This is a genomic window from Nocardia rhizosphaerae (assembly GCF_042650365.1).
Taxonomy (GTDB): domain Bacteria; phylum Actinomycetota; class Actinomycetes; order Mycobacteriales; family Mycobacteriaceae; genus Nocardia; species Nocardia rhizosphaerae.
In genome coordinates, this window is record NZ_JBHSBA010000015.1 from 609,110 (window position 1) to 720,464 (window position 111,355).

Genomic DNA, 111,355 nt, shown 5'->3' on the forward strand with positions numbered 1-111,355 from the left:
CACTTCCGCAGCGGTGTCAGTAGCGGATGCAGCCCGAGGCGATGCGCCAGAACGTGTCGGGAGTCAGTGTCTGCAGATCCCAATCGTCGGCCAATTCGTGCGCGGTGCTCACGATCCGGTCGATATCGAAATCATTCCGCGTCGCCGCGCCGGTGGATTCCACGGCGTCGATGACAAAGGCGACCGCTGTTTCCCTGGAATACCGTTCGGTGACCGGATGAGTGGTGGTCGCTGCGCGATCAGCGAGGCCGAACCGGCCATTGGTGTTGTTCATGTGAACGCCCCTGTGTGTAGACAGTGGCAAACCGAAGGCAAATGCCGCCTCAGGTGTGCCGCTCGCGGCCTCCCCTGACTTTCCCTGAATGGTGTTGCGGCCCTGAGTTTAGGACGGAGTCACTTTCAGATGCAAGCACATCTGCACGATCGATTCCGTCTCGATGCCGGGTCTTTCGTGGCTTCTGAGCGGCGAATCCGCCCCTGCGCCAGGGGGATCGCGGGGGAGTGCGGTGGGATAACGCCGTGACCGGCGGTTCGCCGGAAACGGGCGGCGGCGTCCGGGTGCGGCCGTGTCGCCGGAAAGGAGCTACGGAGCGAATTGCCTTGCCATAGTTAATTTTCGGCTATCGAATCGCCGTGACTGCGGCTGAAATCGGGTCGGCACCCGAGACCAGCTCCAGAGTGCGCCGAAATGTGTTGTCCGCGACCAAGATCGAGGCGATGGTCGCGGCGACGTCGGCGCGGGGGACCGGGCCGCGAGGAATCGGCGGCGGCCCGAGCGTGACCAGACCGTTGCCCGGCGCGTCGGTGAGAATGCCGGGGCGCAGGATGGTCCAGTCGAGCGGGCGGGCCCGCAGATCCGCTTCGGCGCGGGTCTTGGCGTCGAGATAGGCGGCCCACACGTCGTCGGTGCCCGTCGCGGGTGGGCTGCCCGCGCCCATCGTGGAGATCTGGACGAAGCGTCGGACGCCGGTCCGCTCGGCGGCGTCGGCCAGCTGGACCGAGCCGTTGAGATCGACGGCGTACTTGCGGGCGGCCCCGCTGCCCGGCCCCGCGCCTGCGGCGAACACCACCGCATCGGCACCGGCGACCTCGGCGGCCAGATCGGCCGGCGTGTCGCGTTCCATGTCGTAGATGACCGGAACGCCACCGGTGGCGGTGATGTCGGCGGCCTGGACGCGATCGCGGATGAGGGCGTGCACCCGGTCCCCGCGACGGGTCAGCGACTGAGCCAGCAACAGGGCGATCTTGCCGTGTCCACCGGCGACGACGATACGCATGCGGAGTGCTCCTTTCGGGCGGTGGCCCTCAGCGTTCCGGGCCGCCGGGATTGCAGTTCGCCGACACCGTCGCCTGGTAGCCGACGGCGGGCCGCCACGGCTCCAGGTTCCAGCTCGGTTTGTCCGGTGCCACCATCCTGGCCCACACCCAGTGGCAGACGAACTGGTCCCGCATCCCTGGCGCGTCGGCGCCGGGATCGAGGGCCAGGATTTCCTGCCAGGCGAGTTCGTCGGTGCCGGTGGCGGCGGTGCGCCTGCCCGCGACGGTGGGGATCACGAGCAGCCGTGGCCCGTCGACGGTCGTCGTCCAGCGCACGTGGTCGATCAGCGGCAGGCCCGCGTACGGATCGACGGTGGTGGTCGGCGGCGGGATGGTGACCGGTGGCTTGCTGGTCGGCCGTGCGGACGTGGTGGCGGGTGGGGTGGTGGCGGCTGTCTCGTCGCCGGGTGAGCCACAGGCGGTGACGACGGCCAGTGTGACCGTGGCGAGTGCCGCCGGGTAGGGCCACCGTGTCACGGAGATCCTCTCGACTCGGGCCGCGGCCGGGGACACGACCGCCCGGCCAGCCTAGTGCGGCGGGCCGGGCGGTGTCGGCGCGATCAGTGCCAGAGCGAGCGGCAGGGCAGTCTGCGCATGTCGGGGCCGACCTGTCCGTCGACGGTGACCATCAGGCCCGCGTGGACGGCGGCGGAGGTGAACTCCCAGGCCTCGGCGGGGGTCGCGGCGTATTCCAGGCACAGCGCATCCTGCGGGGTCGGGCCCTCGAAGTACACCGAGATCCGGCGGGTCGGTATCTCGGCCGGATCGGTGTGGGTGGTGGCGATGGTTTCGTCGAGGGGGATCATGGCGTGCTCCTTTCGCCCGGCACTGATAGCGCCTGCCTCCGACGGTAGGTCCACCGCCATCGAGGAGAACACGTTCTCGCCAGGCCTTGCCTTCGCTCACAAGCGCGTAGTGCCGAGGTTGTGAGCTGCGCCGATCTGCTTCGAAGGCGTTGTCAGCGCGCGAAGCTACCGGTCAGTATCGATATCGACGGCCGCGATACGGGAGGACGAGCCGGATGAATACGGTTGCCGCGACAGCACTGCAGACGGCGCGCCGAACGATGCTCACGATGCTCGCGGCACTGGTGCTTGTCGCCGTGTCCGCGGCCACCGGGCACACCACGCCGCGGTATCCGACGCCCGATCCCGATCCGTTCTACGCCCAGCCCGCCGACGTGGCCGAGTACGCGCCGGGAGATGTGCTCGCGGTGCGCCAGATGCCGCCGCTGCCGATGTTCCCCGGCACGAACGTCACCCTGGTGAAGTTCCGGTCCACGAACTCCACGGGCGAGCCGATCGCGGCGACGACGACCGTGCTGCAACCCGCCGACCATCGCCCCGACGCGCCTGTGCTGTCCTACCAGCACATCATCAACGGCCTCGGCGTGCAGTGCTCGGTCTCGAAGGTCCTCTACACCCAGGATCCGAACCTGATGGTGCGCGAGGCGATCGCCTGGAATGTGGCGTTGCGCCGGGGCTGGACCATGGTGCTGCCGGACCATCTCGGGCCGACCTTCGCCTATGGCGCGGCCAGATTGGGTGGCCTGATCACCCTGGACGGGATCCGGGCGGTCCGCCAGGTGGAGCGGTTGCGGATCGGGGGCAGCCGGGTGGCGATGGCCGGCTACTCCGGCGGCGGTATGGCGACGGCCTGGGCGGCGGCGCTGCAGCCCGGCTACGCGCCCGAGCTCGATCTCGCGGGCGCTGCCATGGGCGGCGTCCCGATGAATCTGGTCTCCATGCTGGAGGGCCTCGGTTTCGGCAGTCATCCGGTGTTCGGGTTGGCGCTGGCGGCGGGGATCGGTCTGGAACGCGAGTATCCGAAGCGTTTCCCGATCAGCGAGCAGATGAACGCGAAGGGCCTGGCCGCGCGTGACGCGATCGCCGATGCCTGCACCAACGACATCCTCGGCGCAGGCGCCGGGCGCGGCATCCTGGATTTCGCGGCGACGACCTCGCTGGTCGAGGACCCGCAGGCGCGCGGGGTGGTGGAGGAGAACAGCCTCGAGCTCTACCCGGATGCACCGGATATGCCGGTCTTCGAATGGCATTCGCCCACCGACGCCCTCATCCCGGTCGACGCCATCACCGCGACGACGCGGCGCTGGTGTGCGGCAGGTACGCCCGTGGTCACCGAATCGACCCCGACACCGGACCATCTGACCGCGGCCGTGCTCGGGCTCCCCTCGGCACTGCGCTGGCTCGACGCTCGCCTGCATGGGGAGGAACCGGCGCCGAGCAGCTGCTGAGCCCGATGCCGTCGGCCGGATCCGCTGTCCCGCCGCGGATCCGGACCGAACGGCGAATGATGTTGCGATCGTGCCGCATTGCGTTACGAGTCGGGCACGACGCCGGTGCCGCGCCCGGCTCGCGGCGTACCGTCAGGATCTGACGAGAGGCGCACTGGGGGAGGTTCGGCGGGATTCGAAGCACCGCATCGCCGCACGTCACCACGAATCCGACGTTGAAATGCTGCTCACCCGAAGGCGTGTGTGCTATGCGATCTGTGCGTGTGCTTGTCTGTTCGATACTGCTGCTCTGCTCGTTCGGCGTCGGTACGGCTGCGGCCGATCCGCCACCGGGAATTCCACTGCCGCCCCCAGGTTCACCGGGCTTCCTGCCCGAGCTGCAGCAGTGGATCGACCAGGTACTGCCCTCGCCGATCCAGCCTTCCGGCGACACCGTCGATCCTGAGGCCGAACTGGCGGCCCTGCGCGCCGCGGTGCTACCCGCCGACGTCGGCGACCCGATGTTCGACCACTGGCCCGCCGATCTGGCGGGTCGGTCGCAGGGGGAGATCCTCGCCGCGCGCGACGTACTGGCCACCGCGGCACCGCTGACCCTGGTGCCGCTGCGCTCGGCGACCCTGCTCAAGTTCCGCACCGACGACTCCCAGGGCAGACCGTCGTTCGCCACCGCGACGCTGCTCGTGCCCGCCGCCGACTGGACCGGACCCGGCGACCGCCCGGTCCTGGTGAACAACCTGCCGATCGATGCGCTCGGCCGCGAATGCACCCCCGGCTACACCCTCGCGCACGGGCTCGGCCTGAAATCCAGTTCCACCGAGTTCATTCCGCCCACCACCCAGCTGGCGGCGCTGCGCGGCTACGCGGTCCTGGTCCCCGATCACGAGGGCCCGCTGATGGCCTACGCCGAGCCCTATGTCGCGGGCCACGCGGTGCTCGACGCGATCCGGGCCACCAGGGCACACGACCCAGCGGCCTTCGGCGCCAGCCGATTCGCGATGACCGGCTACTCCGGCGGTGCCATCGCCACGCACGGCGCGGCCAAGCTGCTCGGCTCCTACGCGCCGGAGCTGGCCGAGGTGGTCGTCGGCGCGGCGCTGGGCGGGGTCCCCGCCGACTTCGAGATCCTCTCCCGCAGCATGAACGCCAATCTCGCCTCGGGGATCTTCATGGCGGCGACCTTCGCGATCGGCCGCGAACGCCCGGAGATCCTCGCGGCGATGAACAATCTCGCGCGCTGGGTTGCGACCTCGGTGATGAAGGACCAGTGCGTGAGTGTTTTCGCGATTCCCGGCGTGCTGCACCTGCCGATCGATATCGGGGCGAACATCCCCGACCCGTTGCGTTCGGATCTGGCCGCGCGCATCTACGAGATCACCAGGATGGCGGGACTGCGCTCGGCGACGCCGCTCTACATCTACAACGGTGAACAGGAGTTCTGGATCCCGGCCGCCGGTGCCCGCAAGCTGTACGACGAGCAGTGCTCGCTCGGGGCGAACGCGGTGTACCGCAGTGTGTTCGGCGAGCACATCGTCGGCGCGGTGACCGGCTATCCGGAGGCCATGCTGTGGCTCGACGACCGCCTGCAGGGCATCGCGGCGCACAGCGAGTGCTGACGCCCGCGCCCTCAGCCCGCGCGATACGTGCGGGCGACCAGCGCCGAGCGCAGGTACCACAGCCCGGACGGCTGGGTCGGGTCGAAGCCGGTGAGCTGCCCGATTCGTTTGAGCCGGTAGTCGACTGTGTTGGTGTGCACGTGCAGCACCCGCGCGGTGCGCTGCCGATTGAGATTGTTGGCGATGTGGCGCTGCAGCGTCTCGAGCAGTTCCGGGTACTGGTCGAGCGGGTCGAGCAGCGAGCCGAGGAACTCCCGGCCGGGGCCGGGCCGGGTCAGCTGGTATTCCAGGGCCAGCTCGTCGAAGCGGTACAGCCCGGAGGTGACATCGAGGCGCTGCACCATGTCGAGCAGTTCGTGGGCCTGGTCGGCGGCATCGGGGATGCCGATGGTCGAGCTCTCGACCAGTGCCGCGGTGATCCCGACCTGCGCCGCCTGGGACAGCTGGGCGACAAGCGCGGCCAGCCCGTCGCGGTCGAAGGTGTCGGCGGGGATGAGCACGGTGCCCCCGTCGACACTGAGCAGCGACAACGCCGATTCGCCGCAGCGTTTGGCCAGTTCGGCTTGGACCCGGCGCAGCTTGCGGCGGGCGACGACCTTCGCGTCCAGCGCAGGGTTCGCCTCCTCGCGGTGCGGCGGGATCGCCAGCGCCAGCACGGCGTAGCAGTCGGCGATCGCGATGCCGCACTCGCGGGCCATCGTGGAGGTACTGTGCCCGCCGAGCAGGGCCGAGGTGAGGGTGTGCACCGCCGTGTGGTGCTCGCTGACGACGCCGCGCAGCTCACGCACATAGGCCAGCGACACCTGGGCGGTGATGGTGTCGAGCATTTCCATCACCATCTTCACGCCGTCGACGAGGTTGTCGTAGTCCTTCACCGAGGCGTTGGACACCACCAGGTCCAGCCCCATCTTGAAACCCTCGGCGATGGAGTGGTGGATGGTGTCGATCGGGACACCTTCCCTGGCCCAGCCGCTGGCCGCGTCCTGCAGGCGTTGCAGTTTGTTCGGGATGTCGCGGCCGTCGAGCATGCTCACCGCGAACTCGAGGCAGATCCGGGTGATGGTGGTGACGTCACCGGAGATGGCGTCGCCGGGCAGGGTGCCGCAGGGCGCGACATTGGCGACGAAATGCCCGACCATCTGCCGCGACAGCGTCCGGACATCCTTCAACGGCGACGACATCGGCTGACCTGAGATCGTCAGCGACGGCCTTGGCCGGTTATCGACCGACATCTGTGTCTTCCCTTCGCCTGATTTCGGCTCTCTCCCCCCGCTGTACAGCTGTTTCACCCTAGCCGGGCGGTGCTGATACCGGAATGGAATGTCGGGTTATGGGCCGCTGACGTACGCCCCTACCGCCGGGTTGGTGACCGGTCACAAGTCTGGTCCCACGCTATGAGTGGTTGTAGAGTTCTCCGCGCCGGAACGAACCGATAGGGGCACCACGAATGCGACCTGCCGTCCGTTGTCTGGTCTGGGAACTGGACGAAACCCTGTGGGACGGAGTGGTCCACGACTCGACCAGCACCGTATTGCGCCCGCAGGCGGCGCGAACGCTGACCAAGCTCAGCGAACGCGGTGTGCTGCACGCCGTGGCCGCGCGCGGCGACCGGTCGCGCACCCTGCGCACGCTCTACCGGCACGGGCTCTACGAGATGTTCTCCGCCGTCGAGGTGGGGTGGGGCCGCAAGTCAGCCGCGATCGTGCGGATCGCCGACACCCTCGGACTCGGCTTGGACGCGCTGGCGTTCCTCGACGCCGAACCGGTCGAACGCGCCGAGGTGTCGCGGGCCCTGCCGATGGTGCGCTGCTACGCGGCCCGCAACGTCGATGTCCTGCCGCTGCTCCCGGACTTCCGCCACGACCTGCGGTCGGACCGGTTGCCGACGCCGCCGCTCGGTTTCGCGCGCGTCCCCGCGCACTGACGACACCGGATGCGTGTACGCAGTCGATGCCCCTTTGCATCGACTGCATGATTGCCTGCTGTGCCGGTGCGGTGGCGCGCCCAGCCGACGCGCCACCGCACCCACTCACGACCCGGCGAGGATGAAGTCCGCGGCCTGCTCGCCGATCAGGACGGCAGGCGCGTTCGTGTGGCCGCGGATGATCAGCGGCATCACCGACGCGTCCGCGACCCGCAGACCGTCGACGCCGCGGACCTTCAGGTCCGGGGTGACCACGCTGGCGGCGTCGGTGCCCATCCGGCAGGTGCCGACCGGGTGATACAGGGTGTGCGAGAAGCGCTCGATGCTCAGCGCCATCGCCGCTTCGAGGTCGGCGGGGGCCTGCGGCGGATAGATCAGCGGACCGAGCGCGCGCTGGAGCGCCGGCTGTTCGCGCAGGGCCGCGCACACCCGCAGCCCCGCCGTGAGGGCGGCGCGGTCGGCGCCGTCGGCATCGGAGAGATAGCGCGGATCGATCACCGGCTTGGCCGCCGGATCGGCCGAGGCCAGGCCGATCCGGCCCCGGCTGCGCGGGCGAAGCAGGATCGCGCCGAGTACCACACCGTGCTCGGTCGGCTCGACCAGTCCCTCGTGGTAGAACGGGGCGGGCGCGTAGATGAGCTCGATATCGGGATGCTCGAGCGAGGGCTCGCTGCGCACGAAGCCGTAGGCCTCACCGACATTGGAGGTGAGCATGCCGCGATGCCGGATCAGGTAGTTCAGCAGTTCGAGCGGCTTCTCGGCCGCGAACAGCGAGTCCGAGTCGACGCCGTAGCCCAGCGCGGCGATCAGGTGATCCTGCAGGTTGGCGCCCACCTCGGGGGAGTGGGCGACGACGTCGATGCCGTGCTCGGCCAGCTCCTGCTGGTCACCGATACCCGACAGCTGTAGCAGCTGCGGGCTGTTCACCGCGCCACCGCACAGCACGACCTCGCGCTTCGCCGTGACGGTGTGGGTCTGGCCGTCGTGCCGGTATTCGATCCCGGTGGCCCTGGTGCCGTCGAACAGCACCCGGGTGGCCAGCGCCTCGGCGTGCACGGTCAGGTTGGCGCGTTTCATGGCCGGGCGCAGATAGGCGTCGGCGGTACTCCAGCGGCGGCCGTCGCGCTGGGTCACCATGGTCTGCGAGAAGCCGCCGGGCGCCGGCCGGTTCGGTGACTCCAAGTCGTAGCCCGCCTGCCGCGCGGCCTCGAGGAACGCGTGGGTCGAGGCGCGCGGGCTGCGCTGGCGCTGCACATGCAGCGGCCCGTGCGTGCCCTCGTCGGGGAACTGGGCGTCCTGCACCTTCTCGATCTTGCGGAACTGCTCGACCGCCGCCGCGAAGTTCCACCGCTCGCCCGCGAGCAGCCCCCACTCCTCGTAGTCGGCCCGGAATCCGCGCACCCACATCATCGCGTTCATCGACGACGAGCCACCGAAGGTCTTGCCGCGCGGCCAGTAGATCTGCCGGTCGCCGAGCTGCGGCTGCGGCTCGGTGAGGTAGTCCCAGTCCCGCTCGGTGCGGAACAGCTTGGAGAACGCCGCCGGGATATGGGCGTACTGGTCGTCGTCGGCCGGGCCTGCCTCCACCAGGACCACCGACGTGCCGGGGTCGGCGCTGAGCCGGTTCGCGAGCACCGCCCCCGCCGACCCGGAGCCGACGATCACGTAATCCGCGGACGTCCCACCTGCTTGCACTGTCCCACTCCGATCCCTGCACTGCGTCTGTCACGGTCAACCGCACGCACCGTCGCACGGTGTGAAACACCAGTGCGCACAGCCGGACTCGTCATCCGGTGGCGTGCTGCATGCAGCGTAGGCGACAGCGGCACTGCGGTGGGTGGCCTGTGGCTAGTCCGTGGCCGCGGCCTTGCCCGCGCGCCTGCCGTAGAAGCTGCCGTCACCGAGCGAGGCGCCGCTGACATAGCCGTACGCGCACAGTCCCGAGGTGCAGCGCCCGGCCGCGTACAGGCCCGCGATCGGCTCACCGCTCACGTGCAGGACCCGGGAATCGAGGTCGGTGCGTAGTCCGCCGAGGGTGAATCCGGCGGTACAGCCGCGCAGGTCGTAGCCGGCCAGCGGCGGGGTCAGCGGGCGCAGCCACTCCGCCTTCTTGCCGAGCAACGGGTCAGCGCCCTGCTCGGCGTTCCGGTTGTAGACGTCGACGGTGGTCTGCAAGGTCTGCTCCGGCAGTCCCATCTCGGCCTCGAGCTCGGCCACGCTCTCGGCGACCCATTTGGGCGGGAACCGGAAGAACGGCGTCGCGGTCTCGGTGGCCAGCGCCTCCTCCAGCGCGGCCTCATCGATGACCAGGAAGGCCTGATTGTCGTTCTGCAGCAGGGTGGCCTGGCCGATCCGGCCGGGATAGGTGTCCTCGGTGACATAGCGCTGCCCGCGCCCGTTGACCAGGATGCCGCGCGCCATCATCTGGGGATCACCGAAGACGGCGACCTCACTGGCGTCCATGTGCGCCAGCTCGGCGCCGAGCGCCTGCGCCAGCCGGATGCCGATGCCGTCGTGCTCCTCGATCGCCGCACCCGGCCGACCGCTCAGGCGCGGGGTGTAGCGGTCGATCATCTCGGGGTCGTAGGCGAAACTGCCGGTCGCGAGGACCACCCCGCGTGCCGCCCTGATGTGGACCGGCTTGCCGTATCTGGTGGCGAGGATGCCTACCACGCGGTCGGTGTCGTCGACGATCAGCCGCCGGATCCTGGTGTCGTATTCGACGTCGACGCCCAGTTCGGAGACGGTGTCGGCCAGCGGCTTCATCAGCATGTAGCCGCCGCCGCGCTCGCCGGTCTTCTTGTCCGCCAGCGCGGGCACGTGCCCGCGCGGTGCCGGCGTCGCGATATCGAGGAACGGCGCCGCGTTCTCCCCGCCGGAGTACATCAGGCCCTCGTCGTGTGGCGGTTCCCAGCCCGGCTCGCCCCAGAACGTCTCCTTGAACGGCACGCCGCAGTCGACGAGCCAGTCGTAGTGCTCGACGCTGCCCGCGCAGTAGTCCTCGATCTTGGCCGTGTCGACCCCGGGGCCGAGGGCGGCGGTGAGGAATGCGGCCATGTTCTCCGGGGTGTCGTCGAAGCCGAGCGCCCGCTGTAGCGGAGTGCCGCCACCCAGGTAGACGAACCCGCCCGCCAGGGACGCGGCGCCACCCCAGCCGCCGGTCCGCTCGACGATGAGCACCCGTGCGCCCGCGCGCGCGGCCTCGATCGCGGCGCACACCCCCGCGATCCCGTACCCGGCCACCACCACGTCGGCCTCGAGATCCCAGTGGGCCACCTGGCTCGCGCGCAGCGGTCGGACGGTATCGATCCGGTGGGGTTGTTCGGTCACGGTGCCTCCGGTGCCTCGGGTGTGTGTACCGAAATGGTGCCGTCTGTCCGGCGACAAAACAAGAACGTGTTACAGAATCTCCCGTCCAGCGGGACGCGTGCGTGCCGGTCTCGTTCCGGTACGGTGGCGGTCGAACCGACCCGGAACGAGAGCTGGTGGTGTTGTGGTGAGTACGAACATTCGGGACACGGCGGTGCGGACCCTGCACGGGGCCGAGACGACGCTGGGCGAGCTGGCGGGCGAGAAAGCGGTGCTGCTGGTCAACGTGGCCTCCAAATGCGGGCTGACCCCGCAGTACACCGGACTGGTCGAGCTGCAGAAGACCTACGGCGAGCGCGGGTTCACCGTCATCGGGTTCCCGTGCAACCAGTTCATGGGCCAGGAACCCGGCACCGCCGCCGAGATCGAAGAGTTCTGCGCGGTCACCTACGGCGTCGACTTCCCGCTGCTGGCCAAGGCCGACGTCAACGGCGAGGACCGGCACCCGCTCTACACCGAGCTGGTGCCGACCCCGGCCGCCGACGGCACCGCGGGCGACGTGCAGTGGAACTTCGAGAAGTTCCTCATCGGCCGCGACGGCACCGTCGCCGGCCGGTTCCGCCCGACGGTCACCCCGGACGCGGCCGAACTCGTCGCCGCCATCGAAGCCCAGCTCTGAGTCGGCTCGTACGCGCTGCCGCGCCTGCTCGCGGAACCCGGTAGCGGGCAGTTCGCGCGTCCGCCCGTGGTGTCCACGGACCGGCCGGCGCCACGCTGGTCGGAGCGGGATAGCCTCTGTGCCAACGGAACCGATGCTCTAGGCTGGCTTGCATACAGTCGGTCCGAAGCCCGGAGGCGCCCGAATGTCGCAATCCTCAGCCGCCTACCCCAGCTCAGCTCCGGTCGGGGTGGACACCACACGCGCGAGCATCGCGCGTGTCTACGATGCCGCGCTCAACGGCAAAGACAACTACGAGGTCGATCGCGAGGTCCTGGCGCAGGTCCGCACCGTCGCCCCGCAGGTCAACGACCTGGCCTGGGCGAACCGTGATTTCCTCATCCGCGCGTGCCGGTTCCTGGCCAAGTCGGGGATCGACCAGTTCCTCGACCTCGGTTCGGGCCTGCCCACCGCGGAGAACACCCACCAGGTGGTCCAGCGGGTGAACCCGCAGTCGCGCGTGGTCTACGTCGACAACGACCCGTCGGTGCTCGTGCACGGTCAAGCCCTGCTGGCCAGCAACAGCCGGACCAAGATCGCCGAGGCCGACATCTTCCGGCCGCTCGACGTACTCGGCAACGCGACGATACGCAACGACATCGATTTCAGCCGCCCGCTGGCGATGTTCCAGATCGGCACCCTGCACCACTACCTCGGCGACGATGCCGCCGCCCTGATGCAGACCTACATCGACGCACTACCGTCCGGGTCGTTCGTGGCCATCGCGCACTTCTTCGATCCGCAGATCCCGGAGTACAGCGAACTCGCCGCCAAGATGGAGGAGAAGTTCATCCACAGCCCGATGGGCAGTGGCCGCTTCCGCGCCAGGGACGAGATCCAGGCGATGTTCGGCGATCTGGAGATGGTCGAGCCGGGTCTGGTCCGCTGCGACGACTGGTGGCCCGACGGCCCGCATCTGACGCCGCTCAACGCCGTCCGCAACTGCATCGTCGGAGGTATCGGCCGCAAGCGCTGAACCACGTTGCCCACAGCCCCGGCGGCCGCGCGCAGCGGCGGTCGGGGCTGTTCGCGTTCCCGCCCTTGTCGCGGCTCGGCGGAGGACGGCCGTGCGAAGCGGGCGATGTCGCGACCGCGGGCGAGATCGGGAAAGCCCGCGGTCATCGACCCGTGCTATGACTCGGTAGACCGGGTGTGACCTGCGGTGACGGGCCGCCGTTCGGCCCGGCGGTGACCCCGAAAATTCCTGTGCGCACTCATAACTCGCGGACTCCGATCCTGATGTACTATCGCCGTCGGGGGAGCACGAGATGTCCGATCGTCTGCTTGGTTTGTCGCAGGCACCGGCAGCTACGGCTGCCTCACCACTGCCATACCCGACATCTCCAGGGGAATGAACTTGATCGAAACGACACCGCACCCCACCCCACGGAGCCGCTTCGCGCGTCGCTCCGGCATCACCGCGATCGTGGCCGCCGCGGCGCTGGCCGCGGCGCTGGTGACCGGCTGCTCCTCGGAGGAGACCACCACGGCGCCGCCGACCGGCGAACTGCCCGACGGCGCGCAGATCGTGAAGGAGTCGGCCAAGACCACGCAGACTCTGCGCACCGTCCACCTGAACATCGACGTCGAGAACCTGCCCGACCTGCCGGTCGACACGGTCTCGGCCGACGTCACCAACGAGACCCAGGGTTCGGGTGCCGCGATGGGTGAGGCCAAGGTCCGGCTCAAGCCGGAGGCCGACTTCACCGAGGCGAAGTTCCTCGTGGTCGACAAGGTGCTCTACACCCAGACCGGTGGCCGCTACGTGCCCGCCGGCGACGCCGAGAAGGTCTACGATCCGGGCGTCATCCTGGACAAGGACAAGGGCATCGCGAATGTGCTGGCCAATGTCCAGAACCCGAAGACCGAGGCCCGCGAGGTCATCGACGGCATCAACACCGTCAAGATCACCGGCACCATCGACGGCGCCGTGATCGACCCGATCGTGCCGCGCGTCGGCGAGAACGCGGGCTCCATGCCGATCACCCTGTGGATCCAGGACACCGCACCGCCGGAGACCGATTCGACCAAGCCCTCGGACGCACCGTCCACCGGCGAGGGGCCGAATCTCGTTCGCGCCGTGGTGAAGAAGGACCAGGGCGAGGTCACGGTCGGCCTGTCCAACTGGGCCGAGCCGGTCACCATCGTCAAGCCCGCCGGCTGATCCGAGCCGACGGGTCCGGATCGTTACGCACCGGTCCGGGGACAGCGGATCCTGGCACGCAGTGCCGTCCGCGGCCCCGGGCCGGTGTGTCGTGTGGGTGTCGCCCGTGGGGACCGAAATCTCCGTAGCGGGCGGTATGCCGCCGATAAGAGAATGTTCAGCGAGATGCAAGGCGCCACAAGGACTATACGTGTCGGGACGCTGGTCGGCAGGGCAGCACGCATCGAACGCCGATCGACACAGAGGAAGAACGCATGACGATCGATGATCGACCTGATGAAGCGGAGCGTGAGCTCCCGCCACCGCCGGGCCCTGGGGGTCGGCCTCCCGTCAACAACGTGTGGGTCTTCAACGGCAAAGCCTACGACCTGAGCGACTGGATCTCCAAGCATCCCGGCGGTGAATTCTTCATCGGCCGGACGAAGAACCGCGATATCACCTCGATTATCGGTTCCTACCACCGGAATCCGGAAAAAATCGCGCGCATGATCGAGCGTTACAGCCTCGATCGCGCCGCCACTCCCGAGGATATCCACCCGAAGAACAACGCGCCCGACTTCCTGTTCAGGGAAGGCTTCAACAGCTGGGACGACACCCCGAAGTATCAGTTCGACGACAAGAACGACCTGCTGCACCGGATCAAGGCCAGGATCTCCGAACCCGAGCTGGCCGCCCGGCTGAAACGGATGGACCGGATCTTCGACATCGTCGTCGCGTTCCTGATCTTCGCCTACTTCGCCGTGCAGGGCCTGCGCCTGTGGGACACCAGCTGGATGCCGTTGCCGGTCTTCGTGATCGCGATGGTGCTGCTGCGCAGCTCGCTGGTCGGCTTCGGCCACTACGCGATCCACCGAGCGCAAAAGGGGCTCAACAAATACGCGGTGAACGCGTTCGACATGAACTATGTCGCACTGTCTTTCGTCACCGCCGACGGCCACGCCCTGCTGCACCACCCGCACACCCAGAGTGAAGTCGACATCAAGAAGAACGTCTTCACGATGATGATGCAGGTCCCGCGCCTGTACCGGGTGCCGGTGCACACGGTCCACAAGTTCGGCCACCTGCTCACCGGCATGATCATCCGGTTGCTCGACGTCTGCCGGCTCACCCGCAAGGTGGGCATCAAGGACATGTACGGCACCTGGCGCGGCGCGCTGCCGCATTTCATCGGCTCGTTCGGGATCAGGTTTCTGCTCGTCGCCGAATTCGTCGTCTTCACCGTCGCGGGCGATTTCCTCGCCTGGGCACTGCAATTCGTGATCACGCTGTGGATCAGCACCTTCATGGTGGTGGCCAGCCACGACTTCGAGGTGCCGACCGAGGAACTCGAGACCGACACCGACGACTGGGCGGTCAACCAGCTCGAACAGGCCTACGACCTGACCGTGGTCGGCAACAAGTACGTCGACTGCTTCCTGTCCGCGGGCCTGAGCTCGCACCGGGTACACCACGTGCTGCCGTTCCAGCGCAGCGGTTTCGCCAATATCGCCACCGAGGACGTGGTGCGCGAGGAATCGGCGAAGTTCGGCGTCGAATGGCTGCCCGCGAAGAGCTTCTTCGGTGATCGTTTCCCCAAGCTGTGCCGGACCTACCTGCTCGCGCCCTCGCGCGAGGCCGAGGAGAACCGGTGGGGTCTCGTGCGCGAACACTGCGCGCCAACAGCGTTGAAGACCTGCCTGACCTACACCGTGCAGGGCTTCACCGGCATCGGGACCGTCTGATCTCGCCGACTCCGCTGCCGCTCTCTTTGCGAAGTATCGAAAGGAATTGTGCCCGTGTCTATTTCCCTTGACCTGCTCCGAACGGCTGATGTCGAGCGCGGGCACGCTCCACTACCGCCCGCGCCGCCGACCACCGTCGCGGTGATCGAAGCGGTCGCGACCGGATCGCCCGAACTGGTCGTCGAGCAAGCCGTGAACGCGGGACGGGTCGCCGAGTTGTTCACCGATCCCCTGCAGCGGCAGCGCATTCCGCGGATCTACGCCAAGACCCGGATCGACACCAGGCACCTGGCGGTCGACCCGCTCGCGCCGGAGTTCCTCGAGTTCAGCCGCCGCCCCGGCACGATCAGGGAGCGGATGAACCTGTTCTTCGAGCACGCCGCGCCGCTGGCGGTCGATGTCGCCCGGCGCGCGGTGGCGGGCCTGGCCGACCCGGCCGCGGAGATCGGGCAGCTGATCTTCGTGACCAGCACCGGCTTCATCGCACCCGGCGTCGATGTCGCGGTCGTCAAGCAACTGGGACTGTCACCGACGGTCGGCCGGATGGTCGTCAACTTCATGGGCTGTGCCGCGGCGATGAACGGCGTGCGCGCCGCCACCGACTACGTGCGGGCCAATCCGGACAAGAAGGCGATGGTGCTGTGCATCGAATTGAGTTCGGTGAACGCCGTTTTCGACGACGATGTGAACGACGTGATCACCCACAGCCTCTTCGGTGACGGTTGCGGCGCCGTGGTGATCGGTGCCAACCAGGTGCAGCAGCCGCTGGCGCCGGGCAGCGTGGTGATCCGCGACAGCTTCAGCCACCTGTTCGACGACGCCGAGGACGGCATCGTGCTCGGCGTACAGGACGCGGGCATCACCTGCGAGCTGGCCGCGAGCCTGCCCGACTACATCTATCGCGGTGTCGACCCGGTGGTGACCGAGGTGCTGGCGCGCAACGGCCTCGGCAAGAGCGATATCGAGCTGTGGGCGATCCACCCCGGTGGTCCCCGCATCATCGAGGAGTCGGCCCGTTCGCTCGGCATCGACGCCGAGCTCGCCGCGCCGAGCTGGGACGTGCTCGCCGAGCACGGCAACATGCTGAGTGTGTCGCTGATCTTCGTGCTGGAGCGGATGATCCGCGACGCGCGGTCGGCGGCGCCGATCTCCACCGGGGTGGCGTTCTCCTTCGCGCCCGGTGTCACCCTCGAGGGCATCGTGTTCGATGTCATCCGCAGCTGAGAGCGCAGACCATGCAACTGCTTCGTTTTCTCGCCGCGCTGTCGCCGGGCCGGATCGCCGCCGTGGTGGCGGCGGGCCTGATCTGCGGCGTGGCCAACACCTATCTGGTGACCCTGATCAACGCGGCGGTGTCGCCGAAACCGCCACCCGACCAGCTGCTCGGCCGGTTCGCGCTGACCGTGCTGGTGATCGTGGTCAGTGGTGTCGCCTCGCAGGTGCTGCTCATCCGGTTGTCGCAGGACGCGATCTACCGGCTGCGCAGTGACCTGAGCTCCGGCATCGTCTCGGCGCCGCTGGAACACCTCGAACGGCTCGGTATGCATCGCCTGATGGCGACGCTCACCGAGGACGTGCGCGCGCTGTCGCAGGCGGTGACCGCCATCCCGTCGATCTGTGTCGACCTGGCGACCATCATCGGCTGTTTCGTGTTCCTATTCCTGGTGTCGGGCCCGATCTTCGCGGTGACGGTGGCGGGCACGCTCCTCGGCATCGCCTGTGTGGAGATGGTGCTCAAACGGGTGCGCGGCATCTACCGTGAGGCCAGGGAGAACGAGGACGCGCTGCTGCGGTCGTTCCAGGCCGTCACCCTCGGCATCAAGGAACTCAAGCTGCATCGCGGCCGTCGCCGGGATTTCATGGATCGGCATCTGCTCGGCTCGGCGAGCGTGCTGCGCGACCAGAACACCGACGCGGGCTCGAAGTTCTCCTACGCGCAAGGATTCGGGCAGGCCTTGCAACTGGCGACCATGGCGCTGATCCTGTTCGTGATCGCGGCGGCGCTGAACGTCCCCCGCGACACCATGGTCGGGTACGTGCTGGTCACCACCTTCCTGGCGATGCCGATGCAGAACTTCATGCACCGCATCCCCGATCTGCTGCGCGGCGACGTGGCGCTGGCCAAGATCCGGGCGATGAACCTGTCGATGGCCACCCTGCACGACGAGGAGCAGCTGCCCTACACCGAGCGGCCTGCCGTGGGGCCGGGCAAACTCGAGCTGAGCGACGTCAGCTACGTGTACCGGTCGGAGGCGCCGTCGCCGGTGCCGCCACCGCCCGGCACGCACCCGGGTGGACCGCCGCCCGAGCACGGTGCCGCGCCGCCGCGTCCGGGCAGGCCACCGCACGAGGGCAACGGCACCCATCCGCATCCCGCGCATCCCGGCGCTCACCCCGGCGGGTCGCAGCCGGATGTGAACGGGAAGAACTGGATCGACCACGGCGGCACCGATGTGCGTCCGCTGGCTCCACCGCCCGGTGCAGGCGAGCACGGCGATTCCGGCTTCCGGCTCGGCCCGATCGATCTGGTGTTCGAACCGGGGCAGATCACTTTCATCGTCGGTGGCAACGGCAGCGGGAAGTCGACGCTGGCCAAGCTGATCACCGGGTTGTATGTGCCGCGTTCGGGGTCGTTGTCGCTCAACGGGGAGAGGATCGACCACGACAACATCGAATGGTTCCGGCAGAATTCGTCGGCGGTGTTCACCGATTTCCATCTGTTCGAGGACTATCTCGGGTTCGACCGGCCCGGGATCGACGGTGAGGTGCAGCGCTATCTCGAGGAGTTGCAGATCGCGCACAAGGTGACCGTGTGCGACGGCCGCCTCTCGACCGTGGATCTGTCGCAGGGACAGCGGAAACGGCTGGCGCTGCTCACCGCCCTGCTCGAGGACCGGCAGATCTACGTGTTCGACGAGTGGGCCGCCGATCAGGAGCCGCGCTTCCGCGAGGTGTTCTACCGGGAGATCCTCACCGAGCTGAAGCGGCGCGGTAAGACGGTCATCGTGATCACCCACGACGACCGGTATTTCGACTGTGCCGATCAGCTGGTGAAGCTCGACTTCGGGCTCGTCGCGGCCTGATCCGAGGCGCCGGTTCGGTCTCGGCGACCGGGCCGGCGCGCGGCGGGTCAGGCGCTGGCGCGCTGGGTTGTGAGGAACTCCGACATGGGTGGCCGGTCGGCGAGGCTCACCTCGGAGGGCGTTCGCCGCCAGCCGTTGTCACTGGGCCGGTACTGCACGAGCCCGATCCCGGAGTCGCGGATGCCGAGCCGGTCGAGCAGGGTCGCCACCACCTGCCTGCTCAGTACCGCGAGCTCATGGGTCGACCGGTTGCGGTGCACCCTGGTGCCCAGGTCGACCTGGGCGATCGCCGAGAGGCCGTGCCGCTGCCAGCAGTCGATGAGGATCCCGATCTCCGCACCGTGCCCACCCGCGATCGAGATTCCGGTGAGAAACGCTCGGGTGGCGGCGTATTCACCGCCGAGCGGCTGCACGATCTCGCTCAGCGCGGGCGCCAGCGCGGTGAGTAGCGGCCGCGCCACCAGTTGCGTCACCCGGCCGCCACCGTCGGCGTCGACCCCGGCACCACTGGCGAGCGGCCGCCGGTAGAACCCCTTCACCAGCGTCGGCGCCTGTTCGTCCAGCAGCGGCGCGAGCAGCGTCGGCACGAACAGCGGATCCGGCGTAACCAGATCACCGTCGAGGAACACGATCAGGTCCCCGGTGCACACCGCCAGCGACCGCCACACCGCCTCACCCTTGCCCGGCCGGGTCGACAACCCTGGCACCGCCTCCTCGAAGGTATAGACCGCCGCCCCCGCCGCCCTGGCCCGCGCGAGCGTCCGATCATCCGACCCCGCGTCCAGCACCACCACTTCGTCGACCAACCCACCCAGCCACACCCGCGCCGCGGCGACCACCCCGGCGACGGTGTCCTCGTCGTCGAGCGCGGGCACCACCACCGAGACCCGGCGACCCAGCTTGCGGTCGATCAGCTCACCGATGTCCATGCCGAACAGTGAACGACACCACCCGCCCACCCGCCACGAACTTCAGTGATTCTGTGATCGAGGCCAACCGGTGCGGTGCCCGGCTGGCGGGATCTACAGCGGTTCGGGGGTGCTCGGGGACCGCCCGCTGGCTGATACAATCGGCGGTACGATCGGGTGTTCCCGCTTCCAGACCCACCGGCATGGCCGGTCGAAGTTGGTTGCGGATCTACACCTCAAACCGATCGAGACAACCGGAAGGTTGGCGAACATCTACCATCAGGGACTCAGGCCGCCGCTGGAGTATCCGGCCGCCGCGAATCCGATCGCAGTCCTGGCAGGCACGGTTGGTGTCGTCGCCACCATCCTCGCCGTCGTCACGATCGCGCTGGAGGACGGTTTTCCGGTTCCCCTCGTCTATGGTGCGCTCGCTAGCGGTGTCGTGGTGTCGGTGGTCAGCGCTCGGCGGGTGCGTGGGCGTCACCCGGAGCTTGTCATCGACAGCGAAGGCATCATCGTGCGGCGCTACGATCGAATCCGTTGGCGGGAGATCGACATTGTGCGGATTCGCAGGGTGGAGGTTCGGGACCGGTTGGTGCAGAAGCTGCGGGCATGGCGGGGGCTGGAGATCGTCCTCGTCTCGCCGGAAGCTGTGTCGGCCCGTGCGCCGCGACGACTTCGGCTGCACGAGTTCCTGACAACCACTTACGGCTGGAGCTTCGTGAGCATCTCGGAGACACAGGTTCTGCCGCACACCGTCGAGGATGTCGCGCTCGCGATGAAGGACTACTTTCCCGCATTGCGCATCGAGTTCTAGGTGCGTATTCGTGGCCGGTGGCGCACGATGGTGGGTGCGCTTCGTCCACGGGTGGTTCGTCTCGACAGGGCGGGGGAGCCGGCGAGCTGTGGAGGAGCGGAGAGATGGGGAACGCGATGGTGGTCGAGGTGGCCAAGGGGGCGAAGACCGATCTGGTCGACGGCCGGTACACCGTGCGGCTCGACCTGGCCGGTCCCGCTGGGGCGGTGGATGTTTCGGCGGTGCTGGTGACCGGTGACGGACGGGTCCGGTCGGATGCCGATTTCGTGTTCTTCAACAATCCCGCGGCGCCCGGCGTTCAACTGGTGTCGGACGCGGCGGTGTCGGTGGATCTCACGGCGGTGCCCGCCGACATCCAGCGGGTGGTGATCGCGGGGAGTACCGAGGCGCAGGGTCTGCGATTCGGCGAGGTCAGCGGGCTGCGGGTCGCGGTGGACGGTGACACGCAGGCACTGAGTTTCACTCCGCCTGGGCTGGATTCGGAGACGGTGCTGCAGGCGGTCGCGCTGTACCGGCGGGGGAGCGGTTGGCGGCTCGACGCGATCGGTCAGGGATACAGCGCGGGTCTGGCGGCCTTCGCGACCGACCACGGCATCGAGGTCGACGCCGAACCCGAGGGACCTGCCACCGATATCGCGCCGCCGAACCCTTCCCCCGCTCCCGTCGGGACCGCCGCGCCCGCGATGGCGGTAGCGCCGGTGCCACCCGCCATCGATCTGCGCAAGGTCGACGTGGTGCTCACCAAGGATTCACCCGACAAACGCGCCACGATCGATCTGCGCAAGGGCGATCCCGGCTATGTGCTCACCGTCGGCCTCGAATGGGACGGCCGCGGCGCCCACTACGACCAGACCGGTCGTGTCACCCGTTTCGGCACCGGCGACCTCGACGTGTACTTCTTCTGCCGCAACGAGATCACCGGCGACTACGTGGTGATCAGCGGCGAGAAGGGACACCAGGGCAACCTCGCGATGTGGCCCTTCATTCACCATCAGGGCGACACCCGCGGCCCCGGCGCGAACAACCTGCCCGCCACCGAACAGGTCATCGTGCGGCCCACAGAGAACGGTGACCTGCTGCTGAACGTCTACCAATCGGTCGACAACGGCGCAGGCGCCATCGACACCTTCGGCCGCCCACGCGTCCGTGTCCGCTACGGCCGCCCTGGCCCCGACGGACTGCCCGGCCCCGACGCCGACCAGATCACCGTCCTGATCGGCAACGGCAAGAACTCCTTCTGGGCCACCGTCGCCCACATCGACGTCCGCGACGGCCTGCTCACCGTCGACGGCACCACCCGCTACAGCCGCGCCTTCAGCGAACGTATGCCCGTCCTCGACACCACCGGCACCTGGCAACGCTCGGCGAAGAACGGCCCGGTCGGTCGCAGCAAAGGCCGCAACGGCCTCGGACTCACCCGCTACGAGGGCCGCTGCCCGGATCCACGCTGATCCGACCCACCTCGCTCCAACGAGTGCCCTGGTCCGGACCGGCCTGGCGACAGTCCGGTCACATCGCTGCGCCGCGACAAGGACGCGACTCGCTCCCAGAAGTCGGCGCAATGCCTCGGCATGGATCTCGACCACGATCCCGATGGGTGGAGGTGGGCCGGGGCAATCGCCTAGTAGGTGATGCCACCGAAACTCTTTCTCACGCAACGTCATCCCGTCGATGACTCGCCGCACCAGTCAACCGGTCAGGAACGATTGAGGCGCGCCATCGCTCGGACCATCACATGGATCAGGGAATGATCACCGCGGCGACCACCGCGAGCGTGCTCGTGATGCCCGATATGGCTGCCGCAATCAGCAGCGTGCGCCCGATAGGGAGGTATGTCGGATCGCAGTTGATGATGAACCGGAGACAGCCCGCGGCCATGGCGGCGATGAACGCCAGGCCGAGTAATGCCATGGCGAGTCCCGCTGCCGCGGTCCCCGGCCCGGAGGTAGTCAGCGATCCGTTGCCGTATCGTGCCGGGATAATCGAGTTTCCGGGGTGCGGACCGCCCCGCATCCTGGTCTGAATCGACTGTGTACCTGGGGCGATGAAGGCGCCAGTGCAACCGGCACCGTTTCTCCCGCGCTCGGGATAGCAGTCTTCTACGAGAAAGCTTCCAGCGACCCCGGCAATGCCGGCCGCGCGCGTGAACTCGTCGAAGCCCTCAGCGGTCAAAAGACTCGATGGACCGGCAGATGGCCCTGACAGTCGAATGGCTCAAGCTATTGGGAGACATGACCTAGTCGTGACCGGAGCGTGTGGCCGGGGAGCCGCCGTCCATGATGTCGAGCCACCAGGATTGCAGGGGGCTCGGATCGGGCCAGTCCACGAACGGTGTCTCGGGGGCGGGTTCGGGGCGCGTGGGGTCCGCGTCGAGTTCATCGGTCATGACGGAGGTCTCTCGATAATGCCGCGGCGGCGGCTGAGGGCGCACGCGCGGTCAGCCGATGTCGGGCGAATGGTGGCTGACGCGGCCGACCGCGTGCAGGATCTGGGCGTTCGCCACATCGGCCGGGGTGTCGGCCGCGATCACCAGCAGGGTCAGGTGGACACCGTTCACGCCGACGAGGTGCATGGTGTCGGGCAACTGACCGATGTCGGGGACCCGAAGATCGATGCCGTCGTCGTGGTCGATGCGGCGCTGGTTGCGGCTGGTCACGTTCCAGTCGAAGCTGATTCGCGCCGTCCGGCCGAGGCGGGGTGTGAGGGCGCTGACCAGATCGTGGAGTTCGGCGGTGAGGTTCACCGTGCGGGGCCACCAGGCGCCGTCGAACAGCTCGGTGTGACTTTCGCTGCCGCGCAATAGCAGTCGCGGGGTCCGGGTCGGCACCCGGAAGGGCTGCCGGTCGCCGCCCATCGCCTGGTGATTGGTGATGTGCCGCAGACTGTCCGCGGTCTCGGTCTCGAACTCGGGCTCGGGCTCGGCGGCGGGGTCGGCTTCGGCCGCGGGGTCGGCTTCGGCCGCGGCCATCAGGGACTGGTGGGCGACCCGCTCGTCGGTGTCGGACGGGATGACCTGCAGCACCAGCATGCCCGCGTCGCGCCCGAACACATACATCGTGTTCCACAGCTCGAAGTGATAGGAATCCAGCCGGACGGTCTCTCCCGCGACGGTGATCCGCGCCGGCGTCGACGCCCAGCACGACGGGTCGTAGACGACGCGCCAGACAGGACCGAGCCGGACGCCGAGGACCGCGAGCAAGTCGGGAAGTTCGGCGGCCAGGTCGGCCGAGCGCGGCCACCAGGCACCGTCGATGTAGCGGTCGCCCGCCGAGCGTGACCGCATCCGCAGCCGTGGCGTGTAGAGCGGGGGAACCTGGTGGCGGGCGGGTGCCGCGGCGGGATGATGGGTTTCGCGAACGCGCATGACGATGGGTCCTTTCGGCCGGGATCCGAGGAATCGGTATCAGCTCCGGGGACCTGTACACCTCCAGTAGACGCGCGAATACCGCGCTTGTCAACGTTGTAGGTCTACACTGGCAACGGCAATCGAAGCAGACGGAGGTGCCCTCATGACCGAGGATTCGACAGATGGCGCCCGCCGTCCCCCCAGTACGGTGACCAGGGAATCGGTGCTCACCGCCGCGCTGATGATCGTCGATCGCGACGGCGTGGACGCGCTGTCGATGCGTCGGCTGGCCGAGGTGGTCGGCCGGGATCCGATGGTGATCTATCGGCATCTGCCCAACAAGGCCGCGGTACTCGACGGTGTCGCCGAGATGGTGTTCGAGCAGTTGATGGTCGACGCCGACGATCCGGACTGGGCCGCCCAGCTGCGCGTGGTCGCGCGCTCGTTCCGCGCGCTGGCCCTCGCCCACCCGAATGTGGTGCCCCTGCTGGTGACCCGGCCGTTGTCGACCCCGCTCGGCATGCGCCCGATCGCGATGGTGCGCCCGCTCGAGAACATCCTGCGACTGCTCACCGGGGCCGGTTTCTCCGGCGCCGACGCGCTGCACATCTACCGAGCGCTGTTCGGATTCCTCTACGGTCACGTGCTCAACGAGCTCCAAGAGGTGATCGAGCGACCCGAGGAATCCGACGAGGTCCTGCGCCTGGGTCTGCACCGCCTGCCGATCACCGAGTTCCCGCTGGTGCGCGAACTCGCCCCGGCGCTGGCCGCCTACGACGGCGCAGCCGAACTCGAGCGAGGCCTCGACATCCTGCTCACCGGCCTCACCGCGACCCTGACCTACCCCGCGGGTTGAGACCCCCGGGCTCGGCCCCGCCCTCGGACTCCCACCGCTGCTCGGCGGACTCGCCGTCGAGGTCGGCCGGGACGACCCGCAGGCGGAGCCGGTAGCCGTCGACGCCGAGTACATCGACGGTGTGCGGGCGCATGTAGTGGTAGCCGTCCAAGCGCACCCGATGACCTCGGTTGTCGAAAGTACGGGCGGTGGCCGACCATTCGCCGATGTTGTAGCTCAGCCGATGAATCGGCCCGCGCCGGGGCTCGAGCCGCGCCAGCAGGCCGGGCAGCTCGGCGACCAGGTCGGCGCCGTGCGGCCACCAGATCAACGAGGCGTCCGCATGCGGTCCGGGTACCTGCCCGGACGGTTTCTGCGTCATGATCCGGCGCTCCTGTCCCGGCTCGCGCCGACTCCGTCACACGGCGGTCACCGTGGATGTCTATACCGTTAGTCTACGCTGTAGACGTCAGCTGTAGAGGGACGTAGAATCAGTACTACGACCAGGCGAGGACCCCCATGGCCATTACCGAAGTCGCGGTTTACGCGCACCTGAGCAAAGCCGACATCGAGGCGCTCGGCGAAGAACTCGACGCCATCCGTCGCGATATCGAGGATCGGCGCGGCACCCATGACGCCGACTACATCCGGCGCACGATCGCCTTCCAACGCATCCTCGACGCGGGTGCGCGACTGCTTCTGGCGAGCAGCGGTTCACGACTGGGCTGGCTCGTCGGCACCTCGGCGCTGGCCACGGCCAAGAGTATCGAGAACATGGAGATCGGCCACAATGTGTCACACGGCCAATGGGATTGGATGAACGACCCCGAGATCCATTCCCGAACCTGGGAGTGGGACATGGCCGGAGTGTCGTCGCAGTGGCGCTACTCGCACAACTACCGCCATCACATGTTCACCAACGTGGTCGGCATGGATGACGACGTCGGCTTCGGCGTCATCCGGGTGACCAGGGACCAGCAGTGGCGCCCACGCTTGTTGCTCCAACCGCTGCAGAACCTGCTCCTGGCAGCCACTTTCGAGTGGGGCATCGCCCTGCACGGCCTGTACTCCGAACGCGACCGCGCCGCGACCGAGGCCGAGAAGGCCGCGCACACCACAGCACTGATCCGCAAGATCGGCAGGCAGACGGCCAAGGACTACCTGTTCTTCCCGCTCCTGAGCAGACGGCGCTGGCGCCGCACCCTGACCGCCGACATCGCCGCCAACGCACTGCGCAACATGTGGGCCTACGTCGTGATCTTCTGCGGCCACTTCCCCGACGGCGCCCAGAAATTCACGCCGGAAGCGATCGAGCACGAGACCCACGGCGAGTGGTATCTGCGCCAGATGCTCGGCACCGCCAACTTCGAGGCGGGACCGCTCCTGGCGTTCCTCAGCGGACACCTGTCACATCAGATCGAGCACCACCTCTTCCCCGACCTGCCCAGCAACCGCTACGCCGAGATCGCGGTCCGGGTGCGCGCGCTCTGCGACAAGTACGACCTGCCCTACACGACGGGGCCCCTGCCCAAGCAGTACCTGCTCACCCTGCGCACGATCAACAAGCTCGCCCTCCCCGACTCGTTCCTGCTGGCGACCAGCGACGACGCCCCCGAAACCGCGTCCGAGCGCAAGTTCCCCACCGTGACGCTCACCGAACCCGGCGCGATCCGGCGCGGCCTGCGCACCGCCTTGCGCTCGCGCTGACGCGATAGGTGCAGTGCCAGTCCTGCGTCATGGCGTCCTGGCGGGGATCGGCGATCTCCACACCGAACTCACGCTCGCCGTAGGCAAGAACAGGGAAACGCGATTGGGAGACATGACCTAGTGTGTGCTGATCGTCCGATGGTTCGCGGTCGCGTTCGGATGGGTCGTTCGGTTCGTGTATGCGGCCAGCGCCGCGCCGGCTCGCTGTCGGATTTCGGCGAGCAGGTCGTCGGGGGCCTCCACCACCACGTCTGGTGCCCACCAGATAGCCAGTCCCACCGCGGTGCGGCGGCAGCGCAGGCGTATCCGCCAGCGGTGCCGTCCATCGCGGTCGGGCAGCCGGACGGCGGCGTCGGCGGAGCTGTCCAGGCCGCCGATCGCGCCGAGAAACTCCTTCTCTACTTGGGGAGCGAGGACGACATCGATGGCCACCGGCTCCGGGGCGGAGGCCTCGAAGGCTTGGCGCAGCCGCTGCCATACCTGGTCGACCGGTTCGGTGCGTGGCGTCTCGAGTGGACTGTCGAGAACCTCGAGTTCGGCGATGCGATCCACCCGGTAGGTGCGGGGGCGGGTGTCGTGGGCGGCGACGAGATACCAGCGGCCGGACTGGTCGACGAGACCCCACGGGTCGACGGTGCGCCAAAGTGGCTCCGCGGCACCACGACTGGAGTAGTGGATCCGCACCCGCCTGCCGTGGACCGCCGCCTCGCGCAGCAGCGGGAGGGCGATGGTCGAGGTGTCCTCGGCGAACCAGCGACGGCGGTCGGTGGTCAACACCTGGCGCAGTCGGTCGGCGCCGGAGAGGGCGGCGGTGCCTGCGGATGCGGCGATCTTCGCCAGCGCGCCGGTGAGATCGGCGCCGAGGCCGAGTTCACCCGCGCTGTGCTGCCCGGCCCACGCGAACAGCGCCTGTGCCTCGCCTGCGGTGAGCCCGGTCGCGTCGGTCTTGAATCCGTCGAGCAGGAAGCAGCCGCCGTTGCGGCCGCGTTCGGTGTACACGGGAACCCCGGCCGCGGACAGCGCTTCCATATCGCGCAGCACCGTCCGTTCGCTGACCTCCAGGAGTTCGGACAGCCGTGGCGCGGACAGACGTCCGTGCCGCTGCAGCAACACGATCAGACGAAGGAGACGGTCGGCGCGCATGCCGTCGATGATTTCACGAATACCTGACAGAAGATGTCCGGATTCGGGCGGTGTACTCATGCCATGACAACCGAAACGACCGCTGCCACCCTCCCCGACCTGCGCCCCGCCCTCGCCCGCGCCCTCGACCAGATCGGCACCCTCATCGCCGGCACCGACCCCGCCGCCGCCGGGAACCCGACCCCGTGCAGCGAGTTCGACGTGGCCACCCTTATCGGCCATCTCCAGGCCGTGGTGCGCCGGATCGGAGTGGTCGTCGCAGGCGAGCCCTTCGACAGCGTGCCGTCCATGCGCACCTCCACCGACTGGGTCACCGAGTGGGCCGATGGCCGCACCGCCACCGACGCTGTCCTCGCCGTCGACGCCAACCTGGATCGTGTCGTGCGGGTTCCGTGGGGCGAGGTCCCCGCACGCGCCGCGGTCGGCGCCTACATCGGCGAACTCACCACCCATGCCTGGGACCTCGCCATGGCCACCGGCCGCCGCGACCAGCTCGACGACTCGCTCGCCGAACTCGTCCTCCCGGCGACGCTGTCCACCATCCCCGAACAGCGTGGTGAAGGCATCCCCTTCGCGCCGATCGTGCCCGTTCCGGAGGATGCCCCGGCCTACGACCGCGTGGTGGCATGGTCGGGCCGAAATCCCGCCTGGCAGCCTTGAACCCCTGTGGTGCGGCCAGTCGACACCTGCGGCCAGCACGGGCACGACAGCCCATCGTCTGCCGGTCGGCGTGATCGTGTTTCTCACGGCCGCAACGGACTCGGGCTCGCGGCCGCGGCTGCTCCGGCTCCGTGACGATCGCCGAGAAGTTCGGCACCTCGTTCGGCGACGGTCGCGCGCAATTCGTCGACGACGGCGGCGACCTCGGGGCGGCGGAGGGTTTCGGGGCGGGAGACGAGCCAGTAGGTGAGCTGGACGCGGACCTGGTCGGCGAGGACGCGGACCAGGTCGGGGTGGCGGTCGGCCATGAAGCAGGGGAGCAGGCCGATCCCGGCGGCGGCGCGGGTGGCTTCGACGTGGACGAAGACGTTGGTGGAGGAGACGGATTGGCGCATGGCGGGGGCGAAGCTGGTGGCCAGGTCGAGATCGTCGACTTGCAGGATCGACTCGATGAAGTAGACCAGCGGATGGTCGCGCAGGCCCGCGACGTCCGGCGGGGTGCCGTGCTCGGCGAGGTAGTCGCGGGCGGCGTAGAGCCCGAGGCGATAGTCGCCGAGCCGGATCGCCTCCGCGCGGTGCACCTGTGGTCGGCCGACCACGATCTCGAGGTCGAGCCCGCTGCGCTGAGTGGACGCGCGGCGGGTCGTCGCGATGATCTCGACGGACACGCCTGGATGCCTGCGCCGCACCCGGGCGGCGGCGGGCGCGGCGAGATAGGCGCTGAACCCGTCGGTGGCCGAAAGGCGCACCACCCCTTCGAGTTTCCGTTCACCGCCCGCGGCGCCGAGTGAGCGCACCGCGGCCTCGATGGTTTCCGCGGCGGCCAGCGCCGAACGGCCGAGGTCGGTCAGTTCCCAGCCGCCGGTGCCCTTGGTGAGTACCCTGCCGCCGACCGCGCGTTCCAGCGCCGCGATTCGCCGGGAGATGGTGGTGTGGTTGATGCCCAGTTCCTCGGCGGCGGTGATGTAGCGCCCCGATCGGCCGACGGCGAGCAGAACCAGCAGGTCATCGGCGCTGGGACGCCGTCCGGGATCGGGCGAGGTCGCGCTCATTTCTGCATCTTTGCAGATAGGTGGTGCGAACTTGGCCATTGCGACCGAATTCGATCTGCACGAATACTCTCCCCATTGCACGTGGGCCACATCACACCCGAGTCGAGATGTGGCACCGATCACCGAGGAGCCTGCGATGAGTGTCCGCACCGCGACCCAGCGACCCGACGACGATCCGGGGGGAGCACCGAGTGGCCTGCGCCGCGTGGTCGCCGCCTCGATGGCGGGCACCGTCGTCGAATGGTACGAGTTCTTCCTCTACGGCACCGCCGCCACCCTGGTGTTCAGCAAGGTGTTCTTCGCCGAGGGCACCAGCGATCTGGATGCCATCCTGGCCGCGTTCGTCACCTATGCGGTCGGCTTCTTCGCCCGCCCGCTCGGCGGCATCGTGTTCGGCTACTTCGGGGACCGGTACGGCCGCAAGCAACTACTGCAGGTGAGTCTGGTGCTGGTCGGCGGCGCGACCTTCCTGATGGGCTGTCTGCCGACCTTCGCCCAGATCGGCTACTGGGCCCCGGCGCTGCTGGTGACCTTGCGTTTCATCCAGGGTTTCGCGGTCGGCGGGGAATGGGGCGGCGCGGTCCTGCTGGTCGCCGAGCACAGCCCCAGCCGCAGTCGCGCGTTCTGGGCCAGCTGGCCGCAAGCCGGCGTGCCCGCGGGCAACCTGCTCGCCACCGTGGTCCTGATCGTGCTCACCTCGACCCTGTCGGACGCGGCATTCCTCAGCTGGGGCTGGCGGGTCGCGTTCTGGCTGTCGGCGGTGGTGGTGCTGGTGGGCTACTACGTGCGCACCAAGGTCACCGACGCGCCGATCTTCGTCGCCGCGCAGCAGGAGATGGAGCAGACCAAGGCCGCCTCGTTCGGTGTGTTCGAGGTGCTGCGTCGCTACCCGCGCGGGGTCTTCACCGCGATGGGGCTGCGGTTCGGCGAGAACATCATGTACTACCTGGTCGTCACGTTCTCGATCACCTATCTGAAGGTGCACGTGGAGGCCGAGACCACCACCATTCTGTGGTGGCTGCTCGCCGCGCACGCGGTGCACATGCTGGTCATCCCGGTGGCGGGGTGGCTCGGTGACCGGTTCGGTCGCCGCCCGGTGTATCTGGCCGGGGCGCTGGCGGCGGCGAGCTGGGGCTTCTTCGCCTTCCCGCTGATGGACACCGCCAACAGCGTGCTGATCATGGCGGCCATCATCGTCGGCCTGGTGTTCCACGGCCTGATGTATGCCGGGCAGCCCGCGATCATGGCGGAGATGTTCCCGACCAGGATGCGCTATTCCGGGGTGTCGCTCGGGTACCAGGTCACCTCGATCGTGGCGGGGTCGCTGGCGCCGATCATCGCGGTCAAGCTGCTCGACACCTACGGGTCCTCGGTCCCGATCGCGGGATACCTGGCGGCCGCGGCCGCGGTCACCGTGGTGGCGGTGCTGTGCACCAGGGAAACCAAGGGCATCGACCTGGAATCGGTCGACGCCGCCGATGCCGCGGGGCCCGCTGCCGAGGCGGTGCGCGCATGACGGACCTGACCGGACGCAGCGCGCTGGTCACCGGCGCGGCGGGTGGCATCGGCGCGGCCTGCGCGCGCGAACTGGCCGCGCGCGGGGCACAGGTGATCGTCGCCGATATCGACGAGATCGGCGCGAAGACCGTCGCCACCGAGATCGGCGGCACCGCATGGACGGTGGATCTGCTCGACGTGGACGCGCTCGCCGAGCTGACCCTGTCGGTGGACATCCTGGTGAACAACGCCGGGGTGCAGACGGTCAGCCCGATCCAGGAATTCGACCCGGAACAGTTCCGGCGCATGCAGACCCTCATGGTGGAGGCGCCGTTCCTGCTGATCAGGGCCGCCCTGCCGCACATGTACGCGGAGGGATTCGGGCGCATCGTGAATATCTCCTCGGTGCACGGGCTGCGCGCCTCCCCGTACAAGGTGGCCTATGTGACCGCCAAGCACGCCATGGAGGGGCTGTCGAAGGTGACCGCGCTCGAGGGCGGACCGCACGGCGTCACCAGCAACTGCGTCAATCCCGGCTATGTGCGCACCCCGCTCGTCGACCGCCAGATCGCCGATCAGGCCGCCGCGCACGGCATTCCGGAACAGGAAGTGCTCGAGCGAGTGCTGCTCACCGACAGCGTGATCAAACGGCTCATCGAGCCGTCGGAGGTGGCCGCGCTGGTCGGCTGGCTGGTCGCCGACCAGGCGAGCATGGTCACCGGCACCTCGTATGTGATGGACGGAGGGTGGAGCGCCCGATGACCGGGACGACCACGGCACCGCAGTGGGTGCCGACCGACGCCGATATCGCACGGGCGCGGATCACCGATTTCGCCCGGTTCGTCACCGCGCGGCACCACATCGCGCTGCCGGACTACCGCGCGCTGTGGGCTTGGTCGGTCGGCGACGTCGCCGCCTTCTGGACGGCGGTCTGGGACTACTTCGAGCTGGGGGAGCGGCCGCCGGTCGCGCTCGCCTCCGCGGAAATGCCAGGAGCGCAATGGTTCCCGGGGGCCCGGCTGAACTACGTGGACAGGGTGCTCGAGCAGGCGAGGACGGATCGGCCCGCGATCGTGTCGGTGGACGAGGGCGGCACCGTCACCGAGCTGTCCTGGGCCGAAATGCTGGGCCGGGCCGCCGGATTCGCGCACACCCTGCGTGAACTCGGGGTTCGGCCGGGTGATCGGGTGGTCGGCTACCTGCCGAACATCCCCGAGGCCGTGATCGCTTTCCTGGCGACCGCGAGCCTCGGGGCTGTCTGGAGCGCGTGCGGGCCGGACTACACCGCCGCGGCCGCGCTGGATCGGCTCGGTCAGCTCGACCCGGTCGTGCTGGTCGCCGCCGACGGCTACCGCTACGGCGGCAAGAACCATCACCGTGGCGCGGAGATCGCCGAGTTGCGCGCCGCGCTGCCGAGCCTGCGCGCCACGGTGCTGGTCTCGCGGCTCGACGACGACGTCGACGGCACGCTCGACTGGGCTGCCGCCAGCGCACCTGTCGACGCGCCCTTCGTCCCGGAGCAGGTCGCCTTCGACCACCCGCTCTGGGTGCTGTACTCCTCCGGCACCACCGGTCGTCCCAAGGGAATCGTGCACGGTCACGGCGGCGTCGTGCTCGAACACCTGAAAGCGCTTGCCCTGCAGTCCGATATCGGCGCCGACGACACGTTCTTCTGGTACACGAGCCCGAGCTGGATGATGTGGAACTTCCAGCTGGCCGGACTGCTGGTCGGCGCCACCATCGTCTGCTATCCGGGCAGCCCGTCCGCGCCTGCGCCGGACGCGCTGTGGGAGCTGGCGGCTCGCCTCGGCGTGACGGTCCTCGGCACCAGCCCCGGCTATGTTCAGGCCTGCGCGAAGGCCGGTCTCGTGCCCGCCCGCGATCACGACCTGTCCGCCCTGCGCCTGATCGGCGTCACCGGGTCGGCGTTCCCGGCGTCGTCGTCGCTGTGGTTGCGCGACCAGGTCGGCGCGCACATTCCGGTCGCCTCGATCAGCGGCGGCACCGATGTGGTGTCGGCTTTCGCCGGTGGCGCGCCCACCGTCGCGGTCCGGCCGGGCGAGCTGTCCGCACCGTATCTCGGGGTGGCGCTGGCGGCCTGGGACGAACACGGCACGACGGTGCACGGTGCGGTGGGCGAGCTGGTGGTCACCGCGCCGATGCCGTCGATGCCGGTCGGGTTCTGGGACGACCGGGACGGATCGCGGTACCGCGCGGCGTATTTCGCGGACTACCCCGGTGTCTGGCGGCACGGCGACTGGATCACCGTCACCGAGCACGGCGGCATCGTCGTGCACGGCCGCTCCGACTCCACCCTGAACCGGCACGGCATCCGGATGGGCAGCGCCGACATCTACCAGGCCGTCGACGACCTCCCCGAGCTGGCGGACACCCTGGTGATCGGCGCCGAACAACCCGACGGCGGCTATTGGATGCCATTGTTCGTCGTCCTCGCGCCCGACACCGTTCTCACCGACGAGCTACGCGCGCGCATCGGCACCGTGATCCGCACCCGCACCTCCCCGCGGCACGTGCCGGACGAGATCATCGCGGCACCGGGTGTCCCGCGCACCCGCACCGGCAAGAAGCTCGAGGTCCCGGTCAAGAAGGTGCTCCAGGGTGCCGACCCAGAGGACGTCGTTGATCCCGGTGCCGTCGACGATCCGGCCCTGCTGCAGTGGTATGCCCGCTTCGCCCGGAAAGCGAGGGTGGGGGAGACCGACCGACCGGGATGGTGAGCTTGGTACAGTCCCCGAGCCGTGGTGTTCGGGAAACCGGTGGAAAACCGGTGCGGCCCTCGCCACTGTGATCGGGAGCGGCGGATCGATCCGGTCGACGACTGTCGACCGGAGCCACTGGGGCAACCAGCCCTGGGAAGGTGGATCCGCCGCGCACACTCCCGTCAGCCAGGAGACCGGCCACGGCCATGCAGTAACCGTTCCACGAGGACCTGGAAGGCCGATACCGTGACCCCGTCTGTTTTCGCGCGCCTACGTACCGGCGCGCTGATCGCCTGCGCGATCGTTGTCGCCGGTTGCGGTGTGCAACCCGGCCCCGAAGCGGGCGGCGCGAACGCCGTCTCCCGCGTGAACTGCGGGATCGACATCGCCGTTCCCGAACCGCCACAACGCATCTACGCCGCGTATCAACCCTCGATCGAGATCGCGCACGCTCTCGGCGTCAGTGGCCGGCTGGTCGGGACGGCCTTCCTCGACGCCGCCGTACTGCCCGAATACCAGGACGCGCAGGCGAAAGCGGACTACGTCGAGAAGCTGCCGAGCCGCGACGAACTGCTCGCCGCGAACCCGGACTTCGTGCTGTCTGGCTACAACGGGGTGTTCGCCGAGGCCGCGCAGCAGAGTGTCGGCACCCGCGCCGACCTGCACGACCTCGGCGTGCGGACCTGGATCCTGAGTCCGCTGTGCCCGAGCGCCGACGGCCTCGCCGACGAGGCCATCGACCCGAAGACCGTGCGATTCGAGAACGTCTACGCCGACCTGCGAGATCTCGGTGCGCTCTGGGGTGCCTCGGCACGGGCCGACGCGGTGATCGCCGAGCTGCGCTCGCGGATCGACGCGGTGCGGGCGAAGGTCGGCGACGCGCCGCGGCCCAGGGTGGCGGTCATCACCCCGAAGGACGACGGCACCTACACCGCGGCGGGCGGCATCGACTTCATCACCCAGATCATCGAGGCCGCCGGCGGAGAGAACGCTTTCGCCGATCTCACCGCGCGCCGCAATGTGCAGATCGGTGCCGAGGAGCTCATCGCTCGCGATCCCGACATCATCCTCACCAGCCAGTGCTGCAAGGCCACCTACACCAGGGCCGACGCACAACCGCAGGTCGACCGGATCGTCGGCAACCCGGCCTTCGCCGACCTGACCGCCGTCAAGGCGGGCGCGGTGCACCCGTACCTGTTCGCGGACCGCGCGGCGGGCGTGCGGATCGCGCACGCGACCGAACTGGTCGCCGAGCTGATCCACCCCGAGCTGTTCGGGCGGTGACCGGCGCCGTCCGCGGAACCGGTCTGCTCGTCGCCGGTGCCGCGCTGGCGCTGGCCTGCGCGGCCTCGATCCTGGTCGGCGCGCACGCCATGTCCGCCGACCAGGCGATCGCGGCGTTCACCGACTTCACCGGCTCCGACACCGACCGCATCGTGCGCTACATCCGGCTGCCGCGCACGGTCGCCGGTGTGCTCGCCGGCCTCGCTTTCGCGCTGGCCGGTGCGGTCATGCAGGGGCTCACCCGCAACCCGCTGGCCGGTCCCGGCCTGCTCGGGATCAACGCGGGCGCCTCGCTGGCCATCGTGCTCGCCATGGGCGGGCTGAGCGTGGCGACCCCGACCGGATACGTGTGGTTCGCCTTCCTCGGCGCCGCCGTGGCCGCGGTCTTCGTCTACACGCTCGGCTCGCTGGGGTTCGGTGGCGCGACACCGGTGAAACTGGCGCTGGCCGGGGCCGCGTTCGCGGCACTGTGCGGGGCGATCACCACCGCCATCACCCTGCTGGACCGGACCAAGTTCGAGAACTTCCGGTTCTGGGTGGTCGGTTCACTGACCCGCGCCGATATCGAATCCGTCTGGGGCATCACGCCGTTCATCGCGGTCGGCGCGGTAGTGGCGGTGATGGTGGCACGGCCGCTGAACGCCATCGCCATGGGCGACGATCTCGCCCGCACCCTCGGCACCCGCCTGGTCGCGGTGCGTGCCCTCGGCGCGACCAGTGTCGTGCTGCTGGCAGGCGCTGCGGTCGCCATCGCGGGCCCGGTCGCCTTCGTCGGCCTGGTGGTCCCACACATCGCGCGGTTCTTCGCCGGTCAGGACTACCGATTGGTGCTGGCGTGGTCGGCGCTGCTCGGCCCGACGCTGCTGCTGTTCGCCGACATCCTCGGCCGGATCGTCGCGCGGCCGGTGGAGATCCAGGTCGGCATCGTCACCGCGTTCGCCGGGGCACCGTTCTTCCTGTATCTGGTGCGCAACCGGAAGGTGGCCACACTGTGAGCGGTACCGAACCCGACGTCCTGCCCGCGGGCACGCTGCTGCTGCGCGGGCCACGCGGGGTGGTCTTCTTGGCGCAGCGGCGTTCGCTGCTGCTGACGGTGCTGATCACCGCGGCGGCGCTGGCGGTGGCCGCCTTCTCCCTCACCGTCGGCCACTACCCGCTGACCGTCGCCGACGTGCTGCGGGTCCTCGCGGGCGGGGGCACCTTGATCGAATATGCCGTGGTCGTCGACGACCGGCTGCCGCGTGCGCTCACCGGGCTCGGGGTCGGCGCGGCGTTCGCGCTGTCGGGGGCGATCCTGCAGCGGATTGCGACGAACCCACTGGTGAGCCCGGAGATCATCGGCATCAACGCGGGTGCGTCGCTCGGTGCGCTGGTGGTGAGCGTGGTCCTCGGCGGGGCCGGGGTTGCGCTGGTCGGCGGCGCGCTGACCGGCGCGTTCATGGCGATGACGCTGATCGTGCTGACGGCCACCAAGAACGGGCTCGACGGCTACCGGCTCGTGCTCGTCGGGATCGGCGTCACCGCCATTCTCACCTCGGCCATCTCGTATGTGCTCACGACCGCCAACGTCTACCAGGCGCATACGGCCGCCATGTGGCTCACCGGCAGCCTCGCCAACCGCAATTGGTCCCATGTCGGCTTCGCCGCCGTCGCGCTGGCCGTCGTGGTACCGCCGCTGCTGGTGCTCGCCCGATCGCTGCCGCTGCTGGAACTGGGGGACGAACTCGCGACCTCGCTGTCCGGGCGGCGCGGTCCGCACCGCACCACGCTGATCGTGCTGGCCGCCGCGGCCGCCACGCTGGCCACCGCAGCGGCCGGACCGGTGGCGTTCGTCGCGCTGGTCGCACCGCAGATCGTGCGGCGCCTCCTCGCCGAACGCGGGGCCGGGCTCGCCCCGGCGGCCGCTACCGGCGCCCTGCTGGTGGTGTGCGCCGATCTGGCCGCGCGCAGGCTGTTCCCGGCGGAACTGCCGGTCGGTGTGGTGACCGCGCTGCTCGGCGCCCCCGTCCTCGTCTATCTCCTCGCTCGCGCAACCAGAATCGGACACGCTGGATGACCGCACACCTCACCACCGACGCCCTCACCCTCGGCTACGGCGACACCGCGATCGTCACCGCCGCCACCGTCGACTTCCCGCCGAACGCGATCACGGTGATCGTCGGTCGCAACGGCTGCGGCAAGTCGACTCTGCTGCGCGGGCTGGCCAGGCTGATCCCGCCCAGCGCGGGCGCGGTGCTGCTCGACGGCGCCGATCTCGCGCCACAGCCCGCCCGGACGGTGGCGCGTAGGCTCGGCATGCTGCCCCAGCAGCCCGTCGCGCCCGACGGCATCACCGTCGGCGAACTCGTCGGCCGTGGCAGGCACCCGCATCAACGCTGGTTCCGGCAGTGGTCGGCCGCCGACGAGACCGCGGTCCGCGCCGCGCTGACCGCCACCGACACCCTCGAGCTGATCGATCACACCCTCGATCAGCTCTCCGGTGGCCAGAAGCAGCGGGTATGGCTGGCGCTGGCTATCGCCCAGGAACCGGAGGTGATGCTGCTCGACGAGCCGACCACCTTCCTCGACCTCGCCCACCAGCTCGACATCCTCGACGTGCTGCGGAACCTGCTGCCGCGCACCATCATCGCGGTGCTGCACGATCTGAACCTGGCCGCCCGCTACGCCGACCACCTGGTCGCCATGAAGGACGGCAGGGTGGTCGCCCAGGGGCCGCCCAGCGAGATCGTGCGCCCCGATCTGGTCGCCGAGGTGTTCGGCGTGACCTGCACGGTGATCGATGACCCGATGACGGGCACCCCGCTCGTCGTCCCCGCCGGACGTGCGGTGCGCACCGCATGACCCGCCGCCACATCCTCGTCGCCCGCCCCACCCCGTCGGGTGTCGACGTGTCGGCCGTCGAGGTACTCGCCCGCGCCTGCGGTGTCGGCTACGCCCTGCTCGACCAGGGCGAACCGACCATCCACGACGTCCTCGACACCGCCGCGGACGACGCCGTGCCGGTCACCCTGATCCCATTGGCCGTCCCCCGCGACCGCTACCTGGAAACCTGGATCGCCCGGGCCGTCGCCAACTGGCGCGAGACCCGCGGCGCCGACCTCGATGTCCGCGTCACCGAAGGACTCGACACCGCACCCGGATTCACCGCGTCGATCCGCGCCCGAATGCGCGAGGACGGCACCCCCGTCACCGCGAGCCCGCGCGCCTTCCGCAGCCCCGCCTGGTCGGTCATCCCCGACCACACCGCACACATCCTGGTCTGCCGCGGCCCCCGCTGCACCGTCTACGGCGCCGCCGACCTCCACCGCACCCTCCGCAAAGACCACCCCGATGCTCTGATCACCGCCACCGGCTGCCTGAACCCCTGCAATCTCGGCCCGCTGTACATCACCTATCCCGATGGTGAGTGGCATACCAACGCGCTGCCCTCGGGCTGTACGGCATCGGCCCGAGCGACCTGATCCGATGGATTCCCGTCACGACCTGATCACCTCGATCTCGCCCTGATCGCTGACGATCTCCACCTGTCTGCCGACGCCCCGCGCGGTGTCGAGCCGGGTGGAGTTCTCCATAGCACCAGATCGGGCTGGGGAGCGTCAGAGAGGATGCAGGCGAGTTCTCTGATAGCACAGTCACTTCGGGCCTCGGGGTCCATTTCTGAAACGGGAGGGCGGAGCGGCGATGACGGAATCCAACGAGACCCAGGCAACTCTGACCGGTGCGGCACCCGCCCTGATCCGTGCCCTGCGGCAGGCGGCGGAATCGGCTGAGCGCAACGGCCGGGCATGGTTCGGTGTCGAGGACGTGCTTGCGGTGTTGCTCGATGAGCGCAAGTCGGCGCTGGCTCACTACGCCACCGAGCGTGGGGTAGTGAACGAGCTCGATGCGGTCAGGGAGCTGGCGCGCTCGATGGTGCCGGGCACTGCCGGTGGCACCAGCACCCCGAGCGCACCGGTCGGGGTGCAGTTCAGCGTCACCGGCCCGGACGCGGCCGAGTTGGAGGCGAGCATCCGCGCCTGAACAGCGGCAGCGTGGTACCTGCGGGCCTCGCGCATGCTGCGCCTGGAGCGCGTTTCGGCGTTCACGATGCAGGGACGAACCCAGTCGTGCCAGGCGCGACCGACCTGACATCGTGTCCAGGTGGCCGTACTGCTGGGTGACTACAGGGCCGAATCTGCGGAGCCTGCCGACCACGCTGAGCGTTCACTTCCGCGGACAACGGTCACTTTCGAGACCATCCGACGATTATGTGAACACTCAGCGTGGGTGCACGCCCGAGTTGGCCGGGCTCAGCCGGCGAAGCGTTCGGCGACCTGTTCGGCGGTGAGGCCGTAGTCGGCGAGGGAGTAGTGGTGGGTGGGTTTGCGGGCGCCGGTGCGGCTTTCGGTGTCGAGGACGGTGATGGCGGCGCGGGCCGCGTCGGTGAACTCGAGGTCGAGGTGGGCGTAGATCCGTTCGACGACGGCGAGGGGGTTCGCGCGCAGGTCGTCGAAGTCGACGTCGAGGAAGGTGGCTTCGGGGTGGCGGGCGCGGGCGGCGGTGAATTCGGACAGGCCGCGGGCCCACAGGTCGAGCTGGGTGCGGCCGATGGTCTCGCCGGTGAAGACCGTGGACCAGCCGCGGGTGGCGTGCTCGTTGAGGCTGCACACCGACGGGATGATGGTGGCCGGGTCGCGGTGGGTCTGGATGACGACCGCGTCGGGGTATACCGCGAGTAGGGCGTCCAGGCAGAACAGGTGGCTGGGGTTCTTCAGGACCCAGCGCCGGCTGTCGTTCATGCCGATCAGCTGAAGATTGCGCCGGTGCCGCGCGTAGGCGGGCGTCCAGTCCTGCGCAGCGAGCCAGCGCGCGTAGCTCGGCACATAGGCCAGGCATTCGTAGGAGTGCGATGTGCCCGACTGCCGTAGCAGCTGCCAGCATTCCTCCACATCGGCGGCGCTCATGTAGTGCAGTCCCATGAACTCCGGGTTCTGCACCTGGTGCTGCCGCAGGCCGGCGTCGATCTGCTGGAACGCCGGATTGTCCGCCCACTGCTCGCGTGGTGGTCGCGGCTGGGGGAAGTCGGTCAACCACATCTCCAACCCCTGATTGCCGGGGTCGGCGGCGAGCAGCCGGTGTAGCGCGGTGGTGCCGGTGCGCGGCAGGCCGGTGACGAAAATCGGCCGGGTAAGCGGGGTTTCGGTGTATCCGGGATGCGCCTTCCACGCCGCCTCGCTGAGTGCGCGGGCCACCAGGGTGCCGCGCAGGAAGAACCGCGACATCTTCGAGCCGAGCTCGGTGAGCCCGGCCTCCTCCCGATAGGAGTCGAGCAGGACCCGCAGGCCCTCGGTGTAGTCGTCGGCGCCGAAATCGGTGAGGCCGGTGAGTTTGGTGGCGGAGGCGTGCAGGTCGGCGACGGTGCCGACATCGGTGCGCACGGTCATCAGGGAAGCTCCTAGTTGTGGTATTCGCCGCAGTTGACGTCGAGGGTCTGGCCGGTGATCGCGCTCGCCCAGTCGGAGGCGAGAAACACCACGGCGCGGGCGATCTCGTCCGGTTCGGGAAGCCGCTTCAGATCCGACTTCGATGCGGTCTGCTCGTAGACCTGCTCGACGGTGATCCCGTATTTGCCCGCGATCTCGCCGAAGTACCACTTCAGCTGATCGGTCCAGATGTAGCCGGGCAGCACACTGTTGACCCGCACACCCTTGCCGCCGAGTTCGGTCGCGAGGGTCTGGGACATGGCCAGCAGTGCCGCCTTGGTGAGCTTGTAGCTGCCGTAGCGCGGCTCGGAATGGCGCACCACCATCGAATTGATCATCACCACAGCGCCTTCGGACTCGGCCAGCGCGGGCGTGAAGGCCTGCGTCATCCGTAATCCGCCCAGCACCGTCATGTCCAGGCTCGACCGGATGTGCTCGAAATCGGTGCGGTCGAGCGGCTTCATCGACGGCACCGCGAACGCGTTGTTCACCAGCGCGTCGACCCGCCCGAACGCCTCCAGCGTCTGCGCCACCAGGTTCTCGACGGCGGCCGTGTCGGTGATGTCGGTGGGCACGCACAGCGTCGACCCGCCGGTGCCCTCGATCTCGGCGGCGACCTCGAGCAGCCGCGATTCGGTGCGCGCCGCCAGTACCACGGTCGCACCGGCGGCCGCGGCCTCCAGACAGATCGACCGGCCAAGCCCTGGCCCGACCCCGGAGACGACGACGACCTTCCCGTCCAGCAGTGCCCCGCTCATGCCGTCACCTCGCCGGCGCTCGGCCGCGGCAGGCGCGGTGCGCGACTGCACATGATTCGCTCGCTCATCCGAGCATCCTCTCTGCGAAGGCCCGCTGCCGGGCCGCGATCCGCTCGCGCCACCCGGCGGCGTCGATGCGGTTGTGGTCGAAGTAGGGAAGGTGTTGTGCGACCTCGGCGATGGGCACCTCGGTGACGGTCGGCCCGTCGGCCTCGGTCATCTGCCGGTCGGTGCGCTGCCACCGGAACTGCAGGATGCCCCTGGTACGGCCGGTGGTCTCGATCCAGTTGGCGATGCCGGGATCGGCCTTGCTCACCACCATGCGGATCATCCCGTCCGGATCCACCTGGGCCTGGGCGTGATTGAGGCTGGTCTGATGGTTGACGTAGTCGAGCGAGATGTACCAGAGACTGCCCAGCTGGAAACCCTGATACGGTGCATCGGATTTCGGCACCGTGATCACCAGCGCCTGATCGTCGGCCAGGTCGAAATGCCCGACCGAGGAGTACTGGGTGCTCAGCCCGCCCGGCGTGAGCCGGGGCGCGGTGAGCGTGTTCACCGGTAGATCCAGATAGAACCACTTCGGGAAGTTGAACCAGGTGTGCAGGCGGGTGAGCAGCATCTTCGCCGCGGCGCCGTAACGTTTGCGCAGCCGCGCCAGGTCGGGCTCGACGGGCGCGGTGCCGACGGTGTCGACCCGCTCGATCCGCAGGGAGCCCTTGCGCTCTGTCCAGTCGCCGTACACCTCGCGCACCGCCAGCATGGACGCGCCGTCACCGAGGGTGAAATAGCCGGGGCCCGCATCCGGTCTGGCCGGACCGAAGCGGATCGAGAAACTGCCGTCCGCCGCGATCGGGATGCGCCGGTCGTCGAAGGCGTCCTCCCCGCCCGGCACGTCGGTCGCGGTGTAATCGCCTTTGAGTACTTGGAAACTCAGGTCGACGGTGCTCCCGCGCACACCGCTCACCAGGTACTCGGCGCCGGGCTCGATATTCGCGTGGTAGTAGAGGGTGTCGGGATTGTCCAGGCCCATCTTGGCGTACGGCCCGGTCGAGGACACGAAGTACGGGTGGGAGGTGCCGTGTGCGCCGGACAGGCGCAGACAGGCGGCGATGCTGCCCGCGAGATAGTCGTAGCCTTCGGCGAGATCGGTCTCGCTGCGGACGAATTCGGCGCGGGCGACGAGGTGTTCGGCCTGGGCGACGGCCGCGGTGAACGGCGCGGTGAGCGGTTCCGGTGGCGCGGTGCTCCCCGCATCGGTGGCGGTGCTGGAGTGGATCAACGGTCTGCGATTCCTAGCTCTCGGAGGATATGGGTGGCGATCTCGGCGGGGGAGCCGAGTTCGGGGGTGATGACCAGATCGGGCCGGTCGGGCCGCTCGTACGGCGCGTCGATCCCGGTGAAGCCGGGCAGTTCGCCCGCGCGGGCCTTGGCGTAGAGGCCCTTGGGGTCGCGCCGCTCGCATTCGGCCAGCGGCGTGTCGACGAAGACCTCGTGGAACGGCAGCGCGCGATCGGCGTGGGTGGTGCGGGCCCTGGCCCGCTGCGCGGCGAACGGGCTGATCACCGACACGATCGCGACCGACCCGGCATCGGCGAACAGTGCGGCCACTTCGGCGACCCTGCGCACGTTCTCGTCCCGGTCGGCGGGGGAGAAGCCGAGCCCGGCATTGAGTCCGTGCCGCAGATTGTCGCCGTCGAGCAGGTAGGCGGCGCGGCCTGCCGCGATCAGCTGCCGTTCGAGTTCCACCGCGATCGTCGACTTGCCCGACCCCGACAACCCGGTCAGCCAGACGGTCGCCCCGGCGTGGGCGCGATCGTCCCTGGTCACCGCCGAGCGATGCCACACCACTGCGGCCGATTCGGCGGGGGTGCCGGTATCGCGGCCGGTGACCATGCCCGCGGCGACCGTCTGATCGGTCACCGGGTCGATGAGGATGAAGCTGCCGGTGCGCCGGTTCTCCCGGTACGGGTCGAACAGCAGCGGCTGCCTGCTACGCAACCGAACCCGCGCGATCCCGTTGAGCCCGACGGTCTCGACGTCCTCGACGCGGTGCAGGGTGTTCACGTCGAGCCGGTAGTCGATACCGGTGACCTCAGCAGCCGAGAGCTGCGTGGCCGTGCGGACGAGATACCCGGCGCCCGAACGCAGGTGCGTGGTCTCGGAGAACCAGCACACCATGGCGTCGAGGTCGGTGCCCAGGTGTGGGCGGTTGCCCGGTCGGGCCAGCAGGTCACCGCGGCCCACATCGATCTCGTCGTCGAGGGTGAGCGAGACCGCCATCCCGGTGAACGCCTCGTCGACCTTCGTGCCGCCGGGGCCCCAGATCTCGCGCACCCTGGTGGTGTGCCCGGCGGGCAGCACCACGATCTCGTCGCCGGGTTTGAAGATGCCGCCCGCGACGGTGCCGGCGTAACTGCGGTGGTCGAGACCCTGCTGCGCCCGGATGACGTACTGGATCGGCAGGCGCGCGTCGATGAGGTTGCGATCCGAGGCGATGTGCAGGTCCTCGAGCTGCCGCAGCAGCGGCGGCCCCGGATACCACGGCATGTGCGCGGATCCGTCGACGACATTGTCGCCGAGCAGGGCCGAGACCGGCACGAAACTCAGATCGCCGACGGTCAGTTTCGCGGCGAACGCGGCGAACTCGGACCGGATCTCGTCGAACCGGTCCTGCGACCAGTCGACCAGATCCATCTTGTTCACACACACCATCAGATGCGGCACTCCGAGCAGGGTCGCCAGGAAGGCGTGTCTGCGGGTCTGCTCGGACACCCCGGTGCGCGCGTCGACCAGGATCAACGCGAGATCGGCCGTCGAGGCCCCGGTCACCATGTTGCGGGTGTACTGCACATGCCCCGGGGTGTCGGCGATGACGAACTTGCGCCGCGGCGTGGTGACGTAGCGGTAGGCGACGTCGATGGTGATGCCTTGTTCGCGTTCGGCTCGCAGCCCGTCGGTGACCAGGGCGAGATCGGCGCCGTCGGCGCCGCGTTCGGTGCTGGCCCGCTCGATCGCGGCCAGCTGGTCGTCGAACAGCGACTTCGAGTCGTAGAGCAGCCTGCCGATGAGCGTGGACTTGCCGTCGTCGACGCTGCCCGCGGTCGCCAGGCGCAACAGGTTGCGGCTCATCAGAAGTAGCCCTCTCGCTTGCGGTCTTCCATGCCGGTCTCGGAGATCCGGTCGTCGGCGCGGGTGGCGCCGCGTTCGGTGAGCCGGGTGGCCGCGGTCTCGGCGATCACCTTCGCCGCGGTGTCGGCGTCGCTCTCGACGCAGCCGGTGCAGGTGGCGTCGCCGACGGTGCGGAATCGTACGGTCGCCTCGAAGGCGCGTTCGCCGGGCGCCGGGGTGACGAATCGTCCTGTCGAGAGCAGCATTCCGTCGCGTTCGACCACGCGGCGCCGGTGCGCGTAGTACAGCGGCGGCAGCTCGACGGCCTCGCGGTCGATGTATTCCCAGATGTCGAGTTCGGTCCAGTTCGACAGCGGGAACACTCGGATGTGCTCGCCGCGCTGATGCCGCCCGTTGTACAGATTCCAGACCTCGGGGCGCTGCGCGCGCGGATCCCATTCGCCGAAACTGTTGCGGAAGCTGAACACCCGCTCCTTCGCCCGTGCCTTCTCCTCGTCGCGGCGCGCTCCGCCGAACACCGCGTCGAACCGGTGCTCGGCGATGGCGCGCAGCAAGGTGGTGGTCTGCAGGGGATTGCGGGTGCCGCCGGGGCGTTCCACCGCCCGGCCCGCGTCGATATCGTCCTGCACCTTGGCCACCAGCAGCCGGGACCCGGTGTGCTCGGCGGTCCGGTCGCGGAACGCGAGCACCTCGTCGAAGTTGTGGCCGGTGTCCACATGCAGCAGCGGAAACGGCAGCGGCGCAGGCCAGAAGGCCCGCCGCGCCAGGTGCAGCAGCACCGTGGAGTCCTTGCCGCCGGAGAACAACAACACCGGTCGTTCGAAGGTGGCCGCCACCTCCCGGAAGATGTGCACCGATTCGGCCTCCAAGGCCGCGAGGTGCGACAACTCGTATCCCGTCTGCACTGCTCACCCACTCTGTCTGCTCATCGCGTCCGGTGGAGGTATCTCACCGGGTTGCGTTGTCGAATATTCGACGCTATTGTTCGATATTGTGACACCGACGATAGGCCCAGCCGTGCCCGCCGGTCAAGAGGCGACTCCTGACGCGGCCTCCCCACCCACGCAACGGGTCGTGAAGGTGCTCGAACTACTGGCGAAACATCCCACCGAGCGGCTGTCGCTGGCGCGCATCGTCCGGGAGGCCGGACTGTCGCGGGCCACCGCCCACGCGGTGCTCACCCAGCTCACCGCCGACGGCTGGACCGTGCGCGACGACGACAGCTGCTACGGCATCGGTTTGGGTCTGCTCACCGTCGCCCGCCGAGCGGAAGCGGGCTTTCCGCTGCGCCGAGTCGCCGCACCTCACCTGCGCGCACTGGCGCAGCGCACCGGTGACCCGGTGTTCCTCGCCGAACGCGACGGCGACAGCATCGTCGTCACCGAAGTTGTCGGTCATCCCTCCGCCGGCTGGATCCGCCCCGGCCGCAGGCTGCCGCTCGCGCCGCCCGTGTGCCGCGAATTCGTCTCCTGGGCACCGGAATCCGAGCGCGCCGCCTGGCTGGCCGCCGCCGATCCGGCGCACCGGGAACGGCTCGCGCGAGTTCTCACCGAGATCCGCGCCCGCGGCTACTCGGTGGAGCGGCTCGTCGACGATTCGACCCCCGTGCTCGAGGCGCTGGCCGGACTGCGTGATTCGCCGATCACCGAGACGCTGCGGGCTCAATTGGGTTCGGTGATCACCGAACTGATCACGATCGACTATCTGCCCGACGAACTCGGCACGCAGAACGCGGTCGTCACCATCGCCGCCCCGATCCGGGACGCGGCCGGTGCGGTCGTCGCCGCGGTCGTGAGCTGCCCCGACACCAGGCTCTCGGCCGCGGAGCTGAGTGAGCTCGGAGCCGTGACGGTCGCGGCGGCCGAGGCGATCGGTGCCACCGGGTCCGGTCGCAGCTGAACCGGGTCCGGCTGCGACGGGCGGCACGGCGGGCGCGGTCCGTCTACGCTGGCAGCGACGAGCCGGTCCCGTGGCGTTGTGGTCCGGGCGCACAGGAGGATTCGACGTGGCACACGACGGTGACCGCTGGTGGGAAGATCCGGGACTGTCGGGGCAGGGCCCGGCCGCGGGGCCCTATTCGCAGCCGGGGATCCCGCAGCCGCCTGCGGGCTATCCGGGGCAGCAGCCCGGTGCGTACGCACCGCCGCAGTACGGGGTGCCGCCGGGATACGGGCAGCAGGCGTACCCACAGCAGCCCTACGGTCAGCAGCCCTACGGTCAGCAGCCCTATGGGTTCGCGCCACCTCCCGGCCCGCCGCGGCGCGGCAACGGCGCGGGGATCGTCATCGCGGTGGTGGCTGTCTTCGCGCTGGTCGTCGTCACCGGGATCGTCGCGGTGGTGATCGCTCGTTCCGGTTCGCCGGAGACTTCCGCCGCGGCGACCAGCACGACCGCTCCGGCGACGCAGGCCGCGCCGCTCACCGGCACGACCACCGCACCCGCCACCCCGGGTTCGAGAGGTGTGCTCGTCGCCGCCTACCGGGTCGCCTACGACGTGCCGAGTGCCTGGACGATCGCCTCGGCCTCGGAGACGATGTCGTTCTCCTCCGCGGCGGGTTCCATCGTCGGGCGTGGGCAGGCGCACGAGGGCGAGGACTACTGCCCCGGCTCGGCCTATCGCGTCATCTCGGGGATCACCACGAGCACCGAAACCGACGAGGCCGCCGCCTCGCAAGCCATCGCGAGAATCGCCGCAGCGGGTGGCTATTCGGACGCCTCGGGCGGAACGCTCACCGCACCGACCGCGCTGACCACCACCAGTGGTGTCACCGGACAGTTCGTCGAGAGCACCGGACCGTGGACGCCACGAATCCCCGGCTGCACGGCCGACTCCTACTCGGTCTACACCTTCGCCTTCTACAACGCGGAAGGCACCCTGCTCGTGCTGACCATGCTGGTCGATCGCGGCACCAGCGGTGAACTCTCCGCCGACGCGGCGCGGCAGATCATCACCAGCCTGCGCCTGGTCTGACGGCACGGCCGCCGCGGAGGGCGCGGGCGGACCTCACGGCTCTCGGGTGCCCGGCAAGTCGCGGTGGAACTCACGCAACGCGGTGGTGGACGCGACCAGTACCCGGTGCGCCGCCGCCAGATCGGAGTCCGGTAATTCGGACAGTGCCGACCGGGTACGAGCGCTGAGTGGGCCGAAGAAGCTCGCGGCGACGGACATGCCGTGCGTGGTGTAGCCGAGGTGGACGCGCCTGCGGTCGGCGGTGTCGGGTACGCGCGCGAGGTGGCCCGACTCGATCATTCGCTCGACCAGATAGGTGACCGCGGCGGCCGAGACGCCCATGAGCTTGCTGAGCTGGCCCGCGGTGACGGGGGCGCCCTCGGCCTCGGCGGTGGCCACATGCATCAAGGCGCGGAAGTCGTTCGGGCGCAAGTTGTTCGAGTGGGCGAAGGCATGGCCGATCTGCTCCGAGATCGCGGTGAGCGCACGCAAGTCCCTGGCGATCTCGGTCTCCAGCTCTGTCCGGCCGGCGGGTGTTTCGGTGTCCTCGCCCATGCGCGGTCTCCTCTCGGTCGGCTGTGAGTTTAGCCGTTCGAAGTGGTCGCGATTGTGGGTTAGTTAAGTTTCTGAAATAGTAGTCGCGTGATGCGAGCGAAGGACAGCCAGCCGTTGGACCGGTTCGCCCGGTTGGTCACCGGTCGGCGATCATGGGTGCTCCTGCTGGTGATGCTGACGGCGGCAGCGGCGCTGATCGTGCTGGCAGGTGGCAACGACAGCGCGGGCCAGGCCCCGAATTCCCTGCCGTCCTCGGCCGAATCGGCCAGGGCCGCCGCCGCGGCGGAGGCCTTTCCCGACGCGGGCGAGGCCGCCGCCATCGTGGTCGCGACCCGCACCGACGGTGGTCCGCTGACCGAGGCCGATCTCGCCGGGCTCGAGTCCACGCTCCGTGCGGCCGGGTCGGACGCGATCGTGCCGGCCCCCGACCGCCTGGCGGTCCTCGCCCAGGTCCCGGTGCCCGCCGATCTCAACGGATTCGCGCTCACCGAGCGGATCGGCGAACTGCGGACCGCGGTCACCACCGCCGTTCCCGACACGGTGCGCGTGCAGGTGACCGGCGGACCGGCCTTCGGCGCCGACATCGCCGACTCGTTCTCCGGGGCGAACAGCCTGCTGCTCATCGTGACCGCGCTGGTGGTGATGGCGTTGCTGATCCTCACCTATCGATCGCCGATTCTGTGGCTGGTCCCCCTGACCGTCGTCGGCGTGGCCGATCGGGTCGCCACCGGCGTCGGCACCGCACTCGGCCAGCTGACCGGTCTCACCTTCGACGGGTCGACCGCCGGGATAACCAGCGTGCTGGTCTTCGGTGCGGGCACCAACTACGCCTTGCTGCTGGTCTCGCGATACCGCGACGAACTGCACCGGCACCGAGATCACCGCGACGCCCTGCGCGCGGCCGTGCGCCACGCCGCTCCCGCCATCGTCGCCAGCAATGTCACCGTTGTCCTCGCGCTGCTGACCCTGCTGCTGGCCACCCTGCCCAACACCCGGAGCCTGGGCGCCTTCGCCGCCGCGGGGCTCGTCGTCGCACTCGGCTTCGTGCTGCTCGCGCTTCCGCCCGCGCTGGCACTGTGCGGGCGCCGGATCTTCTGGCCCTACGTCCCGGTCGCAGACGGACGCGATCCGGCCGAGCGCGGCATCTGGTCGGCCGTCGCGACCCGCGTGGTGCGCAAGCCCGCCCTGGTCGCCTGCGCCGCATCCGCCGTGCTCGTCGTGCTCGCCACCGGGCTGGTCACCACCGAGATCGGGCTGTCACGCACCGAACAGTTCCGGGTGCAGGCCGAATCCGTCGACGGGTTGCGGACCCTGGCCGCGCACTTTCCCTCCGGATCGTCCGATCCCGCCGTCGTGATCGCGCGCAGCGCCGCCGCTACCGAGGTCGACGCCGAACTCGATGGGCTGGCGGGGGTTTCGCGGGCCACCAGGACCGGGACCTCCGCCGAGGGTACGACCCGCTGGTCGGTCGTACTGGACGCCGAACCCGGCTCGGCGGCGGCCTTCGACACGATCGAAGAGATCCGGACCGCCTTGAGCGCGGTACCGGCTGCCGCCGCGCTCGTCGGTGGCTCCGACGCCGAGGCGCTCGACATCCGCGACGCCGCACGCCGCGACCAAGTGCTGGTGATCCCGCTGATCCTGGCCGTCGTCCTGCTCGTGTTGCTCCTGCTGTTGCGGGCGGTGCCCGCGGCGATCGTGTTGGTGGGGGTGACGGTGCTCAGCGCCCTCGCCGCGCTGGGTGCAGGCAGCCGCCTGAGTGAGACGGTGTTCGGGTTCCCCGCGCTGGACACGAATGTTCCGCTGTTCGGCTTCCTGTTCCTGGTCGCGCTCGGCGTCGACTACACGATCTTCCTGGTGACCAGGGCGAGGGAGGAGGCGGCCGAGCACGGCACGACGCGGGGCATGGTCCGGGCCGTGGCCTCGACCGGCGCGGTGATCACCAGTGCCGGTGCTGTTCTCGCCGCGGTGTTCTGCGTACTCGGTGTGCTGCCGTTGATCACCCTCACCCAGTTGGGAATCGTGGTGGGCATCGGCATTCTGCTCGACACGTTCGTGGTGCGGACGCTGGTGGTGCCCGCTCTGTTCGCCCTGCTCGGCGACGCGGTGTGGTGGCCGAGCGCCCCGGCGCGGACCGACCGCGCGCGGTCGGCTTCGGTGCCCGTGGCGTAACGCTCAGGAACGGCGGGCGAGCCCGGCCAGATAGTCGGCGAAGTCGGTGGCCGGCCGTCCGGTGAGGGTCGGCACCGCGTCCGTCACCTGCGCGAGATCGCCCGCGGCGATCGCGGTGTAGGTGCTGACCCAGCCGTCGACCTCCCAGCGCGGCGCACGGTAGCTCGCCCGCGACGCGTAGGCCTCGTCGACGGTCTGGTCGAGGAAACGGTAGGGGCGGCCGAGGATTTCGGTCATCTGCGCGGTCGCCTCGGTGAGTGTGAACGCGCGCGGGCCGGTCAGGTCGTAGGTGGTGCGGCTGTGTGCGCCGGAGGTGAGGACCGCGGCGGCGCAGGCCGCGACGTCGGCCCGGGTCACCGCGGCGACCCGGCCGGACCCCGCCGGACCCGCGATCACCCCGTCCGCATCGGCGAACTGCGGAATGATGTCCTGGTACTCGTTGTCGCGCAGGAACGTGAAGTCCAGCCCGGACTCGCGCACAGCCTGCTCGGTGTGCCAGTGATCGCGACCGAAGGTGAAGACGCAGTCCGGCGCGGCGCCGACGAACGACAGATACACGATCCGCGACACCCCGGCCGCCGCCGCGGCCCGCACCACCGCGGCCTGCTGTGCGGCCCGGTCCGCGGATTCGACGGCGGAGACGAAGAAGAACGTGTGCGCGCCCTCGAGCGCGGGCGCCACTGTCGCCGGATCGGCGAAGTCGATCGCCGCGCTGGTCGACCCTGGAAGCGCGGGCAGCTTGGTGGTGTCCCGGCCGAGCAGGCGCAGTGGCATCCCGGTATCCGCCAGCAGGTGGGCAACGCGCCCGCCGATCTGTCCACTGGCCCCGGAGATCGCTATCGTGTTCGCCATCAGCCCAGGCTACGTGCACTCCACGCGAAATCGGCGAAGGCGGTGCCCTCGCCGCTCCGCGCGGTCCCCGCCATGGTGCCGGATGGGACCGCGCGGAGTACCTGCGTGCCTATCGGCACCGATAGGTGCGTGCGGCCTCGGGGAGGTGACGACGTCGGCCGCGGCCCCGCAGGCGGATCTGCTCAGCGGGGGGTATAGGTGAGGCAGCGCGCCGCGTGCTCGGCACTGCCGGGACCGACTCGGATCTCGCTCGCGGTGCACTCGAGGTCGCGGTTGTGCGTGCAGTCGGCGCGCTGGCAGGCACCGACCATGCTCGTCACCGTGTCGAGTCCGCCCCGCATCGACAGGGGAACGAAAGTCCCGCAGTCGGCGCTGCCGTTGTGGCCCGCGACATTGATCGCGTAGGCATGGCAGCCGTCGTGGTTGTAGGAACAGTTGTTGACCGTGCACTCGGAGACGTGAGGCATTTCGGTCGTCGTCATATCCAGCCCTCCGGTCCTCTCGATGGTCCTGCTGTGAGCACCCTCACACTAGGCGGCGGAGATCCGGAAGAAAAGGCAGGTCAGACTACCCTAACGCGATGGAAGGGCGTTAAAGCCCCGGACCACGGTTCGGGACCGTGGTCCGGGGCTCGGCGGCAGGTATCAGCCCGCGGTGTGTTCCTTGCCGCGGATATCCACGATCGGCAGCACCAGCGCGGCAGGCGCGCCCGCTGGCACGGCGGGGTGCTTGGGCGCGATCGGCTCGATGCGGGTGTATCCGGCGCTCTGCTCGGGCCTCGTGTCGACCTCGCCCTTGTTGGGCCAGTACGCGGCGGCGCGCTCGGCCTGCGCGGTGATGGTCAGCGACGGGTTCACGCCAAGGTTGGCCGAGACGGCGGCACCGTCGACGACGCTCAGCGTCGGATAGCCGAACACCCGGTGGTAGGCGTCGATCACCCCGTGCGCGGGGTCGGCACCGATGGCGGCGCCGCCGAGGAAGTGCGCGGTGAGCGGGACGTTGAACACTTCGCCCCAGGTTCCGCCCGCGACACCGTCGATCTTGTCCGCGACCCGGCGGGTCACCTCGTTGCCCGCCGGGATCCAGGTCGGATTCGGCTGTCCGTGGCCCTGTTTGGAGGTGAGCTTGCGGCCGAAGACACCGCGCTTGGTGTAGGTGGTGATCGAATTGTCCAGATGCTGCATCACCAGCGAGATGATGGTGCGCTCGCTCCAGTTCTTCACACTGAGGAAGCCGAGCAGGGTCAGGGGATGCAGGATCGCGATGCCGAGGAAGCGCAGCCAGCGCGGGATCCTGCCACCGCCGTCGACCATCAGCGTCTGCAGCAGGCCCATCGAATTCGAGCCCTTGCCGTAGCGCACCGGCTCGATATGGGTATCGGGGGTCGGGTGGATCGACGAGGTGATCGCGACACCCTTGGTGAAGTCCTGGCCGGGGGCGAGCTTCTTGGTCGCCGCGCCGACGATGGACTCGGAGTTGGTGCGGGTGAGCAGACCGAGCCGGTCCGACAGGTTCGGCAGGGTTCCTTGGTCTCGCATGGCGTGCAGCAGTTTCTGGGTGCCGAGTGTGCCCGCCGCCAGCACGACCTGGCCGGCGGTATAGGTCTTGGGATCCTTGCGCAGCCAGGCGCCGGTGCGCTCGGTCGCGACATCCCAGCTGCCGTCGGGTAGCGGCCGCAACGCGGTGACCGTCGTCATCGGAACGACCTGCGCCCCGGCTTGTTCCGCCAGGTACAGGTAGTTCTTGACGAGCGTGTTCTTGGCACCGAACTTGCAGCCGACCATGCAGTCGCCGCACTCGACGCATCCGGTGCGCTCGGGACCGGCGCCGCCGAAGTACGGGTCGGCCACAGTCTTGCCCGGTTCGCCGAAGAACACTCCGACCGGAGTCTGCACGAAGGTGTCGCCGACGCCCATGTCCTCGGCGACCGACTTGAAGATCTCGTCGGCCGGAGTCATGTGCGGGTTCTGCACCACCCCGAGCATCTTCTTGGCCCGCTCGTAGTACGGGGTGAGCTCGTCGCGCCAGTCGGTGATCTCGCGCCACTGTGCGTCCTGGAAGAACGGCTCCGGCGGCACGTACAGGGTGTTGGCGTAGTTCAGCGAGCCACCGCCGACGCCCGCGCCGCCGAGGATCAGCACATCGCGCAGGGGATGGATGCGCTGGATACCGAAGCAGCCGAGCTTGGGCGCCCACAGGAACTTGCGCAGGTCCCAGCTGGTCTTGGGCAGCTCGTCGTCGGCGAACCGGCGTCCGGCCTCGAGAATGCCGACCCGATAGCCCTTCTCGACCAGGCGCAGCGCGGTGACGCTGCCGCCGAAGCCGGAGCCGACGATCAGCACGTCGAAATCGGTCTTGCGTTCGGACATACTCGGGCTCCTGAAGGGTGTCGACAGTGACCTGGGTAACGCTAACGACGACAGTCGGAACTGTCAAAGTTCGGCGCGTGGCGGTCCTATGCTGGTCCGGTGGCCCGATATACCCGCGCGGAGCTCGCCGACGTCAGTGGCGTCGCGGCGCGCACGATCCGCTACTACCACTCCCTCGGCGTGCTGCCCAAGCCCGCGCGCGCAGGCAAAGAGGTGGTGTACACCGACGCGCACCTGGACCGGCTGCGCGATATCGTCGCCATGCAAGCCAGGGGCCTTCGACTCGATGCGATCCGCGAGGTCTTCGACGCCGAGCCCGCGGCCGGTGACTGGCGGACACTGTTCGATCCGCGTGGCGCGCAGTCCGGCGAGCGCGCGGTCCTGCTCGACGACGCCGAGCTGGCCGGGCTGCTCGGGGATCGGGGCACCGACGTCCTCGCCGAGCTGATCGCGGCGGGCTACCTCGAGCGTCGCGGCGACCGCTGGTTCGTCGCCGACCGGCCCATGCTCAAGGGTGCGCTGGTGCTCTACGACACCGGCACCGACATCACCCTGAGTGGGGTGTTGCGCACGTTGATCCGCGAGCGGATCGCCGAATTGGCCGACGAGGTCGTGCGCACGGTGCGCGCCGCGGCGGGCACCGGCTACGGCGGCGAGGACATCGGGGTCGACCTGAGCCGGTTCAGGGAACAGTTCCTCGCGATGGCCTGGGAGGTGGGTGGCGCCACCTTCGCCGCCGAGATCCAGCGTGCGGCGGGCACGCCCGCGGCGCCGGACCCGGCACCGCGGGCCGACGACGCTGCGCGTGCGCGATGATCGGACGATGAGCACCGACGGACCGGGACCGCGCGCACTGGCCCGCGCCAAGACGATCGCCGACATCAAGCGGATCGGCCGCGAGCACCTCGCCTCGCAGGGTGCCGCGGCGCTGTCGCTGCGCGCGGTGGCCCGCGACCTCGGTGTGGTCTCCTCGGCGGTGTACCGCTACGTGCGCAGCCGTGACGAGCTGCTGACCCTGCTGGTTGTCGACGGCTACAACGCGCTCGGCGACGCCGTCGACGCCGCCCTCGCCGCCGTGGCTTCCGATCCCGCGACCCGCTTCCGCGTCACGGCGCGGACGGTCCGATCGTGGGCGCTGGCCGAGCCGGCGTGGTACGGACTGCTGTTCGGTACCCCGGTGCCCGGCTACGCGGCCCCCGCGCAGGACACCGAGGCGCCGGGTATCCGGGTGATCGCCACCCTGCTCGGCATCATCGACGACGCCTACCGTGCCGAATACCTCACCCCACCATCGGCCGAGCCGATCGTGTCGGCCCCCACAGCGGCCGACTTCTCCGCAATTCGCGCGCAATTCGGGCTCGCCGCGCCCGACTGGGTGATCGCGGCGGGCCTGACGGTGTGGACCACGCTGTTCGGCGCGGTGAGTTTCGACGTCTTCGACATGTACGGGCGCGATACCTTCGCCGATCGCGCGGCCGTGTTCGAGTTGCAGATCGATCAGATGCTGAGCATGCTGGGCTTCGCGCGGATTGCCGAAAAGTAGCTGATTGGCGCGGCGTGGGCGACTGGATACCGGGAAGCGGTCGGTACCGTAGCGATCGAGGTGGTTCCCGCGGTATGTGGGGTGAGAGATGTGTGAACGGCGAAGCTCGGTGCGTCGCCAACGAACGGGAGTGCCCGAGTGAATTCTCGCGAGGAGATCTTGCGCCGCGTCCGTGACGGGCTGCTCGACCTGCCCGACGACGAACGTCGGGTGCCCATGCGCCGTTCCGCGGGCGCGCGCGGCCATCTCGATCCGGCCGAACGGGCCGGGGTGCTCGCCCGCTTCGCAGATCGGTTGCGCGAGCACGGTTCGCTCGTGCGCATGGTTGATCTGGACGGCCTGCCCGCCGCGGTGGCGGATGTGCTCTACGGCATGAGCGTGCGGTCGGTCCGCGCCGCGGTCGAACCCGGCCCGGCGTGGCTGGACCACTGGGCGAGCGCGCCGGGGCACGAGGTGGTGCACGGCGGCGCGGCGGAAAGCGGCACCGGTGAGGCGGTGGTCCGCGACGTCGTCGCAGGCGATGCCTCGACCGGCTCGCTCGCCCTGGAGGTCGACGGTGGCCCCGCGGTGTCGGAGGTGGTGCCGCAGGTCTGCGTGGTGCGCGCCGACCGGGTGTTCGGTTCGCTGACCGATGCGCTGGACCGGCTCGATCCGCGGCGACCGCTGGTGTGGCTCGGTGGTCCCGGTGATGCGGATCTGGCCCGGCAGCTCGTGGTTCTGCTCGTCGAGTAACGCCGATCGCGTCCGGGTCACAAACCGGCGCGCGGGGTTGTGTGGGACTCTAGGTCTCAGTTATTCTCGGATCATCCGGTGTGACGGCCGCAACAACGCCGTCGCCGGACACGAACCGAGGAGGCACCGATGACGCTGACCGAATCGAGCCGTGGCGAATTCATCACCGAGGAGTACCGGGATGCGCTGGCGACCCTGTCGCAGGGGTCCGTCGACCGGCATTTCGACCCCTACCTCGATATCGACTGGGATTCGCCCGAGCTCGCCCTCGACCCGAACGACGTGCGCTGGGTACTCTCGCCCGACGTCGATCCGCTCGGCGCGACCCAGTGGTATCGCGACCAGCCGCTGGACAAACAGATCGCGATCGGCCGGTGGCGCACCGCGAACGCGGTCAAAGTCGGCGCGGCCTTCGAGAGCATCCTGATCCGCGGGATGATGCAGTACGTCATGAAGCTGCCGAACGGCTCGCCCGAGTTCCGGTACTGCCTGCACGAGATGACCGAAGAGTGCAACCACATCCAGATGTTCCAGGAGCTGGTGAACCGCATCGGGATCGACGTGCCGGGTATGCGGCCCGTGTTCAAGGCGATGTCGCCGCTGATCGGCGTGGCGGGCGGCTACGCGCACACGATTCTGTTCATCGGCATCCTCGCCGGTGAGGAACCGATCGACCACTACCAGAAGGCGGTCATCCGCGAGGGTGCGACCATGCCGCCATTGGTGTTGCGCACCATGGAGATCCACATCGCCGAGGAAGCGCGGCACATCTCCTTCGCCGGCGAGTTCCTCGCACTCCACATCGGCCGGATGGGAACGTTCAACCGCGGCGTGTGCTCGGTCGCGTTCCCCCTCGCGATGCGCTGGCTGGCGAGCGAGATCATGGCGCCGCCACGCTCGTTCGCCAAGGAGTTCGACATCCCGCGCGAGGTGATCGAGCAGGCGTTCTGGAAGTCGGAACACTCCCGCAAGATCCTGTCCGGATACTTCGCCGACATGCGTAAACTCACCGAGGAACTCGGTCTGATGAACCCGGTCGCGCGCCGATTGTGGCGGGCGCTCGGCATCGATGGTCCCGCCTCGCGCTACCGCAGCGAGCCGGAACGCGGCCTGCGCCGGGTGGCCTAGTTCGGCGCGGCGAACTGGGTGATGATCTCGACCAGCTGCTGTTCGGGGTCGAGGGTGAGCCCGTGCCTGCGGGCCACCCCGTCGACCACGTGCCAGGCGTAGGAGGCCACTTCCTCGATCAGTTGCTCCCGGCTCAGCAGCGGCGCCGGGTCGCCGGCCCAGCGGGTCACGGTGGCCTCGGTCATCGACACGATGGCGAAGGTCATGGTGTCGACCGACCCGTCGTCGGCGACACCGACCACCCCGGCGAGGCCGGTGACGAGGGCCCGGGTCGACGCCGCGATGGTCGCGATCAGCGCGTTCATCGCATCGACCTCGGAGCCCTCCTCCGACGGGCCGGTGCGCAGGAACTCGTGCAGCCGGGGATGGTCCTCGATCCAGGTGACCACGGCGCCGATGGTGCGCACCAGGATCGAGTGGATGGACCCGTCGGCGATATCGAGGGCGTCTTCGATATCGGCGACGAACCGGTCGGAGATCTCGCGCCTGATCCGGCGATCCAGTTCGTCGCGCCCGGCGAACTGCCGGTACACCACCGACTTCGCGAGCCCGGCATGCTCGGCGATCTGCATGATCGGCACCTCGACGCCGACCGGCGCCTGTTCGAGCAATTCGATCGCCGACACCACGATGCGCTCCCGGCGGCTGTCGTTGTGTGGCTGCCATCGGGCTTGTCTGCCGCTCACCGGGCGTGACGTTGCGCTCGACACCCGTCCGAGTCTAGAGCACCGGGGTCTGGCTCGATCCGCTACTGCGGGAGCGTCACCGGATCGGTGCAGCTGCCGGGCGGGTCGACCAGGGAGCAGGTCACCGGGGCGCGGGTCGGCAGGTAGTTCGCGGGGACGCCGCCGGATCCGGTGATCGCGCGATAGGCCTCGACCGCGTCGGTGGGGGTGCGGGTGAGCGTCGGGTCGGTCAGGACATCGACCGTGTACAAACCGAAACGCGGTGTGTACGAGCCCCATTCGTAGTTGTCGGTGAGGCTCCAATAGTTGTAGCCGATCACCGGGATACCGTCGGCGACGGCGCGCTGCAGCCAGTAGGTGGTGTCACGCAGCGCGTCGGCGCGGGTGTAGCCATCCGGCCGGGGTAGGCCGTTCTCGGTCGGGATGCCGTTCTCGACGATGTAGAGGGGCTTGCCGGGAAAGCGGCGCGCGTAGTGGTCGAGTGCGTAGTAGATGCCCTCGGCTTGCAGGGGCATCGTCCACAGCCGGTCGAAATCGGGCACGGTGAGCTGGCTGGGGGACAGGCCGTAGTAGTAGTCGATGCCGACGTAGTCGAGCCGGGCCGCGATGCGGTCGAGCAGCGGGCCGCTGATCGCGTCGTCGACGGCGGGAATGAACGCGGCATTGCTGGTGACCTGGGCCCCTGGTCGCACGCCGTGGATGTAGTCGTAGATCTCGTTGTGCGCCTGGGCGATCCGCTCGGCCATGACGGGCAGGCCCGCCGCGTCTATGCCGCCGTGGCGCAGCTCGTTCACCAGGTACACGGTCGGCTCGTTGAAGGTGACCCAGAGCGGGTCGGTGTCGGCGTATCGGTCGACGACGCGCCGAGCGTTGCTCAACCAGGCCGCCACGATCCGCTCATCGCGCCAGCCACCTCGTTCGGCTGCCCAGCCGGGGTACACCCAGTGGTCGAGGGTGAGCATGGGCCGCATGCCCGCCGCGACGATGGCATCGACGACCTCGTCGTAGAACGCGAAACCGTCCACGTCCCACACGCCGGCGTGTGGCTGCAGTCGGGCCCACTCGATGCCGATGCGATAGACCCGCACCCCGAGATCGGCGGCGAGAGCGATATCCGAACGGAACCGTGCCAGGAAGTCGACGGAGTTCAGATAGGGGTCCTTCGTCTTGCCGGACTCGACATAGCGCCGCCAGTTGCTGTCGGGCGCATCGCCTTCCGCTTGGAAGCCGGACGCGGCGACGCCCCAGAGGAATTCGGGGCCGAGGGGTGCGAGCTGGGCGGGTGCGGCCGGGCGGGCGAAAGCGGGGGAGGGGCCTGCGCCGAGCGTTGCCGTCAGCGCAGCGATGATGGCGAGGATACGGCGGCCACTGGGGGAGGGCATGAAGCTCCAGGTGGGTGCGAGGAAGCAGGGGGAGTGGATCCCAGTGTGCGACAGGGGCTGGATCGAACGACGGAAATGCGTAGGTGTGGCTTCTGGCAGCATATAACATCGGGATACGTAGATATGCGCATTCAACTATGTGCACTCCCCCTCAACCACCCGCCGTCACTTCGCATACATGTTCGCCTCTACCAGCCTCTAGCAAAGAGGAGGGGGGTTGGGCTCGCTGCTCGGCTCGCCCAGTGTCGAGGCCGGTATATGTGCAGGCCGCGCATCTTGCTCCGGGACGGCAGGCCGCGTCAGAACCAGTAGTCGTGCATCCCCGTCAGAAACTCGGCAGTGAGCGGATAGCCGGACGAGTCACCGATGACGCTGTCTATCCCGCAGATCGGGCACAGTGCCGTCTCGCCCCGCCCTCTCTGCGTGTCGGTCCAGTCCTGAATCGCCGAGGGCGGGAAAGTTGTGCGGCAGTGGAAGCAGCCACAGCGGGAGCTCGCCTCGATCTCGAAGCGGTGCCGGGCGGAATAGCGGTGGGCGGCGCGAAGAGCTGAATCCCGCGGTGACTCCTGACTGCTGCTCACTGGGCGATCTTTGCACGAGGACTGCGAGGTTCGTGGGGGCGACGGGATGAGCGGCAGGGTGACGCTCGCGGTTGGGGTCGCCGGTCACTGCGGCTACCGCTTGTCGGTGGCCCTTCGGGTGAACATGCGCCGGAGAGCCGGACTTGTGTCGTGGCGTGTTGCGGGTCATCCTGCGGTGGTGGTTGCCGAACGTTCATGGCGTGGACTGCGAATGACCGGTGCTAGCGAATGGGCCGGGACGATGCTGCTTCGGCCCGGTGTGATGGTGTTGACGGGTGACGTCGGCGCGACCACGCTGCATGCGCATCATTCGGTACAGGTACTGACGAGCGAGTCCCGCTTCGCGATCGGTGATGCCTACGGGAACACGACGACCTGTCGCGCGGTGGTGGTTCCGCCGAATGTCCGGCACCGGGTGGTCCACGGTGCCGCGGCGTCGACGGTGGTCCATGTGGCGCCGGAAGCGAGTGCGGTGGCGACGCTGTGTCCTGACCGCGGCGACACGGTCGATGGCTGGGTGCGTGCCGGGTCACTGTTTCTGTCGGGGCCGATCGGTACGGCCGATCTGGTGGCCGGCCTGGGCGGGCACGCGGATGAGACCGGTCATCCGGCCGTCCGTCGCGTGCGGGCCGAGCTGCCTGGGTTGCTGGCCGACGGCCCGGTCCGGCTCGCCGCGGTGGCACTGCGAGTGCGGCTGTCCGAGAGCAGGCTGGCGCATCTGTTCGCCGCCGAGATGGGGCTTCCGTTCCGGGCGTATGTGCGGTGGTTGCGGATGCAGCAGGCGATGCGGCTCGTCGCCGCGGGCCGTTCGTTCACCGAGGCCGCGCATGGTGCGGGATTCGCCGACAGCGCCCATCTGAATCGGGTCTGCCACAGCATGTTCGGTGCGGCTCCGTCGGATTTCGGGCGGCTGCGGTGGGTGGACGAGCTTCCGTAGCAGGTTCGTTCAAGCCCACGGCATGGCCGCGCTGGGAGGCTGTCGGTCAGTTCGACAGCAATGGAGGTTCCGATGTCCCGTATGCCCGTGTCCGTTCGATCCGCGTTCGAGGCCGAGCTGAGCCGCGCACACAGCGCCGCCGAGCTCGACGAGAGGTGGCATGCGCTCGAACGGGCGCACATCCTTTCGCAGCCATGGGCCTGGCCGCACACTCGTGTCCATTGGGTGATGCTGGTTCTCGCGCTGCGGTGCCGCGACCGTCGCGAAGCGGTCGGGCAGGTGATTCGGCTCGCAGGCGCCGGCGTCGCCTCCGCGACCGGGCGGGCTCCACTCGGGAACACCGGACGGTCCGATGTCGGTGTGTTCACGCCGATGCCGATTCCCGAGGATCTGAGCGCGATCCTCGCCGCGGGTGCGTCGGAACGCTGAAGAGCGGTGCGCTGACTCAGAGGCCGAGCTTGGTGACGGCGTTGTCTTCGAGGGGGTTGGCGGTGCGGATGTAGCCGTGGACGGTGCGTGGGTTGGCCCAGCGGCCCTGGCGCATGATCTCCCGGTCGCTGGCACCGCCGAGCGCGGCTTGGGTGGCGAAGCCGGCGCGTAGCGAGTGGCCGGAGAACAGGTCGGGGTCGAGGCCGGCGCGGGCGGCGTAGCGTTTGACGAGTTCGGCGACAGCTCGGCCGGACAGCGCCGCGGTGCCGAGGGAGCCGTGGCGGTTGATGGTGGGGAACAGTGGCCGGTCGGTCTGCGCGCTGAGCGGGGTGCCGGTGAAGCCGTGGCAGCGGTGGATCGTGGTGTCGGGTACGGGGTTGGCGGTGGTCCACGCGCGGGTTCCGGCAGTGCCTTCGGCGTCGTGGATCTCGAGCAGCCGGACCCAATCGGCGAACGCGCACACCGGGCAGGTGCGTGGGTGGGTGCCGCGGGGGAGGGCGATGCGTTGTTCGGCGGCACCGGTGGGGTCGGTCTTGGTGGTGGGCAGGTGGACGACGAGCAGCGGTTCGCCGGTGGTGTGGTCGGTGCGCGCGTGGACGTCGGCGATGCGCAGGCCGGCGAGTTCACTGCGGCGCAGCGCTCCGGCGAACCCGACGAGCAGGGCGAGGGCGTCCCGGCGCCGGGCCGGTTCGGTGGGCCACCCTGGTGCGGGGAGTTCGGCGAGCAGCTGGTCGAGGGTGTGCAGCAGGACGGGGCGTTTGCGGGTCGGCGGGGTGCGCCGGGTGCGCCGGATTCCGCGCAGGGTGAGCCGGACGACATCGGACCGGGTCGGTGCGGGGAGTCCGTTCGCGGCGTGCACGGCGGCGATCGCGGCGGACTTCCGTTCGAGGGTGGCGGGACTGAAAGCCCATGCGCCACCGTCTCGTCGGGCATCGGCCGCGGCCGCGAGATACACGGCGACGTCGAGCGGGTCGGCGGGCAGCGCCTGCCGCTGCTCGGCCACGCACCATCCCGCCCAGGCGATCCAGTCGGTGCGGTAGGCGCGCAAGGTGTTCGCAGACTGGGAGGCTTCCAGGTACCGCCGCAACGCGTCGGCTTGTCCGTCGTCGAACCGTTCCCGGACCATCCGCAGCGCGGCGGTGTCGACGAGTACGCTGCGCACGCCCCGCCGCAGCTCGGTCCGCACCTGTTCGGGGAGGACGACCGCGGTGTCGGTGTTCACGCCGCCCCCTCGGTGCATCGAATCGTTGCCGTCGTTGATTCCTGGCGCTCGAGCTTAGGCGATCAGGGCATCGATGGGCGCAGGCGACTCGCGGGGTCCGATGCCCTCAGGCCATTTCTTCGAGTTCGGCGAGTTTGGTGTGGATGAAGGCGGCGAGCCGGTGGCGGGCCGCAGTGGTGAGGAAGCTGATGTCGCCGAGTCGCGGGAAATGGTCGTCGACCTGGCCGGACAGGGTTTCGGTGGCGTCGCCGGGATCTTCGGTGGACGCGAGGGGTGCCGGATGTTGCTGGGGGAGAGGAACATTCGGCACGTCCGGGTCTGTAGTGGCTGCTCCGTGACGTACCATGCCTGAACCTTAACGTTTTGGTCACGGCCGTTGCCAACATGCAAGGCACGGTAGTGATAACTGCCACGTTTTCGGATTCTGTGGATCATCGGGGACCGCGATGTGGTGGGGGCCGCGAGCGGTGGTCGCCGCCGAGCGTGGTCTGCTCGGTTCAGGTCCGGGCCAGCTCCCGCACCAGGATCGGGGCGCCGTCGGCGGGCACGTGGGTGATGTTGCGAACGCGGCCTCGCCCGGTAGCGCCCGGCGGGAGCTCGATGCGGTGCCTGCGCAGGATCTCCTGCAGCACTGCCGCGCCTTCCATGAGGGCGAAACCCGCGCCGAGACAGCGTCGGACACCACCGCCGAAGGGGAACCAGGTGTGCGGGGCGAGGGTGCCGTCGAGGAAGCGTTCGGGCCGGAACACCGCGTCGGGGTAGGACTCGCCGTCGCGATGGGCCAGCAGGATCGAGCACGCGACCACCGTGCCCGCGGGCAGCCGATGCCCGCCGAGCGTCAGGTCGCGGGTCAGCTTGCGGACGACGCCGCCGATGACCCAGTGGAAGCGCAGCGCCTCCTTCATCACCGCTTCGAGATAGGCGGTGTCGCCGTCGTGCGCGGCGCGGCGGGCCGATTCCTGGCGCTCTGGGTCGGCGGCGAGCTCGTGCAGCGCCCAGGCCAGGGCCGAGGAGGTGGTCTCGTGACCGGCGGCGAGCAGCGTGACGAGCTGGTCGCGCAGTTCGGTGGGAGTGAGCGGGTGCTCGGTCGCCGCTCCGGCGGCCAGCAGGCGGGACAGCACGTCGCCGCCGGGTGCGCCGGCGCCGGTCTCACGGGCGGCGATCTCGGCGTAGAGCCTGCTGTCCAGGAGGGCCTTGTCGTCGTGGAATCGTTTCCACGGGCCGTGGTTCTGCAGACGTGGTGCGCGCGAGCCGAGCAGGGTCAGCGGGGCGATCTCGGTGATGCGGCGCATCGGTGGGCCGATCTGCGCCCGGCGTCGTGGATCGCTCACGCCGAGCACGACCTCGCTGATGATGTCGAGGGTGATGGCGGTCATCGCGTCGAGACCGCGCACGGTGGTGCCGGTAGTCCACGTTTCGATGTGGTCGGCCGCGATCCGTTCGACGAGTGTGCGGTAGCCCGCCAGGGCGGCCCCGGTGAAGGCGGGCATGAGCAGGCGCCGGGCGCGTGCGTGCGCGTCGTCGTCGGTGAGCAGTACCGAGTGCTCGCCGAGCAGGGGGCGCAGGATCGCGTTGCTCTCCCCGGCGTGCAGGTCGGCGGGAGAGGCCGCGAAGATCTCCCTGATGTGTTCGGGTCGGGTGAACACGACGAGGTGGTGTGGGTAGGGCGGCAGCAGGCGCAGGGTGAAGGTGTCGCCGTAGCGGCGCGCGGTGGCGGTCAGGAAACGCTCGCGTCGCTGGAGGTAGCGCAGTGTCTGCACGAGGGGAGGCTGTCGGGGGCCGGGCGGATACATCGCGGTCGTCCTCTCCTCGGCGGCTGGGTCTCACGGTAGCTCAGCGGCCCGATCAGGTCGCCGTTTTCCGCCGGCCGTCAGCGACGGTTGGCAGGTCGGGCAGACCCATTGCCCACCGGTAGAACTCGTCGGCCGGGCCGAGTGCCGTGCGGATGTGCGCGGGGACGATCGGTGTCGAGGAACGGCTCGAGCAGCTCGGCCCACACGTCGGTGCCGAATTCGACATCCATCGGGTCACCGGAGCCGGGGGTCTCGGGTTCAGTGCGGGTCGGTGGTGGCGCGGGTGGTGAGCAGGTCGGTGAATTCCTCGGCGTAGGCGAGGTGTTTGCGCAGCCGCTCGGCGCTGTCGGCCGCCTTGTCGCGCAGCACGCGCAGGTCGGCGCGGGCGATGGTGTGCCGGTCGGCGGGTGCGGTCGGGTCGTCGAGGATGTCGATCGCGTCGAGCAGGTGTTTCATCTCCGTCAGGGAGAACCCGAGAGGTTTCATTCGGCGGATCAGCAGCATACGGTCGACGTCGGCGGCGGTGTAGAGCCGGAATCCGCCTGCCGACCGGGCCGAGGGCTGGACCAGGCCGACCTCGTCCCAGTGGCGGATGGATTTCAGGGACAGGTCGGTGAGCTCGGCTACCTGCCCGATCTGCAGGTAGCCGCTGGTGTCGGCGGGCACCTCAGTGCCCGCCGACCAGGTGCCCGGACAATCGGTCATGGCGGGCTTCCGAGGCCGGGTTGAGCCCGATGATCTCGGCTTTCTTGCCCTTGGCGGCGTATTTGGTGGTGATGGCGTCCAAGGTGGCCACGGTCGAGGCGTCCCAGATGTGTGCCTGCGACATGTCGATCACGACATGAGCGGGGTCGTCCACATAGTCGAACTGGTAGACCAGGTCGTTGCTGGAGGCGAAGAACAGTTCGCCGCGCACCCGATACACCCTGGTGTCGACGGTGCCGTCGTGATCGGTGTCGGACTCGGCGACCTTCTCGACCTCGGTGAAGTGGGCGACCCGGTGGGCGAAGGCGACCATCGCGGTCAGCACGCCCGCGATCACCCCGTAGGCCAGGTTGTGGGTGGCGACGGTGACGACGACGGTCACCGCCATGACGGTGGTTTCGGCGATCGGCATGCGGCGCAAGGTCTTCGGCGCGATCGAATGCCAGTCCATGGTGCCCACCGACACCATGATCATCACCGCGACGAGCACGGCCATCGGGATCTGCGCGACGAGGCCGCCGAGGCCGACCACCAGGATCAGTAGGAACACCCCGGCCAGGAAGGTCGAGATCCGGGTGCGGGCGCCGGAGACCTTCACGTTGATCATGGTCTGGCCGATCATGGCGCATCCGCCCATGCCGCCGAAGAATCCGGTGACCACATTGGCCACGCCCTGGCCCCAGCCTTCGCGGGTCTTGTCGGAGTGGCTGTCGGTGATGTCGTCGACGAGCTTTGCGGTCATCAACGATTCGAGCAGACCGACGAGGGCGACAGCGAGGGCGTACGGGGCGATGATCCGCAGGGTGTCGACGGTGAACGGCACGTCGGGTATCAGCCACGCGGGCAGGCTGGACGGCAGTTCACCCTCGTCGCCGACATCGGGCACGTCGAGCGCGAAGATCATGGTCAGTGCGGTGAGGGTGACGATCGCGATCAACGGCGCGGGGATCGCGGTGGTGAGCTTGGGCAGCAGCACCATCACCGCCAGTGCCACGGCCACCATCGGATACACCAGCCACGGCACCCCGATCAGGTGCGGGATCTGGGCGAGGAAGATCAGGATCGCGAGAGCGTTGACGAAGCCGACCATGACGCTGCGCGGAATGAACCGCATCAGCTTGGCGACTCCGGCGAGGCTGAGCACGATCTGGATGATCCCGGCCAGGATGACGGTGGCGATGAGGTAGTCGAGTCCGTGCTCGGCGACGATCGGCGCGACCACGAGGGCGACCGCGCCGGTGGCGGCCGAGATCATGGCGCGGCGGCCGCCGACCACGGCGATGGTGACGGCCATGGTGAACGAGGCGAACAGCCCGACGCGTGGATCGACACCGGCGATGATGGAGAACGAGATCGCCTCCGGGATCAGCGCAAGCGCGACCACAAGTCCGGCCAGCACCTCGGTGCGCAGCCGGGCGGGGCTGCGCAGGGCGGCGAGCACCGAACCCTCGTCGGCCTGTCGATGTGCCGTCGCCGCCATGGCTCTCCATTCGGTGAATCGCGCACGCGGGCGCACCCGCGTGCGGACGCCGCACGCGGGAATGATCGTCGGGGACGTGGGCCGCATCGCCGCAGCGCCACGCGCCGAACCCTACCCTTACGGGAGGGTAGGGTGACAAGCCGGTTTGTCCGATCGTGAGCGGGATCTCAGCACCGTCGTCGCCGGGCGCCGGCCCGGCGTCCGAATCGGCTGAGCGAAGTCGTCGGAACGCCGGTAGCGGGGGTGCGCCGGGACCGATCACCGGGATCCGGTGGTGCCGGCTCGCTCGCTGGTCGGCATGATCACCTGCCGATGCTGTCCAGTTCCGCGACATCGTCGGCGGACAGGTGGAGTCCGGCGCCGGTGATGTTCTCCCGGAGATGCGCTAGCTGGGACGTGCCCGCGATCAGCAGAATGTTCGCCGAGCGCTGCAGGAGCCAGGCGAGCGCCACCGACATCGGTGTCGCGTCCAGTCGCATAGCCACTGTTGACAGCGCGTCCGCCTGCAGGGGTGCGAAGCCGCCGAGGGGGAAGAAGGGGACATAGGCGATGTTGTCCGCGGCGAGTCGATCGACAAGCTCGTCGTCGTGCCGGTGGGCCAGGTTGTACATGTTCTGGACGCAGACCACCGGGGCGATTCGCCGTGCGTCGGCGATCTGGTCGGCGGTCACGTTGCTGACGCCGAGGTGCCGGATCAGGCCTTGCTGCTGGAGGCCCGCGAGGGTCTCGAATGCCTCGGTGATCGAGCCCGGCTGAGGTCCGGTCGCGTCGCCCATACGCATGTTCACCAGGTCGAGAGCGTCGACTCCGAGGGATTCGAGGTTGTCGTGCACCTGCCTGCGCAGGGATTCGGGATCGCGGGCCGTGGGCCAGCCGCCCTCGGCGTCTCGACGTGCGCCGACCTTGGTCGCGATCACCACGGATTCCGGGTAGGGGTGCAGCGCTTCGCGGATCAGCTCGTTCGTGACTCGCGGGCCGTAGGCGTCGCTGGTGTCGATATGTGTGATGCCCTGCCTGACCACTTCGCGAAGGACAGCGACGGCGGCGTCGCGGTCGGCGGGTGGGCCCATCACCTGGGGTCCCGTGAGCTGCATGGCCCCGTACCCGAAGCGTGGCACCGTGCGGTCGCCGAGAGTCCAGGTCCCGCCGGGGAGGGTAGAAGTGGTGGTCATCGTGATTCCCTTCGTGGTGAGCGTCGATCGAGCATCGCGCCGCTACCACACCAGCTTCGGTGCGTAACTCTATGATGGAAAGTAGGCACTTCGGAGTGCGTAACACACCAGGTTCGGAGGGCCATCCATGGCGACCAGGAGCGCTGCCGGGAAGCGCGAGCAGGCCAGAAACGCATACAACGCCTTCCTCGCGGCGTGTCCGAGCCGGAATCTTCTCGACCGGCTCTCCGACAAGTGGGTCGTACTGATCCTGTGTGCTCTCGGGGGAGACAGCACCGGCGGTGACGGTGCGCCTGTCACTCTCCGGTATTCCGAGCTCGCTCGGCTCATCGCCGGTGTGAGCCAGAAGATGCTCACGCAGACATTGCGGTCGTTGGAGCGCGACGGACTCGTTACCCGGACGGTGACGCCGACGGTCCCGGTCACCGTCGACTACGCACTGACCGATCTCGGCCTCTCGCTCCATCAGACCTTGCGTCAGGTCCGTCTCTGGGCGCAAGACCACATGGACGAGGTGGGGGCTTGCCGAGCCATCTACGACGGCGACGCGGTGAGCTGAGTCGGTGTGCGCTCGGCTATCGGTGTGTGGAACAGCGATCCGGAACCGGCGCGCACCCCACTGGGATCAGTCCGTGAGCGCGGTGGCCTCGACTTCGACGAGGACGTCGGGTTCGAAGAGGCTTTCGACACCGATGAGCGAGGCCGGGGGTAGCGGCAGGGGCAGTCCGATCTCGGGGGCGACGGCTTCGACGCCGGCCATGAAATCGCCGATCTTGTCCGCGGTCCAGGCTGTCACATAGAACGTCAGGCGCAGCACGTCGGCGAAGGTCGCGCCCGCGGCGGCCAGGCCGATGGAGGTGTTGCGCAGCGCTTGGGCGACCTGTCCGGCCAGATCACCGGGCGCCACCGCGGTCCCATCGCTGTGTCGGGCGATCTGGCCGCTGACGTGGACGTGCACGGCCCCTGTTCCCACTGCGACGTAACGACCTTGCCGCTTCAACGAACTGCGTCGGGCCATCCCGCAGGTCACCCAGAAGTCGCTCACCGCCACGCTGCGGCGCTTGGAGCGCAATGGTGTGATCGAGCGTGAGGTCGTGTCCACCCGCCCGGTGGCCGTCAGGTACCGGATCACCCCGCTCGGCAAGTCTCTGTGCCCACCCATCGACACACTGCTGGCCTGGGCCTCGCAGAACATGGCCGCGATCGACCGCGCCCGCGAATATTTCGACGATCACGAGGAGACCAGTCGATCCTGACCGAGGGGGTCGCCTTCTCGACCATGGCCTCAGCCGAGGTCTCGACGGGTGAACCGGTAGGTGCCTGCGGTGACGAGGGCGATCGAGGCGGCGGCGAGGACGACGACAGCGAGGGGATCGATGCCGTGTCGCAGCGGTTCGCTGTCGATGTAGTAGTGGAACGGCGACAGGTAGGCGAGCCCTCCGAGGCCGATCTGGTCGGCGAAGGTGTGCGCGGCCCAGGCGGTCACCCCGGCGACCGCGGTCACGGCGAACACGGTGCCACGGCGCCCGGTGACGGCGCCGATGGCGGTGGCAAGGGCGCCGAAGAGCACCGTGAGCAGGACCAGATGCAGGCATTGCGCGGCGAACCGGCCCGCACTGATCGAGGTCAGTTCGGCGCTGCCCCGGATGGCGAGCATGGCCAGCCACAGGACGACACCGACCCCGGTGGCCGCCGCGACGAGTGCGGCGAAGCGTTGCAGGAGCAGCGAGGCGCGGGTGATGGGGTGGGCCAGGAGCAGGTCGAGGGTGCCCGATTCCTCGTCGGCGGCGGTGACGCGCGCGCCCAGCGCGGCGCCGAAGAACATCGCCAGCAGCGCGACGAGCAGGCCGAAGACGGTGGAACCGAGGTATCCCGCTGCGGATCCGATGTCGTTCATGTTGAGCGCATCGCGCAGCCCTTCGGGCAGGTTCGCGGTCTGTTCGGCGCCGTTCTTCGCCATCTGCGGGTAGAAGCTGGCGTAGGCGACGGCGGCGACGGTGATCCCGGCGGTCCAGCCGAGCAGGCCGCGCCGGGTGGTACGCAGCGTTTCGGCGACCACGACGGTGTGTGTGGTGGCGATCGAGGGTTCGATGGTGGTGGTCATCGCGGATGTCCTTCGGATACAGGGTGATTCGGGTGGTCAGGCGGCGGTGCGCGGTGCGGCCTCGGCGCCGGCGTAGTGGCGGTGGAAGATCTCGTCGAGGTGTGGTTCGGTGGTGGTCAGCGCGATCACGGTGTGTCGTGCGGCGGCTTTGACCACCGCGTCCGGCGTTCCGGACAGGCCGGCGCGCAAAATGGTGCCGGAGGGGTCGAGGTGCGGTTCGACCAGTCCGGGCACGGTGCGGAACTCCGCGAGGGCGACGGGGTCGGCGAATCCGATCTCGATGCGGCGGATGGCCGAGGCGCGTAGGTCGGCGACCGTGTCGAGGGCGACGAGGGTGCCGTCGCGCAGGATGCCGACGCGATCGGCGACGGCTTCGACCTCGTCCATGATGTGGCTGGACATGAACACGGTCTGACCGGACCTCGCGGCGTCGGCGACCAGCTCGAGGAAGGTCTGCTGGACCAGCGGGTCGAGGCCGGAGGTCGGTTCGTCGAGGATCAGCAGTTCCGGGGTGTGCATGAAGGCCTGTACCAGGCCGACCTTCTGGCGGTTCCCCTTCGACAGACTCTTGATCGTCGCGGTCGGGTCGAGGCCGAGCCGGTCGCAGAGTGCGTCGATGCGTGGCTGGGGGACACCGCCGCGCAGGTGGGCGAGGAACCGCAGGCATTCGCGTACGCGCTGGCCTCCGTCGACGACGAAGTCACCGGCCAGATAGCCGATGCGCCTGCGCAGGGCGACACCGTCGTGGCGGGGGTCGAGTCCGAGCACGGTCGCGGTTCCCGAGGTGGGCCGGATCAGATCGAGCAGGAGCCGGATGGTGGTCGATTTGCCCGCGCCGTTGGGCCCCAGGTAGCCGAACACCTCACCGGCGCGGACGTCGAGAGTCAGTCCGGACAGTCCCCGGCTGGTGCCGTAGGTCTTGGTGAGGTCGCGGATCTCGATGGCGTTGTTCATGTCTCGAACGGTATCGAAGATTCAGAGATTTGTGAAGATTATGAAGTGTGCGAAGGTTCTGTAGGGTGGGCGCATGGATTCCGACCAGAGGCTTCGAGACGCGGCCGAGCGGCTGGCACTGACGCTGTCGCAGGGCGGCATGCAGAAAACGACCGCACGGGTGATGACGGCCCTGCTCTACACCGAACAGGACACGATGACTGCGGCCGACCTGTGCGAACAGCTGTCGATCAGCACCGGTGGGGTATCGACCGCGATCAAGCAGCTGACCCAATCGGGCATGGTGGAGCGGGTGCCTGCGCCGGGCAGCCGCCGCGAGCACTACCGGTTTCCCGAGGGCGTGTGGGCGCGCCTGTTCTCCCAGCAGAACATGATGCTCGAGGTGATGAAGAACGCCGCCGTGGTCGGCCTGGACGCGACGGGGCGCGACACTCCGACTGCCAAGCGGCTGCACGAGATGCAGGACTTCTACGGCTACATGGAAACAGAGCTGCCCGCGCTCATCGACCGATGGCGCGAGAAGCGCGACGGCGAGGCCTGACCCCCGGACCGGATTCGACCTGGCGGCAAGGCCTCACGATCGCGTTCACCCGAGATCAGGGCAAGAGGCAGGTCAGCGTCGCGTACAGGGCGAACATGGTGGGCCTTTCTGCTGTGGAACCGATGTCCTCCAGCCTCGCGACATAGTCTGTTGCCCGTCCAATACCCGCATCCATAACCTGAAGGCATGGATGTCGACACCCGGCTGCTGCGCTATTTCTCGGCGGTGGCCGCCGAGGGCAACCTCAGCCGCGCCGCGCAGCAGCTCCCCATGTCGCAGCCTTCGCTGACCGAGCAGATCCATCGCCTGGAGGACCTGCTCGGCGTGCCGCTGTCCTCCGTTCCCGCTCCGGGATGACGCTCACCGCGCCGGGCCGGGTGCTCGCTCAGTCGGTCGCACCGCTGCTGGACGGCTGGCAACGCGCGGTGACCGAGGTGAAACGGCGGCAGCCGAACAGGATCGGGTCCTGCGGGTCGGGTTCCTCGCCAGCGCCGCGAACGAGGCGACACCGCGGATCATCGGCGCGTTCAGTGAACGGCGGCCTGGCCGGCGGGTAGAGATGCGGCAGAGCTCCTGGTGGGATCCCACCGCCGGGCTGGCGGCAGGGGAGGTCGACGCCGCGCTGCTGCGGGTACCGTTTCCCGCCCAGGAGTCCTGGGGGGATCGAAGTCCTGCTGACCGAACCTGAAGCTGGCCCGAGTCACGAAGCAGCCCCCTGAAATCCCTGCGGGCGTTCCGTTGGCCGATCCACCAACGGACACCTCGGAGCGTGAATATCGGCCCAGCTCACTGGTGTTCCGTAGGGGTGTTCCGGAAACCATCCCGATCAACCCCCGCTATCCGGAACAATTCGAGCATGGGTGAGCCGTTCCGGGTGGGGTGCTGCCGCTGCTCCACCGACGGGGCAAGACGTCGAGATCCAAACCGACCAACTCCTCGCACTCGGAGTCCCACGCGAACGGATCTTCATCGACAGTGGATTCTCCGGCACCACCCGCAAGAACCGCACCGGCCTGGACAATGCGCTCACTGCGGTCACCTCCTCAGCCGCCGCGGTCACCGACCGGCAGGTCGTGCTGACCACGACGAAGTTCGACCGATTCGCCCGCAACATGGCCGAGGCCGGCGGAATCCTGACCGGTCTGCGCGAGCGACTGACGTTCGGTCACTTCTCGGGTCCAGAATGTCATGTGGTGCGTGAGCGAGAAGTATCAGCGCCGCTTGCGTGCCGACGGCGGGTTCGTGGCCGTGATGGCGGTGCGCCGGGACCGACACCCGCTCGAGTCGTTCGATCCGCAGCCCGGCCGCGGTGATCCCCGCGCGCAGGTCCGCGGCGGTGATCAGCTCACCCGGAGCCGACCATGAGGTGCGCTCTGCATCCCATTCGCCGAGCACGAGCGTTCCGCCGGGCGCCAGGGCCGCGGCGATGGTCATGAAGGTGGCGGCCTGCGCGGTCGGGCCGAACGGTAGGGCGTAGGAGCTCAGTATCAGGTCGTATCGGTTCTCGGGCTGCCAGTCGACGCTGTCGCCGAGGACGAGTTCGAGGTCCAGTCCGCGCGCGCAGGCGCTGGCGCGGGCACCGGCCAGGGCATGGGGGGCGATGTCCACGCCCGTGACCCGCCATCCTCGGCGCGCCAGTTCCAGGGCGTTGCCGCCCGCTCCGCAGCCCAGGTCGAGCGCGGTGCCCGGGGTCAGGTCGACGGTGTGGGCGAGCAGTAGTTCGTCCGGGGCCATCGTGTCGCTGCCGTCGCCGCGGTAGATGGCATCCCAGTCGAATGCGTGGGTGTGCTGGGTCTCGGGCATGGTGTGACCTCCATCGGCTTGTCATGAATGACCGTCAGTCAGTAGTATGACCATTGGTCAGTCGTCCGGTCGAGTCGCCCTTGGAGGCACACCCATGAATCCCATTCACTACGACACCGTGATCGTCGGCGGCGGCCCCGCCGGCCTGGCCGCGGCCATGGCGCTCACCCGCTACCGTCACCGCTCGCTCGTCGTGGAATCCCCCGAACCGCCGCGCAACGCCGCCTCTCAGGGCATGCACGGCCTGATCGGGCTCGACGGGATCAGCCCGGCCGACCTGCGTGCGCGCACCTGGAAAGATCTCGACGCCTACGGCCTGGCCACCCGCGCCGACACCCTCGCGCACGACATCACCCGAGACGAGGACGGATTCACCGTGACCCTCGCCGACGGCACCCAGGCGCGTGCCGGGACGGTGCTGCTGGCCACCGGCATGGTCGATATCCACCCCGATATCGACGGCTTCGCGGCGTGTTGGGGCCGCACGATCATCCACTGCCCGTTCTGTGTCGGTGAGGAGAACGCCGACCGTGCCTGGGCGGTCATGGCCGCCGAACCCGACTTCGCCCCCATGGTCCCCGACGCGTTCCGGGCCTGGACTTCCGACGTGGTGGTTCTGTCCCCGCCCGACCTCGAGGGCGCGAGCGAGATCCGAAACCGGTTGCGCGAGCAGAGCAGCGACCTGATCCAGGGCGAGATCGCCCGCTTCGTGCACCGTGACGGCGAGCTGTCGGCGATCGAATTCACCGACGGCCGAACCCTCGAACGGCAGACACTGCTGTGGCATCTGCCCCAGCGGCAAGTGTCGCTGATCACCCGGCTCACCGAAACCCTCGGACTGGCACTGGATTCCGGTGGCCTCGTGACCGTCGACGAGCATCAGAAAACCAACATCGCCGGGCTCTACGCCGCTGGGGACCTCGCCACAACTGAACAGGGCGCGATGAACTCCGCCGGCGCGGGCGCGGCCGCCGCCGACGCGATCCACTTCGCCGACTTCTTCTGAGCAACCACCCACACCACCCCTCGCGGCACCGGCGTCGCGGCTCCCGCACGCGGTGCCGGTCCGGTCCGGCACCCCACGGAGGCACCCCATGTCCGCTCTCGCGAGTTTCCCCGACTACCTGCGGCGCATCGGCGATCGCACCCCGCTCTACACCGCGGTCGCCGAGTGCACCGGCGCGCAGCGAGTGCTGTACCCCGGCAGCTACCTCGACATCGCCCCCTCCTACGTGTGGCCCGAGGTGACCTACCTGGATTCGGATGCGCGGGCCCGCAAGGCATTCGCCGATCCCGAGACACCGCTGTCGCTGGTTCGCGCTCACCGCCGCTACACCGTCGAACCCGCCATCACCTTCGTCCCCGGCGACTACACGCGCACTCTCGCCGAACTACCCGCCGCCCAATGGGACCTGGCCATTTCGCTCTACGCGGGACCGATCTCCGAGCATGTGGCCCGATGCCTGCGCCCCGGCGGATGGCTCCTGGCCAACAACAGCCACGCCGACGCCGGACTCGCACACCTGAACGCGCGCTTCGAACTCGCCGCCGCCGTCCACCACCGCTCCGGCGTATATCGCCTGACCACCGACGGTCTCGACCGCTACTTCCAGCCCGCCCGACTACCGCACCCGACCCGCGAGCAGCTCCTCGCCGGTGGGCGCGGTGTCCGATACACGCGCCCCGCCGATGCCTACCTGTTCCGCGCATCCAGGCACCCGCAGGACTGACCCCGCCTCACGCGCAAACCCTTCGATCCGACCTCGGCGAGCTGCGTAACACAGTCCGGACTCGTGCCTGGAACACCCGGTCGTTGGCCTTGGCCTCTTTCACCGGTTCCCGCAACGTCTTCTCCCCGACCACCGGGTACAAGGCTTCGCGCACGATGCCGTCGGGGTGATCGACGGCCGCTTCGGCGAGCCGGAACACGATGTTGTCCTTGCCGCGCACTCGTCGCAGGTCCTCGGTCAGCTCGTTCTCCACCCGCCGATCCGCCCGTGTGTTCACCTTGTGCACCAGCTCGATCAGCAGATCCACCAGCGCATCGGTGAACAAGTCCGGCGGCAACTCGAGCGCGCGCACCGCGGCTAGTTTGTCCACCTCCCGCAACAGTGTCTCCAAGCTGGCTTTGCCCGGACCGGACTTCAACTCCGCCAACAGATTCCGTCCTCGTGCCAGCGGCGCCGCGCCGACCCGATCAACCGTTCGATCCGTCCCGGCGTCGTGGGTTCGATCCGTTCCACCCGGCAGCGCACCAGCAGTGCTTCACGCAGCTGTTCCTCGCGCAGCTCGACCGGACATACCTCGGCGGCCAACCAGCGGGCGAGCTTGTCCTCATCACCGACACTGAACCCACGGAAGCCGAATTCCTCCCGGATCTGTTCGCGGTGGTACTTGGCCGACCGGCCAGACCACGGATAGGCGTCGAGCTCTATCGGATCGACCTTCAGCTGCTCAGCCATGTAGACGATCGCTACAGCAGGCAATTCCTCCGGGCCGCGAGGAGACCGGGCTTCCGACTCGAAGAATTTCAGGAAGACCCGAAACCCAACCGAGTCGCCCCGGCCTTGTTTCCCACCAACTGCCAGTCGTTCCCGACCAGCATCCACGACCCGATCAGATCCTCGGGCGACCACTCCTGACGCACGCCCGGTCACGCTAGACGAAATCGCCTGCCACCAATGCTACTTTGCACGTCCTGACAGCTTCAGGATTCCGGGGCCTATCTGGCCGAGCGCTGGGAGATGACGCAACGGCATCAGGGCGGCCGCGAGCACACTCCCGGGCTGATCGTGCGCGTGATCGACCAGACCGAGTACGAGATCCGCACCGCCCGCTGAGCGAGCAGCTCCGGCGGTCCGCCGATTCCGAAGACCGACCACTCTGGCGGAACCAGTGTCCGAGGCAGCCGGAGGCCCCCTGCTCAGCGCTCGGGCTACAAGTCAACCGCATCGACGGATGTCGCACGGTCGTACCACCGTCCCTAGTTTCCGATGCGTTTCGTTGCATATACGTAGCGTATGCACCAACCAAACGAAAACGTAAATCAGGCAAGGCCATGCAAACGTCACCTGAAGTCTGACCGCCGATAATGTTCACTTATCGGCGGTCAGCCGGAGGGGTCCTCACATCGAGATGTGTACGGGCGACACGGATTTCGTTTCGTGTAATACGTGTGGAATTGACGAAATCAACGTTACGATTCTCCGGTGTCGAGCGTCTGCAACTTCCCCGGCTGCACCAAGCCCATTACCCGCGGCGGTGGCCCGGGACGTCCCTCCGAGTACTGCGACCATCCCGACCACACACGATGGCGGGCATGGCGGGAGCGGCAGCGGCAGCTCCAGGAGTCGGAGAGGGTGGGGGAATCCGTCACTGTGACGCCACAGGCGCCGGTGACGGCGGCGCGGTTGCGGGCCGACGAGCTGCTCGGACAGTTCCGCGGCCTGGCCGAGCAACTGGGCACGACGCTGACGGCCGCGGTGGCCGAACTGCAGACCCTCGGTGATCCGTCCATCGCGGAAGCGCAGGTCCAGGCGGTGCAAGCCGACGCGGCGCGCCGGATCGCGGAGGCCGAGATGGCGACCGTGACCGCCGAGCAGGCGCGCCGCGAGGCCGAGGACGCACGGGCAATGGCCGAGTCGGTCGCTCAGGACGCCGCCGCTGCCGCGGAAGCCGCCGAGCAGGCAACGACCGAGGCCCGCACCGCCCGCGACGAGGTCCTCGCCTCGGTCGAACAGCTCACCAAACAGGCCGCCGACGATGTGTTCGTGGCCCGCAGCGACGCCGACACCGCGATCCGTGCCGCGCAACGCGAGGCCGCCGAAGCGGCCGAGGCCGCGCAGCAGGACGCGGCCGCGAGGATCGCCCAGGCCGAACAGCGCGCCGAAGCCGAGATCGCCGCCGCGCGCCGCGATGCCGACGCCCGCGTTGCCGCCAGTACCGCCGAGCGCGACCTGGCGATCCAGCGGGCCGCCGACGCCGATCGCGCCACCGAACGCGCCGAACAGGCCACCGCCGAACGTGTGGAAGCCGCCGCCGAGGCGCGCGAGGAGTGGCGCAGGGCGCGCGCCGAACTCGATACCGCCCGCACCGAACTCGACCGCACCCGCGCCGAACTCGCCGAACTGCGTCGCACCGCGGCCGCCGAGGCCGCGCAACACCGGAGCGAATCGGCCGCCGCGCTCGAGCAGGTCAGAGCCGACGCCGCGCACCGCATCGCGGCGCTCGACGACGCCCGCAGGCAAACCCTGGCTCGCGCCGAACGCGCCGAACACCAGCTCGACGAACTGCTCGCCGCGGGCCGGCCTGCCGAATCCGGGGAGCCGATCGCGCTCGCGGGCACGGTGAGCGACGGTGTGGACTAGCGTAGGCGCCATGACCGACCAGCCAGGGCCACTCGAATCCACCCGGGAATTCTCCGCCGCCGAGCTCGCCGCGTGGCAGGACGACGAAGACACCTACACCGGGCCCTCGCCGCGCATCCGGCTCATCGCGATCCTCGTGGTGGCGGCGATGGTGCTGGGCGCGGGCGCCACGACCCTGGCGATCGTGCTGTCCTAGGTAAACGCCGCGCCTGTTCGAATCCGGTTGGGGCGCAATGCTGGCGGGCCGGCGGCGGAGCCTGTTCACTGGTAGGCATGGCTTCCACCGCTCGACCGAGCAGGCAGCGGCGCCCGGGGGTGCCGGGGCCCGCGGTCGCACCCGCCGAACTCGTTGTCGTCACCACGTCGGCCGGGCCGCGGATCACCCCGATCGCCCTGCGGGAGAACCGGTCCGCCCGCGCCCACCTGGACCGGATACTGCCCGATGCCGCGCATCTGGTGCCGATCTTCGGCCCGGACAACCGGTTGGCCGCGCGATTGGCCGGGACACCGCAGGCGTCCGCCGCCTGCGACTACCTGAGCTACTTCACGGTCCAGGGACAGGCGGGTGACCTGGGGGAGCTCGCCGACCGGTTACGTCGTGACGACGCCGTCGCCGCCGCCTACGTGAAACCGGCGGCCGAGCTTCCGCTCGCTCCGCTGACCGAGAACGTCGCCGCCCCCGACGCGCCCGCGGTGACCCCCGACTTCCGTGACCGGCAAGGATATCTGGACGCGGCGCCGACCGGGATCGACGCGGCCTGGGCACACACCAGGCCCGGCGGGCTCGGCGCCGGGGTGCGGGTGATCGATATCGAGGGTGCGTGGCGGTTCACCCACGAGGACCTGCGCCAGAACCAGGGTGGCGTGATCGGCGGGACCTCGTCGACCGATCTGGGGTGGCGCAATCATGGCACCGCCGTGGCCGGCGAGATCAGCGGTGACCTCAACGCGGTGGGGGTCACCGGAATCGCACCCGAGGCGCATATCCGGGCGATCTCGGTGTTCGGGATCGGGTCGGCGACCGCGATCAGATCCGCCGCGGACACCCTCGATCCCGGCGATGTGCTGCTGATCGAATTGCACCGGCCGGGACCGCGATTCGACTACCGGGGACAACCCGACCAGCGCGGGTACATCGCCGTCGAATGGTGGCCCGACGATTTCGCCGCCATCCGCTACGCCGTCGGCCGCGGCATCGTCGTCGTGGAAGCCGCAGGCAACGGCAACGAGAACCTCGACGACCCGGTCTACGACGCCAGGCCCGGTGACTTCCCGGCGACCTGGCACAACCCGTTCCGCGGTGGGTCCGCCGATTCCGGTGCCGTGCTGGTCGGCGCAGGCGCGCCGCCGCCAGGGCTGCACGGCCGAGACCATGGTCCCGCTCGATCCCGCCTGCCGTTCTCGAACTACGGTGCGCGGCTCGATGTCCAGGGCTGGGGCCGGGAGGTCACCACCACCGGCTACGGCGATCTACAGGGCGGCGGCGACGAGGACCTGTGGTACACCGACGAGTTCAGCGGCACCTCCAGCGCATCCCCGATCGTGGTCGGCGCCGTCGCCGCCTATCAGGGCATCCGTGGATCGAACCGGGCCACCCCCGACGAGATCAGGTCGCTGCTGCGCGATACCGGCTCGCCGCAGACCGCCGTGCCAGGCCGGCCCGCGGGCCAGCGCATCGGGAACCTGCCCGACCTGCGCGCGATGCTCGGCCGGGGGTAGCCCCCGCCGCGAAAACCGGATGTGCCCGGCGGGGGTACCGTGGGAAGGTACCGATATGGCATCGACGAAGAGCGTAACGATCCGGTCGGCGACCGCGGCGGACAGCGCGGCGATCATCGATCTGCAGGAAACCGGTTTCGGGATGCGCCTCGGCGCGGACGAAGCCGCGCTGAAAGGCGAGCTGTTCCCGGTCGAACGGTCCCTGGTTGCCGTCGACGGTGACCGGATCGTCGGGCACACCGTCGACCGGACTATGACGGTGACTGTGCCGGGGGAGCGCAGTGTGCGCGCGTGCGGTGTCTCCGGTGTCGCCGTCGCGCCCACCCATCGGCGGCGCGGAATCCTGCGCGAGCTCTACACCGCCCAGCATGCCCGCACCGAGGCCGACGAGTTGCCGCTGACGATCTTCACCGCCAGCGAGGGCACGATCTACGGCCGTTTCGGCTACGACACCGCGATCGTGGCCGACACAGTCGGGATCGACCCCCGGCGCGCCGAATTCCGCCCGACCACACCGGATCCGGGCGGAGTCTCGATGGCGACCCTTACCGAGGCGGCACCCCATATCCGCGACATCTACCAGCGATGGCAGCGGGTGGTCCCCGGCGCCCAGGTACGGCCGGAAGCGAAGTGGGAACTGTTCTTCGCCGATATCGAACGGCAGCGCGGCGGCGGCACCTCCCTGTTCGCGGTCGTCCATCCCGACGGGTATGCCCTCTACCGGCGGCACTACCGCGACAATCGGTCCGCGCTCGCGGTCTGGGAATTCCGGGCGCTGACCACCGACGCGCATGCCGCGCTGTGGCGGGTGCTGCTCGGCATGGACCTGGTCGACACGGTGGAAGCCGAGATCGCCGCCGACGATCCGCTGCGCTATCTGCTGACCGACCCCAGGGCGGTGCGGGTCATCCGGCACGGCGACACCCTGTGGGCGCGGCTGATGGATGTACCCGCGGCGCTGACCGCGCGCACGTACCGGCACGACGTCGACACCGTGCTCTCGGTGCACGACCCGTTCCGCGCGGCAGGCGGCACCTTCGCCCTGCGGGTGCGCGACGGGATCGCCGAATGCGAACCCACCGACCGGCGCGCCGAGCTCACCGGCGACATCGCTGTGCTCGGCGCCCTGTATTTCGGTGCCCACCGGGCTCGCGACCTCGCTGCCGGGCATCGGATCCGGGTCGAGAACCCCGCCGCGCTGCGCGATCTCGACGCGGCGTTCACCACCGACCGCGCCCCGGAACTCGGCTGGTTCTTCTGACCCGGCGCCGATGCCGCGCCACACAACGGCAAATCGTCGGCTATCCGCGGTTTCGGGCCTATCGTTGGCACGTGCCCGTGAACGACGGGGAGGGGAAACCGAGCGCCGACACCCGGCAGGCGATGCGGATCGCCGGCGGGTGTTCGATCGTGCTCGGCCTCGCCACCCTGGTGTGGCCGGGGCGCACCGAATCGAGCCTGGCACTGCTGTTCGGCAGCATGTTGCTGGTGAGTGCGCTGATGCAGGGCTATCTGGCGGTGCGGGCCAGGATCTCGCCGCTACTGCGCGTCCTGGTCCTGGTCAGCGCGGTACTCACGATGGCCTTGGCGACGCTCGCCTACAGCGGCGGCAATATCGAACTGCTGGCGCTGTGGATCGGGATCGGGTGGGCGGTGCGCGGCATCGTGCAGGCGCTGGTCGCGGTGTGGGAGGACCAGCGGGCCGACAGCTGGCTGCACGAGGTGTGTGGATTGTGCACCGCGGTGATCGGGATCGCGGTGATCGCCATGAAGTTCCAGACCGTCACCGGGCTGGCCAATGTCGCCGGGGCCGCGCTGGTCGTCATCGGGGTGCTCGAGTTGCTCACCGGTGGGGTGGTGCCCGGTGTGCTGCGGTCGCGCCCGGCACCGGAGCAGGCGGCGGCCGAGCAGGCGTAGCCGATCCTCTACGCGCAGTACGGAATTCGTGGTTTTCGCGAACGCCGGGCCAACGGCATCTTGCGGTCTGCGGATCGGGCGGCGAACACTGCGTGCCCGACCGTTCACCGCTGGGGCAACTGTGCTCGGCGCCGGTAGCGTGGCCCGCGGCGTACGCCCGGGAGGCCGGGTCGACGCGCCGTGTCCGCAGCCCGATGTGTGCCAAGGAGAGATGTCGTGTCGCGCGTTACCCCCGGCGAATCCGCCGATACCGTCCAGCGGGAACAGCTGGCGATGCGGCGGATGACCGAGACCCTGGTCGAGGACCTGTCCGAGAACGTCCCCGCCGATCAGGTGACCTCGGCGATCGGCGCGGCCCATGAACGCTTCGCCGGCAAACCGATCCGGGAGTTCGTGCCGATCCTGGTCGAGCGGATCGTGCGTAACGAACTGGGCGACGCCGAGCCTGCCGTGCGTATCCCGGTGCCTGCCCGCGCCGTGGCGGCGCAGCCCGAACAGCAGCCGTCGATGAGCGAGCGGGCCAAGCGGGTGGTGAGCAGGCGCGGGGTGCTGCCCCTCTCGATCGGGGCGGTCACCGTCACCGCCGCGGTCGCCGCGGGCGTGACGCTGCTTCCCGGCGGCGCCGAGACCCCGGCCGCGGCGCCTGCCGGTGCGCCGCCCGCGCTGGTGCGCGGTGTCGTCGGCTCGGAGAAGGTGTCGTTCTTCCGTGACGAGCGGGTGGTGCGGGTACTCGCCGACCATGGTGTGCGGGTGGAGGTGGAACCGGCAGGGTCGCGCCAGATCGCGACCACCGTCGACCTCACGGAGTTCGATTTCGCGTTCCCGTCGAGCAGTCCCGCCGCCGAACGCATCCAGCGTCAGCAGAACATCACCGTCAAGTACACGCCGTTCGCGTCGCCGATCGCGATCGCGACCTACCGCCCGATCGCGGACCTGCTCACCGCGGCCGGGGTGATCGCACCGGGGGCGGTCCCGGTCTTCGATATGAACCGCTATCTGGAGCTGACCGGCACCGGCGTGCAATGGGACGACCTGCCCGGCAACACCACCTACCCGGTGGCCAAGAACATCCTGGTCTCGACCACCGATCCGCGCAGCTCCAACTCCGCGGCCATGTATCTGTCGATCGCGAGCTATGTGGCCAACGATCACACCATCGTGCGCGGTGCGACCGCCGAACAGCATGTGCTGCCCGCGCTGTCGAAACTCTTCCTCGCCCAGGGCTACACCGACAACAGCAGCGAGGGCCCGTTCACCCAGTACCTCACCAACGGCATGGGTCCGACCCCGCTGGTCTGCATCTACGAGGCCCAGTTCGTCGAGGCGGCCGGGGAGGGCAAAATCGCCGCGGACATGGTGCTCACCTACCCGACGCCGACGGTGCTGTCCAACCACACCCTGGTCCCGCTGAACGACACCGGCGACACGATCGGCAAGCTGCTCACCGAAGACCCGCAACTGCGCAGGCTGGCCGCCGAACACGGGTTCCGCACCGGCGACAGCGCCGAGTTCGCCGCCATCGCCGCCGAGCGGAAGGTGGCGGTGCCCACCGATCTGATCGACGTGGTGGATGTTCCCGCCTACGAGACCCTCGAACGCCTGCTCGACGGAGTCGCGGACGCCTACAACTGACGCCCCCTCCGGCGTCGGCGGCCCCCGGTTACCGTGGTGGCGTTGGTGCGGACACGGAGGAGTGTGGTGGCGGTGCCGGGTATCGGTGACGAGGGAATCGCGGTCGACCTCGACGACCTGCGATTGTTCGCGGTGGTGGCCGACGAGCTGCACTTCGGCCGGGCCGCGGCCCGGCTGCACCTGAGTCAGCCGGGGCTGAGCTACCGGGTCAAGGCGCTGGAAGCGGCGCTGGGATATCAGGTGCTGGCCAGGACCCGGCGCGACGTGCGGCTCACCGCTGCGGGCGAGGTCCTGCTCGCGGGCGCGCACCGGCTGCTCGGGGAGGCCAGCCGGATCGTCGACGACGGCGGCCGGGTGGCGCGCGGTGAGCTGGCGACCGTTCGGGTCGGGTTCGTCGGGACGGCGCTGTACAGCGCACTGCCTGCGGTCGTGCGCGCGGCCAGGGAGCGTTACCCGGCGCTGCAGATTCGGGTCGAGGAGCGCAAGACCGCCGACCAGGTGCGGCTGTTGCGGCTGGGGTTGCTCGATCTGGGGCTGTTGCATCTGCCGGTCGACCCGCGTGCCGGGCTGACGGCGACACCGGTGCTGGAGGAGCCCGTCGGGATCGCGCTGCCCGCCGGACATCGCCTGGCCGGGGCGGAGGCCATCGACCTGGCCGACCTGGCGCACGACGCGTTCGTGCTGTTTCCCCGCGAATTGGAGCCGCAGACCTACGACCGCTACACCGACGCCTGTGTCGCGGCGGGTTTCGCGCCGCGCATCGCCCACGAGGCCACCGGTCTGCAGACGATCCTGGCGCTGGTAGCGGCGGGTTCCGGCGTCGCGTTCGTCGCGCGATCGGTGGCGGGCGCGCTCGTGCGCTCCGGCGTCGTGTGCCGTTCGTTGACCGGCCCGGCACCACGTCTGGTTACCGGTCCGGCGCGACTGGTCGGCAGCGAACATTCCGGCGCGGCGTTGCTGCACGACCTCATCCTCGAGACCTGCGGTAATCAACTGGACCGATCACTGGAAGAAGAATTCGTATTGGACTGATAACTCGCCGGTCCTTAGCGTTTCCGGCATGGATATTCACAACTCCGTTGCCCTGGTGACCGGCGCGAACCGCGGCCTCGGTCGCGCCATGACCGAGGCCCTGCTCGACGGCGGCGCCCGGCGGGTGTACGCGGCGGTCCGCGACCCCGAATCCTTGACTGGGCATCAGGATCGGGTGATCCCGATCCAGCTCGAGCTGACCTCCCCGGCCGACATCGCCGCCGCCGTCGACCAGGCGCCCGATGTCACGCTGCTGATCAACAACGCCGGCACCGCCCGCTTCGCGGATCCGTTCGCCGCACGGCGCGACGACATCGCCGCCGAACTGGCCACGAACTTCACCGGCACACTCGACCTGATCCGCGCGTTCGTGCCGGTCATCGAGCGGGCAGGCGGTGGGGCCGTGGTCAACGTGCTGTCGCTGCTCGCGCTGGCCGCCACCCCGCCGATGGCGGGATACTCCGCGTCCAAGGCGGCGCTGCACTCCCTCACCCAGGCCATGCGCCCCGGTTTGCGGGAACGCGGCATCGCCGTGCACGGCGTGTACCCGGCCGGTATCGACACCGACATGGTCGCGGCCTTCGACGAGATGGCCAAGGCCGCGCCACGCACGGTCGCCGACGGGATCCTGGCGGGCGTCGCCGCCGGGCACCCCGACATCTTCCCCGATCCGGCCGCGACGGAGATGTCGGCACTGTGGTGGAGCGATCCCAAGGGCTTCGAGCGCGCCTTCGCCGGGGCAGCGCAGTGACCGGGAGACTTCCCCGGGTCGCGGTGGTCGGCCTCGGCGCGATGGGTTCGCGGCTGGCGCACAACCTCTGTGCCCGAGGCTATTCGGTGCGGGTGGCCAACCGGTCCCCGGAACCGGTACAGCGGCTGGTCGCGGCGGGTGCGACCGCGGCGGGATCACCCGCCGAGGCCGCCGCCAAGGCCGACGTGGTCCTCGTCGCGGTGCGTGACGACGCGGCGTCCGAACAGGTGTGGCTCGATCCGGCGACCGGGATCGCGGCGGCCGCGGCGCCGGGCACCACCGCGGTCGAACTGAGCACGCTGTCACCGGGCTGGATCCGGCGGCTCGCCGCGGCGGCCGACGCTGCCGGACTGCGGTTTCTCGAAGCGCCGATGATCGGATCACGGCCGCAGGCCGAAGCCGGTGCCCTGGTCCATCTGGCAGGCGGACCCGCCGACGTCCTGACCGATGTCCGGGCCGTACTGGAGGTCAGCGCGTCCCGGATCCACCATGTCGGCGCGTACGGTGCCGCCGCCACGCTGAAACTGATCGTCAACGCGTCGCTGGCCACCCAGGTCGCCACCGCGGCCGAACTTCTCCGGGTTCTGCGCAGCACCGATCTCGACCACGGCGAATCGCTGCGCATCCTGACCGAGCTGCCGGTGACGAGTCCGGCCCTCGCCCGCGCGATCGGAGTGATGAGCACCGGGGACTTCTCGCCGAACTTCCCGGTACACCTCGTCGCCAAGGATCTGGACTACCTGGCGGCGCTGGCCGAGGATGTCGGGGTGCAGACGCCCATGGCGCGGACCGCCCTGGACGGGTACCGGCGCGCCGAGTCGAACGGACTCGGCGCTGCCGACCTGACCGCCATCGCGGCCGGGTTCGACCCGCCGGAGGCGCTCGGGCGCTGAACACGGAGAGGAGTTCCGGCGGGCGGCGATGAGTTCTGGTGGCGGGCACCGTCTCAATGAGTGCTAGCTGTAGCCGAGATCCAGGAGACGCAGATGACCGCCAGTTCCGCCGTCAGCACCGGCACCCTCGTGGTGTCCGATGCCCGCCTGTACTACGAGATCAGGGGGACGGGCCCGCTGCTCGTGCTCATCGGCGCGCCGATGAACGCCGCCGCGTTCACGCCGCTGGCCGAACAGCTGGCCGCCACCAACACGGTACTCACCACCGATCCGCGGGGACATTTCGGCAGTGTCGTCGACGATCCACGGCAGGAATCGTCGGTGCGGGCCCGCGCCGACGACCTGGCCCGGCTGATCACCCACCTCGACACCGGCCCCGCCGTCGTGTTCGGCTCGAGCGGCGGCGCTGTCGGCGCACTGGCGCTGGCCCAGACCAGCCCCGATCTGGTGACCACCGTCATCGCGCACGAACCGCCGCTACGGGAACTGCTGCCCGACGCCGACCCGCTCCGTGCCGACACCGCGGACATCATCGCCACCCACGGCGCGGGGGACCGGGTCGGTGCGTGGCGGAAATTCTTCGCCCTCGCCGGCATCCCGATCCCCGAACCCGCACTGCGGGAACACTTCGGCGACGACCGCGATCCGCGTCAGCTCGCCAGCGAAGACTACTGGTTCGCCAACGAACTCGCCGCGACAACCGGCTGGGTGCCCGACCCCGCGCTGCTGCGGGAGATCGCGACCCGGGTCATCGTCGGGATCGGCGCCGACTCGGCCGGACAGTTCTGCGACCGCGCCGCCCGTGCACTGACCACCGTCCTCGGCGCCGACCCCGTGATCTTCCCCGGCGATCACACCGGATTCGTCAGCACACCCGCCGCTTTCGCCGCACGCCTGCAGGAAGTGCTCGACACACCGTGACAGTCGCCGCCCGCACGCAGCCGGGCCGTGCGATGGGCACACCGGCGGTCGGTAGGATGCGGCGGATGCCTGAGAGTTCCGAGATCGCGCGACTGTTCGACCGGCGGCCGAAGCAGTGGGGCGCGGCCGGGGATCCGGTCGTGTGGGATGTGTTGCGCGACAAGATATGTGCCGTGGCACCGCCGGGAACCGCCGGGGAGTTCGCCGAGATGCTCAGACGGGAGTTCGCCGTCGCGGTCGGGCTGGAGATCGACGACACCGGAGCCGAGTTCGTCGAGCGCGCCGGGGCCGACCCCGTCCATCTGCCCACCTGGCGCACCATCCTGCTGCCCCTGCTGATCGTGCGCGCCCGCCAGCTGTACGGCGAGCTCCCCACCGAGCGCCCCTGACCCACCCGGACGGTGCCGAGGCGACACCGATGCTCGCACCGAACCGGCCTGGCGCCCGCGATCGTCGATGCCGGAGCCGCCGCCACCGACATCCCGCGCGCCGGACCCCGGGTTGACCAGGACCGCGGGCTCATCGCTGCCCGGCGGCGTTCCGATCCACGATCGAGTTTCGCGGTCCAGGTGGTCACTGTGCGCAACCTACCCCTTCAGCTGATCGGTCCGCGCTCCTGGCGTCTCGTTCGTGCCGCCGAATTCCGTGCGGTAGTACTCGGACAGCGCCGGGTAGTAGTCGTCGAAGCGCACGGTGGCGGGGTCGCGGCCGGCTTCCGCGGCGACCAGCCGGTCGAGGTAATAGTCCCAGCCGGGTCCGACATTCTCGGCCATGGTGGGGTCGGGCAGGTTCTGGGCGAAGGTCAGGGTGGTGATGCCGGCCGCTTCGGTGAGGTCGAGGCGCAGCTGCCAGCTTTCGGGGTCTTCGCCGTCGGTGGGCATCGAGGTGGTGATCCGCAGCCGGTGCGGCGCCTCGCACTCGTCGATGCGGAACCCTTCGGCGGGCATGTCGTCTTCGAACAGCATCTGGAACGTGACCTCGCCGGTCGCTGGGTCTCCGGTCCAGGTGCCGAGCCAGCGTGCGAGCCGCTGCGGTTCGGTGACGGCGGCCCAGACGTCCTCGATCGGCGCGTGGAAGGTGCGTGTCCATTCGCAATAGGTGCCGTCGGAGAGGTCGCGGCGGTGTCCGGTCGCGGTGGGAGTGGTCATGCTGTCTGCTCCTTGTCGGGGTGGGTGCCGGTGCTGCGGCGTTCCCTGGTGGTGCGGCGGACCTCGAGTTCGAGCCCGTCGAGGGCGTGTTCGGGAATCGGCGGACCGGTGGGCCGCAACCGCTCGAGATAGCGCCGTAGTGGTTCGAGCCCGGCCGAGGCCAGGCGGTAGTGCCGTTCGCGTCCGTGTGGTTCGGCCGTGACCAGACCCGCTTCGGTGAGTAGCCGCAGATGCTTGCTGATCGCCGGCCTGCTGATCGGATATTCGGCGGCGAGATCGACGACGCGCGCCGGTGCTGTCGCGAGCCGCTCGAGCAGATCGCGACGTACGGGGTCGGCCAGCGCCTCGAACACATCCACCCACTATTGGTAACCCATAGGTTACCAATAGTCAAGATCGTCGGGCCGGGTGCCTACCCTTCGGGGTCGACTTCGGCGAGGCGACGCATCAGGAAGCGGCGGGTTTGTTCGTTGCCCGCCGTGGTCAGGGCGGCCCGATAGTGGTCGGCGGCCTCGCGCGGGCGGCCCGCGCGGCGGAGCAGATCGGCGCGGGTGGCGTGGACGAGGTGGGTTCCGGTCAGGCGCGGGTCGGCTGCGGCGGCGTCGAGGGCCGCCAGGCCGGCGGGAAAGCCGTGCGCGAAGCCGACGGCCACCGCCCGGTTCACTCGGGCGACCGGCGAGTCGGCGTATCCGAGCAGTTCGTCGTAGCCGGCGAGTACGGCGTGCCAATCCGTGTCCGGCCAGCTCGGCGCGCTCGCGTGCGCCGCGGCGATCCGTGCCTGCGCCAGGTACGGCCCGGCGCCGTCGGCGACCGATGCCAGACAGGACAGGCCCGCCGCGATCGCCGCGTGGTTCCACCGCGAACGATCCTGGTCCGCCAACGACACCAACTCACCGTCCGCCGAGCAGCGCTGGGCACGTCTGCTGTCCTGCAACAACATCAGCGCCAGCAATGCGCGCGCCTCCGGCTCGCCGGGCAGCAATCCGCACACCAGCCGGCCCAACCGGATCGCCTCGTCGCACAGTTCCGCGCGCACAGCGGCCGGGCCCGCGGTCGCCGAATACCCCTCGGTGAACACCAGATACACACAGGCGAGCACCACCGGCACCCGATCGGGCAGCAGATGCGCCGGTGGCACGCGCAACGGGATCCCGGCCTGGCGGATCTTCGCCTTGGCCCGACTGAGTCGTTGCGCGACGGTGTGTTCCGGCTGCAGGAACAACCGCGCGATCTCGGCGGTGCGCAGACCACACACCAGCCGCAGCGTCAACGCCACCTGCGACGACGGTGAGAGCGCCGGGTGGCAGCAGGTGAATATCATCCGCAACTGGTCGTCGGCCACCGGGGACACCTCGGCCTCCTCGACCGGTGCGCGCAGCATCGCCGCGCCGTATTCCTTGTCCGGCCGCGCGGATTCGCGCCGCAACCGGTCGAGGGCGCGATGCCGGGCCGCGGTGGTGATCCACGCGCCCGGATTGTCGGGCCGCCCGCGGTGCGGCCAGGTGCGCACCGCGTCGGCGAATGCCTCCTGCACCGCGTCCTCGGCGAGTCCGAGATCGCCGGTCAGCGCGGCAACGGTCGCAACGGCCCGGCCGAACTCCGCGCGGTACACCGCATCGATCGTCCCGGCCGGGTCGTCGCGCACGGTCAGCTCTCCAGATCGACGATCTGGCGCACCTCGGTGCGTCCACCGGCGCCCAGCGGGATGGCCGCGGCGATCTCCTTCGCGCGATCCCGGTTCTCGGCGGCGAACAGATACAGCCCGTCGACGACCTCGGCGAACTCGGGGTAGGGGCCATCGGTCAGCAGGAGCTGCCCGTCGCGCACCCGCACCGTTGTCGCGGTGGACGGCGGTCGCAACGCGCCACCACCGCGCAGGGACTGCGCGTATTTCTCACCGAAACGCGTGTGCTCGGTCGCCATCGCCTCCCACTCCGGAGTACCCGGTTCGACCACGGCCGCGGGCTGCTCCCACAGCAGGGCCAGCCACCAGTCCGCGGCCGGGGTGTCGTGCGGCGTCCACTCCATGAGCGGGCGCACCTCCACCGCGTCGCTGTCGACGGCGGGCAGCTGCCGCGCGAGCCGGATCGCCTCGTCCAGGTCGTCGGCCTCGAAGACATAGAACCCGCCGACCACCTCGGCCTGCTCGGTGAACGGCCCGTCGGTGATCAGCGTCTGCCCGCTCGCGCGCCGCACCTGCATCGCCTCCGACGAGGGGAACAGCGCCGCGCCACCCGCGACCGCCGCGCCCTCGCGCTCCTCGAACTCCGCGTACCGCGTGACCTCGGCGTCGAACTCCGGCGTGCCGGGCTGGGCAGCGGGGGTGTCCTCACGTCCCACCAGTGTCACCAGATAATGCATCACGTCACCTTCCTCGTTTTCCGAGAGGCCCGATCGACCCCATCTCTACCAGGACGACGAACGAAACAACGCTTTCTCCACACCATGAGGAAGTTTTCGCGTGATCACGCTCTCGCGCCGTTCGCCGCACTCCGCGCCGAGGAATCCGATCGGCAGAATCCCGAGGGCGCCCGGAGACTACTGACCGTCCGAGCCGCCGGCGGGGCGAAGGAGCCGATGGCGGTCACGAGCAGAACCACGAACCATACTGACGGAACCGCCCCCGCTGGGCCGGGTTTCAGGACTCGTCGCGGAAGGCTCGGTGGCGCAGGACCGGGACGGCGGTGCTGGATGCGAGTTCGACGGCGATCGCGACGTCCTCGGCGAACCCGGCGGCGCGGAGTTCGCGCGCCGATGCGCACTCGGCGATGATCGCACCTACGTCGGCGCCGTCGTAGGTGGCGGCCGCGGACTCGGCCTCGGGCGAACACGGGCCCGCGCCGAGCGTGGTGAGCGCGGCGACAACGGCGCCCGCACCGAGCCAGTCCTCGATCGCGGGGCGGATCCCCTCCCCGCCGGGCCAATGTTCCCCGGCCGGAATGACGGCGATCGGTTTCTCGGCAGTCGCCCAGCCCCGCTGGACGATCCAGCGTGCCACCGCCGTCGCGTTGCGCAGGCAGCCCGCGATCACCGGTGTGCCCGCGACCGCGGACGCGATGGCCGAGCCGTTCGGGGACGGCAGCACCAGCCGAGGGGGACCGGGTGCGCGGCGCAACACTGCCGGTGACAACGACCAGGGCCGGTCGGCGGTGACTGCGCTGCGGCCGACGGCCAGTTCGGCGTCCTCGGCGGCGGCGAAGGCTGCGGCGGTGGCGTCGCGCCACCGGTACGGCAGCACCTGCGTACCCGCATCGACTGCCACCGAGACCGCGGTCGAGAACGAGAGCACATCGACGACGACCACGGCGGCGCAGCCGGGGCCGAGCACCTCCGCACCCGTGCGCCCCCACTCCAGGCGGACACCGTAGCCGCACTGTCTCGCCCATTCGGGAACCACCGACATGCCCGAACCCCCTGAATCCCCGGACTTCTCCTGTCGACGTTACGGTGGCTGGACGCGGCCTGTCGACAGGGGCGCAGCGCACCACCGGCGAGAGGAGAACGCCATGGATCCAGACAGTCTCGGGGCCAAGCTGGGTGCCCGCATCCTGCGCACCCGATGGATGGTCCGCGCGCCGATCTGGATCTATCGCGCCGGGTTGGGGTTCGTGTTCGGATCGCGTCTGCTGATGCTGCGGCACATCGGGCGCCGGAGCGGGCAACCGCGCTATGTCGTCCTCGAGGTCGTCGACCGGCCCGCCACGGGCGAGTATGTGCTGGTGTCCGGCTTCGGCACCACGGCCCAGTGGTACCGCAACGTCCGCGCCGATCCGCACGTCCGGATCTCTACCGGCCGGCTGCGCAATGCCGCAGCGACCGCCACCCCGATGACCGAAGGCGAATCGGCGATCGCGCTCGAGCACTACATCCGCAGCCATCCGGCCGCATGGGACAAGTTGCGCGGCACCATCGAAGCGGCCACCGGTAAGCCCGTCGACAGTCTTCCGATGGTGCTGGTGCGGGTCGACGGCGTATCCTGACCGCCGACGCGGCGCCGGTCCGTGCACGCGTCGAGCGTGTACTCACACCGGTCGATACCGACGCGGGCGAAAGGAAGTTCGCCGATGACGATGCCGCGGCGGTACTGGATCGAATTCGACATACAGCACGACTCCGATGCCCGGCTCTGGCACGGCGTCGGCGTGACCGGATTCGACGTGCCGGATTGTCTGTCGATGGTGGCGGAGTTGTTCCGCATCGGACCGCTGCCACCCGTGCGCCGGGTTACGGCCGACATCTCACTGGCCGAGCCACTACCAGTGAACCTCGGTCTCGGAGTGCCGGTGTGGCGCGGGGTGTGGTACCCACCCGTGAACCTGGAAACCGGGCCGACCCGCAGCATCGACCGACGGGCCGCGCCTTCCCGTTACCCGGCACCGGTCGCGGATCTACCCGGAGCCAGGGGCGGCGCGAACTCGCGTGCCGAGCACACATGGTGGGACGAGATTCCGTATATCCGTGGGCTGCGTTGGCCACTGATGGATAGCCATAGCGCCACGTATGTCGGCGGATTCAGGCTGCGGGTCCAGCAGATGCGCACCGCCTACGGCAAGGATCCGACCCTCGGTGACATGGTGCGCGATGCGCTCGACTTCATGATCGCGTGGCGCCCGACGCCGGACGACTGGTTCGACCCGACCGGGATCAGGTTCGCCGATCAGCGGCAACTGGACGAGTACCTGCAAGCCTTCCGCGACTTCCTGTTCGGCGACCGAGCAGAGCCGATCGATCCGCCCGGCCGCCCATGAGTTCCGGTGTGTCCCGGCTCGGCGAGCGCAGCACCGAGGGAGTGTTCCGTCAGCTCAGTCGGTGTCCGGCGCAAGCCGGTGGATGGTGGCCAGCCAGGCGGCGGAGGCGTCGCTGAATCGGGTGCGCAGGGTGTCCGGGTGGATGCTCACGACCTGCCAGCGGGGGTCGGTGTCGAAGGGTTCGGCGAGGGCCGCGCGGCTGACCGGGTGCGGGCCCGGGGTCGCGGCGAGGTCGCTGAAGCAGAGGATGTGGAGGGTGCCGCCCGGTTCGGTGGCGGCGGCCAGGCTGCTCACGTAGGCGTGGCGTTCGGCGGTGTCGAACGTATGGAAAAGTCCGCAGTCCAGCACGGTCAGGAAGCGGCGGTCGAGCCGTTCCAGGTGCAGGGCGTCGGCGACGGCGAAGGTGGCGTCGAGGCCGCGGTCGGAGGCGGTGAGCGCGGCGGCCCGCACCGCGGTTTCGGCCACGTCCACCCCGAACACGGGCAGCCCGAGCGAGGCGAGGAACAGCGCGTTCTCGCCGGTGCCGCAACCCGCGTCGAGGATCGGCGCGGCGAACCCGCCCGCCGCGGCGAGCCGCCGCACCGCTGGTTGTGGCGCACCGATATCCCACGGTGCCGGCCCGTCCTGGTAGGACGCGTCCCACGACCGGCCCGACTGCCGTTCATGGCTGGTCGGGGGCCGGTCGGGGAGCGGATCGGTGGCCATGGTCAGCGCAGGAACGTGGCCGCGTGCTCGGCCAGGTCGAGGAGCGGCTGCGGGAACACGCCGAGCAGGACGGTGGCGCCCGCGGTGAACGCCACCACCAGCGTGGTGGCGAACGGCGCGGTGACGGTCGGGGCGCCGGCGGGCGGCTCGGTGAAGAACATCAGCACGATCACCCGCACATAGAAGAACGCGGCGATCGCGCTGCACACCACACCGATCACGACCAGCGGTGTGTACCCGGTGCCGGACGCCGCGGCGAACACCGCGAACTTGCTGACGAAGCCGCTGGTGAGCGGCAACCCGGCGAACGAGAGCAGCAGCAGCGCGAATACCGAAGCCAGCCACGGGGATCGGCGGCCGAGTCCGGCCCACTGGGACAGTGAGGTCGCTTCGTCGCCGGAGGAGTCCCGCACCAGGCTCACCACCGCGAACGCGCCGACCGTGCCGAGACCGTAGGCGAGCAGGTAGAACAGCACCGCCGCTACTCCGGCGTCGTCGGCCGCTGTCATACCGACGAGCAGGAACCCGGCGTGCGCGATCGAGGAGTAGGCCAGCATCCGCTTCACATCGGTCTGCGTGATCGCCATGACGGCGCCGACCACCATCGTCGCCACCGCGACCGCGGCCAGCACCGGTCGCCAATCCCCGCTCAGCGCACCGGTGCCCACCATCAGCACCCGCATGGTCGCGCCGACGGCCGCGATCTTGGTGGCGGCCGACATGAACGCGGTGATCGGTGTCGGCGCACCTTGATACACATCGGGCACCCATGCCTGGAACGGCACCGCGCCGATCTTGAACAGCAGCCCGACCGCGAGCATCGCGATGCCGAGTAGCGCGAGCGTGGCGTCGTCGGGGTCGGCGGCCAGCGCCGCACCGATGCCGGGCAGCGAGACCGTGCCGGTCTGCCCGTACAGCAGGGCGACACCGTAGAGGAAGAACGCCGAGGAGAACGCGCCGAGCAGGAAGTACTTCAGCGCCGCCTCCTGCGAGAGCAGCCGCCTGCGCCGGGCGAGCCCGCACAGCAGATACAGCGGCAGCGACAGCACTTCCAGGGCGACGAACATCGTCAGCAGATCGTTCGCCGCGGGGAACAACAGCAGACCGCCCACCGCCAGCATGGTCAGCGGGAACACCTCGGTGGTCGACACGCCCGCCCGGACGGCGGCCAGCTCGTGCGCGCTGCCCGGCACCGCCGACGCCTGCGGGGTGAACGCGTCGACGCCACGGTCGAGCATCGCGGCGGCCCTGCTCCAGGTGCCTGGTCCGCTGCGCGTCCGCGGCACCGCGCCGCGCTCGCCGATCAGCAGCAGCCCGAGCAGCGACACCACCAGGATCGTGCCCTGCAGGAACAGGGTCACCCCGTCGATCGCCACCGCACCGGCCACGGCGGTGCCTTCGGTACCGGCGAGCAGCACCACCGCGATCAACGCGGCGAACACCCCGCCGAGTCCGAGCACCAGTTGGGTGAGATAGCGAGAAGGTCGTGGCACGAACGCCTCGACGAGCACGCCGACGACACCGACCGCGAACACGATCAACATCGGGGCGAGCACGTGGTATTCGATGCTGGGTGCGGGCAGGGTAGCCGCGAGGTCGTTGCTGATCACGGTGTCCGTCCTCATTCGTGTTCGCCCTCGGGCGAGGTGGCCGCACCGGCTTCGGGTGCCGGGACCGTGGGAGCGGGATCGCGCTTACCGATCGTCGACAGGGTGTGACCCACCGCCGGATCGACCATGTCCAGGACCGGTTTCGGGTAGAGACCGAGCACCACGAGGGCGATCAGCAACGGCACGACCACGGCGAGTTCCCTGGGGAACAGGTCGCGCAGGTTCTCGTTGCCCTGCTTCAGCGGGCCGGTCATCATCCGCTGGTACATCCACAGCACATAGATCGCCGCGAGCACCAGCGCACCGGTGGCGACGACCGCGGCCACCTGGTATTTGCCGAAGGTGCCGACCAGGACGAGGAATTCGCTGACGAACGGCGCCAGCCCTGGCAGCGACAGGGTCGCCAGACCAGCGATGAGGAACGTGCCCGCCAGCACGGGGGCGACCTTCTGCACGCCGCCGTAGTCGGCGATCATCCTGGTGCCGCGCCGGGAGACCAGGAACCCCGCGATGAGGAACAGTGCGGCCGTGGACAATCCGTGATTGACCATGTACAGCGTGGCACCGGACTGGGCCTGGGAGGTCATCGCGAAGATGCCGAGGATGATGAACCCGAAGTGCGAGATGGAGGTGTAGGCGATCAGCCGCATCACGTCGGTCTGGCCGATGGCCAGCAGGGCGCCGTAGACGATGCCGATCACGGCGAGGGTGATCACCAACGGCGCGAAGGTGTCCGAGGCCAGCGGGAACAGCAGCAGACAGTAGCGCAGCATGCCGAATGTGCCGACCTTGTCGACCACCGCCATCATCAGCACCGCGCTCGACGGTGTCGCCGAGACCGCCGCGTCGGGCAGCCAGGTGTGCAGCGGCCACAGCGGCGCCTTCACCGCGAACGCGAACAGGAATCCGAGGAACAGGGCGTTCACCAGCGCGGTGCTGCCGCCGAGCTCGCCGTTGTTGGCCGCGGCGACCACGATGCGCAGATCGAAGGTGCCCGCCGAGCCCGCACCGAGGCCCGCCTGCGCGGTGAGCACGTACAGCCCGATCACCGCGGCCAGCATGATCAGGCCGCCGAACAGGTTGTACAGCAGGAACTTCACCGCCGCCCGTGACCGTTGCGCGCGCACGGCGGCGTCGCCGGTGCGTGGCCCGAAGCCGCCGATGAGGAAGTACATCGGGATGAGCATCGCTTCGAAGAAGATGTAGAACAGCAGGATGTCCAGCGCCAGGAACGAGATCAGCACCATCGACTCGACCAGCAGCATCAGCGCCAGATAGATGTGGGCGGTCTTGCGGCCGTCGCCCGCGGCCCGGTCGTCGTGCCAGCCCGCCAGGATCAGCAGCGGCAGCAGCGCCGTCGTGAGCAGGACCAGCGCGGTGGCGATGCCGTCGAGGCCGAGGGTGTAGCCGACGCCGAACGCCGGGATCCATTCGTGCGCTTCGACGAACTGATACTGGTCGCCGCCCGGCTGGAACCGCACCGCCAGCCAGACCGCGAGCGCGAGCACACCGATCGACACGACCAGCGCCAGCACGCGCGCCACGTTCTTGCGGGCGGCGGGAACGGCGAGGACCGCGACCGCGCCGACCGCGGGGGCGAGCCAGAGTGTTGTCAGCCAGGGAAACGAGTTCACCAGAACCTCACCGCCAGCAGGGCAGCGGCCACCAGGGCCGCGCCGGTGAACATGGACAGGGCATACGACCGGACGAACCCGGTCTGGACCCGCCGGACGCGGGCGGACAGTCCGCCGATTCCGGCGGCGGTACCGTTGACGATGCCGTCGACGCCGCGCGCGTCGAGGAACACCAGGGCGCGGGTGAGATACCGGCCGGGCCGTTCGAAGGCGGCCTCGTTGATCGCGTCGCCGTAGAGGTCCTTGCGCGCGGCCGTGGTGAACACCGTGACCTGTTCCGGCGCCGTCTCGGGGACCGGGCTCTCGGCGTACTTGCGGTAGGCGACCGCGACACCGATGGCGACCGCGGTCAGCGCCAGCGCTGTCACGACACCAGCGGGCACGACCGGTTCGCCGTGATGGGAACCCACCACCGGTGCGAGCCAGTTCTGCAGCGAGGAACCCCAGACGAAGATGCCGCCCGCGAACACCGAGCCGAACGCCAGCAGGATCATCGGGCCGGTCATCACCGCGGGAGATTCGTGCGGGTGGGTATCGGGCTGCCAGCGGCGCTCGCCGAAGAAGGTGAGCAGCATGACCCTGGTCATGTAGAAGGCGGTGAGCGCGGCGCCGAGCAGGGTCACCGCGCCGAGCAGAATGCCCACGGCGCCACCGTGATCGAAGGCGACCTCGATGATCTTGTCCTTGGAGAAGAACCCGGAGAACGGCGGCACCCCGATGATGGCCAGATAGCCGAGCCCGAAGGTGACGAAGGTGATCGGCAGCATGGTGCGCAGGCCGCCGTAGCGGCGCATGTCGGTTTCGTCGTTCATCGCGTGCATCACCGACCCGGCGCCGAGGAACAGCCCGGCCTTGAAGAAGCCATGGGTGAGCAGGTGCATGATCGCGAACGCGTATCCGGCCGGGCCGAGACCGACGGCCAGGATCATGTAGCCGATCTGGCTCATCGTCGACGCTGCCAGCGCCTTCTTGATGTCGTCCTTGGCGCAGCCGACGATCGCGCCGAACAGCAGCGTCACCGCGCCGACCGCGATCACCGCGCCCCGCGCGGTGGGTGCCAGATCGTAGATCGGGTTGGCGCGCGCGATCAGGTACACGCCCGCGGTGACCATGGTCGCGGCGTGGATGAGCGCCGAGACCGGGGTGGGGCCCTCCATGGCGTCACCGAGCCAGGACTGCAGCGGCACCTGCGCGGATTTGCCGCAGGCGGCCAGCAACAGCAGCAGGCCGATGGCGGTGAGGGTGCCTTCGCTCGCGCCCGGTGTCGCGCCGAACACGGTGCGGAAGTCGAGGGAACCGAACGCGGCGAACATGGTCATCATGGCGACGGCCAGTCCTATGTCGCCGACCCGGTTCACGATGAACGCCTTCTTGGCCGCGGTGGCCGCCGACGGTTTCGCGTACCAGAAGCCGATCAGCAGGTACGACGCGAGACCGACGCCTTCCCAGCCGAGGAACAGCACCAGGAAGTTGTCGGCGAGCACCAGCACGAGCATGGCGGCCAGGAACAGATTGAGGTAGGCGAAGAACCGGCGGCGGTCCGGGTCGTGGCTCATGTAGCCGATCGAGTACAGGTGGATCAGCGAGCCGACACCGGTGATGAGCAGCGCGAAACAGATCGACAGCTGATCCAGCTGCAGGCCGAACCCGACCTGCAGGTCACCGGCGGCCACCCAGGTGTACAGGGTGGTGTGGACGGCGCGGTCGGGGTCGGCGCGGCCGAGCATCTCGACGAACGCCACCACCGCGACGGCGAAGGATGCCAGCGCGGCGACGGTGCCGAGGTAGGCGCCCCAGCGGTCGGCGCGCCGGCCGAGCCCGAGCAGGACGAGCGCGCCCGCGAGCGGGAGGACGGGCAGCAGCCACAACGGTGCGGTACCCATGTCAGAACTTCAGCAGGTTGGCGTCGTCGACCGAGGTCGACCGGCGGGCACGGAAGATCGTCATGATGATGGCCAGGCCGACCACGACCTCGGCGGCGGCGACGACCATGGTGAAGAAGGCGATCACCTGGCCGTCGAGGTTGCTGTGCAGCCGTGCGAAGGTGACGAAGGCCAGGTTCACCGCGTTGAGCATCAGCTCGATACACATGAACACCACGATGGCGTTGCGGCGCAACAGCACTCCCGCGGCGCCGATGGTGAACAACAGCGCGGACAGGAACAGGTAGTTCTCGGGGTTCACCGGGTGCCTTCCTCGTCGGCCGTCGGGGTGACGTCGCTGCTTGCGCCGACCGAGAGCGCGGCCGCCTCGGTGTGGGCGCGGGTGCGGCGGTGGCGCAGGATCGTGCTCACCGACAGTTCGGCGAAGCTGCCGTCGGGGAGCTGAGCGGGACTGTCGACGGCGTTGTGCCGTGCGTACACGCCCGGGGTCGGTTGCGGGGTGGCCCTTGCTCCGGCGGTGCGGAACCGGTCGCGGGAGAGCTCACGCTGGCCGCGGCGCGGGGTGAACTGTTCGCGGTGGGCCAGCACCATCGCGCCGATGGTGGCGGTGATCAGCAGCGCGCCGGTGAGTTCGAACGCCCACACGTACCGCAGGAAGATCAGTTCGGCCAGCTCGGCTATCACGTCGCGACCGCCGAAACCGGTGGCGGGATAGCCGGTTCCGGTGCCGCGGAGAGCCGCGCCGATGCCGCCGATGAGCAGCAACCCGAAACCGACACCGACCACGGCGCCGGCGATGCGCTGGCCGCGCAGCGTTTCGCGCAGCGATTCCGCGGAGTCGACGCCGACGAGCATCAGCACGAACAGGAACAGCATCATCACCGCGCCGGTGTAGACGACGATCTGCACGACGCCGAGGAACAGGGCGCCCTGGGCGATGTAGAACACGGCGAGCGCGATCATGGTGGCGGCCAGGCACAGTGCGGAATGCACGGCCTTGGCGGCGGTCACCATGCCGAGCGCGCCGAGTACCGCGATCGGGGCGAGCACCCAGAACAGCACGGCTTCGCCGGTGGCGGTGGCGGGGATGTCGGCGGCGAGCAGGGTGGTCATCGCAGGACCTCTTCCGACGTGGTGGGGCGGACCTGGCCCAGGTAGTAGTCGGCCTCGTCGGTGCCGGGTGCCATCGCGTGCGGCGGGGCGACCATCCCGTCCTGCAGGGGCGCGAGCAGGCGGTCCTTCTCGTAGATGAGGTCGGCGCGGTTGTCGTCGGTCATCTCGTAGTCGTTGGTCATGGTCAGCGCGCGGGTCGGGCACGCTTCGATGCACAGACCACAGCCGATGCAGCGCAGGTAGTTGATCTGGTAGACGCGGCCGTATCGCTCGCCGGGGGAGAAACGTTCCTCGTCGGTGTTGTCGGCGCCCTCGACGAAGATGGCGTCGGCGGGGCAGGCCCACGCGCACAGTTCGCAGCCGATGCATTTCTCCAGCCCGTCGGCGTACCGGTTGAGCTGGTGGCGGCCGTGATAGCGCGGCGCGGTCGGCACCTTCTCCTCGGGGTAGGACTCGGTGTTGGGCTTTTTGAACATGGTGGCCGCGGTCACGGCGAAACCGGCCAGCGGCTCGAACACCCCGACCTCGGCGTCGTCGACCGAGGGCCGGGTCGGCATCGGCGGTACCGGGAAGCCGAGGAACACCGCGGATTTCGCGGGTTCGGGCGGCAGCGGTGGCAGGCCCTTGGACCGGCCGGAGCGCAGGAACATCGCGATCATGGCGGCGGTGATGATCACCCCGGTGGTCACCAGGATCGCGGTCTGGCCGCCGATGCCCTCGATCTCGAGGACGCGGGCGGTGGCCACGATCATCACCCACACCAGCGAGGCGGGGATGAGCAGTTTCCAGCCGAGGTTCATGAACTGGTCGTAGCGCAGCCGGGGCAGGGTGCCGCGCAGCCAGACGAACACGAACAGGAACGTCCACACCTTGAGGGTGAACCACAGCAGCGGCCACCAGCCGGAGTTGGCGCCTTCCCACAGGCTGATCGGGAAGGGTGCCCGCCAGCCGCCGAGGAACAGGGTGGTCGCCAGCGCCGACACCGTCGCCATGTTGACGTATTCGGCGAGCATGAACATCGCGAACTTCAGCGAGGAGTACTCGGTGTGGAACCCGCCGACGAGTTCGCCTTCGGCCTCGGGCAGGTCGAACGGTGCCCGATTGGTCTCGCCGACCATCGCCACGCAGTAGATCAGGAACGACGGCAGCAGCAGGAACACATACCAGGTGCCCTCCTGGGCGGTGACGATCCCGGAGGTGGCCATGGTGCCCGACAGCAGGAACACCGTGGCGAAGGTCAACGCCATCGCGATCTCGTAGGAGATCACCTGCGCGGTCGAGCGCAGACCACCCAGCAGCGGATAGGTCGAGCCCGACGACCAGCCGGCGAGCACGATGCCGTACACGCCGATGGAGGTGATGGCCAGGATGTAGAGCACCGCGACCGGCATATCGGTGAGCTGCAGGGCGGTGGTGTGGCCGAAGATCGACACCTCGGGGCCCATCGGGATCACCGCGAACGCCATGAAGGCCGGGATCACCGAGATGATCGGGGCGATGACGAAGATCGGCTTGTCCACGATGGCGGGGACGATGTCTTCCTTGAGCGCCATCTTCACGCCGTCGGCGATGGACTGCAGCATGCCGCCGGGCCCGACCCGGTTGGGGCCCTTGCGCATCTGCATCCACGCGACGACCTTGCGTTCGGCGTAGACCGCGATGAGCGGCACCAGCATCAGGTACACGAACACGCCGAGTGCCTTGAGCACCACCAGCCACAGCGGGTCGGTGCCGAACACGGTTTCACTCATGGCGGTGTTCCTTCATCCTGTCGTCGGCGCGGCGCAGGCGCACCACGGCGCCTGGCGTCACGCCGAGGGTGGCGGCGACGGTGCTGCCCACCGAGTGCAGCGGCAGCCAGACGACCCGATCGGGCAGGTCGGTGATCATCAGCGGCAGCGTGATCTCGCCGCGGTCGGTGGCGACGATGACCCGGTCGGCCTCGTCGGCTTCGATCTCGGCGGCGGTGGCTGCGGACAGCCGGACCACCGGGGGCCGGGCGATGCCTGCGAGGTTGGGTTCGCCGTCCTGCATGCGGCCCGCGTCGAGCAGCATGCGCCAGCCTGCGAGCACCGCGGTGCCGGGTCCGGGGACGGGGCGGGTCTGGCTGGAATGTTCGGGGGCCGAGATCGGTTCGCCGGTCCAGGCGCCGAGCGCGTCGAGTTCGGTGCGGGCGGCGGCGTGGTCGGGCAGGTCGATGGGGACGCCGAGCTCGGCGGCGAGCCCGTGCAGGACGCGCAGGTCCGACAGTGGCGCGGCGACCCGGCGGGTGGTGTCCAGCGGTGCCGCGGTGAACGGGCGCGGCCTGCCCTCCCAGGTGCGGAAGGTGCCGGACTTGGTGATGACGGAGGCGACCGGGAACACCACGTCGGCGCGTTCGGTGACGGCGCTGTGGCGCAGTTCCAGGCTCACCACGAACCGGGCCGCGTCGATGGCGGCGATGGCGGCGGCCGGGTCGGGCAGGTCGGCTGGATCGACACCACCGATGACCAGCGCGCCGAGTTGCCCGGCGGCGGCGAGGATGCCTGCGGTGTCACGGCCGAGGGTGACGGGGAGCTCACCGCTGTGCCACCGGTGCCGGACCTGTTGGCGCGCGGCCGGATCGACGACCGGCCTGCCGCCGGGCAGCAGGTTCGGCATGGCGCCTGCTTCGAGGGCGCCACGCTCACCGGCCCGGCGCGGAACCCAGGCGAGTTCGGCACCGGTGCGGTCGGCGAGCCGTGCCACGGCGGACAGCGCGCCGGGACTGCCGGCGAGACGTTCACCGGCCATGATGACCGCGCCGGGGGTCCGCAGCAGCGACCGCAGTTCGGTGGCGTCGGCGCCGGTGTCGGCGGCGATGGCGTCGAGTACGTCGGCTTCTCCGCACGGCGGGGTCTGGATCAGCGCACCCGAGAGGCGTTCGAGGCCGCGCGAGGCGAACGGCGCCAGCGACACGACCCGCAGCCCGCGCGACCGGACGGCCTTGCGCAGCCGGAGGTAGACGATCGGGGATTCCTCTTCGGGCTCGAAGCCCACCAGCAGCACCACGGGGGCGGCGGTGAGCGCGGCATAGTCGACCCGCACGCCCTGACCGGCGATGCGGGCGGCGAGGAAGCGTTCCTCTTCCTCGGAGTGCACCCGGCTGCGGAAGTCGATGTCGTTGGTAGCGAGCACCATCCGCGCGAACTTGCCGTAGGCGTAGGCCTCTTCCTCGGTGACCCGGCCGCCGACGAGGACACCGGCATTGCCGATGGCGGCGCGCAACCCGGTGGCGGCGGCGGCGAACGCTTCCGGCCACGAGGCCGGGGCGAGAACACCGTCCCAGCCACGGACCAGCGGGGTGGTGAGCCGGTCGCGTTCGGTGGCGTAGGCGAAGGCCCAGCGGCCCTTGTCGCAGTTCCATTCCTCGTTGACCTGTGGGTCGTCACCGGCCAGGCGCCGCAGGACCTTGCCGCGTCGATGATCGGTGCGCTGGGCGCAGCCCGCGGCGCAGTGCTCGCACACACTGGGCGTGGAGACCAGGTCGAACGGGCGGGCCCGGAACCGGTACGCGGTGCCGGTGAGCGCGCCGACGGGGCAGATCTGCACGGTGTTGCCGGAGAAGTAGGAGTCGAGCGGTTCGGCCTGGGCGGTGCCGACCTGTTGCAGCGCGCCACGATCCATCAGTTCGATGAAGGGGTCACCGGCGACCTGCTGGGAGAACCGGGTACAGCGCGCGCACAGCACACACCGTTCCCGGTCGAGCAGCACCGCCGAGGACAGCGGGATCGGTTTCGGGTAGGTGCGTTTCTGCCCGTCGAAGCGGGATTCGGCACTGCCGGTCGACATCGCCTGGTTCTGCAGCGGGCATTCGCCGCCCTTGTCGCAGACCGGGCAGTCCAGCGGGTGGTTGATCAGCAGTAGTTCCATCACGCCGCGTTGCGCCTTCTCGGCGACTGGCGAGCTGACTTGGGTGCGCACGACCATGCCGTCGGTGACCGGAATCGTGCAGGAGGCGACGGGCTTTCGCTGCCCTTCCACCTCCACCAGGCACTGTCGGCACGCGCCGACGGGGTCGAGCAGTGGATGGTCGCAGAAGCGGGGGATCTGGACGCCGATGAGTTCGGCGGCGCGGATGAGCAGGGTGCCGACCGGCACCTGGACGGTGGTGTCGTCGATGGTGACGGTGACCAGGTCGGCGGGTGTCACCTCACTGCTGCTCCCCGGAGCGATCGCGGTCATCGGTTCCCCTTTCCTGTGGCCCACACCGTGGCCTGGGCCGGATCGAACGGGCAGCCGCCGCGGCGCTGATGCTCGAGGTATTCGTCGCGGAAGTACTTCAGCGAGGAGAAGATCGGGCTGGCCGCGCCGTCGCCGAGCGCGCAGAACGATTTGCCGTTGATGTTGTCGGCGATGTCGGCGAGCTTGTCCAGATCGGCTTCGGTGCCCTGACCGGCTTCGAGCCTGTGCAACAGCTGGACGAGCCAGTAGGTGCCCTCCCGGCACGGAGTGCATTTGCCGCAGGATTCGTGGGCGTAGAACTCGGTCCAGCGCAGCACCGCCCGTACCACGCAGGTGGTCTCGTCGAAGATCTGTAATGCCTTGGTGCCCAACATGGATCCGGCGGCGGCGACCCCTTCGTAATCGAGCGCGACATCGAGGTGCTCGGCGGTGAAGAGGGGGGTCGACGATCCGCCGGGGGTCCAGAATTTGAGCGTGTGACCGGCCCGGATACCGCCCGCGTAGCCGAGCAGCTCACGCAGGGTGATGCCGAGCGGCGCCTCGTACTGGCCGGGTCTGGTGACATGGCCCGACAGCGAGTACAGGGTGAATCCGGGGGATTTCTCGCTGCCCATCGACCGGAACCATTCGGTGCCGTTGCGCAGGATCGACGGCACGCTGGCGATGGACTCCACATTGTTGACCACGGTCGGGCACGCGTACAGGCCGGCGACGGCGGGGAACGGGGGTCGCAGCCGGGGCTGGCCGCGCCTGCCTTCCAGCGAGTCGAGCAGGGCGGTTTCCTCGCCGCAGATGTAGGCACCGGCCCCGGCGTGCACGACGAGTTCCAGGTCGAATCCGGAGCCGAGGATGTTCTGGCCCAGATAGCCCGCCGCGTACGCTTCGGCGACGGCGGCCTGTAGCCGGCGCAGCACCGGGACGACCTCGCCGCGCACGTAGATGAACGCGGTGGCCGCGCGGATCGCGTAGGCCGCGATCACTACGCCTTCGATGAGGGTGTGCGGGGTGGCCAGCATCAACGGAATGTCTTTGCAGGTACCCGGTTCGGATTCGTCGGCGTTGACGACGAGATAGTGCGGTTTCGTTGTCCCGTCGGGGCCGGGGCCCTGCGGGATGAACGACCACTTCATGCCGGTGGGGAAGCCGGCGCCGCCGCGTCCGCGCAGCCCGGCGTCCTTGACGGTGGTGATCACCTCGTCGGGTGGCAGGCGCAGCGCGGCGCGCAGGCCCTCGTAGCCGCCGGTGGCGAGGTAGCTGTCCAGGGTCCACGATCGCGGCGTGGCCCAGTGCTGACTGAGGACGGGCGTGAGGGTGGTCATCTCAGGCCCCCTCGCCGGTCGGATCGTGTTCGGCTGCGGCGGCATCGAGGCCGGCCAGCGTGGCCGGGCCCGGCGCGCCGTCGTTGGCGCCGGGGCGCTCGTCGGGGAAACCGGCGAGGATGCGGGCGGTCTCGCGGAACGTGCACAGCGGCGCGCCGCGGGTGGGCCGCACTCGGTGACCGGCGCGCAGCGCGTCGGTGATCTCGCGCGCGGAGTCGGGCGTCTGGTTGTCGAAGAACTCCCAGTTCACCATCATCACCGGCGCGTAGTCGCAGGCCGCGTTGCATTCGACGTGTTCGAGGGTGATGGCGCCGTCGGGGGTGGTCTCGCCGTGCCCGATGCCCAGATGTTGTTGCAGCGCCGCGTAGATGGCGTCACCGCCGAGGACCGCGCACAGGGCGTTGGTGCACACCCCGACGTGGTAGTCGCCGGTGGGGGTGCGCCGGTACATCGAATAGAAGGTGGCCACGGCGGTCACCTCGGCGGCGGTGAGGCCGACCTGTTCGGCGCAGAAATCGATCCCGGTGCCGGTGACGTATCCCTCTTCGGCCTGCACCAGATGCAGCAGCGGCAGCAGTGCCGAACGGGGATGTGGATACCTGGCCACGATGTCCTTGGCGTCCACCTCCAGCCGGGAGCGGACGTGTGGGGGATACGGTTCCGGCCGGGTGGTGAGCTGCAGCAGAATCGCTGTGCCGGAGGACTGTTCGCTGGTCATCGGTCCACTCCGCCCATCACGGGGTCGATGCTGGCGACCGCGGCGATGACGTCGGCGACCATGCCGCCCTCACACATCGCGGCCACCGCCTGCAGGTTGGTGAACGAGGGGTCGCGGTAGTGCACCCGGTAGGGGCGGGTGCTGCCGTCGCTGACCATGTGCACGCCGAGTTCGCCGCGCGGCGATTCCACCGCCACGTACACCTGGCCCGCGGGTACCCGCATGCCTTCGGTGACGAGCTTGAAGTGGTGGATCAGCGATTCCATGGAGGTGCCCATGATCTTGCCGATGTGCTCGGGCGAATTGCCGAGCCCGTCGGGGCCGAGTTTCAGATCGGCGGGCCAGGCGATCTTCTTGTCCTCGACCATCACCGGGCCAGGCCGCAACCGGTCCAGGCACTGTTCGACGATCTTGAGCGACTCCTTCATCTCCGCGACCCGGATGAGGTAGCGGCCGAAGCAGTCGCAGCCGGTGGTGGTGGGGATGTCGAACTCGTAGTTCTCGTAGCCGCAGTAGGGCGCGGTCTTGCGCAGGTCGTGCGGCAGGCCGGTGGCGCGCAGGACCGGGCCGGTGATGCCGAGCGCCATGCACCCGGTCAGGTCGAGGTAGCCGATGTCCTGGGTGCGCTTCTTCCAGATCGGGTTGGCGCTGAGCAGGTGTTCCATGTCACGCAACCGGCCCGGCATGATGTCGAGCAGTTCGCGCACCTTGGGCACGGCGTCGTCGGGCAGGTCCTGGGCGAGTCCGCCGGGCCGGATGAACGCGTGGTTCATCCGCAGGCCGGTGATCGTCTCGAACACGTCCAGGATCAGTTCGCGTTCCCGGAAGCCGAACAGCATCGGGGTGAGCGCGCCCAGCTCCATACCGCCGGTGGCCAGCGCCACCAGATGCGAGGAGATGCGGTTGAGTTCCATCAGCATGACCCGCACGACGGTCGCCCGCTCGGGGATCTGCTCGGTGATGTCGAGCAGCTTCTCCACGCCGAGGCAGTAGGCGGTCTCGTTGAAGAACGGGGACAGGTAGTCCATCCTGGTCACGAACGTGACACCCTGGGTCCAGGTGCGGAATTCGAGGTTCTTCTCGATGCCGGTGTGCAGATAGCCGATGCCGCAGCGGGCTTCGGTGACGGTCTCGCCCTCGATCTCGAGGATCAGCCGCAGCACGCCGTGGGTGGAGGGGTGCTGGGGGCCCATGTTGACGACGATGCGTTCCTCGGCGCCGCCGTCGACGACCTCGCTGACCTGGTCCCAGTCCTGGCCTGCCACGGTGACGACCTGCGGTTCGTCGCGGCGGAAATCGGTGTCGGTCATCAGCTGTAGGCCCTCCGCTCGTCGGGCGGCGGTATCCGCGCGCCCTTGTACTCCACCGGGATCCCGCCGAGCGGGTAGTCCTTGCGCTGCGGATGACCGCGCCAGTCGTCGGGCATGGTGATCCTGGTCAGCGAGGGGTGTCCGTCGAAGACGATGCCGAAGAAGTCGTAGGTCTCGCGTTCGTGCCAGTCGGTGGTGGGATACACCGAGAACAGCGAGGGGATGTGCGGATCGGCGTCGGGCGCGGATACTTCCACCCGGATCCGCCTGCTGTGGGTGATCGACATGAGGTGATACACCGCGTGCAGTTCCCGGCCGGTTTCGTCGGGATAGTGCACGCCGTTGACCCCGAGGCACAGTTCGAAGCGCAGGGAGGAGTCGTCGCGCAGGGCGCCTGCCACGTCGAGCAGGTGTTCACGGCGCACGTGCACGGTGATCTCGTCGCGGAAGACGACGATGCGTTCGATGACGGTGTCGAACGCGATGACCCGGTGGGTGAGGGCGGCGCGCAGGGTGCCGACGAAGCCGTCGAACCAGCCGCCGTAGGGCGGTGGCGTGCCCGCGGGCAGGGCGACCGGGGTGACCAGGCCGCCGTAGCCGGAGGTGTCGCCGGTGCCGCTGACACCGAACATGCCGCGGCGGGTGCCGATCACCTCGTCCTCGGGAGGTGCCGGTGGCTTCGACGGTGCCGGGGTGTCGTCGGGAATGCCTTGTCCGGCCGGGCTGTCGGCGTCGTCGGGGGCGTCGAAGGTCATCGCAGCAGGCCCTCCATCCGGATGGTCGGGGTGCTGGCCAGCGCGGCCTGCTCGGCGGCCCGGACGGCTTCCTCGCGGTTGACGCCCAGCGGCATCTCGGCGATCTTGGCGTGCAGCGCGAGGATCGCGTTGAGCAGCATCTCCGGGCGTGGCGGGCAGCCGGGCAGGTAGATGTCGACGGGCACGACGTGGTCGACGCCCTGCACGATCGCGTAGTTGTTGAACATGCCGCCCGAGGAGGCGCAGACGCCCATGGCCAGTACCCATTTGGGTTCGGTCATCTGGTCGTAGACCTGGCGCAGCACCGGGGCCATCTTCTGGCTCACCCTGCCTGCCACGATCATCAGATCGGCTTGGCGGGGGGAGGCGCGGAAGGCTTCCATGCCGAAGCGGGCGATGTCGAATCGTCCGGCGCCGGTGGCCATCATCTCGATCGCGCAGCAGGCCAGCCCGAACGTGGCGGGCCACAGCGAGCCCTTGCGCAGGTAGCCGGCGAAATCCTCGACCGTGCTCAGCAGGAACCCGCTGGGCAGTTTCTCTTCGAGACCCATTATTTCCCACTCATTCCCAGCTGAGGCCGCCGCGCCGCCACTCGTAGGCGTAGGCGACCGACACATTGACGATGAACAGCGCCATCGCGGCGAGCCCGAACAGGCCGAGTGCGTCGAAGTGCACAGCCCACGGGTAGAGGAACACGATCTCGATGTCGAAGATGATGAACAGCATCGCCGTGAGGTAGTACTTCACCGGAAAGCGCTGTCCCGTAGCGTTTCCCGGACCACCCGCGATGGCGTGCGGTGTCGGTTCGATCCCGCATTCGTAGGGTTCCAGTTTGGCCCGGTTGGCGCGCTTCGGGCCGACCAGCGCCGCCATGACGACGGAGAACACCGCGAACGCCGCGGCGATAGCGCCGAGTACGAGCGCGGGTACCTCGATATTCACGACTGCACTTCCCCTCCTCGCTGGAGCAGGTCGAGCCGAGTGGCCCGGCCGCGAACGGCAGCTGCCGCGAGACGGGCCGACATCGTTGTCCGCCGAACGGGGCTCGCGCATGGCCGTGCAGCGATGACGGAGCGTGATACCGATACCCGCGCTCGTGTGAGCTAGAGCACAGACTACCGCCGTCAGCGGGGTGCACCCGCCGTTTCCGGGGTGCCCTTTGATCGATTTCGGTACCGCGATTCATGAGCGATCCGGGGGTAATCCAGGATCGGCGCAGCACCGTGAACCACTGGTGTTACCAGTGGTGATAGACAGATCTGCGTGACGCGGACTATCCGAGGGAACAGGACGATGCCCGTCGGGGCCTTCGATCAGCGGGCGAGCAGGATTCCCGCGACCGCGTTGGTGAGCTGCATCGGGTCGATCGGGTGCGAGACCGCGGCCTCGGCGCGCGACCAGTTCGCCAGCCAGGCGTCATCGGGCCTGCCGGTGAGCACCACCAGCGGCGGGCACCGGTCGATCTCGTCCTTGAGCTGCTTGGCGATACCCAGGCCGCCGACGGGCGCGGATTCCCCGTCCAGGATCGCCAGGTCGACTCCGCCCGCGTCCATCTGCTCGATGACCACCGGCGCGGTGGCGACCTCGAAGAAATCGAGTTCGGGCAGATCGGCGCGCGGCTTACGCCCCAACGCCAGGATCACCTGTTGCCTGGTGTCGGCGTCGTTGCTGTAGACCAGCACACGCAGCGGAGTGGAACCCTTCGATTCGGCCACGCTCGGATCGTACGTCCGCCGGGCCACCTGGCGTGGCAGGTTCGCCGGATCGGTGAGTTGGCCTGCGAGGCAATCGAGCCCGCCGCGCGGTGGTGGGTCGCCGCGGCGATCCTTGGTTGTTGTGTTGACGACAAAAACCGATGGCGTCGGTGGGCTGCCGGATCTACTTTCATGGACGATGAAGACTGAACGACGCCACGTGGCCGTGGTGAACGAAGAGATCGCCGCGCACGGAAACTACCGGACCGCAGGCGGTGTGGCCGTCGAGATCGGTGCGGCAGTGGCCGCCGCCAGAGCCGGCACAGTGTCCTACACACCACCGCAGCTGGACCGGATCGTGCGCGCCCCGGCGCCGGGGGCGGGGAACCCTCGCATCGCGGTGACCGGTGAAGGGAGCGTGGCGGCCGCGCGGCGGCTGACCGTGGACGGGGCCTGCGGGCGGATCGGGGTGCTGAACTTCGCGTCGGCGCGGAATCCGGGCGGTGGGTACCTCGGGGGCGCGCGAGCGCAGGAGGAAGACCTGTGTCGCAGCGCGTTGCTCTACACCTGCCTCCTCGCGGCGCCGGACTACTATGCCGCACACCGCACTTCGAGCGACCCGGCCTACAGCCACCGGGTGATCGTCTCGCCCGGCGTGCCGGTGATCCGCGACGAGCGCGGGGCACTCGCCGACCCGTTTCCGGTGACGTTCCTGACCTCGCCCGCACCGAACGCCGGGGAACTTGCGCGCCGGTCAGCGGCCGTCGACGTGCGCGCGATCCTGGCCGAACGGGCCGAGCGGGTGCTCGCGGCGGCAGCCCGCCACGACGTGCGCGCGATTGTGCTCGGCGCGTGGGGTTGCGGGGTGTTCGGCAACGATCCCGCCGAGGTGGCCGCGGCCTTCGACGCGGCGCTGAGCCGGTGGGGTGCGGCCTTCGAGCACGTGGTATTCCCGGTGTGGGACCGGGCGCCGGTCTCGGCGAATCGCACGGCCTTCGAACAGCGATTCGGCGGTGCGCGGAGCACTGGCGGCGGCTGAGCGCTACGGCCCGATGGCGGCGTGGAAGGCGTCGGTTCCGGTTTCCTGTGGATCGATGAGGTGGGCGAGGAACAGTCGGGTCGCGGGGGTCGGGGTGGGGGTGGTGACGGCGTGCCAGGCGCGGTCCAGGGGGGTGCCGGGGACGTCGATGGTGCGTAGGGCGCCGGATTCGAGGTGTTCGCCGACGGCGTCGGAGTGGATCAGGGTGATGCCGAGGCCCTCGCGGGCGGCGGCGATGACGGCGCCGTGGGAACCGAGGGTGAGGGTCGGCGGGTCGATCCGGAGGCGGTCGAGCAGCGCGAAGGTGGCCTCGCGGGTGCCGGAACCGGTGCCGCGCAGCAGCCAGGTGGCGTGGCGGGGGTCGTGGTCCTGGCCTGCGCCGACGACGACGAGGGTGCTGGGGCGGCGCGCCTGGATGACCAGGTTCGCCGCGTGCGGCGGGCGGCCCGCGATCACCAGATCGGTCTCGTGGTGCTGCAGTTCGAGGAACAGCACGTCCCGCGGCTGGATCGACAGGCTCAGCTCCACGGCGGGGTAGCGGTGACGGAACGAGGCGAGCGGGCGGAGCACCACCGTTTCGCCCGCGGTGGCGACCACGCCGATCCGCAGCCTGCCCACCCCGGCCTGGCGGACCGCGGCGTGGGCTTCCTTCATCAACCCGAGGATGCCGCGGCAGTATTCGGCGTAGACGCGGCCCGCCTCGGTGAGGACGATGCCGCGGCCGGAGCGGGTGATCAGTTTGGCGCCGAGCTGCTTTTCCACGTGGGCGACCGCGGCCGACACCGCCGCCTCGGTGACATGCAGTTGCGCGGCGGCCCGCCGGATGCTGCCGAGCCGGGCCACGGCGAGGAAGGTTTCCATCCGTCCCGCACTCACCCTGCCCATTACCCGACGGTAGCAAACTCAACGTTTCGGTTGAGCGTTCCCAGAAACATTCAGATTGTTTGTCGCGGTCGCCACCCGCATCCTGTTATTCACCAGGGGCGCAGCCGATTCCAACAGGAGGAACCATGGCGGAAGAAACCGAACGGGATCGTTGGGATCCGGGTGTTCAGTCCTACGCGTCGATGGGATATTACGCACCCGACTATGTGCCGGCGGAGACCGACGTGCTCGCGGTGTTCCGGGTGACCCCGCAGCGCGGGGTCGACCCGATCGAGGCCGCGGCCGCCGTTGCGGGCGAATCCTCCACTGCCACCTGGACTGTCGTGTGGACCGACCGGCTCACCGCGCACTCGAAGTATCAGGCCAAGTGCTACCGGATCGACGAGGTGCCGGGCAGACCGGGTGAGTACTTCGCCTACATCGCCTACGATCTCGACCTTTTCGAGGAAGGGTCGATCACCAATCTCACGTCCTCGATCATCGGTAATGTGTTCGGATTCAAACCGCTGCTCGCGTTGCGGCTCGAGGACATGCGTATTCCGGTGGCCTATGTCAAGACCTTCCAGGGCCCGCCGCACGGCACGGTGATGGAACGCGAATATCTGAACAAATACGGCAGGCCGCTGCTCGGTGCGACGGTGAAACCGAAACTCGGGCTCTCGGCCCGCAATTACGGGCGGGTGATCTACGAGGCCTGCAAGGGTGGGCTCGACTTCACCAAGGACGACGAGAACATCAACTCCCAGCCGTTCATGCGCTGGCGCGACCGGTACCTGTTCGCGATGGAGGGGGTGAACCGGGCGATGGCCGAAACCGGCGAGATCAAGGGCCACTACCTCAATGTCACCGCCGCATCCATGGAGGACATGTACGAGCGGGCCGAGTTCGCCAAGGAACTCGGGTCGGTGGTGATCATGATGGACCTCACCGTCGGATACACCGCGATGCAGTCGATGTCGAAATGGGCGCGCCGCAACGGTGTGCTGCTGCACCTGCACCGGGCCGGGCATTCGACGTTCACCCGGCAGAAGACACACGGGGTGAGCTTCCGGGTGCTGGCCAAGTGGTGTCGCCTGATCGGGGTGGACCATCTGCACGCGGGCACCGTGGTGGGCAAGCTGGAAGGCGACCCGGCGACCACCCGCGGCTTCTACGACACCTTGCGGGAGAACCGCATTCCCGTCGATCCGGGCAACGGCATCTTCTTCGATCAGGACTGGGCGAGTCTGCCCGGGGTGATGCCGGTGGCCTCCGGCGGGATCCACGCGGGGCAGATGCATCAGCTGCTGGATCTGTTCGGTGACGACGTGATCCTGCAGTTCGGTGGCGGCACCATCGGGCATCCGCTGGGGATCGCGGCGGGCGCCGAAGCGAACCGGGTGGCGCTGGAGGCGATGGTCAAGGCGCGCAACGAGGGCCGCGACCTGCTGAAGGAGGGCCCCGAGGTGTTGCGGGTGGCCGCTTCGTCGTGCCGTTCCCTCGAGGTCGCGCTCGCGACCTGGGGTGATGTCACCTTCGAGTACACCTCCACCGACGCACCCGACGCGGTGCCGACGCCGAGCCTGTAGGGAGCCACCATGTATCTGCGACAGGGGACGTTCTCCTACCTGCCCGAGCTCACTGACGCCGAGATCGCGGCCCAGGTGCGCTACGCGCTGCTGAACAACTGGCCGGTGTCGATCGAATACACCGACGATCCGCACCCGCGCAACACCTACTGGGAGATGTGGGGGCTGCCGCTGTTCGATCTCGACGAACCCGACGGGGTGATGGCCGAGATCAACGCCTGCCGGGCGACATTCCCGCGCCACTACGTGCGGGTGACCGCCTACGACGCCACCTACA

The 111,355-nt window shown here is 69.2% G+C and carries 113 protein-coding genes, 2 pseudogenes and 1 riboswitch (1 of these 116 only partly in view); of the genes and pseudogenes, 56 read left to right on the plus strand and 59 right to left on the minus strand.

Annotated features, from left to right (window positions below; genetic code table 11):
• Nucleotides 1-16: 16 nt before the first annotated feature.
• The 4 genes from ACFOW8_RS24990 to ACFOW8_RS25005 all read right to left on the minus strand — a co-directional run bounded on the left by ACFOW8_RS24990 (nt 17) and on the right by ACFOW8_RS25005 (nt 2,123).
• Complete coding sequence (locus ACFOW8_RS24990) at nt 17-274, minus strand: hypothetical protein (protein ID WP_378553915.1); 258 nt, start codon at nt 272-274, stop codon at nt 17-19.
• Nucleotides 275-620: 346 nt separating this feature from the next.
• Nucleotides 621-1,277, minus strand: a complete 657-nt coding sequence (locus ACFOW8_RS24995; RefSeq protein ID WP_378553916.1) for an NAD(P)H-binding protein — start codon at nt 1,275-1,277, stop codon at nt 621-623.
• 28 nt (nt 1,278-1,305) lie between these two features.
• Complete coding sequence (locus ACFOW8_RS25000) at nt 1,306-1,794, minus strand: DUF2599 domain-containing protein (protein ID WP_378553918.1); 489 nt, start codon at nt 1,792-1,794, stop codon at nt 1,306-1,308.
• 83 nt (nt 1,795-1,877) lie between these two features.
• On the minus strand, nt 1,878-2,123 hold the full coding sequence (locus ACFOW8_RS25005) for a hypothetical protein (RefSeq protein ID WP_378553919.1): 246 nt from the start codon (nt 2,121-2,123) through the stop codon (nt 1,878-1,880).
• A gap of 269 nt (nt 2,124-2,392) precedes the next feature.
• Between ACFOW8_RS25005 and ACFOW8_RS25010 the strand changes: the two genes are divergently transcribed.
• On the plus strand, nt 2,393-3,571 hold the full coding sequence (locus tag ACFOW8_RS25010; RefSeq protein WP_449289779.1) for a lipase family protein: 1,179 nt from the start codon (nt 2,393-2,395) through the stop codon (nt 3,569-3,571).
• Between the two features lie 248 nt (nt 3,572-3,819).
• The gene (locus ACFOW8_RS25015; RefSeq protein ID WP_378553921.1) at nt 3,820-5,184 is read left to right on the plus strand and encodes a lipase family protein; all 1,365 of its coding nucleotides are present in this window, start codon (nt 3,820-3,822) and stop codon (nt 5,182-5,184) included.
• Between the two features lie 11 nt (nt 5,185-5,195).
• Here ACFOW8_RS25015 and ACFOW8_RS25020 read toward each other — a convergent pair whose 3' ends face one another.
• Nucleotides 5,196-6,365 carry a PucR family transcriptional regulator gene (locus ACFOW8_RS25020; RefSeq protein ID WP_378553922.1) on the minus strand — a complete coding sequence of 390 codons (1,170 nt, stop codon included), beginning with the start codon at nt 6,363-6,365 and terminating at the stop codon, nt 5,196-5,198.
• Between the two features lie 266 nt (nt 6,366-6,631).
• On the opposite strand from ACFOW8_RS25020, the gene ACFOW8_RS25025 reads away from it, so the two are divergent.
• Nucleotides 6,632-7,108, plus strand: a complete 477-nt coding sequence (locus tag ACFOW8_RS25025) for an HAD-IIIC family phosphatase (protein ID WP_378553924.1) — start codon at nt 6,632-6,634, stop codon at nt 7,106-7,108.
• A 105-nt stretch (nt 7,109-7,213) separates the two neighbouring features.
• On the opposite strand, the gene ACFOW8_RS25030 is transcribed toward ACFOW8_RS25025, so the two are convergent.
• Nucleotides 7,214-8,803 carry a GMC family oxidoreductase gene (locus ACFOW8_RS25030; RefSeq protein ID WP_378553925.1) on the minus strand — a complete coding sequence of 530 codons (1,590 nt, stop codon included), beginning with the start codon at nt 8,801-8,803 and terminating at the stop codon, nt 7,214-7,216.
• Between the two features lie 153 nt (nt 8,804-8,956).
• Nucleotides 8,957-10,438, minus strand: a complete 1,482-nt coding sequence (locus ACFOW8_RS25035; protein ID WP_378553926.1) for an FAD-dependent oxidoreductase — start codon at nt 10,436-10,438, stop codon at nt 8,957-8,959.
• 178 nt (nt 10,439-10,616) lie between these two features.
• Here ACFOW8_RS25035 and ACFOW8_RS25040 point away from each other — a divergent pair, with 178 nt between their 5' ends.
• From ACFOW8_RS25040 to ACFOW8_RS25065, 6 genes are all read left to right on the plus strand, one after another.
• Nucleotides 10,617-11,096, plus strand: coding sequence for a glutathione peroxidase (locus tag ACFOW8_RS25040; protein WP_378554671.1), 480 nt, complete (start codon nt 10,617-10,619; stop codon nt 11,094-11,096).
• A 184-nt stretch (nt 11,097-11,280) separates the two neighbouring features.
• Entirely contained in the window at nt 11,281-12,111 is an 831-nt protein-coding gene (locus ACFOW8_RS25045) for an SAM-dependent methyltransferase (RefSeq protein ID WP_378553927.1), read from the plus strand.
• A 375-nt stretch (nt 12,112-12,486) separates the two neighbouring features.
• Nucleotides 12,487-13,299 carry an LppX_LprAFG lipoprotein gene (locus ACFOW8_RS25050; RefSeq protein ID WP_378553928.1) on the plus strand — a complete coding sequence of 271 codons (813 nt, stop codon included), beginning with the start codon at nt 12,487-12,489 and terminating at the stop codon, nt 13,297-13,299.
• 254 nt (nt 13,300-13,553) lie between these two features.
• On the plus strand, nt 13,554-15,020 hold the full coding sequence (locus ACFOW8_RS25055) for a fatty acid desaturase (RefSeq protein ID WP_378553930.1): 1,467 nt from the start codon (nt 13,554-13,556) through the stop codon (nt 15,018-15,020).
• A gap of 54 nt (nt 15,021-15,074) precedes the next feature.
• A complete protein-coding gene (locus ACFOW8_RS25060) occupies nt 15,075-16,244 on the plus strand; it encodes a type III polyketide synthase (protein WP_378553931.1) in 1,170 nt (389 codons plus the stop codon).
• Between the two features lie 11 nt (nt 16,245-16,255).
• Nucleotides 16,256-18,103, plus strand: a complete 1,848-nt coding sequence (locus ACFOW8_RS25065; RefSeq protein WP_378553932.1) for an ATP-binding cassette domain-containing protein — start codon at nt 16,256-16,258, stop codon at nt 18,101-18,103.
• 47 nt (nt 18,104-18,150) lie between these two features.
• On the opposite strand, the gene ACFOW8_RS25070 is transcribed toward ACFOW8_RS25065, so the two are convergent.
• Nucleotides 18,151-19,032: a glucosyl-3-phosphoglycerate synthase gene (locus ACFOW8_RS25070; protein WP_378553933.1), complete on the minus strand. Its 882-nt coding sequence runs from the start codon at nt 19,030-19,032 to the stop codon at nt 18,151-18,153.
• Nucleotides 19,033-19,273: 241 nt separating this feature from the next.
• Between ACFOW8_RS25070 and ACFOW8_RS25075 the strand changes: the two genes are divergently transcribed.
• Together ACFOW8_RS25075 and ACFOW8_RS25080 are read left to right on the plus strand one after the other, a co-directional pair.
• Nucleotides 19,274-19,828, plus strand: a complete 555-nt coding sequence (locus ACFOW8_RS25075; RefSeq protein WP_378553935.1) for a hypothetical protein — start codon at nt 19,274-19,276, stop codon at nt 19,826-19,828.
• 104 nt (nt 19,829-19,932) lie between these two features.
• The gene (locus ACFOW8_RS25080) at nt 19,933-21,279 is read left to right on the plus strand and encodes a TerD family protein (protein ID WP_378553937.1); all 1,347 of its coding nucleotides are present in this window, start codon (nt 19,933-19,935) and stop codon (nt 21,277-21,279) included.
• 289 nt (nt 21,280-21,568) lie between these two features.
• Here the strand turns inward: ACFOW8_RS25080 and ACFOW8_RS25085 are convergent, their stop codons facing one another.
• The 3 genes from ACFOW8_RS25085 to ACFOW8_RS25095 form a co-directional block, all read right to left on the minus strand.
• Nucleotides 21,569-21,739, minus strand: a complete 171-nt coding sequence (locus tag ACFOW8_RS25085) for a hypothetical protein (protein WP_378553938.1) — start codon at nt 21,737-21,739, stop codon at nt 21,569-21,571.
• A gap of 325 nt (nt 21,740-22,064) precedes the next feature.
• Nucleotides 22,065-22,214, minus strand: a complete 150-nt coding sequence (locus ACFOW8_RS25090) for a hypothetical protein (RefSeq protein ID WP_378553940.1) — start codon at nt 22,212-22,214, stop codon at nt 22,065-22,067.
• Nucleotides 22,215-22,265: 51 nt separating this feature from the next.
• Nucleotides 22,266-23,192 carry a DUF5994 family protein gene (locus ACFOW8_RS25095; RefSeq protein WP_378553941.1) on the minus strand — a complete coding sequence of 309 codons (927 nt, stop codon included), beginning with the start codon at nt 23,190-23,192 and terminating at the stop codon, nt 22,266-22,268.
• Nucleotides 23,193-23,337: 145 nt separating this feature from the next.
• Between ACFOW8_RS25095 and ACFOW8_RS25100 the strand changes: the two genes are divergently transcribed.
• Nucleotides 23,338-24,030 carry a TetR/AcrR family transcriptional regulator C-terminal domain-containing protein gene (locus ACFOW8_RS25100; protein ID WP_378553942.1) on the plus strand — a complete coding sequence of 231 codons (693 nt, stop codon included), beginning with the start codon at nt 23,338-23,340 and terminating at the stop codon, nt 24,028-24,030.
• Here the strand turns inward: ACFOW8_RS25100 and ACFOW8_RS25105 are convergent.
• Nucleotides 23,999-24,391 (minus strand): DUF5994 family protein, encoded by a 393-nt coding sequence (locus tag ACFOW8_RS25105; RefSeq protein WP_378553943.1) that lies wholly within the window; start codon nt 24,389-24,391, stop codon nt 23,999-24,001. The two genes, ACFOW8_RS25100 and ACFOW8_RS25105, sit on opposite strands and share 32 nt — an antisense overlap.
• Before the next feature lie 137 nt (nt 24,392-24,528).
• Between ACFOW8_RS25105 and ACFOW8_RS25110 the strand changes: the two genes are divergently transcribed.
• Nucleotides 24,529-25,716: a fatty acid desaturase family protein gene (locus ACFOW8_RS25110; RefSeq protein WP_378553945.1), complete on the plus strand. Its 1,188-nt coding sequence runs from the start codon at nt 24,529-24,531 to the stop codon at nt 25,714-25,716.
• Nucleotides 25,717-25,833: 117 nt separating this feature from the next.
• On the opposite strand, the gene ACFOW8_RS25115 is transcribed toward ACFOW8_RS25110, so the two are convergent.
• The gene (locus ACFOW8_RS25115; protein ID WP_378553946.1) at nt 25,834-26,859 is read right to left on the minus strand and encodes a helix-turn-helix transcriptional regulator; all 1,026 of its coding nucleotides are present in this window, start codon (nt 26,857-26,859) and stop codon (nt 25,834-25,836) included.
• Between the two features lie 63 nt (nt 26,860-26,922).
• Here ACFOW8_RS25115 and ACFOW8_RS25120 point away from each other — a divergent pair, with 63 nt between their 5' ends.
• Nucleotides 26,923-27,519 carry a TIGR03086 family metal-binding protein gene (locus tag ACFOW8_RS25120; RefSeq protein ID WP_378553947.1) on the plus strand — a complete coding sequence of 199 codons (597 nt, stop codon included), beginning with the start codon at nt 26,923-26,925 and terminating at the stop codon, nt 27,517-27,519.
• Between the two features lie 83 nt (nt 27,520-27,602).
• On the opposite strand, the gene ACFOW8_RS25125 is transcribed toward ACFOW8_RS25120, so the two are convergent.
• The gene (locus ACFOW8_RS25125; protein ID WP_378553948.1) at nt 27,603-28,571 is read right to left on the minus strand and encodes a LysR family transcriptional regulator; all 969 of its coding nucleotides are present in this window, start codon (nt 28,569-28,571) and stop codon (nt 27,603-27,605) included.
• Between the two features lie 136 nt (nt 28,572-28,707).
• Between ACFOW8_RS25125 and ACFOW8_RS25130 the strand changes: the two genes are divergently transcribed.
• The 9 genes from ACFOW8_RS25130 (at nt 28,708) to ACFOW8_RS25170 (ending at nt 38,092) form a co-directional block, all read left to right on the plus strand.
• Nucleotides 28,708-30,087 (plus strand): MFS transporter, encoded by a 1,380-nt coding sequence (locus tag ACFOW8_RS25130; RefSeq protein ID WP_378553949.1) that lies wholly within the window; start codon nt 28,708-28,710, stop codon nt 30,085-30,087.
• Nucleotides 30,084-30,830 (plus strand): 3-hydroxybutyrate dehydrogenase, encoded by a 747-nt coding sequence (locus ACFOW8_RS25135; protein ID WP_378553950.1) that lies wholly within the window; start codon nt 30,084-30,086, stop codon nt 30,828-30,830. Before ACFOW8_RS25130 ends, ACFOW8_RS25135 begins: the two co-directional genes overlap by 4 nt.
• Entirely contained in the window at nt 30,827-32,806 is a 1,980-nt protein-coding gene (locus tag ACFOW8_RS25140) for an acetoacetate--CoA ligase (RefSeq protein ID WP_378553951.1), read from the plus strand. The genes ACFOW8_RS25135 and ACFOW8_RS25140 overlap by 4 nt, the downstream gene beginning before the upstream one ends.
• 5 nt (nt 32,807-32,811) lie before the next feature.
• Nucleotides 32,812-33,005: riboswitch (cobalamin riboswitch) on the plus strand.
• Nucleotides 33,006-33,034: 29 nt separating this feature from the next.
• A complete protein-coding gene (locus ACFOW8_RS25145; RefSeq protein WP_378553952.1) occupies nt 33,035-34,072 on the plus strand; it encodes an ABC transporter substrate-binding protein in 1,038 nt (345 codons plus the stop codon).
• On the plus strand, nt 34,069-35,067 hold the full coding sequence (locus tag ACFOW8_RS25150; protein WP_378553953.1) for a FecCD family ABC transporter permease: 999 nt from the start codon (nt 34,069-34,071) through the stop codon (nt 35,065-35,067). Before ACFOW8_RS25145 ends, ACFOW8_RS25150 begins: the two co-directional genes overlap by 4 nt.
• Complete coding sequence (locus ACFOW8_RS25155) at nt 35,064-36,128, plus strand: FecCD family ABC transporter permease (RefSeq protein ID WP_378553955.1); 1,065 nt, start codon at nt 35,064-35,066, stop codon at nt 36,126-36,128. The genes ACFOW8_RS25150 and ACFOW8_RS25155 overlap by 4 nt, the downstream gene beginning before the upstream one ends.
• Nucleotides 36,125-36,913: an ABC transporter ATP-binding protein gene (locus ACFOW8_RS25160; RefSeq protein ID WP_378553956.1), complete on the plus strand. Its 789-nt coding sequence runs from the start codon at nt 36,125-36,127 to the stop codon at nt 36,911-36,913. Before ACFOW8_RS25155 ends, ACFOW8_RS25160 begins: the two co-directional genes overlap by 4 nt.
• On the plus strand, nt 36,910-37,533 hold the full coding sequence (locus tag ACFOW8_RS25165; RefSeq protein WP_378553957.1) for a hypothetical protein: 624 nt from the start codon (nt 36,910-36,912) through the stop codon (nt 37,531-37,533). The genes ACFOW8_RS25160 and ACFOW8_RS25165 overlap by 4 nt, the downstream gene beginning before the upstream one ends.
• Nucleotides 37,534-37,753: 220 nt before the next feature.
• The gene (locus ACFOW8_RS25170) at nt 37,754-38,092 is read left to right on the plus strand and encodes a hypothetical protein (RefSeq protein WP_378553958.1); all 339 of its coding nucleotides are present in this window, start codon (nt 37,754-37,756) and stop codon (nt 38,090-38,092) included.
• 269 nt (nt 38,093-38,361) lie between these two features.
• On the opposite strand, the gene ACFOW8_RS25175 is transcribed toward ACFOW8_RS25170, so the two are convergent.
• The 5 genes from ACFOW8_RS25175 to cysD all read right to left on the minus strand — a co-directional run bounded on the left by ACFOW8_RS25175 (nt 38,362) and on the right by cysD (nt 44,329).
• Entirely contained in the window at nt 38,362-39,495 is a 1,134-nt protein-coding gene (locus tag ACFOW8_RS25175; protein WP_378553959.1) for a sulfotransferase family protein, read from the minus strand.
• 11 nt (nt 39,496-39,506) lie between these two features.
• On the minus strand, nt 39,507-40,292 hold the full coding sequence (locus ACFOW8_RS25180) for an SDR family oxidoreductase (RefSeq protein ID WP_378553960.1): 786 nt from the start codon (nt 40,290-40,292) through the stop codon (nt 39,507-39,509).
• 64 nt (nt 40,293-40,356) lie between these two features.
• Complete coding sequence (locus ACFOW8_RS25185) at nt 40,357-41,574, minus strand: hypothetical protein (protein WP_378553962.1); 1,218 nt, start codon at nt 41,572-41,574, stop codon at nt 40,357-40,359.
• Nucleotides 41,571-43,424 (minus strand): adenylyl-sulfate kinase, encoded by a 1,854-nt coding sequence (gene cysC / locus ACFOW8_RS25190; RefSeq protein WP_378553963.1) that lies wholly within the window; start codon nt 43,422-43,424, stop codon nt 41,571-41,573. Before cysC ends, ACFOW8_RS25185 begins: the two co-directional genes overlap by 4 nt.
• A complete protein-coding gene (gene cysD / locus ACFOW8_RS25195; RefSeq protein ID WP_378553964.1) occupies nt 43,424-44,329 on the minus strand; it encodes a sulfate adenylyltransferase subunit CysD in 906 nt (301 codons plus the stop codon). The genes cysC and cysD overlap by 1 nt, the downstream gene beginning before the upstream one ends.
• A gap of 169 nt (nt 44,330-44,498) precedes the next feature.
• On the opposite strand from cysD, the gene ACFOW8_RS25200 reads away from it, so the two are divergent.
• Both ACFOW8_RS25200 and ACFOW8_RS25205 read left to right on the plus strand, forming a co-directional pair.
• Entirely contained in the window at nt 44,499-45,323 is an 825-nt protein-coding gene (locus ACFOW8_RS25200; protein WP_378553965.1) for an IclR family transcriptional regulator, read from the plus strand.
• Between the two features lie 106 nt (nt 45,324-45,429).
• Complete coding sequence (locus ACFOW8_RS25205; protein ID WP_378553967.1) at nt 45,430-46,395, plus strand: hypothetical protein; 966 nt, start codon at nt 45,430-45,432, stop codon at nt 46,393-46,395.
• A 33-nt stretch (nt 46,396-46,428) separates the two neighbouring features.
• Here ACFOW8_RS25205 and ACFOW8_RS25210 read toward each other — a convergent pair whose 3' ends face one another.
• On the minus strand, nt 46,429-46,929 hold the full coding sequence (locus tag ACFOW8_RS25210) for a MarR family winged helix-turn-helix transcriptional regulator (protein ID WP_378553968.1): 501 nt from the start codon (nt 46,927-46,929) through the stop codon (nt 46,429-46,431).
• Nucleotides 46,930-47,019: 90 nt separating this feature from the next.
• Between ACFOW8_RS25210 and ACFOW8_RS25215 the strand changes: the two genes are divergently transcribed.
• The gene (locus tag ACFOW8_RS25215; RefSeq protein ID WP_378554672.1) at nt 47,020-49,101 is read left to right on the plus strand and encodes an MMPL family transporter; all 2,082 of its coding nucleotides are present in this window, start codon (nt 47,020-47,022) and stop codon (nt 49,099-49,101) included.
• Nucleotides 49,102-49,104: 3 nt separating this feature from the next.
• On the opposite strand, the gene ACFOW8_RS25220 is transcribed toward ACFOW8_RS25215, so the two are convergent.
• From ACFOW8_RS25220 to ACFOW8_RS25230, 3 genes are all read right to left on the minus strand, one after another.
• A complete protein-coding gene (locus ACFOW8_RS25220; protein WP_378553969.1) occupies nt 49,105-49,953 on the minus strand; it encodes an NAD(P)H-binding protein in 849 nt (282 codons plus the stop codon).
• A gap of 182 nt (nt 49,954-50,135) precedes the next feature.
• On the minus strand, nt 50,136-50,435 hold the full coding sequence (locus ACFOW8_RS25225; protein ID WP_378553970.1) for a DUF1540 domain-containing protein: 300 nt from the start codon (nt 50,433-50,435) through the stop codon (nt 50,136-50,138).
• 162 nt (nt 50,436-50,597) lie between these two features.
• Nucleotides 50,598-52,322 (minus strand): GMC oxidoreductase, encoded by a 1,725-nt coding sequence (locus tag ACFOW8_RS25230; protein ID WP_378553971.1) that lies wholly within the window; start codon nt 52,320-52,322, stop codon nt 50,598-50,600.
• Between the two features lie 99 nt (nt 52,323-52,421).
• Here ACFOW8_RS25230 and ACFOW8_RS25235 point away from each other — a divergent pair, with 99 nt between their 5' ends.
• The 4 genes from ACFOW8_RS25235 to ACFOW8_RS25250 all read left to right on the plus strand — a co-directional run bounded on the left by ACFOW8_RS25235 (nt 52,422) and on the right by ACFOW8_RS25250 (nt 55,725).
• Nucleotides 52,422-53,138 (plus strand): MerR family transcriptional regulator, encoded by a 717-nt coding sequence (locus tag ACFOW8_RS25235; RefSeq protein ID WP_378553972.1) that lies wholly within the window; start codon nt 52,422-52,424, stop codon nt 53,136-53,138.
• Nucleotides 53,139-53,145: 7 nt separating this feature from the next.
• Nucleotides 53,146-53,865, plus strand: coding sequence for a TetR/AcrR family transcriptional regulator (locus tag ACFOW8_RS25240; RefSeq protein ID WP_378553973.1), 720 nt, complete (start codon nt 53,146-53,148; stop codon nt 53,863-53,865).
• A 138-nt stretch (nt 53,866-54,003) separates the two neighbouring features.
• The gene (locus tag ACFOW8_RS25245; protein WP_378553974.1) at nt 54,004-54,597 is read left to right on the plus strand and encodes a hypothetical protein; all 594 of its coding nucleotides are present in this window, start codon (nt 54,004-54,006) and stop codon (nt 54,595-54,597) included.
• A gap of 129 nt (nt 54,598-54,726) precedes the next feature.
• The gene (locus ACFOW8_RS25250) at nt 54,727-55,725 is read left to right on the plus strand and encodes an AurF N-oxygenase family protein (protein ID WP_378553976.1); all 999 of its coding nucleotides are present in this window, start codon (nt 54,727-54,729) and stop codon (nt 55,723-55,725) included.
• Here ACFOW8_RS25250 and ACFOW8_RS25255 read toward each other — a convergent pair.
• The 3 genes from ACFOW8_RS25255 to ACFOW8_RS25265 form a co-directional block, all read right to left on the minus strand.
• The gene (locus ACFOW8_RS25255; RefSeq protein WP_378553977.1) at nt 55,722-56,435 is read right to left on the minus strand and encodes a TetR/AcrR family transcriptional regulator; all 714 of its coding nucleotides are present in this window, start codon (nt 56,433-56,435) and stop codon (nt 55,722-55,724) included. The two genes, ACFOW8_RS25250 and ACFOW8_RS25255, sit on opposite strands and share 4 nt — an antisense overlap.
• Before the next feature lie 38 nt (nt 56,436-56,473).
• On the minus strand, nt 56,474-57,793 hold the full coding sequence (locus ACFOW8_RS25260) for a family 1 glycosylhydrolase (protein WP_378553979.1): 1,320 nt from the start codon (nt 57,791-57,793) through the stop codon (nt 56,474-56,476).
• Nucleotides 57,794-58,092: 299 nt separating this feature from the next.
• Entirely contained in the window at nt 58,093-58,374 is a 282-nt protein-coding gene (locus ACFOW8_RS25265; RefSeq protein WP_378553980.1) for a cytoplasmic protein, read from the minus strand.
• 211 nt (nt 58,375-58,585) lie between these two features.
• Between ACFOW8_RS25265 and ACFOW8_RS25270 the strand changes: the two genes are divergently transcribed.
• Together ACFOW8_RS25270 and ACFOW8_RS25275 are read left to right on the plus strand one after the other, a co-directional pair.
• Entirely contained in the window at nt 58,586-59,311 is a 726-nt protein-coding gene (locus ACFOW8_RS25270; protein ID WP_378553981.1) for a helix-turn-helix transcriptional regulator, read from the plus strand.
• Between the two features lie 72 nt (nt 59,312-59,383).
• Complete coding sequence (locus ACFOW8_RS25275) at nt 59,384-59,740, plus strand: DUF3703 domain-containing protein (RefSeq protein ID WP_378553982.1); 357 nt, start codon at nt 59,384-59,386, stop codon at nt 59,738-59,740.
• 16 nt (nt 59,741-59,756) lie between these two features.
• On the opposite strand, the gene ACFOW8_RS25280 is transcribed toward ACFOW8_RS25275, so the two are convergent.
• From ACFOW8_RS25280 to ACFOW8_RS25305, 6 genes are all read right to left on the minus strand, one after another.
• On the minus strand, nt 59,757-60,962 hold the full coding sequence (locus ACFOW8_RS25280; RefSeq protein ID WP_378553983.1) for a site-specific integrase: 1,206 nt from the start codon (nt 60,960-60,962) through the stop codon (nt 59,757-59,759).
• A 106-nt stretch (nt 60,963-61,068) separates the two neighbouring features.
• On the minus strand, nt 61,069-61,272 hold the full coding sequence (locus ACFOW8_RS25285) for a hypothetical protein (protein ID WP_378553984.1): 204 nt from the start codon (nt 61,270-61,272) through the stop codon (nt 61,069-61,071).
• A 187-nt stretch (nt 61,273-61,459) separates the two neighbouring features.
• On the minus strand, nt 61,460-62,755 hold the full coding sequence (locus ACFOW8_RS25290; protein WP_378553985.1) for a cytochrome P450: 1,296 nt from the start codon (nt 62,753-62,755) through the stop codon (nt 61,460-61,462).
• A gap of 258 nt (nt 62,756-63,013) precedes the next feature.
• Nucleotides 63,014-63,460 carry a helix-turn-helix domain-containing protein gene (locus tag ACFOW8_RS25295; protein WP_378553986.1) on the minus strand — a complete coding sequence of 149 codons (447 nt, stop codon included), beginning with the start codon at nt 63,458-63,460 and terminating at the stop codon, nt 63,014-63,016.
• A complete protein-coding gene (locus ACFOW8_RS25300) occupies nt 63,423-64,940 on the minus strand; it encodes a SulP family inorganic anion transporter (protein WP_378553987.1) in 1,518 nt (505 codons plus the stop codon). The genes ACFOW8_RS25295 and ACFOW8_RS25300 overlap by 38 nt, the downstream gene beginning before the upstream one ends.
• A 302-nt stretch (nt 64,941-65,242) precedes the next feature.
• Nucleotides 65,243-66,112, minus strand: a complete 870-nt coding sequence (locus tag ACFOW8_RS25305) for an aldo/keto reductase family oxidoreductase (RefSeq protein WP_378553988.1) — start codon at nt 66,110-66,112, stop codon at nt 65,243-65,245.
• Nucleotides 66,113-66,239: 127 nt separating this feature from the next.
• Here ACFOW8_RS25305 and ACFOW8_RS25310 point away from each other — a divergent pair, with 127 nt between their 5' ends.
• A complete protein-coding gene (locus ACFOW8_RS25310) occupies nt 66,240-66,671 on the plus strand; it encodes a winged helix-turn-helix transcriptional regulator (protein ID WP_378553989.1) in 432 nt (143 codons plus the stop codon).
• 66 nt (nt 66,672-66,737) lie between these two features.
• On the opposite strand, the gene ACFOW8_RS25315 is transcribed toward ACFOW8_RS25310, so the two are convergent.
• Entirely contained in the window at nt 66,738-67,130 is a 393-nt protein-coding gene (locus ACFOW8_RS25315; RefSeq protein WP_378554673.1) for a Rid family hydrolase, read from the minus strand.
• On the opposite strand from ACFOW8_RS25315, the pseudogene ACFOW8_RS25320 reads away from it, so the two are divergent.
• Nucleotides 67,096-67,368 (plus strand): annotated as a pseudogene (locus ACFOW8_RS25320) (winged helix-turn-helix transcriptional regulator); the annotation flags it as partial. The gene ACFOW8_RS25315 and the pseudogene ACFOW8_RS25320 overlap by 35 nt on opposite strands.
• A 29-nt stretch (nt 67,369-67,397) precedes the next feature.
• On the opposite strand, the gene ACFOW8_RS25325 reads toward ACFOW8_RS25320, so the two are convergent.
• Nucleotides 67,398-68,216 carry an ABC transporter permease subunit gene (locus tag ACFOW8_RS25325; RefSeq protein WP_378553991.1) on the minus strand — a complete coding sequence of 273 codons (819 nt, stop codon included), beginning with the start codon at nt 68,214-68,216 and terminating at the stop codon, nt 67,398-67,400.
• A 36-nt stretch (nt 68,217-68,252) separates the two neighbouring features.
• The gene (locus ACFOW8_RS25330; RefSeq protein ID WP_378553992.1) at nt 68,253-69,170 is read right to left on the minus strand and encodes an ABC transporter ATP-binding protein; all 918 of its coding nucleotides are present in this window, start codon (nt 69,168-69,170) and stop codon (nt 68,253-68,255) included.
• A 73-nt stretch (nt 69,171-69,243) separates the two neighbouring features.
• Between ACFOW8_RS25330 and ACFOW8_RS25335 the strand changes: the two genes are divergently transcribed.
• From ACFOW8_RS25335 to ACFOW8_RS25350, 4 genes and pseudogenes are all read left to right on the plus strand, one after another.
• Nucleotides 69,244-69,711 (plus strand): GbsR/MarR family transcriptional regulator, encoded by a 468-nt coding sequence (locus ACFOW8_RS25335; protein ID WP_378553994.1) that lies wholly within the window; start codon nt 69,244-69,246, stop codon nt 69,709-69,711.
• A gap of 186 nt (nt 69,712-69,897) precedes the next feature.
• Nucleotides 69,898-70,068, plus strand: a complete 171-nt coding sequence (locus ACFOW8_RS25340; RefSeq protein WP_378553995.1) for a helix-turn-helix domain-containing protein — start codon at nt 69,898-69,900, stop codon at nt 70,066-70,068.
• Nucleotides 70,069-70,177: 109 nt separating this feature from the next.
• On the plus strand, nt 70,178-70,399 hold the full coding sequence (locus ACFOW8_RS25345) for a LysR substrate-binding domain-containing protein (protein WP_378554674.1): 222 nt from the start codon (nt 70,178-70,180) through the stop codon (nt 70,397-70,399).
• Nucleotides 70,400-70,571: 172 nt separating this feature from the next.
• Nucleotides 70,572-70,805, plus strand: a pseudogene (locus tag ACFOW8_RS25350) (recombinase family protein); the annotation flags it as partial.
• On the opposite strand, the gene ACFOW8_RS25355 reads toward ACFOW8_RS25350, so the two are convergent.
• The gene (locus ACFOW8_RS25355; protein ID WP_378553996.1) at nt 70,768-71,514 is read right to left on the minus strand and encodes an SAM-dependent methyltransferase; all 747 of its coding nucleotides are present in this window, start codon (nt 71,512-71,514) and stop codon (nt 70,768-70,770) included. The pseudogene ACFOW8_RS25350 and the gene ACFOW8_RS25355 sit on opposite strands and share 38 nt — an antisense overlap.
• A gap of 94 nt (nt 71,515-71,608) precedes the next feature.
• On the opposite strand from ACFOW8_RS25355, the gene ACFOW8_RS25360 reads away from it, so the two are divergent.
• Both ACFOW8_RS25360 and ACFOW8_RS25365 read left to right on the plus strand, forming a co-directional pair.
• Nucleotides 71,609-72,520, plus strand: coding sequence for an FAD-dependent oxidoreductase (locus tag ACFOW8_RS25360; protein WP_378553998.1), 912 nt, complete (start codon nt 71,609-71,611; stop codon nt 72,518-72,520).
• Between the two features lie 88 nt (nt 72,521-72,608).
• Entirely contained in the window at nt 72,609-73,244 is a 636-nt protein-coding gene (locus ACFOW8_RS25365) for a hypothetical protein (RefSeq protein WP_378553999.1), read from the plus strand.
• 7 nt (nt 73,245-73,251) lie between these two features.
• On the opposite strand, the gene ACFOW8_RS25370 is transcribed toward ACFOW8_RS25365, so the two are convergent.
• Together ACFOW8_RS25370 and ACFOW8_RS25375 are read right to left on the minus strand one after the other, a co-directional pair.
• On the minus strand, nt 73,252-73,671 hold the full coding sequence (locus ACFOW8_RS25370; protein ID WP_378554000.1) for a hypothetical protein: 420 nt from the start codon (nt 73,669-73,671) through the stop codon (nt 73,252-73,254).
• The gene (locus ACFOW8_RS25375; protein ID WP_378554001.1) at nt 73,659-74,171 is read right to left on the minus strand and encodes a DUF4158 domain-containing protein; all 513 of its coding nucleotides are present in this window, start codon (nt 74,169-74,171) and stop codon (nt 73,659-73,661) included. The genes ACFOW8_RS25370 and ACFOW8_RS25375 overlap by 13 nt, the downstream gene beginning before the upstream one ends.
• Before the next feature lie 702 nt (nt 74,172-74,873).
• On the opposite strand from ACFOW8_RS25375, the gene ACFOW8_RS25380 reads away from it, so the two are divergent.
• The 11 genes from ACFOW8_RS25380 to ACFOW8_RS25430 all read left to right on the plus strand — a co-directional run bounded on the left by ACFOW8_RS25380 (nt 74,874) and on the right by ACFOW8_RS25430 (nt 85,135).
• Nucleotides 74,874-75,881, plus strand: coding sequence for a hypothetical protein (locus ACFOW8_RS25380; protein WP_378554002.1), 1,008 nt, complete (start codon nt 74,874-74,876; stop codon nt 75,879-75,881).
• Nucleotides 75,882-75,891: 10 nt separating this feature from the next.
• A complete protein-coding gene (locus tag ACFOW8_RS25385; protein ID WP_378554003.1) occupies nt 75,892-76,077 on the plus strand; it encodes a hypothetical protein in 186 nt (61 codons plus the stop codon).
• Nucleotides 76,078-76,154: 77 nt separating this feature from the next.
• On the plus strand, nt 76,155-77,600 hold the full coding sequence (locus ACFOW8_RS25390) for a S8 family peptidase (protein WP_378554004.1): 1,446 nt from the start codon (nt 76,155-76,157) through the stop codon (nt 77,598-77,600).
• A gap of 55 nt (nt 77,601-77,655) precedes the next feature.
• Complete coding sequence (locus tag ACFOW8_RS25395) at nt 77,656-78,861, plus strand: GNAT family N-acetyltransferase (RefSeq protein WP_378554005.1); 1,206 nt, start codon at nt 77,656-77,658, stop codon at nt 78,859-78,861.
• A gap of 71 nt (nt 78,862-78,932) precedes the next feature.
• Entirely contained in the window at nt 78,933-79,517 is a 585-nt protein-coding gene (locus ACFOW8_RS25400) for an HdeD family acid-resistance protein (protein WP_378554006.1), read from the plus strand.
• 216 nt (nt 79,518-79,733) lie between these two features.
• The gene (locus tag ACFOW8_RS25405; RefSeq protein ID WP_378554007.1) at nt 79,734-81,149 is read left to right on the plus strand and encodes a three-helix bundle dimerization domain-containing protein; all 1,416 of its coding nucleotides are present in this window, start codon (nt 79,734-79,736) and stop codon (nt 81,147-81,149) included.
• A 66-nt stretch (nt 81,150-81,215) separates the two neighbouring features.
• Entirely contained in the window at nt 81,216-82,181 is a 966-nt protein-coding gene (locus ACFOW8_RS25410; protein WP_378554008.1) for a LysR substrate-binding domain-containing protein, read from the plus strand.
• Between the two features lie 28 nt (nt 82,182-82,209).
• Nucleotides 82,210-82,932, plus strand: coding sequence for an SDR family oxidoreductase (locus tag ACFOW8_RS25415; protein WP_378554009.1), 723 nt, complete (start codon nt 82,210-82,212; stop codon nt 82,930-82,932).
• A complete protein-coding gene (locus ACFOW8_RS25420) occupies nt 82,929-83,825 on the plus strand; it encodes an NAD(P)-dependent oxidoreductase (RefSeq protein ID WP_378554010.1) in 897 nt (298 codons plus the stop codon). The genes ACFOW8_RS25415 and ACFOW8_RS25420 overlap by 4 nt, the downstream gene beginning before the upstream one ends.
• A gap of 93 nt (nt 83,826-83,918) precedes the next feature.
• Entirely contained in the window at nt 83,919-84,746 is an 828-nt protein-coding gene (locus ACFOW8_RS25425) for an alpha/beta fold hydrolase (protein WP_378554011.1), read from the plus strand.
• Nucleotides 84,747-84,811: 65 nt separating this feature from the next.
• Nucleotides 84,812-85,135: a hypothetical protein gene (locus tag ACFOW8_RS25430; RefSeq protein ID WP_378554012.1), complete on the plus strand. Its 324-nt coding sequence runs from the start codon at nt 84,812-84,814 to the stop codon at nt 85,133-85,135.
• Nucleotides 85,136-85,333: 198 nt separating this feature from the next.
• On the opposite strand, the gene ACFOW8_RS25435 is transcribed toward ACFOW8_RS25430, so the two are convergent.
• The 5 genes from ACFOW8_RS25435 to ACFOW8_RS25455 all read right to left on the minus strand — a co-directional run bounded on the left by ACFOW8_RS25435 (nt 85,334) and on the right by ACFOW8_RS25455 (nt 89,297).
• A complete protein-coding gene (locus tag ACFOW8_RS25435; protein ID WP_378554013.1) occupies nt 85,334-85,894 on the minus strand; it encodes an SRPBCC family protein in 561 nt (186 codons plus the stop codon).
• Nucleotides 85,891-86,253 (minus strand): ArsR/SmtB family transcription factor, encoded by a 363-nt coding sequence (locus tag ACFOW8_RS25440; RefSeq protein ID WP_378554015.1) that lies wholly within the window; start codon nt 86,251-86,253, stop codon nt 85,891-85,893. Before ACFOW8_RS25440 ends, ACFOW8_RS25435 begins: the two co-directional genes overlap by 4 nt.
• Before the next feature lie 53 nt (nt 86,254-86,306).
• The gene (locus ACFOW8_RS25445) at nt 86,307-87,539 is read right to left on the minus strand and encodes an RNA polymerase sigma factor (RefSeq protein WP_378554016.1); all 1,233 of its coding nucleotides are present in this window, start codon (nt 87,537-87,539) and stop codon (nt 86,307-86,309) included.
• Nucleotides 87,540-87,541: 2 nt separating this feature from the next.
• Entirely contained in the window at nt 87,542-88,255 is a 714-nt protein-coding gene (locus ACFOW8_RS25450; protein ID WP_378554017.1) for a YciI family protein, read from the minus strand.
• Nucleotides 88,256-88,532: 277 nt separating this feature from the next.
• On the minus strand, nt 88,533-89,297 hold the full coding sequence (locus ACFOW8_RS25455; protein ID WP_378554018.1) for a 2-phosphosulfolactate phosphatase: 765 nt from the start codon (nt 89,295-89,297) through the stop codon (nt 88,533-88,535).
• Nucleotides 89,298-89,400: 103 nt separating this feature from the next.
• Between ACFOW8_RS25455 and ACFOW8_RS25460 the strand changes: the two genes are divergently transcribed.
• Nucleotides 89,401-89,874 (plus strand): nitroreductase family deazaflavin-dependent oxidoreductase, encoded by a 474-nt coding sequence (locus ACFOW8_RS25460; protein ID WP_378554019.1) that lies wholly within the window; start codon nt 89,401-89,403, stop codon nt 89,872-89,874.
• A gap of 84 nt (nt 89,875-89,958) precedes the next feature.
• Nucleotides 89,959-90,642: a hypothetical protein gene (locus tag ACFOW8_RS25465; protein ID WP_378554020.1), complete on the plus strand. Its 684-nt coding sequence runs from the start codon at nt 89,959-89,961 to the stop codon at nt 90,640-90,642.
• Nucleotides 90,643-90,696: 54 nt separating this feature from the next.
• On the opposite strand, the gene ACFOW8_RS25470 is transcribed toward ACFOW8_RS25465, so the two are convergent.
• From ACFOW8_RS25470 to ACFOW8_RS25540, 15 genes are all read right to left on the minus strand, one after another.
• Nucleotides 90,697-91,347: a class I SAM-dependent methyltransferase gene (locus tag ACFOW8_RS25470; RefSeq protein ID WP_378554021.1), complete on the minus strand. Its 651-nt coding sequence runs from the start codon at nt 91,345-91,347 to the stop codon at nt 90,697-90,699.
• Between the two features lie 2 nt (nt 91,348-91,349).
• Nucleotides 91,350-92,972 (minus strand): NADH-quinone oxidoreductase subunit NuoN, encoded by a 1,623-nt coding sequence (gene nuoN / locus ACFOW8_RS25475; protein ID WP_378554022.1) that lies wholly within the window; start codon nt 92,970-92,972, stop codon nt 91,350-91,352.
• Complete coding sequence (locus ACFOW8_RS25480) at nt 92,969-94,591, minus strand: NADH-quinone oxidoreductase subunit M (protein WP_378554023.1); 1,623 nt, start codon at nt 94,589-94,591, stop codon at nt 92,969-92,971. The genes nuoN and ACFOW8_RS25480 overlap by 4 nt, the downstream gene beginning before the upstream one ends.
• Entirely contained in the window at nt 94,588-96,474 is a 1,887-nt protein-coding gene (gene nuoL / locus ACFOW8_RS25485) for an NADH-quinone oxidoreductase subunit L (protein ID WP_378554024.1), read from the minus strand. The genes ACFOW8_RS25480 and nuoL overlap by 4 nt, the downstream gene beginning before the upstream one ends.
• Before the next feature lies 1 nt (nt 96,475).
• Entirely contained in the window at nt 96,476-96,775 is a 300-nt protein-coding gene (nuoK, locus tag ACFOW8_RS25490) for an NADH-quinone oxidoreductase subunit NuoK (RefSeq protein WP_110039915.1), read from the minus strand.
• Nucleotides 96,772-97,587: an NADH-quinone oxidoreductase subunit J gene (locus ACFOW8_RS25495; RefSeq protein WP_378554026.1), complete on the minus strand. Its 816-nt coding sequence runs from the start codon at nt 97,585-97,587 to the stop codon at nt 96,772-96,774. Before ACFOW8_RS25495 ends, nuoK begins: the two co-directional genes overlap by 4 nt.
• Entirely contained in the window at nt 97,584-99,338 is a 1,755-nt protein-coding gene (nuoH, locus tag ACFOW8_RS25500) for an NADH-quinone oxidoreductase subunit NuoH (protein WP_378554027.1), read from the minus strand. Before nuoH ends, ACFOW8_RS25495 begins: the two co-directional genes overlap by 4 nt.
• The gene (locus tag ACFOW8_RS25505; protein ID WP_378554028.1) at nt 99,331-101,790 is read right to left on the minus strand and encodes an NADH-quinone oxidoreductase subunit G; all 2,460 of its coding nucleotides are present in this window, start codon (nt 101,788-101,790) and stop codon (nt 99,331-99,333) included. The genes nuoH and ACFOW8_RS25505 overlap by 8 nt, the downstream gene beginning before the upstream one ends.
• The gene (gene nuoF / locus ACFOW8_RS25510; RefSeq protein WP_378554029.1) at nt 101,787-103,109 is read right to left on the minus strand and encodes an NADH-quinone oxidoreductase subunit NuoF; all 1,323 of its coding nucleotides are present in this window, start codon (nt 103,107-103,109) and stop codon (nt 101,787-101,789) included. Before nuoF ends, ACFOW8_RS25505 begins: the two co-directional genes overlap by 4 nt.
• Nucleotide 103,110: 1 nt before the next feature.
• Nucleotides 103,111-103,827, minus strand: a complete 717-nt coding sequence (nuoE, locus tag ACFOW8_RS25515; protein ID WP_378554030.1) for an NADH-quinone oxidoreductase subunit NuoE — start codon at nt 103,825-103,827, stop codon at nt 103,111-103,113.
• On the minus strand, nt 103,824-105,137 hold the full coding sequence (gene nuoD, locus ACFOW8_RS25520; RefSeq protein WP_378554031.1) for an NADH dehydrogenase (quinone) subunit D: 1,314 nt from the start codon (nt 105,135-105,137) through the stop codon (nt 103,824-103,826). The genes nuoE and nuoD overlap by 4 nt, the downstream gene beginning before the upstream one ends.
• The gene (locus ACFOW8_RS25525; protein WP_378554032.1) at nt 105,137-105,892 is read right to left on the minus strand and encodes an NADH-quinone oxidoreductase subunit C; all 756 of its coding nucleotides are present in this window, start codon (nt 105,890-105,892) and stop codon (nt 105,137-105,139) included. Before ACFOW8_RS25525 ends, nuoD begins: the two co-directional genes overlap by 1 nt.
• Nucleotides 105,889-106,443, minus strand: coding sequence for a NuoB/complex I 20 kDa subunit family protein (locus ACFOW8_RS25530; protein WP_378554034.1), 555 nt, complete (start codon nt 106,441-106,443; stop codon nt 105,889-105,891). The genes ACFOW8_RS25525 and ACFOW8_RS25530 overlap by 4 nt, the downstream gene beginning before the upstream one ends.
• 10 nt (nt 106,444-106,453) lie before the next feature.
• Nucleotides 106,454-106,834 (minus strand): NADH-quinone oxidoreductase subunit A, encoded by a 381-nt coding sequence (locus tag ACFOW8_RS25535; protein ID WP_378554035.1) that lies wholly within the window; start codon nt 106,832-106,834, stop codon nt 106,454-106,456.
• Nucleotides 106,835-107,205: 371 nt separating this feature from the next.
• On the minus strand, nt 107,206-107,607 hold the full coding sequence (locus ACFOW8_RS25540) for an Rv3143 family two-component system response regulator (RefSeq protein ID WP_378554037.1): 402 nt from the start codon (nt 107,605-107,607) through the stop codon (nt 107,206-107,208).
• Nucleotides 107,608-107,785: 178 nt separating this feature from the next.
• Between ACFOW8_RS25540 and ACFOW8_RS25545 the strand changes: the two genes are divergently transcribed.
• Nucleotides 107,786-108,625 (plus strand): TIGR02452 family protein, encoded by an 840-nt coding sequence (locus tag ACFOW8_RS25545; RefSeq protein ID WP_378554038.1) that lies wholly within the window; start codon nt 107,786-107,788, stop codon nt 108,623-108,625.
• Nucleotides 108,626-108,628: 3 nt separating this feature from the next.
• Here ACFOW8_RS25545 and ACFOW8_RS25550 read toward each other — a convergent pair whose 3' ends face one another.
• On the minus strand, nt 108,629-109,510 hold the full coding sequence (locus ACFOW8_RS25550) for a LysR family transcriptional regulator (RefSeq protein WP_378554039.1): 882 nt from the start codon (nt 109,508-109,510) through the stop codon (nt 108,629-108,631).
• Nucleotides 109,511-109,635: 125 nt separating this feature from the next.
• Here ACFOW8_RS25550 and ACFOW8_RS25555 point away from each other — a divergent pair, with 125 nt between their 5' ends.
• Together ACFOW8_RS25555 and ACFOW8_RS25560 are read left to right on the plus strand one after the other, a co-directional pair.
• Complete coding sequence (locus ACFOW8_RS25555; RefSeq protein WP_378554041.1) at nt 109,636-111,078, plus strand: form I ribulose bisphosphate carboxylase large subunit; 1,443 nt, start codon at nt 109,636-109,638, stop codon at nt 111,076-111,078.
• Between the two features lie 9 nt (nt 111,079-111,087).
• Nucleotides 111,088-111,355, plus strand: the 5' portion of a protein-coding gene (locus tag ACFOW8_RS25560; RefSeq protein ID WP_378554042.1) for a ribulose bisphosphate carboxylase small subunit. The gene runs 155 nt beyond the window's last position; the window shows 268 of its 423 coding nt (coding positions 1-268); its start codon is at nt 111,088-111,090; its stop codon lies beyond the right edge, outside the window.

Bases quoted from the DNA above. Each gene is read 5' to 3' on its own strand.
- ACFOW8_RS24990 (WP_378553915.1), bottom strand. From the start codon at position 274: ATGAACAACACCAATGGCCGGTTCGGCCTCGCTGATCGCGCAGCGACC.
- ACFOW8_RS24995 (WP_378553916.1), bottom strand. From the start codon at position 1,277: ATGCGTATCGTCGTCGCCGGTGGACACGGCAAGATCGCCCTGTTGCTG.
- ACFOW8_RS25005 (WP_378553919.1), bottom strand. From the start codon at position 2,123: ATGATCCCCCTCGACGAAACCATCGCCACCACCCACACCGATCCGGCC.
- ACFOW8_RS25010 (WP_449289779.1), top strand. From the start codon at position 2,393: ATGCTCGCGGCACTGGTGCTTGTCGCCGTGTCCGCGGCCACCGGGCAC.
- ACFOW8_RS25015 (WP_378553921.1), top strand. From the start codon at position 3,820: ATGCGATCTGTGCGTGTGCTTGTCTGTTCGATACTGCTGCTCTGCTCG.
- ACFOW8_RS25020 (WP_378553922.1), bottom strand. From the start codon at position 6,365: ATGTCGTCGCCGTTGAAGGATGTCCGGACGCTGTCGCGGCAGATGGTC.
- ACFOW8_RS25025 (WP_378553924.1), top strand. From the start codon at position 6,632: ATGCGACCTGCCGTCCGTTGTCTGGTCTGGGAACTGGACGAAACCCTG.
- ACFOW8_RS25045 (WP_378553927.1), top strand. From the start codon at position 11,281: ATGTCGCAATCCTCAGCCGCCTACCCCAGCTCAGCTCCGGTCGGGGTG.
- ACFOW8_RS25050 (WP_378553928.1), top strand. From the start codon at position 12,487: ATGAACTTGATCGAAACGACACCGCACCCCACCCCACGGAGCCGCTTC.
- ACFOW8_RS25055 (WP_378553930.1), top strand. From the start codon at position 13,554: ATGACGATCGATGATCGACCTGATGAAGCGGAGCGTGAGCTCCCGCCA.
- ACFOW8_RS25065 (WP_378553932.1), top strand. From the start codon at position 16,256: ATGCAACTGCTTCGTTTTCTCGCCGCGCTGTCGCCGGGCCGGATCGCC.
- ACFOW8_RS25070 (WP_378553933.1), bottom strand. From the start codon at position 19,032: ATGGACATCGGTGAGCTGATCGACCGCAAGCTGGGTCGCCGGGTCTCG.
- ACFOW8_RS25080 (WP_378553937.1), top strand. From the start codon at position 19,933: ATGGGGAACGCGATGGTGGTCGAGGTGGCCAAGGGGGCGAAGACCGAT.
- ACFOW8_RS25085 (WP_378553938.1), bottom strand. From the start codon at position 21,739: ATGGCATTACTCGGCCTGGCGTTCATCGCCGCCATGGCCGCGGGCTGT.
- ACFOW8_RS25090 (WP_378553940.1), bottom strand. From the start codon at position 22,214: ATGACCGATGAACTCGACGCGGACCCCACGCGCCCCGAACCCGCCCCC.
- ACFOW8_RS25095 (WP_378553941.1), bottom strand. From the start codon at position 23,192: ATGCGCGTTCGCGAAACCCATCATCCCGCCGCGGCACCCGCCCGCCAC.
- ACFOW8_RS25100 (WP_378553942.1), top strand. From the start codon at position 23,338: ATGACCGAGGATTCGACAGATGGCGCCCGCCGTCCCCCCAGTACGGTG.
- ACFOW8_RS25105 (WP_378553943.1), bottom strand. From the start codon at position 24,391: ATGACGCAGAAACCGTCCGGGCAGGTACCCGGACCGCATGCGGACGCC.
- ACFOW8_RS25110 (WP_378553945.1), top strand. From the start codon at position 24,529: ATGGCCATTACCGAAGTCGCGGTTTACGCGCACCTGAGCAAAGCCGAC.
- ACFOW8_RS25115 (WP_378553946.1), bottom strand. From the start codon at position 26,859: ATGCGCGCCGACCGTCTCCTTCGTCTGATCGTGTTGCTGCAGCGGCAC.
- ACFOW8_RS25120 (WP_378553947.1), top strand. From the start codon at position 26,923: ATGACAACCGAAACGACCGCTGCCACCCTCCCCGACCTGCGCCCCGCC.
- ACFOW8_RS25125 (WP_378553948.1), bottom strand. From the start codon at position 28,571: ATGAGCGCGACCTCGCCCGATCCCGGACGGCGTCCCAGCGCCGATGAC.
- ACFOW8_RS25130 (WP_378553949.1), top strand. From the start codon at position 28,708: ATGAGTGTCCGCACCGCGACCCAGCGACCCGACGACGATCCGGGGGGA.
- ACFOW8_RS25135 (WP_378553950.1), top strand. From the start codon at position 30,084: ATGACGGACCTGACCGGACGCAGCGCGCTGGTCACCGGCGCGGCGGGT.
- ACFOW8_RS25140 (WP_378553951.1), top strand. From the start codon at position 30,827: ATGACCGGGACGACCACGGCACCGCAGTGGGTGCCGACCGACGCCGAT.
- ACFOW8_RS25160 (WP_378553956.1), top strand. From the start codon at position 36,125: ATGACCGCACACCTCACCACCGACGCCCTCACCCTCGGCTACGGCGAC.
- ACFOW8_RS25165 (WP_378553957.1), top strand. From the start codon at position 36,910: ATGACCCGCCGCCACATCCTCGTCGCCCGCCCCACCCCGTCGGGTGTC.
- ACFOW8_RS25170 (WP_378553958.1), top strand. From the start codon at position 37,754: ATGACGGAATCCAACGAGACCCAGGCAACTCTGACCGGTGCGGCACCC.
- ACFOW8_RS25175 (WP_378553959.1), bottom strand. From the start codon at position 39,495: ATGACCGTGCGCACCGATGTCGGCACCGTCGCCGACCTGCACGCCTCC.
- ACFOW8_RS25180 (WP_378553960.1), bottom strand. From the start codon at position 40,292: ATGAGCGGGGCACTGCTGGACGGGAAGGTCGTCGTCGTCTCCGGGGTC.
- cysC (WP_378553963.1), bottom strand. From the start codon at position 43,424: ATGAGCCGCAACCTGTTGCGCCTGGCGACCGCGGGCAGCGTCGACGAC.
- ACFOW8_RS25210 (WP_378553968.1), bottom strand. From the start codon at position 46,929: ATGGGCGAGGACACCGAAACACCCGCCGGCCGGACAGAGCTGGAGACC.
- ACFOW8_RS25215 (WP_378554672.1), top strand. From the start codon at position 47,020: ATGCGAGCGAAGGACAGCCAGCCGTTGGACCGGTTCGCCCGGTTGGTC.
- ACFOW8_RS25220 (WP_378553969.1), bottom strand. From the start codon at position 49,953: ATGGCGAACACGATAGCGATCTCCGGGGCCAGTGGACAGATCGGCGGG.
- ACFOW8_RS25225 (WP_378553970.1), bottom strand. From the start codon at position 50,435: ATGACGACGACCGAAATGCCTCACGTCTCCGAGTGCACGGTCAACAAC.
- ACFOW8_RS25230 (WP_378553971.1), bottom strand. From the start codon at position 52,322: ATGTCCGAACGCAAGACCGATTTCGACGTGCTGATCGTCGGCTCCGGC.
- ACFOW8_RS25240 (WP_378553973.1), top strand. From the start codon at position 53,146: ATGAGCACCGACGGACCGGGACCGCGCGCACTGGCCCGCGCCAAGACG.
- ACFOW8_RS25250 (WP_378553976.1), top strand. From the start codon at position 54,727: ATGACGCTGACCGAATCGAGCCGTGGCGAATTCATCACCGAGGAGTAC.
- ACFOW8_RS25260 (WP_378553979.1), bottom strand. From the start codon at position 57,793: ATGCCCTCCCCCAGTGGCCGCCGTATCCTCGCCATCATCGCTGCGCTG.
- ACFOW8_RS25270 (WP_378553981.1), top strand. From the start codon at position 58,586: ATGACCGGTGCTAGCGAATGGGCCGGGACGATGCTGCTTCGGCCCGGT.
- ACFOW8_RS25275 (WP_378553982.1), top strand. From the start codon at position 59,384: ATGTCCCGTATGCCCGTGTCCGTTCGATCCGCGTTCGAGGCCGAGCTG.
- ACFOW8_RS25290 (WP_378553985.1), bottom strand. From the start codon at position 62,755: ATGTATCCGCCCGGCCCCCGACAGCCTCCCCTCGTGCAGACACTGCGC.
- ACFOW8_RS25295 (WP_378553986.1), bottom strand. From the start codon at position 63,460: ATGACCGATTGTCCGGGCACCTGGTCGGCGGGCACTGAGGTGCCCGCC.
- ACFOW8_RS25300 (WP_378553987.1), bottom strand. From the start codon at position 64,940: ATGGCGGCGACGGCACATCGACAGGCCGACGAGGGTTCGGTGCTCGCC.
- ACFOW8_RS25305 (WP_378553988.1), bottom strand. From the start codon at position 66,112: ATGACCACCACTTCTACCCTCCCCGGCGGGACCTGGACTCTCGGCGAC.
- ACFOW8_RS25310 (WP_378553989.1), top strand. From the start codon at position 66,240: ATGGCGACCAGGAGCGCTGCCGGGAAGCGCGAGCAGGCCAGAAACGCA.
- ACFOW8_RS25315 (WP_378554673.1), bottom strand. From the start codon at position 67,130: ATGGCCCGACGCAGTTCGTTGAAGCGGCAAGGTCGTTACGTCGCAGTG.
- ACFOW8_RS25325 (WP_378553991.1), bottom strand. From the start codon at position 68,216: ATGACCACCACCATCGAACCCTCGATCGCCACCACACACACCGTCGTG.
- ACFOW8_RS25330 (WP_378553992.1), bottom strand. From the start codon at position 69,170: ATGAACAACGCCATCGAGATCCGCGACCTCACCAAGACCTACGGCACC.
- ACFOW8_RS25335 (WP_378553994.1), top strand. From the start codon at position 69,244: ATGGATTCCGACCAGAGGCTTCGAGACGCGGCCGAGCGGCTGGCACTG.
- ACFOW8_RS25340 (WP_378553995.1), top strand. From the start codon at position 69,898: ATGGATGTCGACACCCGGCTGCTGCGCTATTTCTCGGCGGTGGCCGCC.
- ACFOW8_RS25355 (WP_378553996.1), bottom strand. From the start codon at position 71,514: ATGCCCGAGACCCAGCACACCCACGCATTCGACTGGGATGCCATCTAC.
- ACFOW8_RS25360 (WP_378553998.1), top strand. From the start codon at position 71,609: ATGAATCCCATTCACTACGACACCGTGATCGTCGGCGGCGGCCCCGCC.
- ACFOW8_RS25365 (WP_378553999.1), top strand. From the start codon at position 72,609: ATGTCCGCTCTCGCGAGTTTCCCCGACTACCTGCGGCGCATCGGCGAT.
- ACFOW8_RS25385 (WP_378554003.1), top strand. From the start codon at position 75,892: ATGACCGACCAGCCAGGGCCACTCGAATCCACCCGGGAATTCTCCGCC.
- ACFOW8_RS25390 (WP_378554004.1), top strand. From the start codon at position 76,155: ATGGCTTCCACCGCTCGACCGAGCAGGCAGCGGCGCCCGGGGGTGCCG.
- ACFOW8_RS25395 (WP_378554005.1), top strand. From the start codon at position 77,656: ATGGCATCGACGAAGAGCGTAACGATCCGGTCGGCGACCGCGGCGGAC.
- ACFOW8_RS25415 (WP_378554009.1), top strand. From the start codon at position 82,210: ATGGATATTCACAACTCCGTTGCCCTGGTGACCGGCGCGAACCGCGGC.
- ACFOW8_RS25425 (WP_378554011.1), top strand. From the start codon at position 83,919: ATGACCGCCAGTTCCGCCGTCAGCACCGGCACCCTCGTGGTGTCCGAT.
- ACFOW8_RS25430 (WP_378554012.1), top strand. From the start codon at position 84,812: ATGCCTGAGAGTTCCGAGATCGCGCGACTGTTCGACCGGCGGCCGAAG.
- ACFOW8_RS25435 (WP_378554013.1), bottom strand. From the start codon at position 85,894: ATGACCACTCCCACCGCGACCGGACACCGCCGCGACCTCTCCGACGGC.
- ACFOW8_RS25450 (WP_378554017.1), bottom strand. From the start codon at position 88,255: ATGCATTATCTGGTGACACTGGTGGGACGTGAGGACACCCCCGCTGCC.
- ACFOW8_RS25455 (WP_378554018.1), bottom strand. From the start codon at position 89,297: ATGTCGGTGGTTCCCGAATGGGCGAGACAGTGCGGCTACGGTGTCCGC.
- ACFOW8_RS25460 (WP_378554019.1), top strand. From the start codon at position 89,401: ATGGATCCAGACAGTCTCGGGGCCAAGCTGGGTGCCCGCATCCTGCGC.
- ACFOW8_RS25465 (WP_378554020.1), top strand. From the start codon at position 89,959: ATGACGATGCCGCGGCGGTACTGGATCGAATTCGACATACAGCACGAC.
- ACFOW8_RS25470 (WP_378554021.1), bottom strand. From the start codon at position 91,347: ATGGCCACCGATCCGCTCCCCGACCGGCCCCCGACCAGCCATGAACGG.
- nuoN (WP_378554022.1), bottom strand. From the start codon at position 92,972: ATGAGGACGGACACCGTGATCAGCAACGACCTCGCGGCTACCCTGCCC.
- nuoL (WP_378554024.1), bottom strand. From the start codon at position 96,474: ATGGGTACCGCACCGTTGTGGCTGCTGCCCGTCCTCCCGCTCGCGGGC.
- ACFOW8_RS25495 (WP_378554026.1), bottom strand. From the start codon at position 97,587: ATGACCACCCTGCTCGCCGCCGACATCCCCGCCACCGCCACCGGCGAA.
- nuoH (WP_378554027.1), bottom strand. From the start codon at position 99,338: ATGAGTGAAACCGTGTTCGGCACCGACCCGCTGTGGCTGGTGGTGCTC.
- ACFOW8_RS25505 (WP_378554028.1), bottom strand. From the start codon at position 101,790: ATGACCGCGATCGCTCCGGGGAGCAGCAGTGAGGTGACACCCGCCGAC.
- nuoF (WP_378554029.1), bottom strand. From the start codon at position 103,109: ATGACCACCCTCACGCCCGTCCTCAGTCAGCACTGGGCCACGCCGCGA.
- nuoE (WP_378554030.1), bottom strand. From the start codon at position 103,827: ATGACCAGCGAACAGTCCTCCGGCACAGCGATTCTGCTGCAGCTCACC.
- nuoD (WP_378554031.1), bottom strand. From the start codon at position 105,137: ATGACCGACACCGATTTCCGCCGCGACGAACCGCAGGTCGTCACCGTG.
- ACFOW8_RS25525 (WP_378554032.1), bottom strand. From the start codon at position 105,892: ATGACCTTCGACGCCCCCGACGACGCCGACAGCCCGGCCGGACAAGGC.
- ACFOW8_RS25530 (WP_378554034.1), bottom strand. From the start codon at position 106,443: ATGGGTCTCGAAGAGAAACTGCCCAGCGGGTTCCTGCTGAGCACGGTC.
- ACFOW8_RS25545 (WP_378554038.1), top strand. From the start codon at position 107,786: ATGAAGACTGAACGACGCCACGTGGCCGTGGTGAACGAAGAGATCGCC.
- ACFOW8_RS25550 (WP_378554039.1), bottom strand. From the start codon at position 109,510: ATGGGCAGGGTGAGTGCGGGACGGATGGAAACCTTCCTCGCCGTGGCC.
- ACFOW8_RS25555 (WP_378554041.1), top strand. From the start codon at position 109,636: ATGGCGGAAGAAACCGAACGGGATCGTTGGGATCCGGGTGTTCAGTCC.